Raw genomic sequence first — 114,921 nt, forward strand, 5'->3', positions numbered from 1 at the left:
ACAAATAACAACAGATTATTTAAGTCCATTATGGGAAGAGGAAGAAGGAGAGAATTAAATGAAAGCAACGAAACAATCATCAAGTAATTTTATCAAGCTGTTACTGTCTACAAGGATACCAAAGCTTGTTTTAATTTTAGGGTTAATTGGAAGTGTGTTGACTACATTGGTAGGGCTGACCATTCCGCTGTTGACAAGGGAACTTGTGGACGGTTTTTCCATCGCGGATTTAGATTGGCGTTTTATTGCTATTATCATTGGTGTATTTATTGTGCATGCGCTGGTGGATGGACTATCCGCTTATGCCCTGGCATATGTCGGGCAAAAAGTGGTGGCAAGGCTCAGAGAAATATTATGGAAAAAACTGATCCGCCTGCCGGTTCCTTATTTTCAAAAGCAGCCGAGCGGGGAGTCTGTCAGCCGTGTGATTAATGATACAGGAATCGTAAAAGATTTGGTTTCCCAGCATTTTCCGCAATTTATTTCCGGTTTGATTTCCATTATTGGAGCGGTCATTATCCTGCTGTTTATGGACTGGAAAATGACATTAATCATGTTTATCGCTGTGCCGATTACACTGATCGTAATGCTGCCGCTTGGGAATAAGATGGCAAAAGTTTCCCGGAGTTTGCAGGATCAAACGGCTAATTTCCAGGGAGAGATTCAGCAGACCGTCAGTGAAATCAAACTGATGAAATCTTCAACGGCAGAGCAGAAGGAAGAAATACGGGGATTGCAGGGGATTTTCAAATTATTGCAGACAGGTTTGAAAGAGGCGAAGATTTTCTCTGTCATTGCACCGTTTATGTATATGATTGTAATGCTAGTGATTGTGATGATTATTGGTTACGGCGGTATCCGAGTAGAACAGGGAACCATGACAACTGGATCCCTTGTCGCATTTCTTTTGTATTTATTCCAGATTGTCTTTCCGATTACAACATTCGCAATGTTCTTTACGGAATTGCAAAAGGCAAAAGGAGCTACCGAACGAATTTCAGAAATATTACAGGAAGAAGAGGAAGAAATATTGCCTGGTTCTGCAAAACAAATCAGTGAGCTTCCGCTTGTGTTTGAGGAAGTCAGCTTTTCTTATGAAGCAGGTGAGCAGGTCTTAAATAAAATCTCATTCACGGCAACCCCAGGGGAAATGGTAGCCTTTGCCGGACCAAGCGGAGGAGGAAAAACCACTGTTTTTGGTTTGATTGAACGTTATTATGAACCAAATGAAGGGATGATTCTGCTTGGCGGCGAATCGATTCAGGATATTTCGTTGGCCTCCTGGCGTTCGCAGCTCGGATATGTATCGCAGGAAAGCTCCATGATGTCGGGAACGATTCGTGATAATTTAACATATGGACTGGAAAATGCAGAAGCAATTGCCGATGAAAAACTTTGGGCAGTAGCAGAAATGGCTTATGCTGCTCAATTTATTCAAGAGCTGCCGGGTGGAATGGATACGCAAGTCGGTGAGCGCGGCACAAAATTATCCGGCGGACAGCGGCAGCGTATTAATATTGCCAGAGCATTCTTGCGTGATCCAAAGATTTTGTTGCTGGATGAAGCAACGGCAAGTCTCGATAGTCAATCGGAACAGGTGGTGCAAAAAGCGTTGCAGCGATTGATGGAAGGAAGAACGACATTTGTGATTGCCCATCGTTTGGCGACGATTATTGATGCGGATCAGATCATCTTTATTGAAAATGGAGAGATTACTGGAAAAGGAACACATCAAGAATTACTAGAGTCACATGAGCTGTATCGTTCTTTCGCAGAACAGCAGTTGAAATAGAAAAAAAGCAGCGCATAGTTCTTCATGGAAGAAATGCGCTGCTCTTTTTGAAGCTGCATTTAAACAGGTACAAAATCATATTTTTATCGTTATATCTTTAATCAAACGATAATTAAAGCCAAGAAGCAGAATAATTAATACAATGCTCAATGGCATCGCTATAAACGTCGGCACTGTGGTGATATTTGTGAAAAAAGAAAAATGAGTGGCCTCTATCAGAGCGCCTGCTATTGCTATAATAAGAATGCTGCACGCGATAGAGAGTAGTCCATATCGCCAGCCCGAACGATAGAAGGTCAGACCAATCATCCAGCCGATTAAAAAGTAAATAAGATGCAATATAACAAGGCTGACAAAGATATAAATGAATGCGGAGAAACTGCTTGTGTAATCAAGTTCCTGTGCATGGATATTCCAGCCGGCCCATCCAGAAATAAACTGAAGGAGGAAAGCTGACACGATAAGGATGATTGTTATTGCAACTGCCAGCAAAACAGACGATAACATCGTACCGAGAAAGAAACTTTTCCTGGTTACTCCTTGCAGCATGTAATAATAAAAGAAGGATGATGTTGTCAGAATGCCAAGGACTAACATGTAAATAGATGATGACCCATTTGAAAAGTTTACCAAGTCAATAAAACTGGAATGGGGACCAGAAGCAAAACTTACGACAACAATGTAAATTACAAACATAAAGGAAAGAAACCACATGGTCCATTTCAATTGCTCCATAAATAAGAATCTAGCCATTGTTGCCGGTGTTAAGATAATAGAACTCATTCATCTTCCTCCTTTGTCAAATGCACGAACAAATCATGAAGAGAAAGCGGCCCAATTTCGAGACCAGCCTGATTTGCAGCATTTCTTTTTTGTTCGGATAGTTCACCATATATCATGACAGATTTCGTTCCTCCTAGTACTTGACTATTTAAAACCTCTAATTCTTTCGTAAAATCCTCTACTTGTTCGGATGACCCTGTAATCGAGAACCCTTTGGAAATAACCTGTTCACTCGTGTCCTGCAATAAAACTTTTCCATGATGAATCATCAATACTTCATCAAACAGGTAATCTGTTTCCGAAACAAGATGTGTTGAAAAGATAATGGTTCTCGGATGATGCTCCTGATCATTTAAAATTTCGTTATAAAAAAATTCTCTCGTTGGTGCATCCATACCAAGATAAGCTTCATCAAAAATAGTCAGAGGAGCTCTAGTCGCTAATCCAATAATAGCCTGAAAAGCTGACTTTTTTCCTTTGGACAGCTGATTCACTTTTTTATTTAAAGGAAGCTTGAACTTTTCAGCTAGATAGAGGGCATATGATTCGTTGTAATTTGGACGGAAATAAGCCATTTCTTTCAATGTTTCACCAACCTTATCATAGCTGTATTCCAAATCTTTGTGCTGATCGAAAATAAAGATGGTATCTTGCATAATTCTTGGATTTTCAAAAGGGTCTTCCCCCTCCACAGTAAGACTTCCTGTATCTACTTTCCGGAAAGCAGCCAGAACCGATAATAGCGTTGTTTTTCCAGCGCCATTTCTTCCTATCAGACCATGAATTTTTCCAGGTGTAAGCTGAAAACTGATCTGATCGATAGCAGTAAAACCTTTATATTGCACACGGATATTTGCGGCTTCAACGGCGTAACTCATGCGTTATCCCCCTTTCTTGCTTTTTTAATTAAATCAATGATTTCATCCTCTGTAATACGAAGCTTCTCTGCTTCCTGGACTAAGCCGATAACGTAATCTTCCATAAAGTCCTGCTTTCGTTTTTGAACGAGTTTTTGTTTTGCTCCTTCTGCGACAAACATGCCGACACCCCGCTTTTTATATAAAATGCCTTCATCTACCAGCTGTGTAACGCCTTTAGAAATGGTAGCGTGATTAATTTTATAGAATTGAACCAGCTGATTGGTGGAAGGAGCTTGCTCTCCTTCCTTTAGCTGATCATTGACTATCTGGTCTTCAATTTGTTCCCGGACTTGAACGAAAATAGGTTTGTCGCTCCGAAATTGTGTGGACATCGTGTGTGCAGCCTCCTTTCTGGCAGTTTTCTTATAATCGAATGGCTGTGTTTTTGGTCAGACGGTAGATAAAGCCAATTAAAATAACGATCATAATTAAGAAAATGGCGTAGAATATAATAATTGTTGACTCAATCCAAATTTGCTCCTGTAAAAATCCTGCCATCCCGGTAAACGGAGAAGAAATCAAGATAAACAATAATCCAATCTTCCAGCGGAAACGATAAAAACCAATCCCTATGAACCAGCCGATTAAAAGATAGAAAAAATGGCTGATAAAGTAATCGCCTATACTTTGAATAAAAGATAATATTCCGCTACTTATCAATAAATCTGTCCATGGAACAGCAAAACCTAAAGCTGGTACGAGTATCTCAAATAAACTAATCATGATAACCATAGCAAAAGCTAAGATAACAGAAAGCAACACGGATGCGAATAGGGAAGCTTTAAAAAACTTTTTACGGGAACCCCCCAATTTAAAGTAGTAGTCTAGGAACCCATAAGAATAAAGCAAACCGATAATCAACATAAATACATTAGAAGTTGTACTATTAATATCAAGGTTACCCAAGATTCCCCAATGATTTGCTATGGTAATCCCAAGCGTCAAAATAATCATAATCCCGTAAAACCAAGCAGCCCACTTCATCTGCTCTGCGAATAAAGCCCGGCCTAATTGAGATTGTTTCATGTCTCGTCACCTTCCTTTGTTAAATGAATAAATAAATTATTCAGGGATAATGTGCCAATTTCTAAACCAAGCCCAGCCGCCTCTTGCTGTTTTTGTACCGTCAAGTGTCCATACACCATAATGGATTTTGTACCGCCGAGCGTTTTCTCATGAATCACTTCCAATGTTTCTGTAAATGAATCGACATCTTCTTTAGGTCCAGTGATAGAGAATCCTTGTTCCAGAAGCTGTTCACTTGTTTCCTGCAACAGGGCCTTGCCATTATCGATAATAAGCACTTCATCAAAGAGATATTCCATCTCTGATACAAGATGTGTAGAAAACAAAATGGTACGTGGATGTCTTTCCTGTTCTAATAGAATTTCTTTATAAAATAAATCTCTGGCTGGAGCATCCATGCCCAGATAGGCTTCGTCAAAAATCGTAAGCGGCGTTCTGCTTGCCAGGCCAAGAGCAACCAGTAAAGCAGAATATTGTCCTTTGGATAATTGATCAGCACTTTTATCCATCGGGATTTTAAATTTTTTTACTAATTCTCCAGCGTACGCTTCATCAAAATTCGGACGGAAATAAAGCATACTCTTGATTATCTTATCGATTTTATCGTAATCATAGGTGTTATCTTTATCGTAAATAAAGGACGTTCCCTGCAGGATTCGTTCATTTTCAAACGGGTCTTCTCCATCAATAACAATCGTTCCGTGTTTTACTTTGTGAAAGGAAGCAAGGTACATTAATAAAGTGGTTTTCCCGGCGCCATTTCTACCTAATATGCCATGAACTTTACCTGGGGACAGAGAGAAGGTTACATCTTCTAACGCTTTAAATTTCTTATAATATACCGTTAAATTGCTTACTTCAATAGAATAAGCCATAAACATTCTCCTTTATAGTTATTGAAAATTTATAATGCATTATGGTTATATAGTTATGTATATAACCATAACAGCATGATAGTAAGTTGTCAATAAAATATAGAAACCTTTCTGAAAAATAGGCTGTGATTAAAGGGAATGCAGCTTTTATCACGGAGAATCGTCTGTAAAAATCCCACTGAATGAAGTTTCGTTTTATAAAAATAATTAATTTACAAAGAATTTTTTCAGAAACTTATGATATATTGGAATGTAAGTTGAAAATATAAGAAGCAAAAATGTGATAAGAATCTTAGATAATCTAAAAGAAAGGCTGGAGAGGCAAATGATGAAAAAAGGCAGCTGTTACTTACGTTTAGTGAGCAGTTTCCATGAGTGATAGAAGAAAAGTTATCGGAATTGCTCTAATTACAGCAATAACTGTCATGGGAGATGCGATGCTTTTTATTGTATTGCCCTTATATTGGAAAGATTTTGGATTAACAGCTATTTGGCAAATTGGTGTGCTGTTATCCATTAATCGTTTTGTACGTTTGCCGATCACTCCTTTCGTAGGAATGTTTTACAACAAGTTTAATATTCGATCAGGCGTATTAATTTCGGTAGCTTGTGCAGCTTTAAGCACACTATCCTATGGTCTGCTTCAGGGATTTTGGTTACTGCTGCTTGCGAGAATATTATGGGGAATTGCCTGGTCGTTTGTGAAGCTGGGAGGAATGCTTACAGTTGTTACGTTTTCTACAGAAAAAACAAGAGGGCGATATATGGGGATGTACAATGGTTTATGGGGATTAGGTGGTTTAGTGGGTATGCTGGCAGGCGGATTTTTAGTAGATCAATTGTCTATTCCTTTTGTGACAACTTTATTTGCATTGGCAGCTGTAGCGGTATTTCCTTTTATCGTCAAACTGGTACCTAAGAATAATAAAAATGTAGAGGAAAATCAATTAGCCCCAAGCCGTACCGTGCCTGGAAAAAAGAAGCGAACTATCCTTCAACCATATATTGTCCTTGTTATTATTACGGGAGGAACAATGGGATTTATCACGATGGGGATTTTTAACGCTACTTTGAGTCCGTTAATTGAACAATCTTATCATGGACACTGGTCACTATTTGGTATCGTTATTGGAGCAGCGACCCTATCTGGAATTATTCAAGCGATCCGTTGGGCTTGGGATCCGTTCTTTGCTCCTGTTATTGGGAGTTTTGTAGATAAGCAAAAGCACAAGTATAATTGGATCCTTGCTCCTTTATTACTTGGCAGTGTTGCCTTTTTGATTATTGGTTATGTAGAATCATTTATTGTTTTATTAATCGTTATTATGTTTTTCCAAGTGGTGACAACCAGCTTTTTAACGATAACAGATACTTTAGCAGGGGATGCCGCAGCTATTACAGACCCCGTTAAAATGATGACAATGCACACCGTAGCTGTTGATTTAGGGGCGGCTGTTGGTCCTTTATTGTCATTTATTATTATCGATTTATATGGGATTTCCGCAGTATTTTATTTATCAAGTATGGTTATGCTGCTGGTTGGGGGAGCATGGGTGGTTTTTCACCTTTCTCAGAAACAAAAAGATAGATATAGTATATGAAGAGACCTTTTACATTTCGTAAAGAACGGAGGACATAGATATGATGACAGAAGCATTAACCGTAAAAAACGTAACATTAGGAGAGGGGAAACCGTGTATTTGTATCCCTTTAACTTCTTCAACAAAAGAAGCTCTTATTAAAGAGGCTGAACGTTACCAGCAAGAGGGAGCAGATATTGTAGAATGGCGTGCGGACATGTTTGAGGAAGTAGAAAATCACAAAGCTGTGGAGCAGGTATTAACAGAGTTAGCTGCTGCTTTAAAAGGAATTCCACTTATTTTTACCTTCCGAAGCCATCAAGAGGGAGGAGAGAAGGAGCTTTCCAAAGCAGATTATGCTTCCCTGAACCAATTTGTTATCGAGACGGAACTTGCGGATTTGGTAGATGTTGAACTCTATCAGGGAGAGGAAACAGTAAAAAAACTGATTTCTGCAGCGCATCAACGAAATACATATATCATTATTTCCAATCATGATTTTCAAAAAACACCACCTAAATCAGAAATCGTTAATCGGTTAAACCAAGCAGATAAGCTTGGCGGCGATGTATTAAAAGTTGCTGTCATGCCAAAGAAGACAGACGATGTGTTAGAACTTCTCACTGCAACCAATGAAATGAAAAAGCATACAAAGAAGCCGATGATCACGATGGCGATGGGACCGATGGGAGTAATCAGCCGGTTATCCGGTCAGGTTTTTGGATCTGTTTTAACCTTTGGAGCGGGAGAAAAAGCTTCTGCACCGGGGCAGATACCTGTCGGGGAGCTGCATCATGTGCTGGATGTGATTGATAAGTCAACGGCTGGTAAATAAGTCAACTGGAATGAAGCTTATTTTAACGGATACTTTTATTTTTAGGTACAGACATTTTGTATTTGAAGGAAGGAGGAGGTTTTCTCAACCTGAAGTTGGAGGTATTCTTCCATCTGAAGCAGCGATTATTTCCGCGATAAATCAGTCACCAACCCGATGTGTGAAAAAGAGTAAGCCGATACAATAAACGTATCAAATAACTTATTCTTAGGAGCTGATTTATCCCATGTTTTCTTCTAACGAGATGTTGAAAAGTCATATTGATTATCGGATGGAGGATGTAAGGAAGACAGCTATGCAATGTAAAAAGAGAAGAAAGAAAAATAAAACACAAAAAACTGCTTCCACCTATGTAAAAGGTGATGCGAAAATATAGGGGATGAGAGCAAATATACAAAATATCAATTATTCGTTTTATTCCTTTTTAATAAGGTAGCATACATGTACGGGAACCTTATTAGAAGAATTAGTTTGAATAAAAATAAACTAAAAGAACATGTGTATGCAGCAGGTATTGCATTTGATTAACCTGTATATTTGCCTATTTTTATCTCCAGTCTGGCGGGGATATTTAGTAAAAGTCTTTTTAGGGAAAAGAGCTTATTTTTTCCGGCTATTGTAATAATAGATGTCATTATGTCGGTTCATTATTATTCAAACATCAAAGATAGTGAATATCAGGGAGAGAAGACACTTTACTTCGTATTACTATCGATATTAAGTGCCAGTTTGATCGGACTGGTTATTTCCTGCTTGTATTGGATTCTTTGCTTGTTATCATTTAATTGCTTGATTTGTGGAATAATAATCTTGAACAAAATGCTATTGAGGAGGACGAGTGAAGTGTTAGCATCATTAGAAAAAATGGAAAATGGATATATAGCAATTTTTAAGCGTCAATGGGAAAATGCTGTAGAAGAAGTATGGTCTGCCCTGACAGAGAATAATAAATTACAGCAATGGATGCCGAACTTGGAAGTGGTTGATTTGCGTACGAATGGAACGATGGTATTCAATATGAATGATGGTACAGGAGAATTTTTTGAGATTACCATCTTAGATTGTAAAGAAAATTCTTATTGGCAATTCGAATGGGGAGAAGGGGCTGTCCGATTTGAATTGGAGCCTGCAGAAGATGATTGCGTTCTTTTATTGAAGGAATATATCCCAGTGCTTAACAATCATATTGCCAAAGACTTAGCGGGATGGCAGATATGCTTAGAAATGCTTCATGAGGTTCTAAAAGGAAGACAAATGGAATTTCCAAGCCAATCATGGGAAGCATATTACGAAGAATATCAAAAAATTGTTCATCCACTCTTAGATGACAGAGAGTAAAATAATTGTGCCTCAGAAAGCTTATGCTGTCTGAGGCACATTTGCTTTAAATTAATAAGGGTCGGCATCATGCCCTAACTCTTCCGCGCGCTTTGGAGCTTGTTCGGCATCCGTTGCACCTAACGGGTTCTGGCTGGTGCCATGCTTTTTCGTCTGCTCTAAACCTTCCCGCAGGCGGCGTCCGTATTCTTCATCCGCTTCTTCCGCAAGAGCAATCATTTTTTCCTGAATACGTTTGTCGCAGGTTGATAAATCACCAATCAAATTAGACAGTAATTCATCTTTTTCCCAGTCTTCAAACTGACGGAAGGTTTCGCCGGCCTGTTTGGTATTATCGTTGCGTTCAATGGATTCCCGCACAAGCTTTCCTTCAACATGAGGGGTATACTCTTTTCCGGTCTGCTTTGCTTCCTCAAGACCGCCAAGTACTGACGGCTCGTAATTAACATGTGGATTCTGGCCGGGTGCTTTATCATTTTGCTGACGTAATTGACCGCCTTCCTGGTTGGTTGCCACCCGCTTTTTCGCTGCATTAATCGGTACTTGCAAGTAGTTAGCACCGACACGATAACGCTGTGTATCGGAATAAGAGAAGGTACGGCCCTGAAGCATTTTATCGTCCGAAAAATCCAGCCCGTCCACTAATACACCGGTACCGAATGATGCCTGCTCTACTTCTGTAAAATAATTCTCCGGATTTTTATTTAAGACCATTTTACCGACCGGCAGCCATGGGAATTTATCCTCCGGCCACAGTTTGGTATCATCTAACGGATCGAAATCAAGCTCCGGATGATCATCGTCTGACATGATCTGTACCAGCAGCTCCCACTCCGGATAATCACCGTTTTCAATGGCGTCATATAAATCTTGTGTCGCATGGTTGAAATTCTCTCCTTGAATTTCTGCGGCTTCTTTCATGGTTAAATTTTTAATTCCTTGTTTCGGCTCCCAATGGTACTTCACAAGAACAGCTTCCCCATCTTGATTGACCCATTTGTAAGTGTTTACTCCGGAACCCTGCATCATACGGTAATTTGCAGGAATTCCCCATGGAGAATAAATAAATGTCACCATATGAAACGATTCTGGAGAATTTGCGCAAAAATCAAAGAAGCGCTCAGAATCTTGAATGTTCGTGACTGGATCCGGGCGGAAAGCGTGAATCATATCCGGGAATTTCATCGCGTCACGAATAAAGAAAATTTTTATGTTGTTACCGACAAGATCCCAGTTGCCGTCTTCTGTGTAAAATTTCACCGCAAAACCGCGCGGGTCGCGGACAGTTTCTGGGGAATGGGTACCATGAACCACTGTTGAGAAGCGGACAAATACTGGTGTTTGCTTTCCTTTTTCCTGAAAAACTTTTGCTCTCGTATATTTGGAAACAGGGTCATCACCAACCGTTCCATACGTCTCAAAATAGCCATGTGCGCCCGCGCCACGAGCATGTACAATCCGTTCTGGAATTTTCTCGCGGTCAAAGTGGCTTATTTTTTCAATAAAATCATAATTCTCTAAAGTTGCAGGGCCACGATTACTGACCGTGCGTATATTTTGATTATTTGTAACAGGATGTCCTTGGCGGGTAGTCAGTGTTTTATCATTTTCAAGATTGGTTTCATTACTGGATTTTTCTTTTTCAGACATGTGTTTAGCCTCATTTCATTATGGATTTCTTCTCATTAGCATTGCCAATCCAGATGAAATTAATCGTATTTTTGGCGAGTTTTTAAAGGGATGGGAATGGAAAACAGTTATTTTTAAGAAAATAAGAATAGAAGGGTTGACCTTTTTTGGCGAGCGTTTACAATAAGGATAAAATCATTAATTGGAAGAGCCGTACTTTGTAAAAAAAGATATTCAAAAAGAAATTCATAGAGATTGTGAAATCATGGATCTGAAAAGTAGAAGTGGAGGTCAAAGAATGCCAATTAAAATTCCGAGAGAGTTACCGGCAAAAGAAATTCTGGAAGGAGAAAATATATTTGTGATGGACGAACAGCGTGCTGCCTCACAGGAAATACGACCGCTGAGTATTCTTATCCTTAATTTAATGCCGGAAAAGCAAAAAACAGAAACGCAATTATTAAGATATTTAGGAAATACGCCGTTACAAGTGCGAATTTCTTTTTTACGAATGGCTTCGCATGAATCCAAAACGACAAATCAAAACCATCTGGATACATTTTATAAAACCTTTGAAGAGGTTCGAGATAAAACCTTTGACGGTATGATTATTACAGGCTCCCCGGTAGAACATCTGTCTTTTACAGATGTGGATTACTGGGAAGAGCTGCAGGAAATTATGGAATGGACGAATGATCATGTGACGTCTACCCTGCATATTTGTTGGGGAGCACAGGCGGCATTATACTATCATTATGGTATTGATAAATATGCACTCCCGAAAAAATGTTTCGGCATTTTTGAACATGAGGTTCTTACGCCAAAAGAGCGCTTAGTGAGAGGGTTTGATGAAGTATTTTTAGCGCCGCATTCCCGCTATACAGCAGTGTCTTCGCAGGAAATTGAGAATCATCCTGATCTACAGCTAATTGCTGAATCGGAGGATGCAGGAGTATTTTTATTAGCTTCTAAAGATGGAAAGCATATTATGGCGACAGGGCATTTAGAATACATGGCAAATACTTTAAAAGAAGAGTATGAAAGAGACCATGCACGTGGAATTGATACAGCATTGCCAGAAAATTATTATCCAAATAATGACCCGGAAAAGCAGCCGAAACACCGCTGGAAAAGTCACTCCAGCCTGCTGTTCTCTAACTGGCTGAATTATTATGTGTATCAGGAAACTCCATATGTGTGGGGCGATTGAAAATAAATGGAATAACAGGGTGTAGAAGGGGACTGCGTGTGTAGTCCTCTTTTGATTTTGCAAGAAATAAGACTGGGATGTCTCACAGCCTTATTTCAATTTGGAAAATAGCAATTATTCATTTCTGGATTTAATCCAAATCGTTTGTGATAAAACAGGAGCATGCTCATAAGCATCAATTATCCCTTGTTGCTGAATGCTTTTTTTAGAAATGCTTTTATATGGCAAAGTTATTGAAAAGTCGGATGAAAATGGGAAAGGATCCATTGTAACGGTTTTTGTATCTGTCCAGCTGATCGAATAGTCAGATGGCAAAGCAGCTGTGGTGTTGGATACAGATAGACCTTCTTTAAAAAAAGGGTGAAGGTCTTTGTCTGCAGCTCCGGGCTCATTCATACATACAAACAGAGACAGATTATCAGAAAACTGCAAAAGCGTATAGTCCATCTCAAACCTGTCTTGATTAAAATGCCCCATCTTGCTGATCAACCATTCTTGCCTTTCCGCTTCTTGCTGGACAAAGGTCTTCGCTTCAAGGAGAGAGGAGTTTACGAGAAAGCGTTTATAATGTTCACTGCATAATAATGCTGCATAACTATCTTTTTTCTGAACCTGCTGAATCCCATGCGTATATAATACGGTTTTTGGAATGGGTGGAAAATCAATAAAGGAATAAGGAAGATCTTTCTGATCATTCCAAAAAGGTTGTCGGTCAAACGCATCCCACCCGCAGTCATGCTGATAAGCAGCATAGATCACAGAATCTTTATAAGGAGCATGCTCAAAATAAACAGTGTTCAGATGTTTTAGCATTTCTCCAGATAAAAAGGCGTGGTCTACTTGCGCTATACACGTAAAATGCTCGTTTTGTTCCCGGATAATCATGTTAATCATTCCTTTCATAATAATAGTTTATATGAATGAGTGAAAATAGAAATTTGTTAAACTTTTAAAAAACAACTTAGTTGCATTTATTATAAATTATTAAGGCTTTCCTTTTAAAATAGAAAAAACGATGGATCAAACAATCCACCGTTTTTCTGTTTATATAAGCTTATCAAAGCGCAGCCGCTTCTGCAAAGCCAAAATTACTGGTATGCCAATCAGCAATATAATCAGCTCACTTATTGCTAATGTAAACCAAATGAATAGATACGACCATTCTATGACAACATTTAAAGCAAAAGCAACAATAAACATATTAAAGCTGAAAATCAATGTATTCAGGAATAAAAGCGTCAGTTTATTTTTGATAAAGTTTTTTAAGAAAATAATGATTCCTAATGAGATAGCAGTATGTGCTGTCCCAAATACTAAATCTAACCCGCCTGCCATTGAAAATAAATTTGTTAAAAATACACCAATGGTAATCCCAAAAAAGTAACGTTTATCAAAGATAACTAAATGATTAAATATCTCTGATATCCGGAATTGAATGACACCAAATGCGACTGGGGCAACCAGTAAAGATACGGCAACATATAACGCTGCGATAATTCCGTTAACCACAAGTGTCCTTATATTCATATTTGGTTTTCCTCCTAGTTTTTTAGCGTGGGATGGTCACGAACCACGTTGTGCATAGAGTATCATAACAGTATTTTAGAAGGAAAACAATACATTTTGTTTAAGGTGAAGTTCAAAAAGTCCAATAAAAATGACACGGCAAATTTCTGCGTTGACGTGTTATTTCCGATACTCACGTATTATAAAGCATACGCTCCGTTCGGAAATAACACGTCGCCTTGAACTTCTTGGTCCTATTTATCGGCCTTTTTGAACACGTACTTTAAGAGGAAAAATGATATATAAGTAAGAATTTTTGACCAATAACCTTTATCTCTTTATAATAAGTTACATAAAGTAAGTTTGTTATTATTAGTTATATGTAAATTCATATAGGAAGGTGATTATTAGAAGATGGAAAATAAATTTTTTGAAAATCCGACAATCCATGTAGCAGATATAACGGTTCAAGTAGCTGATTTACAGCGTTCAGTAGCATTTTATCAAGATTTTTTAGGTTTTCAGGTGATAGAAAAGACAACACATAAGGTAATGCTTTCCGCGGATGGTGAAAAGGTTTTAATCACTCTGGAGCAACGAGAAGAGGTGATAGCAAAACAAAGAAGAACGACAGGGCTCTATCATGTTGCTATCCTTCTGCCAACAAGAAAAGATTTGGCACTATTTTTAAAGCATCTTCTACAGGCAGGAAGAGCGTACAAACTTCAGTTAGGAGCTGCTGATCATCTAGTTAGTGAATCTCTCTATTTCTCTGATCCCGATGGAAATGGAATCGAAGTTGCGGCAGATCGATTATCCAGAAAATGGAATTGGTCGGGGGAATCTGTACAGATGAGCACAGACCCGCTTGATGCAGATGGACTTCTTGAATCTGCAACAGCAGAATGGACAGGAATGCCTGAGAAAACACTTATTGGACATATTCATTTATATGTCAATGATTTGACAAAAGCAAGGGAATTTTATATAGAAGGATTAGGCTTTCAAGAGGTGACAGCTTTCCATGGAGCTTCATTTCTCTCTGATAATGGATATCACCACCATATTGCAATCAATACATGGAATGGAGAAGGAGCGCCAATTCCAGATTCCAATGAAATTGGGTTGAAGTTTTTTACAATAGTATATCCTGTTAAGGAAACGCTGGACAAAGCTAAGCACAGATTGGAAGCTTTAGGTTATTTGGTTGATGAAGGGATGGTAAAGGATCCCGCAGGAAATCAAATCTTTCTAACAGATTCAGTAAAGGAAGAAATGTTTACTTGAAAATAGTGGATAGACAAATACAATTGCGGTAGAATAAAAACACAATATGCAGTGAGAGATGAGGAAGACATTCATGGAATATATCTTATTAATTATTGGGTTTGGATTATTAGTAAAAGGAGCGGACTGGTTTGTGGATGGTTCCTCCAATATTGCCCAGCTGTTGCGTGTCCCGCCGATTTTAATTGGTTTAACAATTGTTGCTTTAGGTACAAGTGCACCAGAAGCAACGGTAAGTATTATTGCAGCGGTGCAGGGAACAGCCGATGTAGCAGTGGGAAATGTGGTTGGAAGTAACATTTTTAATATTACACTGGTTGTCGGTTTAGCAGCTGCGATCTATCCACTTCGAGTTCAAAATGAAATGATCGTTAAACAGATTCCTTTTGCATTATTAGCGGCAGTAGCTTTGTTTGCATTGGGAAGTGATATACTGCTTCAGGGATCAACAGCAGATATTCTCAGCAGAAGTGATGGGATCATCTTCTTTCTATTTTTAGCGATTTTTATGTATTACATCATTGAGGTTGGTTTGAAAAGCAGGAAAGAAACTACAGCTGTCAAAGATTCCAATGTAAAATGGGGAAAGAGTACGTTGATTACCCTTCTTGGTTTAGCTGCTATTATTTTGGGAGGGCAGTTCGTTGTAACCAATGCAACAGAAATAGCTTTGTCATGGGGGATGAGTGAGGCGCTGGTTGGCTTGACCATCGTCGCAATAGGGACTTCTTTGCCTGAGTTAGTTACTTCTATATCTGCAGCGCTTAAAAATGAAAGTGAAATTGCATTAGGTAATGTTGTCGGCAGCTGTATTTTTAATATTTTGTTTGTGCTCGGTGCGACATCGCTGATTTCACCGTTATCCATCAATCCTGTTATCTTCACAGATATTTGGATAATGATTGTGCTGACTATACTTCTATTGATTTTTTCCCGGACAAGCTTCCGTATTGGACGAAGAGAAGGAATTATCCTTGCTCTTATGTATATAGCATATACTGTTTATATTATTATACGAAATTAAATAAAGAAGGAGAAGCAGCTCTCCTTCTTTTATTTTGCATACCAGCTGGCAGCTGCTTTAACCTCACTTATTGTCAGTTGATGTCCATTACTTTCCCAATGAATATCGACTGTAGCTCCGGCGTTCGTAAGCAAACGCTGTAATTCTTCTGCTTCTTCCGGTGAACACATGGGATCATTATTACCAGCAGCAATAAATACATCTGTTCCAGTTAAATCCGGAAGATCTATGCTTTTCCTTGGGACCATAGGATGATGAAGGATTGCCTTTTGTAGTGAGTTTTTATAATGGAATAAAAGACTGCCGGCAATGTTAGCACCATTCGAATAACCGATAGCTGTAACTTGCTCCCGGTCAAAACCTTCCTTTTCACTGGCCTCATTTAAAAATTCATATAATTCCTCTGTGCGCTTAATTAAATCTTCTTCATCAAAAACGCCTTCCTCTAAGCGTCGGAAAAAACGAGGCATACCGTTTTCTAATACATTACCGCGTACGCTTAAGACATTTGCATTTGGATCAATGATGTCTGCTAAAGGTAGTAAATCACTTTCTGTTCCACCTGTCCCATGCAGGAGGAGCAAGGTTGGTCCGTCAGGTGTACCTTTTTCTTCATAAATATATTTCATTGGATTGATCCTCCATTATCATAAAGTTTGAAAGTTTTCTTTATTTAAACTCGTTATGAAGCATTTATTCTTTTTCGCCAGCTTTATAGCCAACTTTTTTTAAAACCTCGATAACTGTTTTTTTATCGCTATCAGAAATTCCTTGAAACAGTTCTTCAATTACCTGCTGATGCTCTGGGAAAATATCATCCATGATTTCTTTTCCTTTATCCGTGATTTCTAAATAAACGACGCGTCTGTCATCTGGACAATTAACTCGAATGAGCAGCTCTTTTTTCTCCAGTTTATCGATTACGTACGTTATGGAGCCTGTGCTGATTAATACAGATTCAGAAATTTCCCGGATCGTCTTTCGGCCTTTATTATACAATGCTTCTAAAATAGCAAAATCAGAAGCACGCATGCCATGCTTTTTAATATCTTGTTTGGTCACTTCTTCCAAAGCTTTGGAAGCCTTCATAGTAACCACAAAGGTTTTTAAGGATAAATTTTCATCCATGATGCTGTCTCCTTTCTAAAAGATGTTCAAGATATTTTTAATTAAAGTATATTTAATTAAATAATAATGAATTTAATCCTGCTTGTCAATACGCGCTTAAGAAATCATATAAAAGAACACTTTAATTTGAAAATTTATATGGCTATGACAAAAGCATCCGCTACTATTTGGCGCAGGTATTTGTATTACACTTTTAATCTTCTTCATCCACCTTGATCTTAAGCATCTGCATCCGTTCATTGAAAAGAGACGGATAAGATAAGTAACCAAGCATAATACTGGTTACAGCAGCTGTGGTCAGTAATAGGAAAAGGATCAACAGCTGGAATTGGACTGCTTGAATTGGATCCGCTCCAGCAATAATTTGCCCACTCATCATTCCCGGCAATTGGACAAGGCCGATTGTTTTTTGACTTTCAATCGTTGGAATCAGACTTGCCTTAATAGAATGAACCAGCGGCAGATGGATAGCTTGCTTTGGCGTTCCACCTAGAGAAAGCAGGAGCTCAGTTTCTTTTTCCTGCGTTTGAATTTCTGATGTGAAACGGTTGAGAAAAAGAATGGAAAGCACCATGGAATTGCCGACAACCATTCCACTGATCGGGATAATATATTGTGCGGTCGGCGGTGTGATCTGAAATCCTAATAGAATGCTTTGAGTCAGTACTTCGATAAAAATAAAAGTCGCGATCAGCTTCCATATAATCCCCTTAATGGAAGCTCCTTTTTTCTGGGCATTATGTGTTGCTGCACCAATCATTAAAGCTACCATCAAAATGATAAAAAGAAAACTTTCTGACTCAAATACAAAGGTTAAAATATAACCGACAGCCAGCAGCTGAATAATAGAACGAATTGTTGCGATGAATGTATCCTTTTCTAATCCAAGCTTCAATGTTTTGGAAAGGGCTAAGGGAATAAGTACAAAAACAAGTGATAAGCCAAGGGCGAGGAAACTCATTTCCATTCCCCCTTTATAAACTCTTTTACCCTGGGATCAGATGGATTTGTCAGGGAATCCGCATTTCCTGTTTCAATCAGCTCTCCATCCATCATGACCCATGTATAATTACCGATATGTAGAGCTTGTTCTAAATTATGGGTGATCCAGGCAATGGTCACTGCAAATTTTTGATTAATATGCTGTATTAAATGTTCAATATCTGATGTGGATACACGGTCAAGGGACGAAGTAATTTCATCCAACAGCAGCACTTTTGGCCGGTTAACAAGTGTGCGGGCAATCGATACTTTCTGCCGCTGACCTCCTGATAAATCCGTCACATCCCGATTGAGAAAAGAAGCTTCTAAACCTACCTGTGTTAGCAAATGTTCTGCCTCTTCTTTTTCTAACTCTTCTCCTTGCAATGTTTTAGGCATGGCAAGATTTTTATAAACAGATCCACGCAGCATCGTAGCGTCCTGCAGTGCAATACCGACTGTGCGCCGTAAAGCAGTCGGTTCAATGGTTTCAATATTTTCTCCAAAAAGATAGATGTCTCCGTCTGTTGGGGAAATGAGCCCGTTTAACAATCGGAAAATTGTTGTTTTTCCAGCTCCCGAAGGACCGACAAATGTAGTAATTTTTCCTTCTGGGAGAACCCCGGAAACATTTTTAATAATATCTAAATCGTCATCTGAAAAGCTGACCTGATCTAATTCCAATGCTGCTTTATCGGTGAATTCGTTTGTTTGCTGCATGTTTAGATTCCTTTCTATGCTGGTGATAAAAGCAGCAGGGAAGGACAGCCTCCCTGCTGAATAAAAACTTATTCTATCATTTATTTTGCTGATTTAAAAGCGAGCGCTTTTGCTGAAGAAGTTTTTGAAATTCTTGCTCCAATTCATCAGAAGGCTCCAGGCTAAGCTTGCTTAAAACTTCTGTTATTTTTGTTTCAATAATCATTAATTGCTGTTCGGTTGGATCTTCTTGCGCTTCCTTTTCTGTTGGCTCTTCATGGAGCTGCTTCATACTCCCATCAAAAAAACGAAGCGTCTGATTTTTTATTTCAATGATTTTAGTAGCAATGTTTTCGACAAATTGCCGATCATGCGATACAAATAGAACAGTGCCTTCATAGCCTTGAAGTAAACCTTCCAATGCTTCTACGGCTTCAATGTCCAGATAATTTGTCGGCTCATCCAAAATAAGCATATTGATATCACTGACAAACAGTTTTGCAAATGCCACTTTAACCCGCTCTCCGCCGCTAAGCACACGAACAGGCTTAAATACATCATCGCGATAGAAATGCAGTCTGGCTAAAACGGTTCGAATCAGTGTATCTTCCTGTTTAGAAGTTTCCTTGACATTTTCCAGTATCGATTTTTCCAGATTCAAGGTAGATAAGTCCTGTTTAAAATAACCAATTTTAACAGATGGATTAATGGTGATACCTGGTTCCGGCTGCATGATTTTTTGTAGAAAAGTTGTTTTTCCCGCTCCATTTGGGCCCACAATACCAATCTTATCTCCGCCTTTTATATTCAAGCTTGCTTTTTTCCATAATTGTTTCCCGGGAACAGCACCCTCCACATCCTCTATTCGTAAAATAATTTTCTGTTGTAATCTTTCCTGATAGGGAAGATTCATTTTTAAGGGGGCAGCTTCTCTTATCTTTTCCACCTTTTCCAGATTTTCTAACCTTGTTTCTAAAGCTTTAGATGTTTTTTGCAGCTTTTTCTGCTTTTTCGCAAAGTGGGGCTTTGCGCCTTTTAAATTTTCTTCCGTAGAACCAATTTTACTTTTCGGCGTTTTCGTTGCCCGTTGTGCTTTTTGTTCTTTTTTCTCGATCGCACGTTCAAGCTGTTGCTTTTTTTGCTGGTAATGCTCATAATCCAAACGCTGTTTTTCTATTTCTTTTTCCTTCTGCTCTCGGTAAGCGGTATAGTTACCGGAATAAATTTGGAGGCTTTCTTGATCAATTTCCCAAATTTTATTACATAGTTTATCTAAAAAGCTGCGGTCATGAGAGACGATAATCAGTGCTCCCTGCCAACGAGCCAGCTGTTTTTCCAGCCACTCGATATGAGCGGTGTCCAGATTGGTTGTCGGCTCATCTGCCAGGAGAAGACCAGCTTGCTTTTTTAAAGCTTCTACGATATAAGTCTGTGTTACTTCTCCACCGCTTTTTTGATCATGCTTCTCTTTTAATTGTGGCAATAACTCAACAGAAGTATACATTTGAATGGTTCCTTGCTCCGGCTGGATTTTTCCGGCCAGCAGATTGAGCAGGGTTGTTTTGCCTGAGCCATTTTTTCCGACTAAGCCGATCCGGTCCTCCGAATAAACTGCTAAGTGTTCTATAGAGAAAAGTTCCCGGTCTTTGATGCTGTGTTTAATATGGCGTGCTTCTAAAATAGTCATAAAATCATCTCCGTATCTATTCAGGATTTGAATAGAGAGATTTTGCATTTTAAGAAAAATGATCGATTTAAAGTAACATCGCAGTCAGTACATCCTTACATAAAGCGGTCGATCGAATATATATGATTTCCAATAAATGACAAAAATCCCTATTCTACATTCAGAACAGGGGTCGCCAAAAATGGAAATAAGCATCTAACGCTTATTTCATACGGGTATCGCAAAGCATAAAGGCTAATCCTGTTCTGAAATCGTTCAATGAAAGCATGCAAAAGAACACAACTGTTCTGTTGTTATCATACTTATATTGAATTCATTCTTAAGAAAAACAGGATTAGTACTTCATGTTCTCTTTGTTCACCCTTTCGATATTTGTTGATTATAGTATAGCGGATAAAGAAGTATTTGTCATTAAGAAAATAGTCAGCAGCCAGTTGATCTCCAAATGTTTTCGGTGGGGTGAGTAATCACAAAAGCCCTTTGATGGGGCGAGTAATCGCAATGGTTTTCGATGGGACGAGTAATCGCAGCAACGGTTTTAATAGACCGAGTAATCGCAGGTCTCAATGTTGTCAGGTTAATACGACCGCTGCGGAAAAACACTACGCTTTCCGTGGGCTTGAGCTCAGCCTGATATGAACAAAACTGTCAAGTCCCCGCTCAAAATTGGGTAGAAAACTGGTTTTTTTCCATCTTTAATAAAGAAAATGACTATCCATTTTCTTCCATACACTTTATTGACACCTTGCTTATCAAGAAAATAATTGCTATTTCTTTTGCACACAAAGGTGTTCAGTAAAGTGCACAGCACGAAAGCAAAAAATGTTTTCTCATCGATTAGCATTCTGACATACGTGGATTATCACATTAAATTATTCCGGTACGAGGGGCTGTCCGCTCACTCCTCTCGTGGATTCACTTCCGTAGAAGCTGCCACATTGCTGAGTCGTGAATCACCCTCATCGGATTCATCTTTTTTGCTTCCGCGCTCTACATTCTACCATGTGGTTTCCTTGAATGATTATCTACATCTCGGCATCTTTTTTTGTAAAACGAAATGGTACCTTCCATCATTTAATTGGGTAGTCCAGGTGATTTTATACGGAGTGGCGGGCATGATAACATATATGTGTGAGCCAACATCATTAGATATTGGCTTCTTGGCTCATGAATCGTGCCCGCAGAGGCTCCGTGTCAAATCACCTGCAAATATCTCCCTCTTTACTTCCACATTTATAATTATCATTATTCTTTACGAAACCAGCTCCATTTCCTCCATTTCTATATGCCTCGCTATATCCCATATAAATCCTACCAATTCTCTCGCAACGGCGGCAGTAACTTTTGGATGCGGTTTTCCTTTGTGCATCAGTCTATGGTATTTTTGATGTAGCCTTTTTTGTGCTTTCCACGCAATTGCTTGAATCTCCTTGGGCTGCCCTTCATTTCTTTGTTTCAAAGAACCTTTTAATGCTGGCTGATAGCGATAACTCCAAGCAGCCTCTATTAACAACCTGCGAACCAAGGTATTTCCTGTTCTCGTAATCTCTCCTTTGGACTGTTTCGGTCCACTAGAAGATTCACTTGGTACCAGTCCTAAATAGGACATCAATTGTTGCGGATTATGAAATCGGGAAAAGCACATGATTTCGGAAGCCACACTGACTGCCGTTATTGTATCTACACCACGCAAACATTTTAATGCTTTAATCAGAGAGTTGCGCATACTGTTTTCCTCGATTTCTTTCATTAGCTCTTCATATCGTTTAACGCGTTCTCTGCATACATGCAATGCATGTAATTCTTCCTGGAAAACGGTTTGTGTTAACGATTGGGAGAATTTCACTCCTTCCAGCCATTCCATATATTTTGACTTCCATTTTGTCCCTACTTTTTCTTTCGGATGAAGATCGTATCTTAGTAATAGGGCAGATATACGTGCTTTGACTCGTTTTTCTTCTTTTTTAGCGTCATCTCTTGCCCGCACTAAGTCCCTATAGGATTCATCTTCGTCCGTTGGAATATAAATAGAAGTCAGTTCTCCAGCTCGGTGAAGCTGTGCTAAACGAATCGCATCACGCTTATCCGTTTTTATCTTATCTCGAGCATTAGTCGGAATATGAGTAGGTGCGATAACATCACATTGAACTCCTAATAGAAGTAACCATCGGTAGAGTGTATATCCAGTAGCACCAGCTTCATAACAAGCTTGTAGATTGGATGGATCTCCTAATTTTTTTATAATCTTTCTTAAACTCTCCATCGTATTTGGAAACATTCCTAAATAACGAGGTTTCTCTCTTCCGCTATCTGCCACAGCTACAGCAATTTTTTCCTTGGACACGTCTAAACCTACATATTTTGTGTTATAATCCATGGTAATGGCTCCTTTCGTATTATAGCTCTGTTTTAGTATTTCTCTAACTCAATTATACTAAAATAATCTACGTCGCTACGATACGGGGCCAGTTTTGTTCATAATAAGTACCATTCCTTTCGCTGTGCTCAAGGCACAAATCTTAATGAAAGTAATTCTCTCCCCCAAAATATTAAATGTTATAATTATAGATGGATAGGCAGATACACTACAGAGCACGATAGGGTGAGTGGTGTCAGTATATACTGCCCGAATAATAAGATGTGCCGTTTGCTTTTTCAAGCACAAATAAGTGTGCCACCGAGCACGTAAACTAATCCTTGTATAAACAATTCCTGTTTATTCCGCGGCAAACAGTCAATGTCTGCCTTATCCACTATAAACTTTCGAGGGGATGTGTATATGCTAAGGATTGTTCACCCAATTTGCTGTGGAATTGATGTCCACAAAAAGTTTGTTGTGGCAACTGTTGGAATAACAACCAAATCAGGAGTTACCGAGTACCAGACCAGAAAGTTTTCCACTTTCTTGGAAGATCTACACCATCTTCTAGATTGGTTAAAATCTCAATCTTGCGTCCATGTCTGTATGGAATCTACCGGGAAGTACTGGCATCCTGTGTTCAATGTGTTAGAACATGACTGTCAGGTTGTTGTTGCCAACCCAAAATATGTGAAGGGTATTCGCGGGAAGAAAACCGATGTGAAAGACTCTGTTTGGCTTTGCGATTTGCACAAGCACGGTTTGGTTCCCGGCAGTTTTATACCGCCATTACAAATTCGCCAAATTCGTGATTTGATGCGATATCGGTTCAAACTTATTAATTTCAAATCCAGCGAAAAAAATCGAGTTCAAAACTCCTTGACTGTCTCTAATATCATGATTTCCAGTGTGGTTTCGGATACGTTTGGTGTAAGTTCCATGAAAATCATTCATCATATTCTGGATGATCCGGATGATACCAATTTTGATGTTTCTGAGATGCTGCACGGAAGTATGAAAGACAAAACGGATATCATCACCAAATCCATTCAAGGAAATTTAACCAAATCACAAGCTGATAAAATGCGTGTGTCCCTTCAACATATGGATAATATTAAGAAACATATTGCGGATATTGAATCCGTTGTTTTGAAATTATCTCAGCCTTACTTGCCACAAATCGAAATACTTTTATCCATGCCAGGTATTAAAGATATTTTTACAGCCATTGCCATTCTTGGTGAGATAGGTGTCGATATGTCTGCATTCCTTTCTCAGAAACATATCAGCTCCTGGGCCGGATTAACACCTCAAAATGATGAGAGTGCCGGAAAGAAAAAATCTGTCCGTGTTTCAAGAGCTGGCGTTTATATCAAACCTTTATTGGTTCAATGTGCCAATGCTGCCATTAAGAGTAAGGACTTTCCTTACTTCAAAACTCGTTATCATCAAATTAAAAAACGTCGCGGTCACAAAAAAGCAATTATCGCCATTGCCCATAAACTGCTTATTTGCATTTACCATATGCTTGATAAAAATGAGCCATTTAACGAAGAATTATATCAAATCGATTCCCAGCCTAAACAGACTTATTCACCAAAAATTACAGAAGATATGGCTATTCGATACTTGGAAACTTTAGGCTATCAAGTAACTGATAAAGGTGTAAAAACTTAGTAATTATATTTTACAATATATGCCAATAAAGCCTTGGATTTGAGGCTTATTTTGTTATGCACTTTTTTTATTTAAGGTGTATCTTTTTATTCTTTCAAACTAACTCCTCAAAAAAAAAGAAGTTCGCTTTTTTTCTGCGGGGTCTTCCCTCCGCACTTTCCCACAGGAGTCTCCGTGTTTTTCCTCCGCTAGTTAGCCTTATTGCTATCTACCAGTATCAAACATAATCTTAATGAAATTCACTAACCTGATAACATTGGTAATCGCAGTCCCAGCCCCAGCCTTAGGACGTCGCGAACTTAGTCTGCTGCTTTTCTCCGTGATAAATATTAGTTCTAAACTTTTTCAGGGCCGGATATAATAAATAATTCCAAATTTTTAATATTAGAGGTAACCCCACAACAAAGAAAAACCGGACAGGTTTCTATTCCTATAAAAGAATATGAAATCACTGTCCGGCTTTATCTGATACAGCAGAAAAGTATGAAGGATAAAGCTCCTTAGCATCTGAGCTGATTATACGACGTGACCGATCTTCATCGATGAGAGAAAAACTTAATTATAAAGCTTTTGGTGTTTGATGTATAGAATTCTCCTGAACTGCATCTTTGATTAAACAGTTTCCCCGTCCGTGAGGAATACACATTGGCGTACCGAAAATCGGGTCACATGCGATATTGCACCGCATCCGGAATACGGCAGATACAAGCTCTGCTGAAATCGTATCTTCCGGCTTTCCCTGTGCATATACTTTTTTATCCTTGATCGCAATAATATGGTTGGCGTAGCGGCTTGCCAGATTTAAATCATGCAGTACCATAACGATTGTACGACCATCTTTTTCATTTAACTCAAAGAGAAGGTCGAGAACATCAATTTGATGGGTTAAATCAAGGTAAGTAGTCGGTTCATCTAATAAAATAATGTCTGTATTCTGTGCTAACGTTAACGCAATCCATGCACGCTGGCGCTGGCCTCCTGACAGGGAATCAACAGACTGATCTTTTAAATCCGTCATATTTGTATCCGCTAATGCTTTTTGAACAGCTTCTTCATCTTCTTGGGACCATTGCTTCATCATTTTACGGTAAGGGTGTCTCCCTTGCTTGACTAGTTCGTAAACGGTTAAACCTTCCGGGCTTGTCGGTGCCTGAGGGAGGATAGCCATATTTTGGGCAACTTCCCGTGTACGCATGCTAGCAATATTTTGTCCGTTTAATACTACAGATCCTTGCTTTGGCTTTAATAAACGTGCCAAAGAACGTAATAAAGTTGATTTTCCACAGCCATTTGGGCCGATAAAAACAGTAATTTCCCCTTTAGGGATAGTAATATCTAATTCATCTATAATAATACGGTCTCCGAACCCAAGTGTTAAGTTACTTGCTGTTAATGAGTTCAATGAAAACGCCTCCTGACCTGAAAAGGTGCGTATAAGCTACTAACTTTATTTTATTGCTTCAAAATCGAATAGTCAATGATAATAATTTTCAATTAGGTGACAAATTTAATAAAATATAAGCTAATAAGAAGTGGAAATTTCGCGGTATTAACTTGAGGTGTGAAAAGAAAACCCTATAAAATCAAGGATTATGCACCTGATTTTATAGGGAACTGTATGATAAATTATATTGTTCCATAAAACGAAACTTCATTCAGTGGGAGTTTTACAGGCAGATCTCCGTGATATAGCTTTCATGTCTTACTTAAATAAATCAACCAGCATATCAATGGTTTGTTCAGAAGCTACTAAACCGCTGTTTGTCCAGTTACTTTCATCTTCAATATAGTATACTTGGTCATTTTGAACAACTTCTGTGTTATTCCATACACTGCTATTTTCCAATGCTTCAATGCCTTCATCGTCTTCGTAACCTAAAATAATCATATGATCTGCATCAATTTCAGAAAGCTTCTCTAAAGAAATAGGGTTCCAGGCTTCTTCACCTTGTCCAAGCTCTTGGACAAATTCAGGAACTTCTACATCTAATTCGTTATAAATCATGTTTGCGGAGTGGCGATTTTCTTCAAATAAGAAGTATTTGCCGCCCACGACCCACATCATTGCAACAGATTCATTACCTAATGTGTCATCAAGCTCTTCCCTTGCCTGATTTACTTTTTCATCATAATCTGCCAACGCTTGATCCGCTTCCTCTTCTTTTCCAAGGATCTCTCCAAATTTCTGTAAACGAACTTTCCAATCATTTACTTCCTCTTCAGATAACACATAGGTTGGAGCAATCGCTGCGTAATCTTCATAAGAACCTTCATAGTTATCTAAGGTATGGTCCAAAATAATCAAATCCGGCTCTATGTTAAGTACTTGCTCTAAAGGCAGTGTCCATTCAATAGTTTCCACATCGGCAAGGTCTTCTTCCAAATAGTCTTGAACACTTTCACCGATTGCCCATTTTGCAACTGGTGTTTCGCCAAGTGCAATCAATGTATCTTCATTATAGGAAGCAAGGATTTTTTCAGGATTTGCAGGGATAGTCACTTCTCCCATTTCTGAATCAACAGTGATTTCGGAAGATTCATCGGTATTTCCGGCTGTATTTGAATCATCAGATTCGTTGTCATTACTATTGCCACATGCGGCAAGAAGTAATAGAGTGGTAAGTGTCAACATGAATAAATATTTTTTTTGCATAAATTTGTTCATTTCTTTTTCTCCTTTTATGTTATAATGAACGTCTAACGATAATGATAATCAGTTTCAATTAGAAAGTCAATAAGTTATTGAAGAGCAAGTTTAGTTTGTTTTTTGATTTTAAAAAGTGGTATCGTAGTACAACCATATTTTATAAAGAAAATATAGGAGTATACAAGAAATGAGATTGTTTTCAGGTTCTTCTCAATTAAGAAAAGTACTGATAAATATAATAGGCATTTGTCTCGTTATTTTTTCGCTTGGCATGTCTATTTCTTATGGTGCAACAACAGTAGATTTACATACAGTTTGGCAGGCTGTTTTCCAGTTTAGTGAAGGAGAGCAGGCACATCAGGTCATTTGGGAATTGCGGATTCCGCGAGCTCTGGCTGCAGTGTTAGTAGGGGCTTTTTTAGCTGTATCTGGTTCTGTGATGCAGGGAATGACCCGAAATCCACTTGCATCTCCATCGATTATGGGGGTAACAGACGGTGCTGCATTTATGCTTGTGATCATTCTTGCTTTTTATCCGGCTGTTTCGAATGTCGGCTTAATGTTTGCATCGTTTCTTGGAGCAGGGATCGCAGTAACGCTGGTGTTTTTAGTAGGATCTTTTTCCAGCAGCGGGTTGACACCTGTTAAATTGGCGCTCGCTGGAGTCGCCATTGGTACGTTATTACGATCTGTTTCCTCGATTCTTTCGCTGCATTTTCAGCTGGAGAGGGATATTGGCTTTTGGCTTGCAGGCGGGTTAGATGGTACGGGCTGGAATGCGTTAAGCCTTCTATTTGTTGCTGGTATGATAGGAATCATATTGGCACTATCCATAGCAAAATCGATTACGGTCCTGAGCCTTGGAGATGATTTATCTACCGGACTTGGGCAGAATAATACCTTCATTAAAATTGCCGGGATTACGGTTGTATTAATACTAACTGGTGCGGCAGTTTCGGTGGCTGGTTCTGTCGGATTTGTGGGTCTGATTATCCCGCATATCACGCGTTTTATTATTGGAACAGATTACCGCTGGATCATTCCAACCTCCGCCGTGTTCGGAGCTTTATTGTTGGTGAATGCAGATTTAATTGCACGAATGATTAATGCCCCTTTCGAAACACCGGTAGGAGCGGTTACATCGATTATCGGCGTGCCATTCTTCCTCTATTTAGCCAGAGGCAGCGGGGGTGACAAAAAATGAATACAGTTGAAAAGCAAAAGAGACTTCGATTTTGGACGATTATCAGCATATTGATTATTGGAATCATTGCTTTTTCCTTTGTCAGTTTAAATTTAGGAGCCATCTCCATTTCCCCGGGAGAAGTTATCCAAACATTAATGGGACAGGGGTCAGACAGGCAGGAACTTGTATTGTTTCAATTTCGGATGCCGGGAATTATTTTAGCATTATTAATTGGTGCGGGTTTAGCTGTTTCCGGAACGATTATGCAGGGCATTACACAAAATGGGCTTGCTGATCCGGGGATATTGGGAATTAATTCAGGCGCGGGCTTTGCAATTGTACTGTTTCTTTATTTCTTTCAGGGAGTTATCCCGGCGGACAGTGCACTCAGCACCTATATGCTTCCCTTTGTTGCTTTGATTGGAGCATTTACCGCAGCCATATTGATTTATGCCATTGCTTGGAAAAAAGGAGTAGCACCAATTCGGCTGGTATTGGTCGGAATTGGAGTAAACGCAGCATTTGGTGCACTCATGACCATTTTGCAGCTGAGAATGGATCCGCAAAATTATCGTCAAGTAACGATTTGGCTGTCTGGCGAGATTTGGAGTGAGAGTTGGAGCTTTGTCTTTGCTTTATTACCGTGGATGCTGATTTTGATTCCAGTAGCTATAAAAAAAGCAAGAAATTTAAATGTCTTTCATTTGGGAGATGATGTTGCTTCTGGTCTCGGAACACACGTGGAAAGAGAGCGGGGCGTCTTATTATTAATTGCTGTTGCATTAGCAGGAGCATCCGTTGCAGCCGGCGGAGCGATTGCCTTTTTAGGTTTGGTTGTTCCGCATATTGTCCGCAAGCTGGTCGGACCGCTGCATCATTATGTGATTCCGATCTCTGCCTTGCTGGGCGCATTTATTTTAATGACAGCTGACATGATTGGAAGTAATGTTTTAGCACCGACTACGATACCTGTAGGAATTGTGGTATCGATCGTCAGTACACCCTATTTTGTTTATCTGCTGATGAAAACAAAATAAAGATGGGAAGGGGTTCAAATAATAATGAATGAAGAAATCTATGACGTAACTATAATCGGCGGCGGTCCGGCAGGATTATTTGCTGCCTTCTATAGCGGAATGCGGGAAATGAAGACCAAAATCATTGAATATCTTCCATACCTTGGCGGAAAAGTGCCTTACTTTTATCCGGAAAAAGTCATTCGGGATATTGGCGGTATTGCGCAGGCTACCGGAGAAGAAATTACGGAACAGCTGGTGGAGCAGGCGTTGACATTTGATCCGACGGTTGTTTTTGGGGAACAGGTTGTCGATATGCAGCGGGTGGAAGATGGTAATTTTCAGGTTGTGAGCAATAACGGGAGAGTCCATTATTCTAAAACTGTCATGTTAGCAACAGGTTTTGGAACATTGCATTCTGTAAAACTGGATCATCCAGAAGCGGTATATTATGAAGAGAAGAGTTTGCACTATACGGTTAGAAAACTGGCTGATTATTATGATCAGGATGTCCTTATTTCCGGTGGCGGTAATAGTGCAGTGGATTGGGCGCTGGAACTTGAAAACATAGCAAAAAGTGTCACGCTCGTTCATCGCCGTAATGAGTTTAAAGGGCTGGAGAGTAGTGTGACCAGACTGAAAAATTCGCGTGTGAACATTATGACGCCGTATGAAATAAAAACACTGCATGGGACAGACGGGCAGGTTGAAAAGGTGACCCTTGGCCATTTAGAAAATGAAGAGGAGGAAAAGGAGATTCAGATTGACCGATTGGTTGTTAATCATGGTTTTCAAATCAATCTGGAGCCAATCACTACGTGGGGATTGGAAATGATAGATGGCATGATTACGGTTGATTCCAGCATGCAGACATCGGTGGAAGGCGTATTTGCAATTGGTGATATCGCGCATTACCAGGACAAGCTTGGACTAATCGCCGGGGCATTTAATGAAGGACCGATCGCAGTTAATCATGCGAAAAAAATCGCTGACCCGGAAGATCCGGTAAAGCATTTATTCTCCACAAATTTTGCAGCTTTTACGGAAGAGGAATAATTTTACACAAAAAGCACTCTAACGTTTTCCGACCGGTAAGTTAAGAAAACAGAAAGAGTGTTTTTTTCAGCCTTTTTCCGGCAAACACTTTTGAAAAAGCTCGAGAAACTTTTGTCGGTCTTCTTCCGTCAATGCCTTAGGACCTTTGGTGTGCTTCCCGCTCCGTCTCTCTTTAGCACTTAAGTAACGGGATTGCAGCAGCTGATCAATATTGTTATTGGTGTAGGCAAAACCTTTATGATGCAGTACATAACAGCCTTTCGCAAGTGCAAGGGAAGCCAGTCCATAATCCTGTGTAACGATAATGTCTTCTTTTTTCGCCAGCTGCATAATCCGGTAATCTGCAGCGTCTGCACCTGTATCCACATAAATCGTTTCCACCCAACCTGGATACTCCTGGAAAGAAAAATGTGAGATACTCGTTACCAGTACGACAGGGACCTTCTTTTTACCAGCTTCCTCTATAATAATGTTTTTGACAGGACAAGCATCTGCATCGACATAGACCTTCATTTGATTCTCTCCTTTTTTCAACGTTTCTAATTATTGTAGCAAATATGTACCTAACTTGTCTTATGCACTAGAAATTCATATAAAAAGCCTGTAAGATATAAATCACTATCTATCGTGAAAAAGGAGCCTGGATATATGCATTTTATCATTGAACAAATGAAGCCGGAAGACTGGGAACAGGTTTTGGAAATATACTATCATGGAATGGAAACACAGAATGCAACCTTTGAAATGAATGAACCTGACTGGGAATCCTGGGAGGATTGGGACCGTGATCATTTACCGCAGTGCCGTCTGATTTTTCGTGAGGATGAGAAAATTCTTGGCTGGGCATCCCTGCTGCCTATCTCTGCAAGAGAAGCGTATCAGGGGGTTGCCGAGGTAAGTATTTATCTGCATAAAGATGCTATGGGAAAAGGCATTGGAAAAAAGCTGATGCAAGCATTGATTGAAGCAAGCGAAGAAGCAGGAATATGGACATTGCAATCCGAAATCTTTCCGGAAAATACAGGAAGTTTGAAGCTGCATGAAAAGATGGGCTTTCGTAAGGTTGGGTTTCGTGAAAGAATCGGACAAATGGAAGATGGCAGATGGCGGGATGTGGTGCTTGTAGAACGTCGCAGCCAGCGCGTAGGGTGTGAATAAGGAGGAGATTACATGAAAATCAAAATTAATGGACAAGTATTTAAAGGAAAACAGGTTGAATTGGATGAAGCAGCGGATAAAAAGCAGGTTGCATTTTCATTTGATGTGACTAGTGAAACCTATCATGATGTGACATCATTGCTTTATGAAAATGATTTTGAGGTGGATATTCCAGAGAAATCCATGACGTTTCCCGCAACGATTAAAGAATATGCTACTTCAACGACAAATTTATATGAAAAAGGCAAGACAAGCGAATTTTATTTAAAGTTACGTGAAAAGTAAATCGTATGACGTGAGGGAGTTTGATACAATGGAGCCGATATTATTCACTTTTCCAGATCAATTTGAAACAGAGCGATTAATTATCCGGGCGCCAAAGCCAGAAGATTGGAAGCCTATTTATGCTGCCATGCAGGCATCTATCAATGAACTGAAGCCCTGGCTTCCATTTGCACGACAGGAACAGACAGAAATAGATGTGCAGAAAACAACAAAGGAAGCCTATTTGAACTTTCTTTCCCGTGAAGATTTGCGTTTCCATGCTTTTGATAAAGAGACCGGGGAGTTTGTGATTTCCAGCGGTCTGCATCGGATTGATTGGGATGTACGAAAATTTGAGATCGGTTATTGGATTGATACGAAGCATCAAGGAAAAGGGTACGTCACAGAGCTGGTAAAAGGGCTGATTTCCTTTGCATTTCGTGAATTGGATGCAAATCGGATCGAAATTCGCTGCGATACGAAAAATGGAAGAAGTAAGGCGGTTGCTGAAAGAGCTGGCTTCGAACTGGAAGGAATACTGAGAAATGACGCCAGAGAAGAGAACGGGGAACTTAGAGATACCTGCATTTTTGCAGTGATTGAAGAGCCAAAAACAGATTAGAAATAAGGGTGAAGCAATGAAGCGGGTAACAGTAAAACAAACGCATGTAAAACATATCAAACAGCAAAATCCATTGATTTTAGAAGAAGCTATTCATGAAGCAGATAAGCTTCATGAAGGAGAAATCATTGCCCTTCATACACAGCGAGGAGAATTTTTGGCAAAGGCTTATACAGGCCGTCAAAATAAAGGAATGGGCTGGGTGTTAACGTTTAAAAAAGAAGACACCATTGACCAAGGTTTCTTTAAACAAAAGCTGCTCACAGCGATAAATAAGCGCCGTTCTTATTACCAGGCAGAAGAAACAACTGCTTTTCGTGTGTTTAACGGAGAAGGAGATGGGATAGGCGGCTTGATTATTGACTATTTTGAAGGCTACTATGTTGTCCAATGGTACAGTGAAGGGATTTATGCGTTCAAAGACTGGATTATACAAGTCTTTGATGAGCTGGGTGACTATCAGGGAATCTACGAAAAGAAACGCTTTGACACGAAAGGACAGTATGTAGAGGATGACGATTTTGTAAAAGGGGAAAGAGGAGAATTCCCGCTTGTCGTAAAGGAAAACGGCATGAACTATGCTGTTTATCTGAATGATGGAGCGATGGTAGGCATTTTCTTAGACCAGCGCGATGTCCGCAAATCGTTACGCGATAAATACGCAAAAGGAAAGCATGTATTAAACACCTTTTCCTATACCGGCGCATTTTCTGTAGCAGCTGCATTAGGTGGAGCATCTAAAACGACCAGTGTAGATTTAGCAAAACGCAGCAAAAGTAAGACCATTGAACAGTTTAGTGTGAATGGGATTGATTTTGAACAGCAGGATATTATCGTGATGGATGTATTTGATTATTTCAAATATGCAAAGCGGAAGAATCTGCAATTCGATGTCGTTGTTCTCGATCCGCCAAGCTTCGCACGTTCCAAGAAAAGAACCTTCCGCACAGCGAAGGATTATCCGGAGCTGATAGAGAATTCCATCGACCTGCTGGAAAAGGACGGTGTGATTATTGCATCTACCAATACAGCTTCTTTTGGAATGAAGAAATTCAAAGATATGATCCAGCGAGGGTTTCAGGCGAAACAAAAGAAATATACGATTTTGGAAGAATTTTCGCTTCCGGGTGATTTTGCGGTGAATAAGCATTTTAAGCAGGGAGATTATCTGAAAGTGGTCGTGATTCAAGTGAAGGGATAACTGCAAACCATCAAACAGGCAGATATGCATTGTTTGATGGTTTTTTTATCACGGAGAACCGCCCGTAAAACTCCCGCCACAAAATAAAGAGCGAAAATAAATTAATTTAGGCGGGAGACAACGGGCGCTACCTCCCTGAATCACTTAGGCTAATTCAGTGGGAGAATGAAGGAAGCAGACTAAGTTCGCGACGTCCTGGGGTTGGGGCTGCGATTACTCACCCCATCGAAAACCGTTGTCGCAACGTCTGCACTAGCACATCCTGGGACTGGGACTACGATTACTCGTCCCATCGTAAAGAGTTGTGCGTCGAAAAACTCCCACTGAATGAAGTTTCGTTTTATAACTTCCTCGTACCTTGAATATAAATTCTAAGAAAAGCCAATAAAAATCTCGAAAACTATTGAATAAATATTCTTTTTATTGCATAATAATTCATAACAACTTATTGAAGAGGTGTACGTGAATGACAACAAATCAAATTCAATTCCAGCAGCAGGAGTTAAAAGGAAGAGACTTTCTGACACTTGCTGACTATACAAAAGACGAAATTGACTATTTAATTGAATTAGCGGATTATCAAAAGAAGCAAAGTAAAGAAGGCATCATTTTTGAACCATTGAAAGGGAAAACGTTAGGAATGATTTTTGAGAAGGCCTCGACAAGAACGCGCGTCTCCTTTGAAACAGGTATCTATCAGCTGGGCGGTTTAGGTATTTTCTTAAGCTCTAAGGATATACAGATTGGCAGGGGAGAAACGATTGCAGATACAGCACAGGTGCTTTCTGGCTATTTGGATGGAATCATGATCCGCACCTATAACCAGGATGATGTGGAGGAGCTGGCGAAATATTCAAGTATCCCTGTGATTAATGGATTGACGGACCTCTATCACCCGTGTCAGGTGTTAGCAGATTTACAGACCATCAAAGAGGTGAAAGGGGTTCTGCAGGGACAAAAATTGGTTTATATCGGTGACGGTAATAATATGGCACATTCTTTAATGATTGGTGCTGCAAAAATGGGCATGCATATTGTTACAGTAACACCAGATAATTATAAACCGGAGGAGCAGGTTACCGAAAAAGCGAAACAATTTGCTTCTGAACACGGTGCAACCATTGGATGGAGTAACGACCCGGCAGAGGCTGTGAAAAATGCAGATGTCGTCTATACAGATGTCTGGGCAAGCATGGGGCAGGAAGCGGAGCAAACAAAGCGTGAACAGGAATTTCAGCAGTTTCAGGTGAATGAAGCGCTTCTAGCCAATGCAAAAGCAGACGTCACCTTTATGCATTGTCTGCCGGCTCATCGGGGAGAAGAGGTATCAGCAGGAGTTATTGATGGGAAACATTCTGTTGTCTTCCAGCAGTCCGAAAACCGCCTACATGCACAAAAAGCTTTGATGACAGCATTAATGGGAGAATAATAAAAGAAGCAGGGAGCCCAATCATAGGTTTCCCTGCTTCTTTTATTATTGAAACTTAGTCCATTATCTCCTTACCATTAATAAATACACGTTGAAGCTCAGACTGCGGGTGAAATGGATTCCCTTTCCAAAATAGAAAGTCAGCGTCTTTTCCTTCTTCCAGCGCTCCTACCCGATCCTCTACGCCAAGGTGCTTGGCTGCATTAGAGGTTATTGCTTTTAGAGCTTGCTGTTCAGTTAGTCCATTTTTGATGGCATGGATTGCACTGGTTAGCAGATATTCGATGCCAACTACAGGGTGATCCGTTGTAATGGAACAGGAGATTCCTGCGTCCATTAACGTTTTAATGGTACTCCAGCTTTTATCCCTCAGTTCCACCTTAGAACGGGAAGACATGGTTGGACCAACGGAAACCATCACATCATGCTTGGCAATGTAGTCAGCAATAAAATGTCCCTCCGTACAATGCTCAATTGTCACATCAATGTCAAACTCCCTTTTTAAGCGGAGTACCGTAAGAATATCATCTGCACGATGCGCATGAACACGAAGCGGTATTTCTTTCTTGATTACTTTTGCTAATTGTTCTAAACCTAGATTACATTCCTGATTCTCTTTTTCTATATATTTTTTTGCCTCTAAAAGTTTCTGCCGTAATAATGCTGTAACTCCCATTCGGGTAACGGGCATTTTGCCTTTGGAACCGTGAAATCTTTTCGGATTCTCTCCTGTTGCTGCTTTCATTCCAGAGGTTTGACGAATAATCATTTCATCAATGATATGACCTGTTGTTTTAAGAATCGACATTTCTCCGCCAATTACATTAGCACTTCCCGGCATGACTTGAACAGTTGTAATTCCAGACTGCCGGGCTACTTTCAATCCTTCTTCACGGGGATTAATACCGTCAATTGCTCTTACTTCTGGCGTAACTGGATCGGAGGTTTCGTTGAAATCAGCTCCTTCTTGCCCAACTCCTTCTTCAGACACTCCTAAATGCGTGTGCACATCGATGAATCCAGGTGTAATAATATAATCTTTCCCATTAATAATGCGGTAATCTTGTGAGGAATCTAATTTCTTGGTAATTTTCTCAATTTTTCCATCACGAATAAAAAGGTTATTATTCTCCAATATTTCTTCATTGCCATTCCATATTGTGACATCAGTAATTACAAACATGCTTACTCTCCTTCGACAAAAATCTTATTGATTTATGAATTTTTTTAATCTATACTCTATTTATTGTAAGTCTATTAATTAAATTCAGACAATAAATATATAAATAGACTTGTAATCGTTTTATTTTATCGTATAGCAAAATTCGGAATTATTCAACATCGGAGGGGTTACATGCAAGAGTTAGACGAGAAAGTGTTGCTGGAATATTTGACCGCTAAAGGGGCATACAGTCCGAAAAAAATAGGGGCTTCTAATGAATTTACTTTTCTAGCAAATCGCACAGGCAGGCCTCAAGCCTGGAAGCTAAATCATCAAGGAGAGATGGAATCCTTTGCAACGATGCCAGATCGTGTGCTTGAAGTATATCATTCTCCAACCGGGAAGAAATCAATTATAGCTTCTGACTTTGAAGGAAATGAAAAACAGCAGTTTTATATAACAAACGATAAAGGGGAAACCGTTGAAGAGTTAGTTATTTCCCAAGATCATTTTCATGAATTTGGAGGCTGGTCACCTGATGAGAAAAAGATTGCTTTTGCCAGTAATCGCAGACATCCAGGTTATTTTGATATTTTTTTGTGTGATGTTGAAACAAAAACAGAACAAACAATATATGAAACAAACACGAACTGTACAGCGATATGCTGGACAAAGGATGGAACGGGTCTCATTATTAGCTTAAAAGTCTCAAATATTGATAATCAATTACATATTTTAGATATTGCGTCAGGAAAGACAAGACCGATTGGGAATGTAGATGTTCCAGCAAGGTATCATTCTGTACAGCTTCAAAATGACGGAGCTATCGGTTACCTCGTATCAGATGAAGGTAGAAATACAATGGCTATTGCTTCATTTTCGCTAAATTCACCCGAGGAGATTCAGTATCTGCTGGAGGATAAACAATGGGATATAGAAGAAATAAACCTTTCCCCAGATGAAACAAAGCTTGCCTATTCTTTAAATCAGGGAGGAAGCTCACAATTAGCTGTATATTACTTAAAAGATGAATACGAAAAAACGTTAGAAAGTATTCCATCAGGTGTTTATCAATCAATAAATTGGTTAAATGAAGATGCATTACTGACAGGAGTGACCAGTTCTGTTATTCCAGGAGATATCTGGAAAGTGGAAGTTTCTGCAGATCAATCGGATCGTTTAACACATATCACGCCCGATTCAGATATTGCAAAACGGTGGGTAGAGCCGGAACTTTATCAATTTACATCCTTTGATGGATTAAAAGTGCCTTATTTTTTATATGGGAAGCAACATACTAATCAACCTGTGATGATTTATGTTCATGGCGGACCAGAAAGCCAAATACGGAATGAATACAACCCAGTTATCCAATTCTTAGCTTCACAAGGCTATGCAGTAGCTGCGCCAAATGTACGGGGCAGTATGGGATATGGGAGAGAGTATGTACAATTAGACGATGTCCGTAAGCGTATGGATTCCGTTGCTGATTTAAATCATCTAGTGAAAGATTTGACAGAAAACCATCAAGCAAATAAAGACCGTGTGAGTATTATGGGAAGAAGTTATGGCGGGTTTATGGTATTAGCAGCAATTACCCATTACCCAAAACTTTGGGAAGCGGCGGTTGATATTGTAGGAATCAGCCATTTCCGGACATTCTTGGAAAACACAGGGCCTTGGAGAAGAAGATTACGCGAACAGGAATATGGCTCCCTGGAAAACGATGTGGACTTCTTTGAAGAGATTGCACCATTAAATCATACGGACAAGATAGAAGTACCGCTTCTTATTTTCCATGGAAGAAATGATACGCGTGTACCAGTATCTGAGGCAGAGCAGTTAACGAGTGACTTAGAAAAACAAAATAAGGATGTGGAGCTGATTATATTTGATGATGAAGGGCATCAGACAGAAAAATTAGAAAACCACATTCTAATGAATACGAAAATTGTTGAATTTGTAAACCATTATTTAAAGTGAACAACCTTTTAAAGTAAAGCATCAAAAATTTGTAGAGAAATTGTTATTCTGCGGGTGAAAAGGAAAGGCTCTCACAGAATGAAGATTGATAACAACAGGAGGAAAGAGCATGAATAAATTTTATTTGGCATTTTTTATGAGTATCATTGCGTCCGTTTTGATATTGGCCGGTTGTGCAAGTGAACCAAATGAGTCAGAGGGAGGTTCGGAAGATAGTGGAGAATTTCAGGAAGGCGGGGATTTAGTAATTGCTACGATTTCAGATGCAGTTTCTTTAGATCCTGGTGCTGTAAACGATGTACCTTCTTTTGATGTACAGTATAATATTTTTGAAAAACTGGTAAAGCATGATGAGGATATGAACTTAGTTCCAAGTTTAGCTACAGAATGGGAACAAGTGGATGACACAACTTGGGAATTTAAATTACAGGAAGGAGTAACCTTCCATGACGGTGAGCCTTTTAATGCAGAGGCAGTAAAAGTGAATGTGGAAAGAATGATGGACCCGGAGGTGGGTTATCCAACTGCAAATATGGTTGAAATGATTGAAGAGGTTGAGGTAATCGATGATTATACCATTCAAATTAAAACAGAGTATCCTTTCCCTGGATTGCCATCTAATTTAGGACATTCAATGGGATCCATTATCTCTCCAAAACAAATTGAAGAAGATTATGCGGCAATGGAAGATGGAGAAAGTCCAGGATCTGTCATCAATGCACATCCGATAGGAACCGGTTATTTTAAATTTGATGAGTGGGCCTCAGGTCAACATATTCGTCTTGTCAAAAATGAAGACTATTGGGATGGTGAAGCGAATCTTGATTCCGTAACGTTTAAAGTAGTTCCTGAAGATTTAACAAGATTAGCAGAATTACAGACAGGAGATTCTCATATTTCTAATCCACTGAGTTCTTCTGATATTGATCAAATTGAACAATCAGAAGATTTGGAAATGTACCAGCAAAGTAGTGTCTCTTTAGATTACATTGGATTCAATACGGAGAAAGAACCATTTGATGATAAGCGTGTCAGACAGGCAGTTTCGATGGCTCTAGATAAAGAGCAAATAATTGATGGTGTTGTAAATGGTTATGCAGAAAAAGCAATAGGACCACTTTCTCCAGGGGTATTTGGTTATGATGAAAACTTAGAAGGCTTAGAATATGACGTTGAAGCTGCAAAAGAACTCTTGGCAGAAGCAGGTTATCCTGATGGCTTTTCAACAACGCTTTGGACCAATGAAACCCGTGAGCGTGTAGATATTGCTACAAATGCGCAAGCACAGTTACAAGAAATTGGAATTGAGGTTAACATTGAAATGCTTGAGTGGGGAGCATATCTCGAGCAGATCGGTAACGGGGAGCATGATATGTTTATTCTAGGCTGGTCGAATAGTACGGCTGATGCTGATCTTGGATTGGCTCCATTATTCCATACGGATAATTTAGGAGAGCCTGGTAACCGTACTTTTATTCAGAATGAGGAGTTAGACGAATTATTGGATGCAGGGCGTCAAGAAGTAGAGGAAGAAGAGAGGTTAAACATCTACAGCGAAGCACAGGAATTATTAGTAGAAGAAGCACCGATGTATTATATTATGCATAAAGACTATCTTGTTGCACAAAGAACAGAAGTTCAAAACTTAGAAATGCTGCCTACAAAAATGCTTCTGTTAAAAGATGTTTATTTAGAACAATAAGTATAAATAATTTTTAAGATGAGAGCAGCTGCTAAACCTTAGCGGCAGCTCTATCTTTTTTTACACGATAGATAAATATGGAATCTGGAAAACTTCTTTAGACAGAGCGGGCAATTGTAATCTCATAAAGGTTAATCTTAGACCATTTTAATGCTAGCTTGTCACGGACCCAAGCAACAACCGATACATTTCATCCATGGAAGGAGGAAAACAATGCTTCAAGAATTACAACAATTTGCTGTTGATACACGTAGAAAATTTCACACAGTTCCAGAAGCAGGCTTTACCGAGTTTATTACGACCTTTGAAATTTATCAATTGCTTCAAAATTTATCATTTCATTTATACATTGGGAAAGAGATAATGGATAGTGATGAACGTATGGGACTCCCAAAGCCGGAGGAAATAGAAGCAAGTAAAGAGAGAGCTTTAGCATATGGAGTCCCTGAAGCTTTTGTAGAAAAACTTGATGGCGGTCATACAGGGGTAGTTGCTGTATTAGACACTGGCAGAATAGGCCCGCATATAGCATTGCGATACGATATTGATGGACTGCCTATTATTGAGTCAGATGAAGAAGGACATGCACCATTTGATGAAGGGTTTCGGTCAAAACATTCACAAGAAATGCATGCGTGTGGACATGATGGACATATCAGTATTGGACTTGCCGCAGCAAAATACATCGATGCGAATAAGGAAAAACTGACAGGGAAATTCACAATTATCTTTCAACCGGCTGAAGAAGGATTAAGAGGAGCAAATAGTATCGTGCAAAAAGGCTGGCTTGATAAGGTGGATTATTTTATGAGCGGCCATCTAGGCATCAATGCTTTGCAAGCAGGCAGTGTAGCAGCGACAGCTAATCAAATATTAGCCAGCACCAAATTTGATGTAACCTTCAAAGGGAAATCTGCACATGCTGGTGTAGAACCAAATGAAGGGAAAAATGCATTAAATGCTGCTGCTACAGCTCTTCTCCAGTTAAATGCTATTTCCCGGCATAGGGACGGCGCGACAAGAATAAATGTAGGTCATTTATCTGGCGGAAGCGGGCGGAATGTGATTGCGGATGAAGCTGTGATGTTGGTGGAAACACGGGGAGAGACAACGGAATTAAATCAATATATGCATCAAGAAGCAGAGAGAATTATCCAAGCATCCGCTGCAATGTATGATATCGAATCGAATATCTCATTTATGGGACAAGGTTTAGGGACAGTATGTGATGAAGCATGGATTGATATTGTGAAGGAGGCCTGTCAAAACAATTCTGATGTAAAAGAAGTCTATGATGTGCTTCCCTTAAAAGCTTCCGAGGATGTGTCATATATGATGGACCATGTTCAGAAAAATGGTGGTCTTGCCACGTATATGATTTTTCCAAGTCCGTTGCCTGCCGGTCATCATCATCCGCAATTTGATATCGATGAAGAAGCTATCCGGACTGCTGTATCAGTATATATCGATGTTATACATTATTTGCAGCCTACGATAAATTAATGTTTCTCTGGACACAATTGTATGTGCTGCTTCTATTTAGATGAGGAGTGAGTATAAGTTGCTATCAAAATTTTATCAAATATGGACTATACCAATGAAGGACATGGTTTATCGAACTATATAAACTGTACCTGCCTGCCTCAATAAGATGAACGAATTCGTTGAAATATAAATGGTTCTAAGATAGAATCCCCTGATGTAGGTCTTTTATAAAAACTAGAAGCCGGCACCGTTTTGTGGTGATTTTAGAAATAATTAAACTGCAGTAAATGTCGTGTGATGTTCTGCCAATTACAAATTACCATAAGAATAATAGTTTAAAACTATTTGGAAAAAGGAATTCTAAAGAAGGGGAGGAGATAGAATGAAAAAAATACTACAAATGACCGGAATCTTATTTGTTTTATTTATTGTCAGTGCTTGTCAATCAAACACAGAGCAAGAGGTAGATAATAATACGGATGAAAGCCAAGACACTGCGGAAGAGAATGAATCAGATGTAACTGGTGAAGTTTCTGAAGAACCAGAAGAGGCATCTGGTGGAGATACATCCTATGAATATGAAGAACAAGAAGTTATTGGAGAACAGATTGCAGAAGGCGAATACGATATTGTTGTTGAAACAGATAACCCGGGAACACGAGTTATGTTTTATGAAATTGATGGAGAGAAATACTATAAAACGGTTTTTGTCAAAAATGATAACCGCTTAAAAATCATTGATATTCAAAACGATAATGGTCAAATCTATAATGATACAATTTAAAAAAGTGCAAGCGTCTCCCATTAACGCTTGCACTTTTTGCCTCTTACTATCTATTCTGCGAAACTGAAACCCCTTTTGTATCAATTTCTAAAAGCTTCACTTGATAACCTTCAAGCTGCTTGACCATTTTTTCTTTCACGGTACTTCCATTCCCTTTAGGGACAAAAGAAAGCATAGTTGGTCCAGCGCCGCTCAAGGCTGTACCAAATGCACCAAACGCTTTTGCTTTTTCACGGATAACATCAAAATTGGAAATAAGTTCTTTACGAAAAGGCTCGTGAAATAAATCATTTTCAAGCATTTTTCCAAACAATACATAGTCTTTGGAGTAGAGTGCAGCGACAATCAAATTACTCATTGCACTCGCTCTTGCTGCATAATTTCGCTCATATGTATCTGGCAGACAATCTCTGGCAACTTCTGTTTTTAACTCTACTTTCGGGATATATGCAATTAAATCTAATTCGATGTCATTTAATTGGGCAGAAGGAATGTCATCTTCAAGCATCGTGGAAATTGTTAATCCTCCAAATAAAGCTGGGGCAATGTTATCTGGATGGCCTTCGATTTCGGTTCCAAATGCCAGTTTCTGATCATCTGTTAATTGAAGATTTCCCAGCTGATTTGCCAGTTCAATTCCTGCAACAATTGCGGAGGCACTGCTGCCGAGTCCTCTTGCTAGTGGAATTTCACTCGTCTCTTGTACTTTACAAGGAGGGAGGGTCACTCCATATCGTTTTGCTACCTGCTTCGAAATATTCCAAATAAAATGATTTTCCTCTGATTCCGTAGAACCGTGTGCGAAAAATGCAGGTTGATCTGAATCTTCAACGTCCAAATGAATATACAGACCTAATGCAAGGCCCATAGAATCAAATCCAGGGCCTAGATTAGCACTGCTTGCTGGTACAGAGATGCGAAACAGCATCATGATGTAATCATCTTCTCTAAATAGTCAAGGATGGCATCCTCGTCATTTGGAAGTGTTACAGGGTCAATCGTTAATTGGTCAATAGCTGTTTGCGGATCTTTTAATCCATTTCCTGTCAACACTGCAACAACCTTACTGCCCATAGGAATGTTGCCTGCTTTCACCTGTTGGATGACACCGGCGATGGAAGCAGCGGATCCTGGTTCTGCAAAAACACCTTCTTTACGGGGAAGAAGCTTAAATGCCGAAACAATTTCCTCATCGGTGACAGAACCAATCATTCCGTCTGATTCTAGTCTAGCTTGGACTGCTAAATCCCAGCTTGCAGGATTACCAATTCGAATAGCTGTTGCCACCGTTTCCGGCTCTTCAACCACTTCATCTCTAACAATTGCCGCTGCTCCTTCTGCTTCAAAACCGAACATTTTAGGAAGAGCTGTTCCTTTCGATTGATGATACTCTTTAAAGCCTTTCCAGTAGGCACTGATATTACCTGCGTTACCTACAGGGATTGCTAAGACATCAGGAGCTCCCCCTAATTGGTCACAAACTTCAAATGCAGCTGTTTTTTGGCCTTCTAAACGATAAGGGTTAACCGAGTTAACTAGAGTAATAGGTGATTTTTTGCTAATCTCGCGGACAAGCTGCAGTGCTTGGTCAAAGTTACCTTCAATTTCAACAATTTCAGCTCCGTACATTACAGCCTGAGCTAACTTTCCAAGAGCAACTTTTCCTTTTGGAATAACAATAATAGCACGGATACCTGCACGGGCTGCATAAGCAGCAGCAGCAGCAGATGTATTTCCGGTGGAAGCACAAATAACCGAGTTTGAGCCTTCTTCAATTGCTTTTGCAACAGCCATCACCATTCCACGGTCTTTAAATGAACCAGTCGGGTTTAATCCTTCAAATTTTCCGTACAATTCAATCCCCAATTCTTTTGATAGATTTGGAAAATGAAAAAGTGGTGTATTACCTTCTAATAATGATAAAGCCGGGGTATTATCTGTGACAGGGAGTAAATCACGATATTCTTCAATTAACCCTTTCCAAGCCATCTTACGCATCTCCTTCTACTCTATAATAACTTTTTATTTCATTTACAGCATCAAATGATTCTAGTTGATTCAGTACCTGTTCAAACTGGAAGAACGGTGTATCATGTGTAACCAAAACGATTTCTGCAGAGTCTGTTTCATCCACAGGTGTCTGCAAAATGCGTTGGAAGCTAATGTCCTGTGAATGAAAAATTGATGAAATTTCTGAGAAAACCCCAGTCTTATCTTCTACACATAAGCGGACATAAAACTGACCATGTTGTTTATTCTTAGGTCGCAGTGTTTTTGGAAATTGCATGTCGTTTGACTGCTTTCCTGATACACCTAAGCGCATGGCTTTAATAGCTGCGACTACGTCCGATAAAATTGCTGTTGCAGTTGGCAAGCTCCCGGCACCAGGACCATAAAACATGGTTTCACCAACGGCTTCTCCATAAACATAGACAGCGTTATATTCATTTTTAACACTAGCCAGTGGATGATTTTTTGCTAGTAGAGTAGGCTCTACACTTATTTCTAATTCATGATCGAAAAAGTTGGCAAAACCGATAAGCTTCATGGTATATCCTAGCTGTGTGGCATAGCGAAGATCTTTTAAATCAATACCATGAATTCCTTCTACTTCAACATCTTGTAAATCGACAGGTGTAGAAAAGGCTAAACGACCAAGAATTGCCATCTTTCGAGCTGCATCTAAACCTTCTACATCAGAGGTAGGGTCTGCTTCTGCAAAGCCCAGACGCTGCGCTTCTGCAAGTGCATCTTCATATTTTACGCCTTCTTCATCCATTTTTGTCAAAATATAATTGGTCGTTCCGTTAACAATTCCCATGATTTTTTGAATATGGTCAGAAGACAATCCTTCATTAATTCCACGTAGTATAGGGATACCGCCAGCAACACTTGCTTCATAATAAAAATCACACTTATTTTTGACTGCGGCCTCTTGGAGTTCAGGACCATAAACAGCCACTAAATCTTTATTCGCTGAAACAATGTGTTTCTTATTAGAGAAAGCCTTTAAAATATATTCTTTTGTATGATCAATACCGCCCATTACTTCAATAATAAGATCAATTTCTGGATTTTCAAGAACATCATCGGGATTTGTTGTTAAAATCGTTTGATCGACATCTATATCTCGTGCTTTTTCCATATTACGCACAAGTGCTTTAACAACTTCGACTTTACAGCCTAATTGATGTGCTAATTTTTCTTGATGGTCTTCAATCAGGTGAATAACTCCTGATCCCACAACACCAAGACCTAATAGACCTACTGAAACTTTCTCTTCCATCTAACCACCTCTACGCTTCCTATTGTATATTGAATTTATTTAAACATGAAACGGGAAGTAAGGCAATAGCGAATTTTTAGAATAGATTAGCGTTTTTAAATGTAATCGTTTTCCTAAGGCGTGATAATAAGGTACGTAAATAAATCGTCACATTTTGAAATGATTTTAAAAGCTTAGCTTAAGCAGCTGGGTACGTTTCCATTATTATTTCATACAATAAAGTGAAACTTTATTCAGGGAGGGTCATTTCATCCCGCACTGGATAAGGTACAAAGGCTAAGTACGCAACGTCGTGGTGGTATTGCAGTTACTCGTTCCATCGAAAAGCGTTGTCTCGGGAGACTTTATGACCTGCCCCCTGTTGGCTGGAACAAATCGGGCTGTTGCTGACTGTTGGATCTACCACTTCAAATTTTCGAGTTCCCTCTATTTTTTAAGTGGGAGCCTTACAAAGCCTTTCGATGGGGCGAGTAATCGCAGCCCCAGCCCCAGTTCCAGTCGGTTATACTGCGATAAATAAAAAGGAGATGAAAACGATGCGGATTTATCATCTTGGAGCATTGTTTATTGTTTTCATAACCTTAGGCATAAGCATTGGTTATAGCATTGGCAGAACAGAAATTTTTGCATTGGTCGGTTTTATATTGGGAATGTTTCCTATTGTGATTTATAGAAGAGCTGTGATCAAAAAGGAGATAATTTTACAGGATAAGAAGAATAAAACCTCGTGTACTTGAAAGAGTAACTCTTTCTATTACAAAAGCAATGAATGAAAGATTCCGGTGTTCGAAAGTTAGAAGAACAAATATAACTTTCGAACACCGGAATCTTGTAAAGTCATTTTATGCAGTTTATCTATTATGGGCGGAACCATATAAATTCTGTTTTAAAGAGTTGTGTTTTATCGCTTAATCTGCCTTAACTTGCGGTCGTTTATATCCCTTTAGTGCTATTAATGCTGTGATCAGACCTAAGAAGACAATTGCTCCACCAACATAGGCGTTCTTATCAACGCTAGCCTGTTCAATAACAATACTTCCTGCGAAAGACCCTACTGCAATACCTAAATGTAAAGCAGAATTATTTAGACTAACTAAAATGCTCGAATTTTGTGGAGATGTTTCAATCAAATAACTTTGAACTGGCGGCGATACCGCCCAGCTGAGCATGCCCCACAGGATAAGCACAACAAGAAATAATACAACGTGGAACGATGAAATGGGGATAATTAAAATCGTAGCCACAAATAAAATAATTGCAGTAAGGATGGTCTTTTTCGGTCCAAATAAATCGGACAATGTTCCGCCTGTCCCGCCGCCGCTGACAGCAGAGATACCAAATATCATATAAATGGCACTTAACCAAACACCGTCTAATTCCATAAAGTCCTTTACAAATGGGTTCAAATAGCCGTATAACGTTGTATGTCCTGCTAATACAAAGAAAGTCGTCAACAGTATAAAAAGAACTTTTGGATTCCGGATCATTTTCAGCTGTGTGGTTAACGGCAAGGGCTTTTCTGCAGAAGGAATACGCTGCATAAAGAAATGAACACATATAATGGAAGCAACCGTTAAGAAGGAGATGAGCACAAATGGTGCACGCCAGCCGAATGATTCTCCAAGTATTAAACCAAATGGAATTCCGAACACCAGCGATCCACTTACTCCCATACTTACAATCCCGATAGCACGTCCACGGTAAGCAGGTTTAACAATGGAGGATGCCATCATAATACAAAGTACGATTAGCAAGGAAGCACTCGCTGCAGAAATAATTCTACTGATAAAAATCATCGTGTAGTTCAAACTAAAAACAGCAAGAATGTTTCCGAATAAGAAGATAAATAATGAAATAATCGTCAGTTTTTTGCGCTCAACAGGAGCTGTTAAATAAAGTAAAATAGGGGAGGCAACAGCAAAAACCAAAGAGAAAATAGTAATCAATAATCCTGCTTTTCCTAATGAGACGCCTAAGTCTGTTGCGACTAGATCGAGAATGCCACCAATAATTAATTCGACCATCCCGACAACAAACGAAATAATCATAAGTAAATATACACCTTTATTCATAAACAACACGCCTTATCTATAAGTATAACGTCATTAGCGTTTATTATTTTCTAAAAACAGCATGAATAAACACTTGAACGTCTATGTTATAAAACACTATTTATCATCTTAGCTTAAAAAGAATAGATAGCACAAGAGTTTTAAGCGAAAATTAATGATAATTCAACACTTTTAAAGGAAAAAAAGAAACTTGTTTGTTATACTTATATTAATCGCATGAAATAAGGAGGAGTTTTGGGTGGGCAATAAAGCAACATTAGAAAAAGATGCAATGAAGGTTTTAAAACAGACGAGCAGAACATTTTATATCCCCATTAAACTGTTGAACAAAACGTTGCGGAAAACAGTTGGTTCGGCTTACCTCTGCATGCGCGCTGTTGATGAGATAGAAGACCATGAGGAGATGGATGCTGAAGCAAAACAGCATTTATTAATGGAGACAAGCCGTTTATTGAAGGAAACTGTATTTAATCGTGAAGCCTATGAGCAGTTAGTAAATCCTTTTGAGGAGGATCTTCCAGAGGTGACGTTACGGTTGGCAGACTGGATTGATTTTTGTCCGGATGAAATAGAACAAAAAGTAAAAGGTTCTACAAGTGAAATGGCAGAAGGAATGGCAAAATGGGTACGGAAAGATTGGAATGTACAGACAAAAGAAGATTTGGACGAGTATACATATTATGTAGCAGGTCTTGTTGGCGTAATGTTATCTGATATATGGAATTGGTATGATGGAACAGAAACAGACCGCGACCTGGCTATTGGTTATGGCCGAGGATTACAGGCTGTGAATATACTGCGAAATGTGGACGAAGATGCGGAAAGAGGCGTTGGCTTCTTCCCTGACGACTGGTCTAAAAAAGAAATGTTTGCTTATGCTGAAGCAAATTTACAAAAAGCAGATGAGTATATGAAACAAATCTCTACAAAAAATATCCTGCTCTTCTGCCGCATCCCGCTGGAACTTGCGCATAAAACCTTAAATGCCTTAAAAAGCGGAAAAGAAAAAATGTCCAGGGATGAAGTGGAAGAAACCGTTGATAATATTATTAATTCTTAAGGCTTTAAAAATAATATACCTTAAAGGAAATCTCGCTATAATTTGCGAGATTTTTTTATTTTTGAGGGTGAGAAGGGTTTAAGAATATTTAATAAGGGAAATACTTCTATATTCAAAGTAATTCGTGGAATAAGTCTTTGAAATGTGGGTTGTGTTGTAAGAAACACGTCACTATAATAGAAAGATATGTGTTAATAAAATTAAGTGAGGGATGAAAGCTTGTTAAGAATTTAACGGGCATAATGTTTTCATCTCTGGTCTATAAGATAGTCTTATAGACGCTTACACAAAACAGGGGGTAAATTGTGAAGTCAAAAAAAGGAAAAGGTTTAGATTGGCCAGTTTTTTATATCAGTGGAGGATTTTTAGTTGTATTTATTGTTCTGTCGCTGATTAATAGTGAGATGGTGGATAATACAGTAAATACTTTATTTAATTATTCTGCTGATTGGTTTGGTGCTTATTGGCAAATACTCTTATTCCTTAATTTCGCGATCGGCTTAGGTTTAGCCGTATCAAAGTATGGTAAAGTAAAATTAGGAAAACAGGATAAACCCAAATATAGCTATTTTGGCTGGGTAGCTATGATATTAGTTACGCTGCTTGCTGCTGGAGGAGTTTTCTGGGCTGCGGCAGAACCAATGTACCATTATATGGATACACCGCCTCTGTTTGGAGGAGGACAATTTAATTTTATTGAAGGTGGATTTGCTCAAGCATTTATGCATTGGGGATTTCTTGCATGGGCGATTCTTGGAACACTAGCCGTTATCGTCATGATGTATGTTCATTATCAGAAAGGATATCCATTAAAGCCGCGTGGATTACTATACCCTATTTTTGGAGAAAAGATTTTTGAAAAAAGTGTTATTGGTACAGCGGCAGATGTCGTTTCTATTATTGCAACAGCAGCAGGTACATTAGGACCGCTTGGATTTCTCGGCTTACAGATTTCATATGGGTTAAATCATTTATTTGATGTGCCGAATACATTAACATTGAGTATATTAGTAGTGGTTGCACTGGTTGCAGTAGCGGCAATTTCAGCAGCAACTGGGGTAGACAGAGGAATTTATCATTTAAGTAACTGGAATGTTAAATTTACGATTCTTCTTGGTATCATTGTTCTTATTATTGGACCTACTGGATTTATTATTGATGGCTTTGTCGGCGGAACCGGTGTGCATCTTCAAAATATGTTCGAGATGATGTTCTACCGTGGAGACGGTGAATGGTTATCAGGCTGGACACTGTTTTTCTGGGCATGGTTTATTGGCTATGCGCCAATGCTTATTGTCTTTATCAGCCGAATTTCCAGAGGAAGAACGATTCGGGAACTTGTTATCGCAGTATCGGTGGTAGCCCCACTTGTAACAAATTTCTGGTTTTCCATTGTTGGCGGGACAGGTATTTTCTTTGAAACGCAAAATGAAGGTTCCGTTTCTACAGCGTTAGCAGAAGGTGGTATGCCAGCAGCAGTGATGGCAATTACCGATCAGCTGCCGATGGGTACAGCGATGGGTGTTGCATTCCTGCTGGTATCTATTGTATTTGTTGCTACAACAGCAGATACGATGTCTTATACCGTTGCAGCTACATTATCAGGTCATGATAATCCGAAACGCTGGTTACGTGTATGCTGGGCTGTTCTTTTTGGCGCGTTTACGGCAGCTATTCTTTCTATTGGAGAAGATAGTATTACATCGATTCAAAATTCCATCGTTATATCCGCGGTGCCTGTATCATTATTAATACTGCCGCCGTTATGGAACGCACCGAAAATTGCAAAGAAAATGGCGCTGGAGCAAGGTCTTATCTGGCAGCGTGAAATGCGTAAAAAAGAAGATAAAAAATATAAATAAAGGTATTAAAAAATGGACAGCGAAGGCGATGCTCTTCTGCTGTCCATTTTTCAATAAATACTGATTTATTTGATCTTACATGCATTGGAAGGATTCAATACTATTTAAGTCCATACCAAAATAAACCCATCGGAAACCATTCCAGCGGAAGCCCGCAATCGAGTTTCTTCCTAAAAACGTCGGGAAAGCCCAAAATCCTCTGCCATGATTTGGCCAAATGTAGGTAAAGCGGAACATACAATGTCTGATGCCGCCAGGATCGACAGCGAATGTTTGCACCTGCTGTTTTTGCGGTACAAAGTTAGGCGGAGGACTCATTGGAGGCTGGCTATTCATGCCGCCCATTGCTGCGGGATTTGGCTGTTGTTCAAAAGAACCTCCATTTCCATTATTGCCATTCTCCTGGAAATTTGGAAAAGATGGAGCAGGCGGCCAATTAGAAAAGGGACCTCCATTCCCGTTTCCATTATTATTTGGAGGTTCAGGAAACATATCTATCAGTTGTTCCGTAAGCTCTCCCGGGAAATTTGCTCCATTGCCATTTCCGTTTGGGCCCCCAGGAAAAAATCCGCCAATTCTCTCCGGCGATGGCTGCTGTTCATATGAAGACGGCACGGGATTAGCGAGCTGCTGTTGCTGCTCATATGGAGATGGTGCATATTGCTGTTGTTCGTATTGGGGCGGCATATGATGAACAGAATGCTGTTGCTGTTCCGGATGATAGTTTCCCGGTCCGGCAGCTTCTCCATTTGGGTTGCCGGTAAAAGCTCCATTGGAATAATCATACTGCGGCGCAGGTTGAAAATAATTATTTAACATCTGTCCGGGCAGGTCGTTTTGTCTGTTTTCTTGCCCGTTTGGATGTTGTGGTTGAAAATGATTCATAATTTTCCTCCTCTATTAGGCTAATGTTCCCTAATAGCATATGAGGTATCGGTGTTATTTGCTCTTCATTATGGGCAGAATGGGCTCCATCACTAGACAAAAAAATGGGAGATGGCCGCTACAACTTATTTACAGCTTCCTTGATATCCTCAGCTTCCGTAACAGCAGTAATAAAGGATACGCCGTCAGCACCTGCTTCTATTGCAGAATGGGCATTTTCTGTCTGAATGCCGCCAATTGCCACTATGGGTATATCTGAAAACTGGGCACGGATGGTATGAATCCATTCTAGCCCAACAGTTTGTTTTGAATCTTCTTTTGTAGAAGTTGCAAAAATAGGACCAACACCAATATAATCCACTAAATCAAGCGGGCTCCGATCCAGTTCTTCCTGCGTGGAAATGGATAAGCCAATTAATTTATCCGGGAACCTGGCGCGAACTTCTTCAACAGGCATATCATCCTGCCCAACATGTATCCCATCCACTTCCAATTCGTCTGCAAGCTCAATATAGTCATTAATAAAGAATGGAACATCATGTGCGCGGCAGCGTTCTCTAAGCTCCCTGCCTAACTGAAGCTTTTTCTCTCCACTTAATGACCCCGTTCCTTTTTCGCGAAATTGAAATGCTGTAATACCGGCAGCAAGCGCTTCTTCTAAAATAGCGTTGGGGTCTTTATGACAATTTTGGCTTCCCATAATAAAATACTTTCTTAAAACCTCTCGTTTAAATATCATTTTTGGGTCCTCCATTTAATTGCTTCGGTGCAAAGGATAAAGCATCAAGGAAATGGGGCAAAAAAGTCCCCGGGCCATGTACATATGGCTGCTCTGCTGCACGTTCCGCCGCCAATCCATAAAAGCTGAGTGCGGAACGGAGCTGCTCAGAGATAGGGTAGGAAGTAGTTAAACATGCCGCAACAATAGAGCCTAATAAACATCCAGAGCCCGTAATACTTGCGAGAAGAGGATGGCCTGTTTGATTATAAATTAATTTTTGGTCCGCATAAATAACATCTGTTTTTCCAGTTATCACGATTGCCGTATCATATTTAATACTAGCCTTTTCAGCAATTTCATCTACATTTCCTTCGCCGACGGAATCTACTCCGCGCATTTGAATGTCTGTCTCAACCAAAGAAGCAATTTCACCTGCATTCCCTTTGATAACCGTTGGATGAACTTCTTGTAAAATTTTTTCTATCATGTCTTTGCGAAAAGAAGTCGCAGCCACACCAACAGGATCAAGAACAATAGGGATTCCTTTTTCATTGGCAGCTTTCCCTGCTACAATCATTGCTGTCACTTCATTTTCTATAATGGTACCAATATTTAAAACAAGCGCATCAGCTATTTTTGCCATATCTGCTACTTCCCGCATCTCCTTTGCCATGACTGGGCTACCACCAAAGGCCAGTAGTCCATTAGCACTAAAATTCATGACGACCTGATTAGTTAAATGATGAATAAGCGGTGTATTGTTTCTAACTTGTTGAATAATATCAGGATTCATGCGTAATCTTCCTTTCCGTAACTTCTCGTACAGCCCAGTGATTTGTCGGGCCATTTCCTTTACCTAGTTCAAATGATTTTGTAATGGCTGCAGTTACAAAAGCTTTTGCCTGTTTAACTGCTTCTGGAAGCGGATAGTCTTTTCCTAAATAAGCAGCAATAGCAGCAGCATAGGTACAGCCAGTTCCATGTGTATTCTTTGTATCAATACGTTCTGCAGCATAACTATGCATTTGTTTACCATCGTAAAGAAAATCAATTGCTTGTCCTTTTAGATGGCCGCCTTTAATTAATGCAGCGTCCACACCATATTCATGAACAAGGTATTCTGCTGCTCCTTTCATATCCTCTTTCGTTGTAATGGATAATCCGGTTAGAAATTCAGCCTCTGGAATATTTGGTGTCACAACGGTTGTTAATGGAAGAAGGTATTGTCGTAAAAAATTACGGCCCTCTTTGTCAATTAGGTCATCTCCGCTGGTAGCTACCATTACTGGATCCATTACATATGGAGCATCCACCTGCTCGAGCTTTTTAACGATTAACTCCATCATTGGCTTGCTTGCAATCATCCCCGTTTTTACTGCGTGGATTGGCATATCTTCTATCACTGCATCCAGCTGGTCCTCAATCATCGAAAGCGGCATATGTTCCACAGAGCGAACCCCTGTTGTATTTTGAGCTACTACGGAAGTAATAACGGACATACCATAGGTTTTTAACTCTTGAAATGTTTTTAAATCTGCTTGAATACCAGCACCACCGCTAGGGTCTGTACCAGCAATTGTTAATGCACAACGAACTTGACTCATTATAAAATCCTCCTTGAATATCGATAAATTATTTTGTTAAAGAAAACTGCCGTGCAGGAATACGGCTGACTAACAGCCACCCGATCAAAGCACCAGAGACACTGCTTACAATAAACGGCGGAATAAAGGCAAATGCTCCCGCAGAGCTTCCCATAAGCAAGTTGGCTATTGGAACAGCAAAGAAGGAACCGATAATTCCTGTACCAATGATTTCACCTATGGCCCCCATAGGATATTTTTGTGTTTTCTTATACAATACCCCGGCAACAAAAGCTCCAATCATCGCTCCTGGAAATGCAACCAATGTTCCCAGTCCTAAAAGGTTTCTAAGCAAGCTGATCATGAATGCAACAATTACTGCAGGACCTGGCCCGAGCAAAATGGCAGCAATAACATTAACGGCATGCTGAACCGGATAGGCTCTGGCGACTCCTGCAGGAAACCAGAGCAATTGAGAGCCAATCGTTCCAATTGCTACAAGAACAGCCATCATGGTTAATAAGCGTGTACGATTTTTCAATCCAATCATCTCCTTTTATTTGGGCAAATAAAAAGGGAACTACTTTGTAAAAATAAAAAATCAGGCTTTATCGAGAAGCCTGATTTGGTATACTGAGAGTAATCATACGTTGATTGACTACTTCCCTACGCTGGTATTAGCCAGATCAGGTTTGTAAGAGTCGGAAAGTAAGCATGCTTTCCTCTCAGCCCGCAATTATGGGCTCCCCTAGTAGTTGCTTTTCATTATTATTGTTGATTCTACTGTATCAAAGATTCAATGGTTTGTCATGAAATAATCATCAGACTGCAAGCTAATATAAAGGAAGTTCAAAAAGTCCAAATAAAAATGACACAGCGAATTTCTGCATTGGCTTGCTTTTCCGGTACTCACGTATCTAAAAACACAGAAGTCATCACATCCTGTGAAAGTCCGTTCCTCAAAGCGGCGCGCCTTGAACTTCCGACGCACAAATGTTTTCGGTGGGATGAGTAATCGCAACCCCAGGACGTCGCATTCTTAACCGACTTGGTCCTATTTATCGGACTTTTTGAACACGCACTATAAAAGATGTTATCGATAGAAAGAGGAATGAAACATGTTAAGCATAAGCGGAATGGAATATCGTCAGGGAGACCAGACATTATTCCCTAAGATAGATATAGAAGTAAAAGCTGGAGAAATAAAAGCAATTCAATCAACTGTTAATATTCGTTCAGTGTTGCTGCAGATGATTACCGGAAAAGAAAATGTACGAAGTGGAACGATTCAGATTCAGCATCAAACATTACAGGAGGATAAACAGAACTACTTTTCCTATTTAGGTATTTGCTGGTATGAAGAGGGGATTTACGAACGAATGCAAGTACAGGAATATTTGAAATTTATTGGCTCTTTATATCGAAGAAAGGTTTCTGTGAAAGAAGTACTTTTGCAAATTCAATTAGAGGAAAAAGCGAGATGGAAGATGCATCAGCTTAATCGTTCTGAAAAGCGGCGTGTTCAGTTTGGCAGGATATTAATGCAGGAAGCGGAAGTGGTGATTTTTGAAGAGCCTGAAGTAAATATGGATTTAGAAACAAAACGCGTCCTGCATCAATTTGTCGAATTTCTGCAGAACCACCAGAAGGCGGTGCTGATTTTAACAACAAGTACAGAGAGTGCCATCACGATTGCGGATACAGTCTATCGTTTAGATGAACAAGGGATAAAGCAAATGGAAGTCGAAGCAGAGGAGAATGAACGTTTAACCTCCTTAGAAACAGATACAGAGGAAACGGAGGAAGAAGCAGTTCAAGTAAAGCAGGCTTTCCAGATAAATAAAATCTCTGCAAAAGTAGAAGATAAAATTATTTTATTTGATCCGCAGGAAATTGATTATATCGAAAGCCAGGATGGACAGTCCTATCTCTATACTCGCGGAGAAGGATTTCCAACAGGACTTACCCTAAAAGAATTGGAACAGCGTCTATCCCATCAGGGTTTCTTTCGGTGTCACCGCTCCTATATTGTGAATCTTCAAAAAATAAGAGAAGTGATTACCTGGACGAGAAATAGCTACAGTTTATCTCTTGTTGATAAAAAAAGCTCTGAGGTCCCGCTATCGAAATCGAAGTTGATCGAGCTGAAAGAATTATTGGGGGTAGAATAAACACAATTCATCATAATATATACTCCATTCATCGAAAATATAGTGCACTGTTGCTGAAAAGAGCCTATTCTGTAGTCACAGGCAACTTAACTGACACAGGAGGTTTTTGGGAGTGGAGAATATGATTGAAGTAGCATCCTTAGAGAAGGTTTTTGGGGACAAACAAGCGTTACATGATGTGTCCTTCCAGGTTAAAAAAGGAGAAACATTTGGTTTTCTTGGTCCAAGCGGTTCAGGCAAAACAACAACGATTAAAATTTTAACTGGACAAATGAGACAGAGTGGAGGTACAGCCAGTATCTTTGGAGTACCTGTTTCAAAGTTAAATACACCTGAATATCGGAAACGCTTTGGCGTTGTAACGGATAATAGCGGTTTATATGCGAGGCTGACCATTTATGATAATTTAAAGCTTTATGCAGATCTATATGATACGTCTTATAAACGGATTGATGAAGCGCTGGAATCAGTGAATTTAGGTGCAGAGAAAAAAACACAGGTTTCGAAACTTTCCAAAGGAATGACACAGCGTGTATTACTTGCAAGAACACTTTTGCATAAGCCTGAGTTATTATTTTTAGATGAACCAACATCTGCATTGGATCCTGCAAATTCCAAACATATTCATAATGGTTTAAAAGAACTGAATCGACAGGGAACGACTATTTTTCTGACAACACATGATATGGAGGAAGCGGATCATCTCTGTAATCAGGTAGCCTTTTTAAATAAAGGGATTGTCCAGCTTTTAGACGAACCAAAACAACTAAAAAAACAGTATCGGGAAGAGATTATCGGCATCGAATTAAAGGATGGAACAGAATTAGAGCTCCCCTTGAAAGCATCAAGTGCTGAGAAAATTCAACAATATATTTCCCGGGAAATGGTGGAGCGTATTTATACAAAAGAGCCAACCTTAGGAGATATCTTTGTTGAAGTAACTGGGAGGGAATTAGTATGACATTTTCTGTAAAACGATTCATGGCTATTTTTCAAAAGGATTTAAAAGATTTATATCGAAATATGTATGTTTCATCCACAGCATTGATGCCGCTTGTCTTTGCTGTTATATATGGAAGAATGGATAATATAACGATAGAGATGTATGTATTTGTAATCAGCATATCGCTTGCACTGGTCGGCACTTTCCTGCAATGTGCAATGATCGCAGAAGAAAAAGAGAAAAATACGTTACGTGGTCTGATGCTTTCCCCAGCCACATTGACGGAAATACTGTCCGGAAAAAGTGCTGTGACGATTGTTATTACCGTGATTGTAACAGGCGTTTGTTTGTTTCTTATGAATTTTTCCTTTGCAGGCAGAGGTGTTTTGATTGCAGGGGTTATACTCTCTCTTATCTTCTTTATTGCATTAGGTACATGGATGGGCTTAATAACAAGAAGTGTTTTAGAAGCATCAGTCTATGTTCTTCCTGTTATGTTTATATTTGGGATGGGGAATATGTTTATGGCGTTTGCAGATCAATATAGCTTCTTGGAAGTATTAGAATATACACCTGGAATCCAATTAGAGGAAATCGTGAAATTAGAAGATGCAGGAGCAGGTTTTAGTCAGTTATGGAAGCCATTTGCTATTATCGGAGCATGGGTTGTGGCATCATTGGCATTAGCTGCTGTGACATTTAAGAAACGGATGATGGACTAATGATTTTTTTGATTAAATGGATATCATGAAAAGTAAAGCCATTTAAAGAGCGGAGGAAGCTCTTTAAATGGCTTTTTTACATTTACTTAAAAAATATTGCGTTTATTTATGATTAGATGTAATATATAATTAACAAATGCAATTTATACATGACATTATGTGGAGTAGGTTTAACAATGAAAAATAATGTAAAAATAACGCGTATAAAAACATCGATGACCCAACAGCAGCTGGCAAAAAAAGTCGGTGTAACCAGACAGACAATTGGATTAATAGAAAAAGGGGAATATAATCCCACACTTCAGCTCTGCGTTGCGATAGCAAAAGAGCTCGAAAAAACATTAGATGAATTATTTTGGGAGGTAGAAGATAAATGAAATCATGGATATCTTTTTTGATGCCGGAAGATGAATATAAGGAAAAGAAGATGCTATACTTTTTAGCTGAAGGAGCAGTCGTACTTGTGCTCTTTCTTGGCATGATACTGATCATTAATCATTTTATTGCCCTAGACACGGAATTTATGCTATTTGCAGGTATAGCAGTATTTCTATTGTATACGTTAGCAAGGTATATAATGTCTGGGATGGAATATGCTGAGATTGCGACGAAGAAACAATATAAAAGAGAGATAAAAGCCCTCATATCCAATTCAGCTTCATTTGCTATGATTTATGCGTTACTTTATCTGATCTATACAATAATATCCAACAATGCAAGCTGGTATGAATTTCTAGTAATGGGAATAAATGTTGGCGTAATTTCCTTTTTATTTAACCTTATTTCATTAAAACGTTCGTATAAAAAGAATAAAGAATTATTGTGAAGGTTATTACAATAATATGTAGAATCATATATTATTAGTGTATATGTGTATGCTGCAGAAGTTATCGGAGGAGATAGTAGTGGTTCAAATTTTTGGCAGAAAATGTAGCGTGGAAAATATAGTATTCCCTGCACTATTATTTTTCGGAATTGTTATTATGGGTTTAAATGTTTTCTATTCTTTAAACTTTGATGCGAGTATATGGAATTGGAACATGGGTGTTGGTGTTACGCTGTTTGTTTATGCCTGGTATCAGATGTTTGATAAAAAGTAATTACATCCATTCGCGGTATGAAAAGCTATTTTGGGGCTCATCTCGATCAGCTCATCAAATAGCTTTTTATTTTGGAATTGAAATCCTATACGGAGATTTATTGCTTTGCAGTTTCCTGAAGTAACTCCAAGGGAATATACTGAAGAAATATAAAAGCGGATAGTGCGTCTTGAATATGGAATTCTATATGTATTTGATAGGCAAAGCATCCATTAATCTTTATATAGAAGGAGACGGTATATATGAATGCTGTTATTAAGTCCCCATTCATCCCCCTATTATTTAAACAGAAAATCGTTGTAGAAAATAAAAAAGCGGGTTATTTAACAACCACAAAGTTACTGCTGCATTTAAAAAGTCGCAAATCATATAAAGTAAAATATATGCATCAGCTAATCAAACTTCTTGAAAATAAAAAGCAGCATGGGAAAGGAATTGGGATCTCATTATTTCCAATAAGGGAAGAGAAAATAAAATTGGAAAGCTAGTGATGACCGGAGATGTCAAAGATACATTAACGAAAGGGTATACAGAATATCGTCTGGAGTATGGGGAAGATACTTTTATTATAAAAAAGCCATTTATGAGCGAAAAAAATTATTGTGAATTAAAAAAAGTTACCGGGGAGCATATTGCAACGCATAAAAAACAGGTTTTCTTTACATTCAAAAGAGAAATTGAATTATCTGATGCTTGTACGGATTTAGACAATGGAATTTTTCTTTTAACTTTATCACTTATTATTTTTATTTCTTAATTTCTTACATATTGTTCGAAAATAAAGGATAAATTTTGTTTTCAGTGGTTAGAAATAATTAGATAGTCAAAAAAATAAAAGCAGGTGACAATCGTGAATATTGAAATAAGAACTGGAAATCGTAATGATTTCAAAGGGATTATGCAAATTATCAATCATGCTAAAAATAAACTGATGGAATCCGGCTCTCCACAATGGTCTGATGAAGATTCTCCAAAAGAGGAAGAGATAAAGGGAGAATTAGAAAAAGGAAATAATTATCTTTTTACAATAAATAAGGAAATTATTGGTACAGCAATCATGACGGACGAAGAAGAGAAGGCATATGCTAAGATTTCTTATGGCGATTGGGATACATCGCAAGGAAACTATGTTACGATTCATAAATTCGCTATTCATCCAGATACAGATGGAAAAGGCTACGGAAAAATTTTTCTGCATCTGCTGCTCTTGGTATGCCAAGAAAAAGGAATATCTGAAATCCGGATTGATACGCATCCAAAAAACCGCGCAATGCAAAAGGTTATTTCGTCTGCTGGATTTTCATTTAAGGGTATTGTTCATCTCCCTTTTGAAAATGGGGAACGATATGCTTATCAATTATTTTTAAAGTAAGATAGAGCTTGAAACGCAGTTGAAGGGATAAACCGAATTTGCTATATTGAGTTTAATTGAATAAAAAGGAGACAAACTAGTGAAAGAAAAAGAGACAAAAAAACAATCTGAATTTAGAACCGATTTTAAATATGCTATCGTAGCAGGATGGCTTATTATCCCGGCAATTATGATTATTTTTAACATAGCCGCTGTAACGTATGTTGTCATAGCTGTTAACCCCTTTTACTTAGATGCTTACAATTTATTTATATACATAATCAACTTCATTCTGGTTTTCTTTTACCTGTTTATCATCTATTTATGGCTCAAAAGGAAACAAATATTGCCAAAGTTTATGATAGCAGCTTACATTATTAATATTTTTTCGTATTTACCTCTCTTAATTTATGAAGGGAGGCTGAATTGGATTTCCATTCTGTTCAGTATGATTTGGATTGGGTATTTTATCAGGTCTAAACGCGTTAAGGCGACATTCCAAAAATGAGGACATTTGAAATGAAGAAGAGAATACTTACTTATATATTTTTGAAATTTAGGTTGAAATACATTCCGTTACGGATGTAGGTGTAAATAACTTATTCATTTTTACAGGAAAAGAATCGGACCAGAGGAAGGAGAGAATAATGACCTTACAACAATTAAGATATGTGATTGAAGTGGCAAGAAGCCGTTCGATATCCAAGGCGGCCCAAACCCTATTTATCAGCCAGCCGAGTTTGTCCAATGCTTTAAAGGAGCTGGAAAAAGAAATTGGCGTTAAAATATTTTCACGTACAAATAAGGGGATTCATGTGACCAAAGAGGGTTCTGAGTTTTTAGGTTATGCCAGACAGGTGTTGGAGCAGGCCGAGCTTTTGGAAAATCGCTATTCCAATAATGCAACACCACAGCATCATTTCGCTGTATCTGCACAACATTATGCTTTTGCGGTCAGTGCATTTGTACGCTTGTTAAAAGATTATGACCGGGATGAATATGATTTTACATTTCGGGAAACAAGAACCTATGAAATTATTGAAGATGTTAAAAATTTAAACAGTGAGATCGGGATTATGTATATCAATGATTTCAATGAACAAATTATTCGTAAGTTTTTAAGAGAAGGAAATTTAGCCTTTCACCATTTATTTGAAGCTACACCACATGTGTTTATCAGCGGAGATAATCCATTGGCGAAGAAAGATTATGTGACGCTGGAGGATTTAGAGCCTTATCCGTATCTGCTTTATGAACAAGGCGATTATAATTCATTTTATTTTTCCGAAGAGATTCTTAGTACGCTGACCCGCCCGAAAAATATTCATGTCCGGGACCGGGCGACGATGTTTAATCTGCTGATTGGTCTAAATGGTTACACGATATCGACAGGAGTGATCAGTCAAAGGCTGAATGGAGATAATATTATAGCGGTGCCGTTGAAAGTTGATGAAATCATTCATGTAGGCTATATTGTTCATAAAGATATGGAGCTTAGCCCGATGGCACAAACGTATATTTCCTATTTGCAGACAAGCATTGACGAGGAGCAGCAGAATTTGCCGTGATTTTGCCATAGGGTAAAGTTATAGCAAACGATGGATAAGTCTGTTTCCGTTTGGAGATTCAGTGTTCACGAGTTATTTGAAAGAACTTTTAAAAATCAAAAAGATAGGGTATAATAAGGATAGAAGTAAATATAATAGAAGTACCGTCCGTGCTGTCACACGAACGGTAAGTCAATAGCAAGGCTCCCTTTTAAGGGGTCAGCAGTATAGCGAAAATAATCCACTTAAGTTGCTAAACTCAAGGGTGGATTATTTTTTGTGATTAAATGACAGCACTGCAATAATTAAGGAAGCAAAAGCTATTGCTAGCATTAAGCTTTCAAAAACTGTAATACAGCACCACCCCCTTTCGATAGGGAATGAGCCGACCACCCTCGAAGAAACCGTATACTATTGGTCTATTATTATAACATAGAATTAATTCAAAAGGTGATGTTTGTAGAATGTAAGTTCGTATTGGCTGCTGTCAAACTGCTATGGAGTACTTCTTATGAATATATTGATATAGGTTAAAACTATAACAAACGATAGATTTTAGGTGTTATCTGATAGTAAGCTTTCTGTGATAAACTAATCTCAATCAATGAAACGAGGGAGAGATTCGTAATGACAGTAGTTAGCAAAGAAGGCATACGTGCAGAAACACCATTTCGGTTTGATAATGTAGGAAGCTTCCTGCGACCGGAGAAATTAAAGGAAGCCCGGGAAAATTTTGCGAAAGGCAACATTTCTCAGCAGGATTTAAAAGCAGTAGAAGATGAAACCATTAGAGATTTGATTCAAAAACAAAAAGAAGTAGGCTTAAAAGCAATTACAGATGGGGAGTTTCGCCGTTCCTGGTGGCATCTTGACTTTATGTGGGGACTGCAGGGTGTAGAGAAGCAGGATATTGAAAAAGGTTATCAATTTCAAGGTGAAGAAACACGTGCAGAAACAGCCCGCTTAACCGGGAAAATCAGCGGAGAAAATCATCCATTTGTAGAGCATTTCCAATTTGTACAGCAGTTTGCTGATGAGGAAGTTGTGGCAAGACAGACAATTCCAGCTCCTGCACAATTTTTAGCAGAGCTCCAACGTCCGGAAAATGTGGAAATAACGAATAAGCTTTATCCAAACCAGGATGATTTAGTAGAAGATATTGCAGCCGCATATCGTACGGTGATTCAAGATTTATATGATGCTGGATGCAGAAACTTGCAAGTAGATGACTGCACATGGGGAATGCTTGTTGATGAAAACTATTGGGCAAGCCGTCATGATGGGACGAATGTAGAAGATATCGGTACACTTTATGTGAATTTAAACAATAAAGCGATTGAAAATCATCCAGAGGATCTGATAATTACCACGCATGTTTGCCGCGGAAATTATCATTCTACGTGGGCTTCGTCTGGTGCTTATGATACCATTGCTAAAATTTTATTTGCACAGGAAAAAGTAAAGGCATATTATCTGGAATTTGATACAGAACGTGCCGGCGGTTTTGAATCACTTGTTAACGTTAGTGATAATAAGCTTGTTGTATTGGGATTATTCTCTTCTAAGCTTCCAGAGCTTGAGGATAAAGGGCAAATTAAAGAACGTATTAAAGAAGCTTCGAAATATGTGCCGATTGAACGTTTATGTGTCAGTCCGCAATGCGGTTTCGCTTCAACAGAAGAAGGAAATATTCTAACGGAAGAGCAGCAATGGGATAAATTACGTCTGGTAAGAGAAGTTGCTGAGGAAGTTTGGGGGAAATGACATCTGATCCAGTTTCGATTTTAGACTGAACTGGCTATGAGTAGGTGTATGAAAAATTATGGTATTGATTTTTTCCAAGCTGATGAAGACGGTACAGGAAAGGTCTTTACGATCATAATTACACAATTTTATAAAAACATCCAAACTGATGCAGAAAAAGAAGCACTACTCTCAGCGCTTCTTTTTCTGCATTTATTGATTTAATAAACTTGTATTTTTGCGACTGAAATGTACAATTCTAGAATCGTCTTTCTTCCTGGACATTATCATCCTTATCTAAGATTTCCACCTTGCTCGGTGTATTCTCTTTCGCCATTTGCTCTGCAGCAGAAATAGCATCATCTTTAGCACCATAAACTTCTTCTGGTGCGACATCTTCCAATTTTACAAACCAGCTTGTTTCATCTGCGTTTGGTGCGACACTAAATGTTTTCATCTTGCCCAACTCCTTTATAACCTTGTTATGGGAGATTTTCCCTTAGTTGAGGAAAGTGAAACATTGGATAAGATGAAATTTCATCATTCTTAGCTGTGAAGGATTTACATATTTCATTATTAATTCTACAATTTTATTGAAATATTGTTCTAAAAACACAGATGATAGACGTCTGCTCGAATTTACAGCTATTACATTTTCATCATTTTGAAATACGGCAACCAACATAAAGTCAAAAGAAAAGTTCCTCTGTACTTGTCAGTTTTAATACGGCTGGGAAAAGACTAAGAACAAGAATACTTCCTAGAATCAACCAGCTGAAAATAAACCAGAAAGGTACATTAAAAAAGTTTAGAAGCGGGGCTGTCAATGGAATAAGCGTTAACAGGAAAAACTGTGTTCTCGATTTTTTAGTAGCATATTGTTTCTCCCCACAATGGGGGCAGGTATACGCAGTATCGATGGTAGTGGTCACTTTCATTGTCTGTTTCCACGTCCATCTATGTTGGCAGTACTGACATGTTGGCATACGGATCACTCCTCGTAAGCAGGTAGTTATATGATTATTGTAACATATGGAAAAATGAATGTTCATTTTCAACAATCAGGATAAAGAAAACCTGGCGTTCGTTAAAGGGGCTTTGAAAGTATGTTTTGCATTCTTAAAATCCATGATGCTCTTGAGTGCAAGAGTTTCGAGAACGCCTTCATTGGGACGGGTGCCGGAACATTATGTCCGTCGTACTTTATTCCTTGAATTCTTTCTTTTAAAGTGGAAAAAAGCTGGCTTCTTTTTCATTTTTCCTTTAATCTATAAGAAGCTATTTATTATTTCGAGAATCAAAATACAAATTTAACTGCAAGAAGGGATACAGATAGATGAATCAAATACATCGACCGACTGTTGTCGCACTTTTGCTGGCAGGGTCTTTTATTTCTATTTTAAATCAGACATTGATGATTACGGCGATACCGCCAATTATCAATGAAATGGGTGTGACACCGAATAGTGCACAGTGGCTGACAACAGTATTTATGCTGGTGAACGGGATTATGATCCCTGTCAGTGCTTTTTTGATTGAACGTTTTACAACGAGACAGCTCTTTTTGACAGCAATGAGTGTATTTGCTGTGGGAACGTTGATTGGCGGGCTGGCACCGAATTTTGAATTTTTAATTATGGCGAGAGTCATTCAATCTATTGGTGCAGGTGTTATGCTGCCATTAATGACAACTGTATTCTTATTGATTTTTCCCATTAATAAAAGAGGATCCGTGATGGGATTAATTGGTCTGGTGATTTCCTTTGCACCGGCAATTGGACCTGTTATTTCAGGATGGGTGACAGAGCATTATTCCTGGCGTGTGCTGTTTTATATTATTTTACCGATTGCTATTATTGATATTATTATTGCTTTCTTTGCCTTACGTAATGTAACAGAGGTGAAGAAGACTAAGTTTGATGTCCTTTCTGTGATTCTGTCATCCTTTGGATTTGGCGGTATTCTTTATGGTGTGACCAATGCAGGAAACTTTGGCTGGGGAGCGCCGATTACATTAGTAACTTTGGCTATTGGTATCCTTTCTCTGATTCTATTTATTTTGCGTCAGTTAAAACTGAAATATCCAATGCTTGAATTTAGAGTATTTAAGTATGCTATTTTCCCATTCAGTGTATTTATTGGTTCGATTACGTTTATGGGGCTGATTGGATCAGAAACCCTGATCCCGCTGTATATGCAAAATATGCGGGACTTTTCTGCATTTGAAGCTGGGCTGTCGATGCTCCCGGGTGCTTTGATCACAGGTATTATGGGACCGATTATCGGCAGGATTTTTGACCGGGTCGGCGGGAAATGGATTGTGCTTCCGGGGCTAATTATTGTGACGTTAGCGACCGTTCCATTTATGTTTCTTCATGTCGAGACGACCTTTACGTTTGTAATTGTAATGTATGCTGTACGTATGTTTGGATTTGCACTAATTATGATGCCGATTCAGACAGCGGCATTAAACCAATTACCGAAAGAGCTTATTCCACATGGAGCAGCATTAGACGGTACGATGCGTATGGTAGCAGCTTCTGTTGGTACGGCGATACTTGTCACGATTATGACATCTGTGGCTACGATGACAGAAGGCAGTGGATCGATTGCACGTCCTGATATTTTCGGGGTGAATATAGCCTTTGGCGTGATTGCTGTGCTGTCTTTATGTACGTTAATCGCTTATTTCTTTATCAAATTTGATCCATCTCCTGCAGAGCAGGCGAGGATGGAGAAGCAAAATAACGTATCCTGACAAATAAGAATCCTCGTTTAATCTTTTAGGTGAAGCGGGGATTTTTAAATAAAAAGGAGGGATTATATGGTTTATCTTCCTGAAAAATTAAAGCAGTGGATTGTTTCTCACTTTCCTGGAGAGGTAATTATTCACCATGTTTATCTATTGGAAGGAAGCACCACAGCCACAATGTATGCAATCGTTCTACAATTATCTGCTGAGAAAAAAACAGAGTTGGTATTACGCCAATATGAAAAGAATCGTACAGCAAAAGATATTGAACAAGAAGCAAATAGCTTAAAAACTGCCGCTTCATTAACTGTTGAGACACCCCAATGTATTGCAGTTGACCCGGATGGAGAAGTGATCGGCAAACCGCTTCTTTTAATGCGGAAAATCGAAGGCAAGGTAAATATCCTGCCGATCAATCAAACGGAATGGCTGGATAGGCTTGCGGAAACATTAGCCCGGATTCACGATAATTCCATAGAGAATTTTCCTTGGAAGCATGAACGTTATCAAAAAGCGGATGAAATCGAAATTCCTGGCTGGTCAAATAAACAGGAGGTATGGGAGAGGTTAAAAGAGATTGCGATGCAGCCGGAGCCAAGCTATAAACCAATATTTATCCATCGGGATTTTCACCCAACGAATGTGCTATGGAAGGATGGTAGAGTTAGTGGTGTGGTTGACTGGCCAAGCAGCTGTCTCGGTCATGCTGGTATAGATGCAGGGCATTGCCGCTGGAATCTTGCGATGCTTTATGGCGTGGAAGCTGCAGACGCTTTTTTATCTGCTTATCAAGAGAAGATGGGCTATCATTTTTCTTATAATGTTTACTGGGATATTGTTTCCTTAATGGATGTTTTAGAAGATCAGCCAGAAGTTTATCCCGGGTGGAAAGTCTTTGGAAAAACGGATATTACTGTGGAGATGATGAAGGAGAGAATGGATTGCTATGCAGTTTCATTGCTGGAGAAAGCAGATGAATACTAGAAAGCGGGGTGAAAAGTTATGGATTTGAGCCAGATAAATACACAAGCAAAAAATCAATTAGTAATTCTGAGGGAACTGCAGGCACTTTTTGAAAAACATAAGCTGCAAATGTGGGTGAAAGGCGGTTGGGCAATTGATTTTATGCTTGGTAAGGTGACTCGTCCTCACGAAGATATTGATCTGGTTACCTGGATTCAATATAGAGAATGTCTCGAAGAAGAGCTTGTAAAAGCAGGGTATAAACAACTATTTGTGAAAGAACCTTTTTGTAATAGGCAATCCGATTTTCAAAAAGATAATGTAGATCTTTCCATTGGTTACATTTGGTTACATTACTTATCATAGTGATGGTAGTCTTATTATGAATGGTTTGCCTGAGTGGGTTTGGTGCGCTGATTCGCTATTAGAGGAAAATTTTCTTTTGGACAATATTACTGCAAAGGTTATACATCCCAAACAGCTTTTAGAAGAAAAAGAAGTGTATAGAGAAATTGGCCGTCCATATCGACAAAAGGATGAAGAAAGTAAAAAGATATTACGCAGCATTTTATCAAAATGGAATTAAGGAAAGGTGACAAAAAGAAAATACATTAAAGGGGCAATTAAATGGAAAGAGTAGATGTGGTTTACGCATTGATTTTGGATGAGAAAGAAGAAAAGATTTTAATGGTGAAAAATATAAAGCATGATAATTGGTCAATGCCTGGTGGGGCAGTGGAAACAGGAGAAACGTTAACAGAAGCGGTTATCCGTGAAGCAAAAGAAGAAACAGGTCTAACGATTGAAGCAGGAGATGTTCTTGCTGTGAATGAAGCGTTTATGGAAAAGTTCAATCATCACACAGTCTTTTTTACGTTTCAGGGAAAGGTTGTTGGTGGAGAAATTTCCATACAAGATACGGAAACCATTTCGGACACCGCATGGGTCCGTATAGAAGAAGCGGATAAACGATTGCCTTATCATAAAACGGGTATTAGAAGCTTATTGGAAAAGGCTGTTCCTTATACGTTTCAGGGAGTAGAGAAATAAGGGGAGTATAGTGATTTATTATCGCTATGCTCCATTTCTTTTTCAGCTAATAATGAAGGAATACGAAAACATAAATTTGCACGTTGATAGTAGTTTGGAAAAATATTTTCAAATAGTAGCTGGAAATCTTATATGGATATTAGAAAAGCCGTAATTTCTTGCTTTTCTAATGTCCAATATCAATGTAGCTATTCGAATATTATTCAAAACAAAATATAAGATAAATAAATCACAACAGTTACCGTAATAATACTGAAAAGCGTTGAAAATAAAACGATTTGTGCATGCAGTTCCGGCTTGATTTGATATTCCATCGCAATCGTTGATGTGTTCCTGGAAGTCGGAAAAGAACTCGCAATAAATAAGGATTGTGCAACGACTCCCTCAATGTTCAACAGGTATATAACAGCCAGTGCTAATAATGGACCCATCACCAGCCTTCCAATCAAAGACCATGTGATGACCCGGTGGAAAAATTGCAGCTTAATATTGGATAATTGTGCTCCCAGTAGTAAAAGGGCGACGGCAACAAAACCATCCGCAAGCTGGTCCAAAGGTATCATGATCGAATTAGGAATGGGAATGGAAAAGGCTTGAAATAGCATGCCTAATAATAGTGCATGAAATACAGGCAGTTTTAGAAAGGACTGAATAATACCTCCGATTGATTTCGTTGCGGATAATAAATTATAAATCCCGTAAGAATAGGTTAAAAGATTCTGGAAAATAAGAATGAACACCTGAATCGAAAATCCTAAGGGATTGCTGCTGAAAACTAATTGACTTACTGGCAATCCATAGTTGCCAGAGTTCATTAATGAAATACTATTTTTTAGAGCCGCACTTTCTCCTCTATCTAATTTTAAAAGTTTAGCAATGACGTGACTTACCATGATCAGGATTAAACTATAAAGCATGATATAATATATTATCTGGAAAAATAAATCCATTTCTATACGGATATGATATATATTCACAAATACAGTCGCCGGCATTAAGCAATATGTAATTAGTGTAGATAATTGTTTCAGGTTAAATTGAAATTTTCTTTGCAAGACAGCGCCAATCAGAGTCAATATCAATATAGGAAATATCACATCTAATAAAATAAAAATAAACATGTCAAACCTCATTCTAAATATTTCATCGTTGCATTGCGTTGTTTACTAAATATGTTTTATCTTATCATAGAAGGAAAGATAAGGAAAATATCAAAAAGTTATCCTCTGGAATAAGTATTACTTATATGAATAGGAGACCAATAGGTTTTATCACGCACCGTCCGTAAAACTCCCACTGAGTGAAGTTTCGTTTTATCAATGGTTGTGTGGAATAAAAAGTAATTTTTGTGTGTTGAAATAGGAAAACAAATTTTTGGAAGCTCACCATTTATATATTTGGAATTGATATATAGTGAAGTAATTTGAAACGATAAGTTTGGGAAGAGGTGCAAGTACTTTATGATGAAATTACAAGTAACGACGTTTGTTTTGGTTGGAGGAATTATTGGTTTTTTTACAGATGGTATAATGGTAGGTATCGGAGCAGGAGCTCTTGTTTTTATAGCATATAGGCTGGAGAAGTTTCTAGAAAAACAACATAAAGCATAAAATGAAAAGGATATATAGATGAATTTAAATCCCAAATCGTGTTAGAAAATCTTGAAGAAGGAAAATCCATGAACCTGATTGCATTGGCATACGGAATTCAACTGAACGTGTTTTATGATTGGAAAACACAGATCCTGATTGGAAAAGGGAATTTTGGAAAGAGTCTTCATGTTGAACAAACTCTATAAGGAGGTATTGTTTTGATTAAAAAGATGGATATTACTAATCCGAAAATTTCAAAAGAAGTATTAAATATTCAAATACTTTCATACAAGGTGGAAGCAGAAATAATTGACTTTTATGATATACCACCATTACAGGATACCGTTAAGTCATTACAACAATGTGGAGAGATTTTCTTTGGTTATTACTTAGATGGAGAGTTGTCTGGAGTTATATCGATAAAAGTGGATAAAGAGTTAATGGATATACATCGACTAATGGTGCATCCCAAACATTTCAGAAAAGGAATCGCCAGAAAGTTATTAAATTTTCTTCAGGATAAAATGGAAAGCATTGAAGCAATAACAGTGTCAACTGGAACTAAAAATACACCAGCAGTAGCCTTTTATTTGAGAAATGGATTTTCAAAAATAGAAGAAATAAAAGTAACAGAGTGTTTATCTCTAACATCTTTTAAAAAGCAAATATAATTAATATTAGATTGTTTAATAGAAGAAAGAAAATATGAAGTAAAGTCATGTTAAACTATGAATCATAGAAACTTAATGAGGGGTGTAATCATGGAAAACGATCGTTTTGAAGAAGTGTATACGCAAGGAAAGTGGAAGGTCACGAAGGTTATTCGTGATAATGAGACAGGTGTTTTGTATATGTCGCATCAAGAAGGTTATGGATCAGGGCTGACTGTTATGGTTGATCAAGAAGGGAAACCCTTAGTGGATAAGCATTTTAAAAAGTGAATTTTAATAAAAAACACTGCACATTCTAAAAATAAGCAAGAGAGTTTTTTTAGTAGAGTTGAAGTGATTCACGAATCTGGGTCCCCTTAATAGGATTATAGTGAATGAACTTTTTTGCTTTAGGAGAGAGCAAATACCCTAATTTGCCCTCTCCCTTAAAGACATTAAATTATAAAATATCTTCGCTGATATATGGCTTAAGAGACTCAGAATAACACATCTTCCCATCCATCGTAACAACAATACCTTCAATATCCTCTAATTCATCTAACGTATTAATAATTTGGCGGGGAGACTTTCCGAATAATCGGCTTGTCCATATTTCGCCATCGACAGATTTTTTGGATACAATCGTTAACCCGGCAATTTCTGATTCTATCGGGTAACCGGTATGAGGATTCAAAATATGATGGTAGGTCTGGTTATCCTTCGTGAAATTTCTTTCGTAAATTCCAGAGGTAACCACAGATTGATTTAATGCGCTCAACACAGCGATATACTTTCCGCGTGGCAGGAATGGATGTTGAATTCCTATACGCCAATAGTCGTCTTCCTGTTTTGGAGAAGTTCCATGCGTTATGACATTTCCACCTAAATTAATCAGAGCTTGTGATACTTGCATTGATTCCAGGTCTTGAATCAGAAGATCAGCAATAAATCCTTTTGCCAGTGCACCTAAATCAATAAACATAGCCGTGTGCTTAAAAAAGACGGTTTGTTCTTTGTCATCAAGAATGATGTCTTCAGCATTTGTTTTGCTGAGCAAAGCTTCAATGGTTTTTGACGAGGGAACATTTGCATCTTCAAAGCCGATACGCCAAGCTTGGACAAGGGGGCCGATGGTAATGTTTAACGCACTGTCTGCCGGAGTGCTGTGTTTCTTTCCAATTTTGATTAATTGGTACAAGCTTGGATTTACTTTTACTGGTTTGACCCCTGCATTTTGATTCACTTTCATCAGCTCTGAACTGGCATCATGCGCACTAAAGCGTTTCTCATACTCTTTCAATCGGAGAATCAATTCTTCCAAAATAAAAGTTGCATAGTCATGCTGAACGGATAATTGGATAATTGTTCCCATCATATGTATTTCACGTGTTTGCATTGTCATACTTGTCACCCTTTTGCATTAGAATACTTGAATAAACGCAAGAATGCTTAAATGTCTTCGGTTTTTATGGAGAAACATTTGGCAGCAGCATCGTCTATGAAACAAATAAAGGCCTGAGCCAACATTCGAAAAAGAGGCCGTAATGACCTCTTTTTCCATGAACAATCTTTAGCTTTTAACCGTTGCTCCAGCGACGGTATCTACTTTTGAAGTTGCTCCGGATACAGCATCTACACCGCCACCAGTTAGCTGTTGGCCTGTTTGTTCTAAATACCAATCAATAATCGGTTGAATATCTTGTACATATTCATTGATTCCAATATAATTATCATTTTCATCACGTACAGCCTGGTAACTGTGAACAACAAATTTATCTGGACCGTGTGTTGGAACTTGCGTCCGTACGACATCCTGCTTCCCGGTGCGTAATTGCTGAATGACCCAGGAAACACTGCTAAATACTCTTTCCGGGTGACAGTCTGCCAATGGGCTTCCAACTTGTTCTGGTCTGCGTCCAGCAAGCATATCTTCTTTATTCATGGTGTGATTATAGTATAAGAATTGGTTATTGCTATCTGCATAAGTTAATTCGGCAGGCATGGAATTTAAGAATTGATTGAGCTGGTTAACAGTTAAAAGCCCGCGATTTAATTTAACGTACGTATTTCCTTCCACGGCTTGTGTTGCTTCAGCTGCTTGTTCAAGCCAGTCATTGGCAGTCATGTCAATACCTTCAACCGTCGTATCAATTGCTCCGGTAGCATATAAATCCTCTGCATCTGATACATCTTTCATTCCTTCTGGGGAATGCAGGACATTGACAACATTGATAAAGCGGATAAATTTCTTGATACATGTTTCTAAGAATTGGGCTGTTTGCGCATCTTTTAGATTTTCCTCTTCATCAAATGCGTCATAGACTTCTCCTAATAGAAACTCATTACCTGGCATAACGATAGCGTTTACTCCAGGTGCGTCTAATATTTGCCGTAAATGTAATTGGGACCGTGAAGATCCTTGAACATCATATGAAGCACCGACGATCATTACCGGTTTTTCATCAAGCGGATGTATTTTAAACGACAGCCATTCTAAGACACTTTGTAATGCAGACGGAATGGAATGATTGTATTCGGGTGTAGCAATAATAACACCATCTGCTTCCACAATTTTTTTGTTTAAATTTTGAATTACGTCACTATTTGTTTGATCATCAGACTGATTAAACATTGGAACATCTTTAATATCTAGTACTTCCACATCGACTAATTTTTTAAAATTTTTAGCGATAAAATTTAACAAAAGACGATTATAAGAAAAATCAGCATTTGACCCTACGATTCCAACGAGTTTCATCAATATACCCCCTAATTAATTGGTCTCCCATGAGAAGTTTGCTGCTTGTTTCTGATGAGATTCATTCGCGTTGACTAATTGATTTGTGATATCTACAAAATGGATAAAATCATTAAAAATTTGTTCAAGCTCTTCTATTTTTTGTTGATCTTTTAATGTGCCATTATCATCAAAAGCCTGTAACGAATAACCGATCAAAAATTCAGAACTTGGCATAATGCGTGCTTTCAATTCAGGTGCATCAAGCATTTGCCGTAAATGACTTTGTGCACGAGAAGAACCTAATCTTCCATAGGAAGCTCCAGTCAGCATAACCGGCTTATCAATCAATGCCTGATCGGTATAGGATAACCATTCTAATGTACTTTTTAAAATTGCCGGTACGGAATGGTTATATTCCGGAGAACTGATAATAACGCCGTCTGCTTCTCTGATTTTATCCGCAAGTTTTTGTACTTCCTCAGGTGCTGTCTTGTCTTCCGGCTTATTAAAAGCTGGTAAATTTTTAATTTCGAAAATTTCAATTTCGGCTTGATCAGCGAAATGTTTTTGAATAAATTGCAGCAAGATGCGATTAGTAGAATAGTCCGAATTTGTTCCTAGAATACTTAGAAATTTCTTCATTTTATTACTCCTTTCTTATTTGAAAAAAAGAATGTGAAATATATCACAATTCAATTATAATATGTTTAAGGAGGAAATACAAGGAGATGTGAAGAAATGTTTAAAATTATAAGATTTATTTTAAAATAATAATAGAAGTGCTAAAGCTAAGGAAAAATAATATTTAGAATGGTTTTGTTTACTGGCATAGAACGATGTAAAAGCAGTTGATTAAATCTAGTTTTTTGTTTCAGTTGTATGTAGATAGTAATCTTCATAGTTTTGAAATACCCTACCTTTTTATTTTGAAACATGTGATTTTATGAGGGGGTGCGTTTGGTAAAATCAATATGGCTAGAAATACGGGGAGAGAAGTGTAGATAATTTATAACTGATTAAATGGAAGAAGGGAGGTTTTAGTTTTTTTTAATACTGAAAAGATGGATTGTGTTATGATAAAGAAAATACGAAGTAGCGGTGATTTTATGGGATATTGAATCTTTAGAAGAACTTATAAATCGTATAGGAAAGAGGAATCATGATAATTCGTTGTCCAATTTTCTATCCCAGGGAAAGGAAAATTCATCCCCCGTATTATTTCCTGGAGAAAAATAAATATGTTTTTAGTAAAATCCCAATGATATTCCAGATGGGCTTATTTTTTATTCAAATCAAATGGTTAAGGAAGAGGCATATGAAATAAAAAATTCTATGAGTTAGAGACATAATATGTATAGGATTTCAAACAGAAACAATATGTTATTGCAGAATGGAAGGTTATATGGTAACACAGGGAGTGAATTCATTGCAGATTAGAAAAGCAGGTGAAGAAGATATAAAGTCTATAGCTAAAGTTTATGTTGATGGGTGGAAAACTACATACGATGGTTTAGTACCAGATAATTATTTGGAAAGTTTAACATACGAGGAAGCGAAGCAAAAGTGGATTTCATTTTTAAGTAGTGAAAAAGACCCTTTTATTTATATTGCGGATAATAATGAAGAAGGAAATATAGGCTTTGCAGCAGGAAAGCGCTTGGATAACGACAAATTTGATGGAGAGTTATACGCACTTTATTTATTGCCAGAATGTAGAGGATTAGGAACAGGAAGACAATTGGTTTCAGCTATTGCTAAACATTTCATAGAAAAGAACATGGATTCGATGATGGTGTGGGTCATGGAACAAAATAAATCTGGACTTGGTTTCTATGAACGTATGGGAGGTAAGAAGTATCTTCGCAGAAAAAGTGAGTTTGGAGGAATTGTAGTAGAGGATGCAGCTTATGGCTGGGAAGATGTTTCAGTATTATGCAGGGAAAAATAACGCTATATTCTGTAAGTGAAAAATGTTTAATATGATATCTATGAAATTCTTGTCGTTTAAACAAAAGGAGAGCAAATATGGAAGTAGTATATTTTGCAGGCGGATGCTTATGGGGAGTACAAGCTTTTATTAAAACATTACCTGGAGTTACATATACAGAAGCGGGAAGAGCTAATGGTAGGAGTCATACACTTGAGGGTGATTATGATGGTTACGCTGAATGTGTAAAAACGGGCTTTGATCCGGAGGTTGTAACGGTCAGGGAGTTAATGGGATATTTTTTTGAAATCATTGATCCATACAATTTAAATAAACAGGGACAGGATGTTGGCAAGAAATACAGGACAGGAGTATACAGTGAAAATCCGGATCATTTAAAAGAGGCGACTGTGTTTCTTAAGAGTAGAGTTGATTATGACCGTATCATGGTTGAAGTATTGCCTCTTACTAATTACGTAAGAAGTGCAGAGGAACATCAAGACAGACTAGACAGATGTCCGAATGATTATTGTCATATTCCTAATGAGATATTAAGTAAATATACCAGGGAGGATGTGTAATGATGAAAGCAATTATTTTTGATTTTGACGGGACGCTTGCTGATACGTTGCCGGTTTGTTTTTATGCGTTCCAAGCTGTATTTAAAGAATTCGACAACAAGGAGATTACCTCCGATGAAATAAAGACGATGTTTGGTCCTTCTGAAACTGGAATCATCAAAGAAAATCTAATAGACACCAATCATGATAAAGCAATTGAATTATATTATGAAAAATATCGAGAAAAGCATAGAGATCTCGTTGTTGAAAATGCGGAGATTAACGATTTGCTTCGCTTCTTAAAGAAAAAGGGTTATAAATTAGGGATTGTAACGGGAAAAGCAAGCAGAAGTCTGCTTATATCTTTAGATTACCTTGACATGAATGATTTATTCGATGTAATCATAACAGGGGATGATGTTACGATACCCAAACCTCATCCAGAGGGATTAAACGAGGCGTTGGCACTGTTGAACATAAAAAACACCGAGGCTGTATTTTTAGGCGATAGCGATGCGGATATTCAGGCTGGTAATCAGGCTGACGTATATACAATCGGAGTGCAATGGCTGCCTAATTATCAAGCATTAGAATTTCGTGTTCAGCCAGATCAAATGTTAAGTAACGTAAATGAATTTATACAATCATTAAAAAATGGCAGGTATGAATAGCGGTAAAGTTTATTCTAATGAACCAAAGGGACGCTTTTCGATTCGTCATTAGAATAAGCAAGCGTGCTTTATGATCATTACTGCTAGTGATGTACCGGTAGCACAGGATGCATTAAATATTTGCTTGGCAGTTAAGAAAGTATAAACTTTCTTACTGCATAAGTGTAACTAAGGCTGTCACCAAAAGGATTGATGACAGCCAAGTTTTCTAAGAATGGAATCAGGAAAGTTACGGTTAAAATATTTGAACAGTTACCTTCCCCCTTCCGATTTTTAATAATTGTAATGCCTGTGTTAATATGTGGCATTAGAGAATAATGTTAATCCTCGCTGACACTTTATTAAACTATCAATTAACATGCGCTAATTCACTCTTTTGTAAAGCTATATTATCGGAGAAAGGAAGTTTTTAAATGAAAAATAATACTACATTTTTAATGGGCATGTTAGCATTCCTGTTTATTATATTGACAGCTTGTGGAAATGCAGCGGAGGATTCGGATGCTGAGTCAAATCACATGTCATCAGATAATGATGTGATGCAAAACGAAAATGACAATTTATCTGGACATGAAAGCACGCAGGATTCATCTCATATCAATCCAGAAACAGAAACCGATTTTTTTGAAGATTGGGGAGGAAAAGGACAAGATGAATCCGTGGAGGGACAGAGCCAGGAAGAGCCTTTGGAAGAATATGTTCCCAATGAAGATGATGTAGTATACAGTAATAATGAGTTGAAAAATAAAGATATCCTTGAAGCGTTCATGGAGACTGCGGGAGAAAATGGACAGGATAATGAAAGTGAAATCAGAGTGGTGAAGGATGAAGGGACGCAAGGTGTACTTATTTATGATTTGAAATCAGGATATGAAAAAAGTGTTGATCAGGCATGGATTATGGTTTATTCAGATTTGAGTCACTATAGAGCCTCAGAAGATGAAGTGCAAGATGTTTTTAATACGGATCAGCAATGTGGATATATGTCAAAAGATGAAATAGAAGGGAATTATAAATTACATGAATGTAGAACCCACTGGGAATACAGGCTGCTTCCTACTGTGGACGATAATGAAGTAGAGTGATTTGTGCAGATGAAGCGTGTTTTTGCTTCATGATCTTCTCTCAACAAAAAGACCGAAGCATGTTAGCTTCGGCCTTTTTGTTGAGAGAATTGATCATACACTCGATTCGCACGCTTGAATTCTTTTGCGTACAATACTTCCTGTGTCTTCTTGAGAAATTTTTCCCTGTCATTAGATCGCTGTTTTGGCATATAGCATCCCTCACTTTACGGGTAGCATAACCAAGCTTGGAAGTTTTATACGTGAAGTAAGTGATTCAGTTATGAAACTTCTTCTTTTGAATTGTTAATTAAAAGTGGAGCTGACGAGATTCGAACCCGTGACCCCTTGTCTGCCAGACAAGTATTCTCCCACTGAACTACAGCCCCATCATAAAATTTAAGATAAGTGGAAAATATGTCAGCCATTAATCATTATATACTTTTGACGGGATTGTATCAAGACTTTTATAAGGATATCCGTTTAAAATGAAGAACACCTCCATTAATTTATCACGGAGAACCGCTGCTAAAACTCCCGCCTCAAAAAAAGAGCGAAAATAAATTTATTTAGGCGGGAGATAACGGGTGCTAACTCCCTGAATCACTCAACTAATCATTCAGTGGGAGAAGGGCGAAAACTCCCACTGAATGAAGTTTCGTTTTATGATAAAATAGATGGGCGCTGTTGAAAACTGATAGCAAAGCAAAAGCGATAAACCGATTAAGAAACAGAGGAGAATCCAATTTGAATAAAAAAGATATTGCAGATATAAAGAAACAATTTAAAGTAAATAACGACTTATTAAAGATACAGGATATTTTCAATGTATATATAATGAAAGAATCGAGTGAAATCTATCACTATGAAAGTACGCCGTTTGAAATGCTGGAGGATGAGCAGAAAGATTTGTTCATGGCGAATTTTAAGAAGGTGTTGACCGGGCAGCTGGATCAAAAATTATTTGAATTGAAATTCCAGCGTGATGTGGAAGACAGCAGCCAGCTTATCCTTCACAAGGGCATGCTCTCAAATGATACGGGGGAATGGAAGGAGCAGATGCTCGAACTGGTAGCGAAAATGCTGAAGGATAAACAGTATGAAATGGATATTGTTATTACGTTTATCCATGGAGATTATGCAAAATCTACGAAGCGGAGTAGCGAAGAATCAGAGGAAAGCAGCAGGGACAGAGTATATTCAAGTCCATTTATCTTATGCAGCATCAACAAAACAATGGACCCGAAAAAAGAACTGCTCTTTGATTATGTAGAAAAGGAGTTTAAATATCATTTTGTTGTAGATCCGGTGATTAATTTAAAACAACCGATTGGCGGTTTCTTATTCCCGGCATTTACCGGCGGGGCTGCGGATGTAAACCATATTCTTTATTCCGCTTCCAAACCATATGAGCTCGATTATCATTTTATTGAAGAAGTGCTGAATGCAGAGGAAGCGATGACAGCTGAGGACGATAAAATCGTATTTGAGGAAATTGTCAAAGATGTAGCGGGAGAGCAGATCAATACGACAACACTGGCGAATGTATATGATGAGATTCAGCGTGTGGTAGAGGAAAATGAAGAAAATGAAGAGCCGGATGCGCCAATGCTGGATTATAAGGATGTAGAAAAGGTACTGACAAGCAGCGGTGTGCAGGATATTGATCCGGAAAAAGTAGAATCTGCTTTTAAAAAGGTTATTGATGATGAAAAATATGAGCTGAAAGCAACTAGTGTAGTGCCAAAGTATACGTCTAAATCGATTAAAATCAAAACAAAAGTGGCTGACCTTAAAGTATGCCCGCAAGATTTACGTTATCTCCGCCAGACAACGCTTGACGGCAAGCTCTGTTTAATGATTGAAGTGGAAGAAAATACAGTCATTGAAGGGTTTGAAATGATTCCGGAAGCCATTTTCAATAGAGTAGAAGATGAAGAATAAAAAAAACTGATCTTATTAAAAAGAAGGGTCTCTTAGCCGAAATTAGGCTGGGAGGCTTTTTCACACGATAGTTTTTCTAAAAGATTGTAAGTAAAACAATCGATTATTGTTGCATTTACAACAATAATCGGATACTATACAATCATAACAATTATACTTTTAATTATGGATCAAACAGAGAGGGGAACAATAATGAAATATAAAGTAGTAACTGGAGAAAAGGATTTACAGAAAGTTTTTGAGATTCGAAAAGAAATCTTTGTAAAAGAGCAGGAGGTAGCAGAGGAAGAGGAATTTGATGCATTTGATTGGTTGGATGCGGATTGTGATCATATTTTAGTATATTACGATAATCAGCCTGTAGGTACAGGAAGAGTGAGAGAAGTAGAAGGTATCGGGAAATTAGAACGGATCTGTATTTTGAAACCTTACCGCAAATATGGACTTGGAAAGGTTGTTGTAGACTCTTTAGAGGAAATTGCTTTAGAAAAAGGATTAACTCGTGCAAAATTGCATGGACAGACGCATGCAGAAGGATTTTATCATAAATTAGGGTATGAAACGGCTTCGGATGAGTTCTTGGAAGATGGTATTCCGCATTATTTGATGGTGAAACGGTTTAATTAAAATAATACATATAACGTCAGAATAAATGAGGAGGAGTCATGCAACCTAAATTAGAAAATAAAGGGGTTATTATGGTTACGCTGGCAACGGCATTCTTATTAACATTCTGCCAGTTTCTATTAATAACGTCTTATCCGGCGATTATGAGTGAATTTCAGATTAATGCAACGGAAGTACAGTGGCTGACAACGATTTATTTATTAACAACGATTGTATTTATTCCGCTGACCGGCTATTTATCTAATCGATTTTCAACCAGGACGCTGTTGATTTTTGCGCTGCTTTGCATGGCTGCCGGTCTTATCATAGGAGCTTTTTCACAAAGCTTTATTCTATTGATTCTTGCCAGGGCCATTCAAGCGATTGGGGCGGGAATAATATTGCCTGTGATTCAAACGATTTTAATTACGGTATTTCCTAAGGAAAGACGAGGTTTTGCGCTTGGGCTGCTTGGCGGTGTGGTGAATGTTGCCCCGGCAAGCGCACCGTCTTTGACAGGGATGATTATTGATGTTTTTCATTGGCGTATCCTCCACTGGTTTATGCTGCCGCTGGTGCTGATACTTCTCGTTTTAGCTATTTTCTATATGCAGGATGTGTTGAAAAAACAAGCAGCACGGCTGGACATTCTCTCTGTGATTCTTTCGGCAGGGGCTTTTTCTTTGTTTATTTTTAGTATTAGTAACATCAGTGTTGCTGGAATGGATGTTTATTTCGTTATTTTGCCATTCCTCATCAGTGTTGTTTTATTATTCCTGTTTATACGACGCCAATTGGCGGATGATGTGCCTGTGCTCAATGTCCGCTTATTTCAAAACCAGACATTTTTGTTGGCTGTGGTGCTTATTTTTATCAATATGATGCTGTTACTATCTGCAGAAACGATATTGCCGATGTTTGCTCAGAATGTATTAGAAACAAGCGCTTTTTTATCAGGCTTCTTATTAGTTCCTGGTACAATTCTGCTTTGCATTGTCTCTGTTGTTTCGGGGAATTTATATGATCGATATGGGGGCAGAATTTTAGCTGTTATCGGCTTCGCATTTACGCTGCTGTCCCTAGTGCTAATGACTACACTGCGCATCGACAGTTCTCCTTTTTTAATTATGATTTATTTTTGCTTTTTTATGACAGGCTTTGGTTTATCACTGATGCCGCTAGTTTCTGTCAGTGTAGATGTATTGGATGAAAAGGAGCTGGCTCATAATTCGGCGATTGTTAATACGGTTCGTCAATTAGGAATGGCTTTTGGAGTTGTGATTTTGACAACGATTATTAGTGTAACGACTTCTGTAATGGATGCACCAAAGCAGGCAGGAACCTACTGGGGAACAATGTATGCATTTATCATGATGGCAGTGATAGCATTGCTTGGTGTGGTATTGTCGATGCGAATTAAAGAGAAAAAAGAATCGTACCATAGCGATTAAAAAGCATAAATGTTGAATGGGCAGCATTTATGCTTTTTAATTATGGATAGAAGCTGTTTTAAGTTAGAAAAGGAAAGTGTTCAATATGAAATTAAGTGTATTAGACCAATCTCCTATTTCGATGGGAGAAACGCCGGAAATAGCGTTACAGCACACACTGGAGTTAGCAAAATGGACAGAAGAGCTGGGCTATCATCGTTATTGGGTTGCAGAGCATCATAATACGAATGGGCTGTCTATTTCTGCTCCGGAAATCGTGATGACGAGAATCGCTTCTGTAACAAGCCGTATTCGTGTAGGTTCTGGTGGTATTTTGCTTCCACAATACAGCCCTTATAAAATTGCTGAGATTGCCAAAACATTAGCTGCATTTTTTCCTGATCGAATTGATCTCGGTGTTGGGAATTCGCCAGGAGGGTCTCCGCAGACAAGAGCTGCGCTGACAGATAATCAAAATCGGAGTTTGGCTGAATTTCCAAGGCAGGTTGCCGATTTACAGGGGTTTTTGCATAATTCCATGCCGCGGGAGCATGATTTTCGTCTTGTGAAAGCCACTCCACGCATTGAACAGGTGCCGCCGCTTTGGTTACTGGGTTTATCAGAACGCAGTGCAAATCGTGCAGCGGAACTGGGAACAGGGTTTATTTTTGGACATTTTATTAATCCGGAAAACGGCGTGAACGCACTCCAAACGTACCGGGAAAACTTTTCCCCATCTGCCGGTATGGAAAACCCGGCGTCTATCGTCTGTGTTTTTATTGTCTGTGCAGAAACGGAAGAAGAAGCAGAGGAACATGCGCTGACGCAGGATAAATGGTTGTTGAACGTGAGTAAGGGGTTGGGAACAAAAGTAACATCTATCGAGGATGTTCGCGATGACCAGGATAAATGGAGTGCAGAAGACAGAGAGATTATCAAAAAGAACAGAGAAAGATGTATTATTGGTACGCCGGAAACAGTGAAGCAGCAGTTAATTGCTTTACAGGAGAAATATCAGACCGACGAATTCATGGTCATCAATAATACATTTGATTTTGAAGCGAAGAAAAAATCTTATCGTCTGTTGGCGGAAGCAATGCTATAAAAGAAAAAGGTGAAAAATAAGGAGCGTGAGAAGGATGAACCAAGGGATACGCGAACAAATTATACAGGCAAAAACGATATTGGGAGAATCCGGGGAATTTCACATGGATAATGCACCTGATATGCCGCATAAGCTATTTGAAAACTGGTTCCAATTAGCAATGGAGAAGCATGTTCCTAATCCACATGCTATGACAGTATCTACAGTTGATGCAATGGGTTATCCGGATTCACGTATTCTTATCTTAAAAGACCTGGATGAAGCCGGCTGGTATTTTGCATCCAGTTCGGAAAGTCAGAAAGGAAAACAACTGCAAGCACATCCCTATGCTGCATTAAACTTTTATTGAGAAGCTGAGAATACTCGCGACTTTAGTCGTGTAGATGAATCGGCTTCGGTTGTGACATCGTTTCAGCTATATTAAACAACCAACATATGTTTAAATAAATTATCGTATATGTCCCCTTTAAAAGTACGTTTTAACCATTGCGTATGTTAAAATATATGCAGAGGTGTTTTGTATGTCTGAAGTATATTATGGACGCGGGTATGTCTATTCGATTCAATACCATTTGGTTTGGTGCGTGAAGTATCGGCAGGATATTCTGTATGGAAAAATCGATACGGATGTTAAAAACTTGTTAAAACAAATAGCTCGCGATCATGACGTTAAAATGGTTGAAATGGAATCAGATAAAGATCATATTCACTTACTTATTGCATGTAAACCACAACACTATATTCCTAACCTGGTGAAGGCTTTTAAGGGCGTGTCTGCCAGATTCTTATTCAAGGAACACCCTGAGCTAAAGAAATGCCTGTGGGGAGGTCACTTGTGGAATCCCAGCTACTTTGTAGCCACTGGTAGTGAAAACACAGAAGAACAGATACGGACGTATATTAAAAACCAAAAAAAGCGGGGGAAATGCATTGATTCAACATAAGGCTTACCAATTCAGATTGTATCCTAATGAAGAACAAAAAAATTTCATCTCTAAAACCATTGGTTGTTCCCGGTTCGTGTATAATCATTTTTTAGCACTGTGGAACGAAACATATTCTAAGACTGGAAAAGGGTTAACCTATCATGCTTGTTCAGCTATGCTGCCGCAAATGAAACAGACGGAAGAAACCATTTGGTTGAAAGAAGTTGACAGCATTGCCCTTCAATCATCCGTCAGGCATCTGGCTGATTCATTTTCCCGTTTTTTCAAAAAACAAAATAATAAACCGCAATTCAAAAGCAAAAAGAATCCAGTGCAAAGTTATACCACTAAAAATGTCAATAACAGTATCGCTATCCTGGGTAATCGGATGAAATTACCGAAGCTTGGATGTGTTAAATTTGCCAAAAGTCAAGAACCCAAAGGGCGAATACTACATGCAACGATTCGAAAAAAGGAAGCGGGAAATTCTTTGTTTCGCTTCTTTGTGAAGAAGAAATGCATCAACTTCCTAAAACAAATACTGCCATTGGGGTTGATCTGGGCATTACAGACTTTGCGATTCTTTCTGACGGACAAAAGTTTGATAATCATCGATTCACATCAAAAATGGAAAAGCAATTAAAACGGGAGCAACGTAAGCTGTCAAGGCGTGCTTTGTTAGCTAAACAGAAGGGCATCGACCTATTTGATGCAAAAAATTATCAAAAACAAAAACGTAAAGTAGCGAGATTACATGAAAAAGTAATGAACCAACGTAACGACTTTTTGAATAAGTTAAGTACAGAAATTATCAAAAACCACGATATGATCTGTATAGAGGATTTAAACACAAAAGGGATGTTACGCAATCAAAAACTGGCAAAAAGTATAACTGACGTATCTTGGTCAAGTTTTGTTACGAAATTGGAGTACAAAGCAGAATGGTACGGACGAGAAATCATGAAGATAAGCAGATGGTTCCCGTCCAGTCAACTTTGTTCGGAGTGCGGACATCAAGATGGCAAAAAATCATTGGATATCCGACATTGGACATGTCCTAATTGTCATACACACCATGACAGAGATGTAAACGCTAGCAAAAATATTTTAGCGGAGGGATTACGAATAAAATCCCTCGTGTAAAAATAACAAGAACCGCAGGAACTGCGGAGATAGCTTGGTAAATAAGAGAAACCGCTGTGAGTAAAGAAATATACTTGCAAGTAAACTCTATTCCCAAGAATCTCGTGACTTCAGTCATGAGAGGTTCAATGGCCAACTCTTGGGAAGCAAATTCGTATAAGAGGAAAGGCAGAGAAGATGGATTCAAAAAGCAATGCAGATGATTTTCTTAAACGGGGAGCTGTGGCAAGAGCAATTGCTTTACTTGGAAAACAAAGTCAAATTCTTGAAAAGCAAGAGCATTTGGATACAGCTTTAAGAGATAAAGTCAATGAGTTGGAGAAGAACCCAAGCCTGATTTCAACTACTTGGACACAGTACCAATTGAATGCCGGAGAAGTAGAATTTTGGCAGGCTGCAGATAACAGAAAGCATGCCAGATTAAAATATCAACTAAATAATGGAGTATGGGATAAGTCTTTATTATGGCCATAATCTATTTAAAAATGCTGAATGATACCTGTCATTCAGCATTTTTGTAAGAAAAGAAATAGAGAAGAAAATACAGGAAGCAAAGCTTTTCCTGACTGCATTTTCACTTAGCATGAAATTCAGTCAGTTTACAGTGTGGAAAAATTTGATTATAGTAAGAAAGAAATAATCTTTTCAGTATAGTGAGGAGTCTTTATATGAAAAGAAATGTGTGGACGGATAAACGTTACAAGGCTGCCAATCGGGAAGCTTGGCTTGGTATAGGGCTCGTTATTTTTAATTTTATCTGGTGGTTTGGTTTCGCTTATGGACTTGGAAGCAAATCCCCGGAATCTTATCATTACATATTTGGCTTTCCTGCATGGTTTTTCTTTAGCTGCATTCTGGGATTTATTGTAATGATGGTATTAACCATATTTGTTGTGAAATTCTTTTTTAAAGATATTTCTTTAGAGGCGGAAGAGGAAGAATAAACAGAAAAATTCTCATCTTACTATCAGAGGAGCTTAACCATGAATTGGGAAGCAGTTTTACCACTATTTATATTTATTGCAATTGTATTTATGATTGGGATCTGGACAGGGAAATTTGTCAGCCGCTCTGATTCCTTTTTACAAGAATATTTTTTGGGCGGCAGAAGTCTTGGCGGCTTTATTTTAGCGATGACCCTTGTCACGACTTATGGGAGTGCGAGCAGTTTTTTAAGCGGTCCGGGAACAGCCTATAATGAGGGACTTGGCTGGGTGTTGTTATCTATGACACAGCTTGCTACAGGTTATTTTGTATTGATGGTGCTTGGGAAACGTTTTGCAATTGTAACAAGAAAATATAAGGCAGTTACGATTGTTGATTTTTTAAAGGAAAGATACCAATCCAAATGGGTTGTGATTCTTTCAGCAGCCAGCATTTTGATTTTTCTGTTCTCAGCGATGTCGGCACAATGGATCGGCGGAGCACGCCTGGTTCAATCTTTGACCGGTATATCCTATTTTACAGCTTTATGTATTTTTTCGCTGGCTGTCTTAGTATATGTTGTCGTTGGAGGATTCCGGGCGGTAGCTATTACAGATGGAATTCAAGGTGTGATCATGTTTTTGGGGACACTTATTTTGCTTGTCGCTGTCATCATTGCAGGAGGAGGCGTCTCCCAGATTATGGATGATTTGACTGCAGAAAATCCGAATTTAATTACACCATTCGGTGCAGACGGGAATTTAACACCTGCGTATGTTTCTTCCTTCTGGGTGTTAGTAGGTGTCGGAGTTGTTGCCTTACCACAGATTGCTGTTCGTGCTATGTCCTATAAAAATGCAAAGGCATTGCATCGGGGAATCATTATCAGTACGTTTGTTGTCGGTTTTATTATGTTGAATATGCATTTAATTGGGGTGTTTGGAAGGGCGGTTCTTCCTGGCATTGAAATTGGAGATACGGTGATGCCGGAATTAGCGCAGGCTGTATTACCCGGATGGGTTGCAGGGATTGTTTTAGCTGCTCCGATGGCAGCGATTATGACGACAGTTAACTCGCTGCTTTTAATGGTCAGTTCAACGATTGTTAAGGATGTCTATCTAAATTATGTGCGCCCAGATGCGAATGATAAAACGATTCGCAAATGGAGTATGGGAGCAACTGCAATTATAGGAATTATTGTTATTTTCATGTCGCTGCAGCCGCCGGATTTGATTATCTGGCTGAATTTATTCTCCATGGGCGGTTTGGAAGCTGCTTTTATCTGGCCGATCATCCTTGGACTTTATTGGAAGGGAGGGAACAAGCACGGAGCGATCGCTTCTATGCTCACGGGTGTTAGCAGTTATATTATTTTTGAGACATATTATCCACAGCCGTTTGGGATGCATTCTGTTGTGACTTCCATGCTTCTGGCTTTAGCTGCCTATGTTTCAGGGAGTTTATTACTGAAAAAAGAGGAAATACCAAGCTGAAATCGTATGAATGCAGCCTAAATTTGATTTATACTTAAAGAGAGAGCTTTTCTCCTTATTCTAAAATAAGAAGAAAGACTTTAACAGATTGTGACGGAGGTGATTTATTGTGAAAAAGCAGCGGCATGATGCATTGAAGCCATTATCACATCACCATCATCATGCATTGGTACAAGCCATGGAATTAAAACGGGCTGGTACAGAAAACACAGATAAATCATTAGGAGAATCGATCAGAGGTCTTATTGATTATTGGGAAAAAGATGCGATCCCTCATTTTCGGGATGAAGAAGAAGTTCTGCTGCCGCTATACGAGGTATATGCTGAACAAATAGAAACCGAATTAATCAAAGAAATGCTGTATCAGCATATACAAATTCGCAGCCTTGTCTATGCAATACGGAAAAACAGGGAAGACCCATATGAAAAGATGCACCGTCTTGGTGAGCTTTTGGAGAGCAATGTCCGGTTTGAAGAGAGAGAAATCTTTCCATTGATTGAAGAAACGGTTCCGGATAAGTATTTACATCAAGTGTATGGAAAATTTCATCGTGATTCCTATAGCGGTTTTTGATTTAGATGGAAAAATGCTGATTGCGGGATAAGCTTCCTTCAATCAGCATTTTCTATTTAAAAGGGTAAAGAGGGTGAGATTTTTCGGTTATAGAAAGCGGGACATAAAAATTTTATCTTAAACATAAAGTAACCGGTAAACAAATGAATGAGGAATGACCTGGAAAATGTTTAATAAGATGAGAGACGGTGAATAAAGTACTAAAGTCACTATAAGAAATAAGGAGAGAGGATTTTATGGAATATTTAGAGAGGGAAAATTTAGCAAGAATATCAACATGGGGAAAAGTTGTAGGTGTAACATCCATTATCATGGGAGCACTATCTATTATTTTTAGTTTAGTTGTTGATCTGACGAGTTTGATTTCAGGAATCATTTCCATTATAACTGGTTATCTCTTTTATCAAACAGGTGTGGAAGCTTCCAATATTATATCTTCGGATAATTTTGCGGCAGGTAATGTAAATGAGCTATTAAGTAAATATGGTAAATTAGTATTAATCATGGGTATTTTAACAATTATTTCATTGGTATTGCTTATTCCGATGCTTATTATTTTAATAAGTATGTGATTGTAAAAAAGATACAGAGCTTGATTGACTCAATTAAATATAATACGGATGGAAGAATAATGCTGCTCCATCCGTATTTTTTATTCACAGATTTCGTCAGCAATATTATTTCTGAATATTTTATCGATGTCATTTAGTAATGGCTATGTAATAATATTCAGATTTTTTAGTTTGTATAGTACATAAATGGATAGTATATTTAAAAGTAAAGGTGAACCGATTTTGAGTAAGAGCTTGGGGGGATTAAATGAAAAAGGGTATTTTTCTGATTATTACCATAGTATTATTTTCAATAATGGTGCTTATATTTTTTAAGGTACCTGTTGATCAGGCAGATGAAAATGAAGAGGACAGCATTGACATCATTGATGATGAGGAAAGTACATTACAAGGATATTATTTCAATGGCTATATTGATATGCGGAAGCCATTTGAAAGTTTTGATGAAGTAACAACGTATATGTATTATATGAATAATTATTTAAAGGAATATTTGAATCAAACTGTACTAACTGACGACAAAAAGGAAGATGAAGATTATGTCCATTATTTTAATCAATTAGAAGATTCAATATATCCGATTTCTTTTCAAAATAAATATGATCTGAATAATGGTGATTATGTGAAGGTGACCTATAAAGGAGGAATCAAAGAATCCTACCCGGCGCAAATTGGAGAAATAATCGATGTTGAAGTGATGGATTTGAAAGATTAACTTTTTAAGACAATAAAGATAAGCAACGTATGAGAATTGCTTCTGCTTTATTAAGGGGTGCAGAGAAGTGGGTGAAAAAAGAAGAAGTTCCACTTATAAGGTGCTATATTAAGCCTAATCCGCTTTGAAATGGAAAAAATGCTGATTGACGGATAGACCATCAATCAGCACTTTTTCATATTCTCTTGGCTAACTCGATAAAATAATCCAGGCTTTCCGGGTTGATCAAAGACCCTTTATTCATAACAGTAGTTGGATCCTGTCCCATTAAAATCTTTTTAACAGGAATTTCTACTTTCTTTCCATTTAAGGTTTGCGGAAGTTCTCTTACTTCATAAATATGGGTAGGGACATGTCTTGGTGAGCAGTGTGTACGTAGCTGCTGTTTAATTTCTTGCTCAATGGTATCCGTTAATTTTTCTTCATCTTTCAGTACAACAAATAAAGCTGTTATAGAGTCTCCATTTTCTCTTGGTAAATCTACAATTAAGCTATCTTTAACAGCTGTAACCTCATCCGTCACACGATAAATTTCACTCGTTCCAATTCGGACCCCACCGCGGTTAATTGTAGCATCAGACCTTCCATAAATAACAGTCGTATTTCTTTTTGTTAATTTTATATAATCGCCATGACACCAGACACCAGGGAAGGTATCAAAATAGCTGTGATACATCCTCAATCCAGATTCATCATTCCAGAAATAAATAGGCATACTTGGAAATGGAGCTGTTAACACAAGCTCGCCAATTTCATCTATGATAGAATTTCCATCTTCATCAAAACTTTCTATTTTTGCGCCTAATCCTGCACATTGAATTTCGCCGGCATAAACAGGCTGCGTCGGAGATCCAAGTAAAAAGGCAGTGCATACGTCCGTACCTCCACTGACAGAAGAGACCCAGATATCATTTTTAAGATGTGAATAACACCAGGCAAACCCTTCTGGAGAAAGGGGAGAACCTGTGGAACTGATATTTTTTAAATAAGATAAATCAAAATCGTTTTTCGGTGATATATTTTCGTTCATACAAGTTGTAATAAAGCTGGCACTTGTTCCAAATACATTCATTTTTGTCTGCTCGGCAAGTCGCCATAAAACTTGTTTGTCTGGATAAGCTGGACTGCCATCATAAAGAATAATAGAAGACCCTGTCAGTAATCCGCCGACAAGAAAATTCCACATCATCCAGCCTGTAGTAGTAAACCAGAAAAATCGTGAGCCTCGCCCTAAATCCAAATGTAGATGAATTGCTTTCAAATGTTCCAGTAAAATGCCGCCCTGACTATGTACAATTGGTTTCGGTTTACCTGTGGTCCCAGAGGAATATAATATCCAAAGAGGGTCATTAAAGGCGACAGGTGTATAGGACATTTCTAACTTTTCATGATGGGCAGTTGCCTCGTGCCAGGATATTGGCTGTACACAATCGCTGAAATCCGCTTGTTTATTTAGATAAGGGATCGCTATTGTTGTTTTTAAAGATGGAAGAGCAGCCTGCAACGCTTTGACCACATCTAATCGATTATGCTTTTTTCCATTATAAGAATAGCCATCAATGGTAATCATTGCTTTTGGCTCAATTTGCTGGAAACGCTCCATCACACTTTGTGTTCCAAAATCAGGAGAAGCACTGGACCAAATCGCTCCTAAACTTGCTGTTGCAAGGAAGGCTACGACAGTTTCATAGATATTAGGTGCATAACATGCCACTCTATCTCCTTTTTGTATACCTTGGTTCTCTAACGTTTTTTGAAGGGCAGCCGTATCTTGATACAGCTTTTCCCAAGTAACTTCCTGCTGCTCCCGGTTTTCTGATGTATGAATAATGGCTGGAGTACTCAATGACTTATTTCGAAATACATGTTCTGTGTAATTAATGGCCGCTTCCGGGAACCATTTTGTTCCAATAATTTGGTTGCCTGAACGAACATTTTGATAAGGCTGGTGCGATTGGACGTTAAAATATTCCCAGATAGATTCCCAGAATGTATCAAGATCTTCCACGGACCATTTCCATAACGTATGATAATCATTTGTCTGGATTTGTTTATATTCTTGTAACCAAGTGCGGTAAGAAGTAATATGTGAATTTTCTATTTGTGCCTCACTTGGTTCAAAAAGTAAGGTACCTTCTTGTATTCCCATTTGCAAAATCTCCCTTCACTCTTTCAATACTACCATTATAAGAAAACGCTTTCCAAACGTAAAGGTCATGGAATGGAAAACATGTGGGATTGGGAGTAGGATTCTATCTAAATGAAAAGCATTGCGATTATTTGTTTCGTCAAAATATATATTCATTATATGCATGGTTGAGGTAAACTATTTTTAAATTCTGTCTTCATTTTTTTCTTATACTTTACTGTCAATAAAAAAGCTAAATCAAGAACGTCCGCTCTTGATTTAGCTTATATCAACCAGAAGAAGAATCTGATTTTGCAGCTTGTGTCATTTGATGCCAAACAGATCCTTTTGCCTGTTCACCACCTTGAATACGCTCTAAGGCTAATTTTATTTGCATGCGTACTTCAAATTCCGGCTCCACTTGGGATGCTTCTTCAAGGGCTGGAATAGCAGAATTATCCCCAACCTCATATAAATACATTGCCCCACGCCAACGGACAATCCGACTCTTATCCTTTAACGTTTCTATCATGTTTGGAATAGCTTCTGTAAAACCTAAGTCAGAGATACAATCTCCAGCAGTTCTTCGGACGTTGACGGCTTTGTCAGCTAAAGCTTCATATAATAATGGCAGAGCGGCTTTGTCCTCCAGCATCCCTAAATAAGCAGTGGCTAATCGCCGAATAGACGCTTTTTCATCGTGAATAGCTTTTTCTAACAGGGTAAGATCATCCAGCGTCGGGTCTAGACGGTCCAGTGCAGCATAACGTTCACGCCAATCAGGATTATTTAATTTTTCAATAGGGACATGTTGATAATAATTTGTTATATTATCTGTGTCCTCATCTTGTTGAAAAGCTGATTTCACGATCGTATCTAATCTGCCCTGATCATAGCTTGCCTTTAGCTCTTCCACCACATCATGCCCAATTTCATCCATATGACCGTAGCGGGGATGCTGTTCTTCCCATTTTCGATCCATAATGACATTTTCAGAAGCAGGAGAGACCTTCATTACCGCATTGGAAAAACGCTCTGGCAGTCCGAAGCGTTCCTCCTTGTCCCCTTCTGTCAGCTTTACTTGCATTGGTATTTCTAAAAACATTTGAATATAAACATGAACTTCCCCAAATGATTCAGAAGGAGCTTCGCCTGTATGAGACAACTCATCTGTCTGATTAAAAGCCTCATCTGTTCCTAATACATTACGGACTTGAGGCAGAAGTTCCTCCCAAGGTGTTTTTGGATGCCGTGCCAAAGCAATAAAGTCAATAACACGATAGATATTTTTAACCCCTTCCAATGTGAAAAGCTGTTGCACATATTTCGGTGCCTGGGTTAAATCATCTTTGTCACTATAGTTATAGGTTTCGTTAGGGGGTAAAGCCTCATTCACGTTGATTTTCATTGAGTGTGGACTTGGTGTTGGTTCTATAGAAACAATTTTCATTTTCATGCTCCCTTAACGCTTGTATTCTTCCATCACCTTAATTAATTCACGCAAATAATCTGGTAAATCAGGTGGTCTTCTACTTGAAACAAGATGTCCGTCAGAAACTGCCGGCTCATTAACCCATGTTGCACCAGCATTCGTCATATCATCTTTAATTCCTGGTGTACTGGTTACCGTCTTACCTTCTAAAATATTGGCAGAAATTAATACCCAGCCGGCATGACAAATTTGTCCGATCGGTTTTTGATGATCATTCATATGCTTTACGAAGTTGATCACTTCAGGGAAACGGCGAAGTTTATCCGGAGCCCATCCTCCAGGAACCAGAATGGCATCATAATCTTCTGGATTTACTTCTGAGAAAGCATAATCAGATTCTGCCGGAACACCATATTTTCCAATATACTTTTGATTTGCTTCTTGTCCGACTAAATCTACCTTGGCGCCTTCTTCACGTAAACGGTGAACAGGGTACCATAATTCCAAATCTTCAAAATCATGATCGACTAGTGCGATAACTTTTTGGTTTTGTAAACGCAAAATAATCCCTCCATTCTGTATAAAATAAGTTTAACAGACTGGTATAAAAATGACGATCAGAAAGCCTTCTAAGTCGATATATTTGAATAGAAAAAGCCATCATCTCTTCAATAGGAGGTGATGGCAATTTTGATATAATTTATTTTAAAGCATCCTGTACAGAAACATATTCATAATTTAAATCATTAGCAACTGCTTCATTCGTCACATGTCCATTCATTACATTCACACCGCTGGCAATAGGTGCGCTATTTTGAATGGCGCTTTCTACTCCTTGTTTCGCGATATTAACTGCGTACGGTACCGTCACATTGGTTAACCCGACTGTAGCAGTACGTGGAACAGCGCCAGGAATATTTGCAACCGCATAATGAAGAACGTCATGTTTTACATAGATTGGGTCTTCATGCGTAGTCGGATGATCAACTGTTTCAAAGTTACCGCCCTGGTCAATGGCGACATCCACAATAACACTACCTGGTTGCATGGATTGGATCATTTCTTCTGATACAAGCTTCGGTGCTTTTCTACCTGGGATTAACACAGAACCAATCACGAGATCAGATTCTTTGACTGCCTCTTCAATATTTAATGGATTAGACATCAATGTTTGAATACTGGAACCAAAAATCTCTTCCAGTTCACGGAGGCGCTGCGGATTCAAATCAATAATCGTAACATCCGCACCAAGACCGATAGCTACGCGGGCTGCATTTGTACCAACGACACCACCGCCGATAACGGTTACTTTTCCGCGTTTTACGCCAGGAATTCCGCCAAGTAAAATCCCTTTTCCACCTTCTGATTTCTCTAAATATTGTGCGCCGATCTGTGTAGCCATACGTCCGGCAACTTCGCTCATTGGTGTCAGAAGCGGAAGAGCGTTTCCTACTACAATGGTTTCATAGGCAATGGCTGTGACTCCTTTTTCGACAAGTTCTTCTGTTAGTCTTGTATCCGCTGCTAAATGAAGATAGGTGAATAGTACTAATCCTTTCCGGAAATAGCTATACTCTGATTCAAGCGGTTCTTTTACCTTCATAATCATATCAGACCGTTCCCATACATCCTTTGCCTCTGTGATAATTTCTGCCCCTGCTTGCTTGTATTCTTCATCTGTAAAACCGCTGCCCAATCCTGCTTCTTTTTCAATAAGGATGGTTTGCCCGGATTGGACAAGGTTAACCACTCCTGCTGGTGTCATTGCGACACGGTTTTCATTATTCTTTATTTCTCTAGGAACCCCAATAATCATGTTCAATCGCCCCTTTGTTAATCATTTATACTTATAATGGTAACGCTTTCTTTGTGGAAATTCATTAGGGAAATTAATGAATTAAGAGTATAGTATTTGTGTAAATACACAAACGCTAATTTTTTTCTAGTTTATCAGCTAATAATTCTAAATAAACAGCTACTTTTTGATGCGGATTTTTTAAATCAAGGTTACTAATTTCATGAATTCGTTTTAATCGATAATTCATTGTATTTGGGTGGATAAACAAAGCTTTTGCTGTACGGTGTACGTTCGAATCATGCTCCAAATATTTTTCTAAGGTGTACAATAAATTACTTTGCTGACGTTCATCATATTGTTGCAGGCGATGAATGTATTTATTTGTATGATGGCGCTTTTGACGGTGTTCCTTCAAGATATCTATCCATTGAAATACACCTAAATCTTCATAAAGAAAACATGAAGATAATTCATTGGGAAACTTCTTTTGCAGTGAATTTGTCTGAAGAGCCTCTTCATAGGCGCGTGTCATATCTTTTGCTGAATCATAAATTTGACTCGCCGCACCCTGCAGGAAAGTCAGCTGCAGCTGTGTACTTATTTTTTCCTGAAACTGTTCAATAAACTGATAAATTTTATCCGATGTATCGTGGTCCTTCCACAGTCGAACGAGTAAGATAAAGTCTTGATCGTCAAATAAACGGAAAATCGTATTCACCTGCATGACCGTTTCAGAAAGATAAGAAGCGTGCTTTTCAATTTGTGGTGTGATCTCATCTTCAAAATGGAAGATAACGATAGCCAGGCCATCCTGCAGTTTTATATTAAATTGTTTTTCATAGGACTGTATGGTACTTGTACTGACAAAATCAGCTGTTAACAGCTGCCAGAAAAAATCTTTATAAGCTTGCTCTGCATTTCTTCTTCCCGGCAGCTTTTGCAAGATAAATTTTTTCACCTGTCGGGTGGCTTCTTTTAGAATTTCCAAATCATCAGCAGAATATTCGTTTTCACCTGTATGTGCCCAAATAAAACCCAATATTTCGTTCTTCTTCCAGATGGAAATAGCGATTCGGTTTCCAAGCCCAATTTCTTTGATTTCAGGGATAATAACGGGCTGATCACTATCAATTAGTTTAGGCATTGCTCCGTTCTTCCACAAACCGTTAATGACTTTATCAGGGACTTTCCGGTTCATGATCGTACCGATTCGTGCTTCATCAATGTTTTCGGTATGTTTACTATATGCCAAAACGTAATGATTGGCATCCTCGATCGTAATCGGGCATACCAGTACCTCGCTAATCGTATCAGCAAGGTCGTCTAAGGAAGAAAAAGGCTTCTGCAGCGTCATTATTTTATGCTTTGCCGAATGAGAAGAATCCATAAAGTGCCCTCCTTTATAAAAGATGTGGTCGAAATAGAAAACACATTATTTTGAATAAATTTAATAATTTGTATACTTGCTTTTTATTGGTAAAATAGACTATCATTTTCCATAAGCAATCCATTTTATATATATTGGCTAAAAGTATATACATATTTTATTTTAGTATATACACAAGAAGATTTCACCTGATATTTATAAGATGAAAAAGAACAAGAGGGGGAAACACATGAGAAAAATAATGAAAATCTTCGTTATTGCAAGCGCATTCATTGGAGTGATTGTAGGTGCCGGTTTTGCTTCAGGACAAGAAGTATTACAGTATTTTACAAGCTTTGGTACATGGGGGATTTTAGCTGCTTTTGTTTCAACAGTGCTTTTTGCGTATGTCGGTATGATGCTTGTCTGGTTAGGGAGCAGAGCACAAACAACTTCTTATAATGAAGTAATTTATAAGATTAGCGGGAAATACTTCGGCTTTATCGTTGATTGTGTTCTTGTATTTACTGTGTTCGGCGTAGGAGTAGTTATGCTTGCTGGCGCTGGAGCAAATCTTAATCAACAGTTTGGACTGCCTCATATTGTAGGTGCTGTTCTTATGTCTGTATTAGTACTTTTAACCGGTATGTTAAAGGTAGATAAAGTGGTTGCGATTATTAGTAGTATTACGCCATTTCTAATCCTGTTTGTGATTATTATTTCTATTTATAGTTTTACAACGATGGATGGGTCTTTTTCAGAATTGGATAGTACGGCAAGAAGTCATGGACCATTTTTTCCTAATTGGTTTATCGCAGGATTAAATTATGCAACCTTCAATACATCTGTTGGTGCAGCAATGTCTATCGTGATGGGAAGTGCAGAAAAAGATAGAAAAACAGCTGCTATTGGCGGTTTAGTAGGTGGTATTGGACTTGGTGTGTTAATCCTTCTTAGTCATTTTGCTATTTTTGCAAAGATTGAAGAAGTCGGTAATTTGGAAATGCCGATGTTAGGTATTGTGAATAATGTTTCACCGGTATTAGGTATTATTATGGCGATTGTTCTATTTGGAATGATTTTTAATACGGCAATTAGTATGTTCTTTGCATTTGTTGCCAGATTTGCAAAAGCAGAAACGAAGAAATTTAATATTATTTTAGCGATAACGCTGGTCGCCGGGTTTATACTGAGCTTTGTCGGTTTTACAGATTTAGTTTCTAAATTCTATACGTTGATTGGATATATGGGATTAGCTTTGATTGTTGTTCTGATTATCACACCGTTTAGACTTAAAAAAATTAAATTTGATGACAAATGATGCACGTGTGAAAAAGAAGGAAAGGTAAAGTGAACTATAGTGCCGGCCATCGGAATTTGATTTATTCACGCAAGTTCTGATGACCGGGACTTTTTGCATACGTCGCATACCCTGAAAACCCGGTAGAAGGAGTATAACCATATTTCAAGGAAGGATTTCTAAGAAGAACGATATCGGATTAATGGAATAGATTTTTAAGCCTTGAAACAATTCCTCTTGATGGTGTACTATTTTTTTCTGTGCTTCCCTTTGAATCTTCTGTTTCCTTTGGAGCTTCCATGTTCTCTATATCTTTGAGGTAAATATGTTCTGCATCTATAGCATAAGCATAAGTGAGTACTAAACCAATCTCGGTATCATTCTCTTGATTACTTACCGTTGTATGAGGAATAGAAAAGCGATCTGCAAGTGCTTTTTCTTCTTTTAAAAATTGGTATGAAATATTGCCATTCAATAATATTTTAGCCTTTGGATGCTGTTTTAATTGGCGTTCTAACTCAGCGAGCCCTTTATTAGACATTACCTCTCCAATGGTTAAAACAAAGGCAATGCGTTCCCGCAATGTACCAAGAAACATTTTCCGTTCGCTTTCTTTGGGCAGGCGTGTTCCATACATACCTTCTTGAAGGTAATCATCTACATTTTTTTTGCTCATTTTATTTCATCCTTTTAATCCATTTTCAAGTTGCTGTTTATCTGTATCAGCAATTTTTACACTTTAAGAAAGTATAAAGAATTCAAGGAATAAAGTATAAGTGTAACTAAGGCATTCTCGAAAGGCTTGCACTCAAGAGTATAAAGGATTCTAAGAAAGCAATACACGCTTTCAAGGCTCCCTTTAAAGAATGTCAAGTTCTCTTTAGATATTCTTTATTCTCCATCTAATGTACCCTATTGTTGTATTTCAAGCAAAGAAAATCATTCCAATTTCCTATTTTTCTTTGATCAGGTAAGCTGAAATAAAAATAGGTTTCCTAATAAAAAATCATGCGGAGAGTTTTATCGCAGTGTAACTGGATAGGGCGGGGACTGGGACTGCGATTACTCGCCCCATCGAAAAACCTCCACTGAAGGAAGATTCACTTTATAAAAAATGTTAAGATAAGATAAGCTATGTTAGAAATATTTTGTGAAATGAGGGATTAATATGAAGCTGCATTCCAGAAAGCCGATGAAACTCCATCATAGTATTTCGCTTATTGATGGATTTGATTTTGGTGTAAGTGGCAGAACCGGTTCTTATATCATTGAAGAAGATGAACTTACCATTGTTGAAACAGGGCCTAGTCCCGCAGTACCTTATATTAAGAAAGGTTTAGAGGAATTAGGATATACATTTGCAGATGTGAAACATATTATTGTAACACATGTTCATTTAGACCATGCTGGTGGAGCAGGGCGTTTATTAGAGCTGTGTCCCAACGCTATTTTATATGTTCATCCAAAAGGAAAAAGACATCTTGTTGATCCGAAGAAATTGGCGGCAGGAGCCCGGGCTATTTATGGAGAGCGTTTTTCCGAATTATATGATCCGATCGTACCAGCCGCGGAAGAAAGAATTGTGGAAAAAACAGAAGGCGATATATTACAAATTGGAGAAGAGCGGGTATTAGAGTTTTGGGATACTCCGGGGCATGCCAGACACCATTTAGGCATTTATGATCGACTAAGTAACGGGATGTTTACAGGAGATACAGCTGGAATTCAATATGAACAATTGTTTCCACATGGAGTGAACTTCTTTTTGCCTTCTACTTCTCCTAACCACTTTGATCCAGATGCGATGAGACATTCTTTGCAACGATTCCGTGAGAAACAATTAGATTATATCTATTTCGGGCATTTTGGGGAAACAGATTTAGTAGAAGAAGCGCTGGATTGGGCAGGGGCATGGCTGGATATTTTTGTGAAAAAAGCAGAGACTGCGTTTGCAAAAGGACAAAGCTATGATGAGATTGCAGAAAGTCTGTTAAAATATGTGCAAGCGGAGCTTCGGGAGCAGGGAATAGCCGATGACCATGAGGTTTATCAGATGATTCATATAGACTTGCAATTAAGCGCACTTGGCATGATAGATTATTTGCAGAAAAAGTAAATATAGAGGTGAATGTTCCATCCTGACTAAATAAAATGGGGAAGGACACCTTCTTTTAATAAAAAAAGAAAAGAAGTGCCGTTTGAGCACTTTCTTTTCTGTTTTCACGAAAGGGAGGCAGAGCAAAATTGAGAAAAAAGTTGCGCATTATTACTGTTTTTTTATTAGGTTTGATTATTGGGCTCTTCCTAATGCCTGAGTTATTTCAGATGTTCGACATTTCATTTTTCCGATTGTTTGATTAAATAATGAATGTCATTTAGTCCATGTTTAAATTTATTTCCAGGCTTACTGGACAATGGTCGCTACCAAGTGTATCCCGATGAACCTCCATGTTTTCCAGATATTTTTCTAAAGACGTGGAAATAATTACATAATCAATACGCCAGCCGATATTTCTTTCGCGGATGGTTTTCATGTAAGACCACCAGGTGAAAATATCATCGCGTTCAGGATAGAAAAAGCGTAATGTGTCTGTGAAACCATTAGTTAAGATCCGTGTCATTTTCTCCCGTTCTTCTTGAGTGAATCCAGAGTTCCCGTGATTTGTTTTATCATTTTTTAAATCGATTTCCTGATGAGCTACATTTAAATCTCCGCAATAAATCACCGGCTTTTTCGCATCCAGTTCCTGCAAATAATGAAACATTTTATCTTCCCATTCCAACCGTTCTTCCAGGCGGGTTAAATCTCGTTTTGAGTTAGGTGTATAGACATTGACGAGGTAAAATGCCGGATATTCTAATGTGATTATTCTTCCTTCCGGTTCGGTTTCCCCCTCTTGAAAACCGTAAGAAACATGGAGCGGCTCATGCTTTGTAAAGATTGCTGTTCCTGAATAGCCTTTCCTTTCTGCGTAATTCCAATATTGATAATACCCTTCCAAATCCAATTCAATTTGCCCTGCCTGCAGTTTTGTTTCTTGTAAACAGAAAAAATCGGCATCTATTTCATGAAAGAAATCTAAGAACCCTTTTCGAACACAGGCTCTGATTCCATTGACATTCCAAGTAGTTAATTTCATCTGACTGTCTTCCTTCCTGTAAATATCGTACAGTTAGTTATTCTATCATATTTAGATGGGAAAGAGCTTTCTTTTATATAAAGAGTAGAATTATTGAGATTTTTCGATTTCTACTAGAGAGTAACTGTAATTTATTGAAAAACACCGCAGGAATGCCCTAATTGTTCGGAGAAATATATATTTTCACTGGTATTCGCATGTATAAAAATAAAAAAATAATCTTTAGCAGACGAAAAAACTGAAATTTAATAAAAAATCTATTGTTTTTCTTCTGTATTATGCATATAATACACTTACAAGATGTACTAATGTATTAATACAGTAAACACTTATGTACAATAAGAATGAGGTGAGAAATTGGATGGCTATCCGATTTGATAAGCGTGAAGCTGTGTATATTCAGGTGATCAGGTATTTTAAAGAACAGATTGCAATTGGAGAAATAAAGTCTGGTCAGGAAATTCCTTCACGCAGAGAGTTAGCACAGCAATTGAAAATTAATCCGAATACCGTACAGCGAGCTTATAAAGAAATGGAGGAGGAAGGCTTGATTTATACGGATGGAAATAAACCAAGTATTATTACAAAAGAAATGGATCGAATTAAAGAAATACGTGAAAGTTTAATTACGGAAGCAATTGATCAATTTGTAGATCGTATCACCTCTTTGCAAATCCCAAAGGAACAAGTTTTTGAACTTGTGCAAATAAAATTAAACGAGCTGGGCAAGGAGGATAAAGAAAAGCATGATTAAATTGACAGGTGTAGAGAAAAAGTATGGGAGAAAAAAGGTTTTAAACGGAATTACTTTTGAAGCAGACAAAGGTCAGATTACCTGTTTAATCGGAATTAATGGTGCAGGGAAAACAACCATCCTTCAATCTATTATGGGGCTGACTCCTTATCAAAAAGGAGAAATTACAATTGATGATGAAAAGCTGTCTCCACAAGTAATGGAGAAAATAACATATATTCCAGATACAATGACCCTTTTGCCTAAAATGCGGATCAAGGACGCTTTTCAATTTATGAAAGATTTCTATCAAAACTGGAATGGGGAGCGGGCAAAAGAAATTTTAGAGTTCTTTAAGCTGAAAGAAGATGAACGTATTTCCCAATTATCTAAAGGCAATACAGCAAAAGTGAATTTATTAATGGGGTTGGCGATGGATGCAGATTATATATTAATGGATGAACCTTTCTCCGGCATCGATATCTTCAGTAGAGAACAGATTGCAGATGTGTTTACCAGCCATCTAGTCGAAGATCGTGGTGTTATCATCACAACACATGAGATCAGTGATATTGAACATTTAATTGATAAGGCTGTTTTACTGGCTGACGGTGTGGTGAAAAAAGAATTTATGACAGAGCAGCTAAGAGAGACTGAAGGGAAATCTGTTATTGATGTGATGAGGGAGGTATATCAGGGATGAAGCTTTTTGGAAAGCTAGTAAACTTTGAATTCAGACGGTTTTTACCGATTTATATTACGCTGCTTGCAGTTGTATTTTTGATACAGGCTGCCAGCGTGGTATTTCATGCTTTTGTGATGAAATCTGATATTACAGAAAGTGTTGTTAAATACGGAATGTCCAAAGAGCAATTCCTTTATGATAATGGCTTGGTTTCGATGGTGAATATATTGCCGGGCTTTATGTTTACCATGCCTATTGTTATCGCTGCAGTAACTATATTTATCTATATTTTATTTATCTGGTATCGGGATTGGCTTGGAAAAAACACGTTTATTTACCGTTTGCTGATGCTGCCGGTAAAACGTATTCAGTTATTCTTTTCCAAAGGAGCGGCGATTCTGATTTTTGTGTTTGGGCTGATTGCTTACCAAATAGCTATTCTGCCTGTATTACAGCTCATTTTGAAAATGATAATCCCGGTTGATTACCGGCAGGATTTAACCGCTCAGGGGATGATCAGAAGCTTTTATTATTTGAAACTTCTGCTTCCGGAGCATTTTATTGATTTTATTATTAATTATAGTTTTGGAATATCTTTCGTGATTTTATTGTTTACCATGATTTTAATTGAACGAAGCTACCGTTTCCGAGGAATAATTATGGCTGCCTTTTATGGAATTGGAGCACTGATTCTTGTATTTTCTCCATATATTTTACAGGTAATCTTGGAGGGCTACTTTTATGAAAACGAACTTTTATGGATGCAATTTGCAATAGCAATTATCGTTTCCATTATTTCGATTTTCTTCAGTAATCATTTGTTAAATAGAAAGATAAGGGTGTGATAGAGATGAATCATTTCAAACGTTATACTGTCATATATGTTGCATTAATTTTCATCTCGGTTATCATCATTGGATTTTATGTCATGGATAATAAAGAGATTGATTTTAACTGGAAAACAGTATCAGGGGACGAAGAGGTTGTAGAAGATGTTTTAATATTTGGAGACGGGCAAAACAATCCAAATATGGCTTCGCGTTACACTATGATGCCAGATCCTTTTCGGTTATCAATCGATGAATCAAAGAGGATAGAAAATCCGAGAGGAACCCTTTATGGCTGGAACTATCAAGACCAGCAAATGGAGGAATATGTAAATGAGTATAAAGACTTTATGCGTGGAAAATACTATTGGGCAGAGAATTTTACAGAAACAGATAATCAGCTAATCTATGTAGATGAAGATGATTTAGGATGGGATTTCGATGAACAGAATACACTTCAAGTAGAAGTACTTGATAAGGAAACAAAAGAAGAAACCGGATTCGATATACCTATCGAAGAAAACCTTCAAGTATATGGAGTGGACTCAACAGATGTTCATGATGATAAATTGTATGTCCATTTATTTATAGAAGGACAATTTAATGAGCGTACAGATATTTACGAGGATGAAAGCGCGATTCTTGTCATTGATCTAAATAATCAAAGCTTAGAAGATATCAAGTTTCCAGACAAAGATAATGAACAAAAAGAGGATGTATTTGCTACTTTAAACTTTAGGGACAGTGGTTTGATCGATGGGGAGATGAACTATCTCTATACTTATGATGAATATCAGGTAACGCAAGATGGAGGCTATCAAGGAGACTATCCGGTCAAGTATGAATTGCGTCTATATAATGTAGATGAAGATCGTTTCAAATCAATCAATCTATTAGAAGAAAACGTGTATGCAAGTGATTACCTTCAAATTTATGATAATGCGGTTTATTCAGGTGTACTGCAGGGATCAAATTATACTTTAACAAAATTTGATAAGAATTTAGAGGAGCAGGGAGCTGTTTTTGACGAAAATGTGTTGAATGGTGATTTAGAAGTAGGGCAAGAGGACCTATACCCATTAACAAACGTTCATAACGGTAATTTTTATATTGTGTTTCCTGCATTTTCAACAATGGCTGTAACGGATATTTCAATTAGCGCGTTTAATCTGGAAACAGGGGAGAATGTTTACGAGGGAATTATTCAAGCAGAAGATTCTATGAACCAGTACCAGCATTTTGATTTGTATCAGTTAGAATTTAAGAATGAGTAAAAATAAAAGCGGAATAGAGGCTTCCTTTATTCCGCTTTTTATCGCGGAGAACTTTCCGTAAAACTCTCGTCTCCAAATAAAGCGTAAGAATAAATTTATGTAGGCGGGAGATCAGGTGAGCTAACTCCCTGAATCACTTAGGCTAACTCAGTGAGAGAAGAACGGCAGACTAAGTTCGCGATGTCCTGGGGTTGCGGTTACTCGTTCCATTGTAAAGAGTTGTGTGTCGAAAACTCCCACAGAGTGAAGTTTTGTTTTATCAGGAAGGAAAAGTGGTGATTTATTTGCTTTTAGATATTGTACAGCTCAGTTTTATGATTATACCGATCTTGATCATCTACACAGCATATAAACTGATCAGGAAACGGTTTAATTATCTGTTTACAGAGATTATTCATATGGTGTTTATATGTTATCTCTTTATTTTAATCTACATTGTCTGGTTTTCTATGCCAGTAACATTCGAATACATAACGATCAATGTAATACCTTTTCATACGATAGCAGGATATGTGACTGAAATTTTTGCAGGGGATCTTTCAATTAAAATTATTGCGTCTAATTTGTTAGGGAATGTTTTGCTTACTATGCCAATGGGGATTTATCTGTATTTTAATCGTATTTCTTTAAACACGACAACAGCCGCAGCGATTTTGGTTCCTATCATTATTGAATTGGGGCAGCTTTTGCTTCACTATATAGGATTTGCAACGAGGTCAGTAGATATCGATGACATTATCCTAAACTTTGCAGGAATGTTAATTGGTTATTATCTTGCTAAGCTCTGTAAGTTTGTGAAAAAATCAAAATATATCGACTAATTGATTAATAAGAAAAATATGTACTATGTATAAACCGCCTCAGCTCCATAATTAAAGGAGCTGAGGCGGTTTTGCAATTATTATCTGATGCCGGCACGGATTGTTTCGTATTGAACAGCCAGACGTTCACGTAGTAAATGCTCTTCATTTTGCATATAAACATCTTGCTGTGCTTTGCGCTTGCTTTTAAAAAGTTTCTTTAGCATGTAGTTCACCTTCTTATATTTATTTAAAAATGACCGGTCAATTTCTTAATGTATGTGAAGCTTAAGGAAAAGATGTGTATTTTTATTGGATATAAGCTATAAACACAGTTTTACAGTTACCATCATGTACAAATTCGATCATGGTGGTGTATCCTGCTATCCATCTGATTCTTGCAGCTTGATTTTGGCACACACATAATAGACAGCTTTTCATTTACTGATTGTATTCAGTAAAATAAACTGTCTAATCGGAGTACCTCAATGTAGTAATCAATCTTCCATTTATATCCTGCATTTTAAAAGTGGAAAGTTGATTTATTAAAACTGACTGGTTAGCCTTTTAAGATATTACACGAATCGATATTAATAAACAAGGAATATGCTTCAATAAATTTCTCCACCTTCCTCACTTAAGAATAAGCATATATATTTTGCTATTTCAGGATTATCAAGTTCTTCTTTATTGTGCTTGCTTTTAGTCAAATCAGCTTTTTTTTGAACGAATGATAGTGCATAGCTCCGCTCCAGCCAACCACTCCGCTTTCCATGGGGACGGCTTCAGCTAACTTGAAAAGAAGACCGCTTTTCAAGTGGATCTTCAGCTCGCCCTGTTCCCATAGGAGTCTACGTGGTTGGCCTCCGCTTAATTAGGATTCTACAAAGAATGAAAGAAATAACATTCTGTTGGGGTGGACGAAATAGTATAACTATCGCTTGATGACACGATTATTCCGTTATTTTAAATAGCTGGTTTACCAGTTCGAATCAAAACAGCGTGGATAGTTAACATCAAGAATAACTTTCATGCACAGAACGTAATCTTAGTGGAACTTTTACCATGCAGCATAAAAAATATGTTCTGCCTGATCTACCTTTTATTTGTTCAACTATTTCACATATAGAGCACCTAACCAGCGGAGGCGGACCGTTTTGACTCCTGAGGGATCAGCACCATCTGAAGATCCACTTTTGCCAAGCGATCTTCTTGGCAAAAGTTAGCTGAAGAGCGTGCCCCGAGGCAGACTAAAGTCGCAACGTCCTGGGGTTGGGGCTGTGATTACTCGCCCCATCGAAGAGCTTTTGCGATTACACACCCCATCAAAACCGTTGTACGTCGGAAAGCAAAACGATCCGCCGCAGCGGTATTTTACACTTCACCTGCTATTCTTAATCAAGGGAGTTATCGAAAGAACAATCAACTCCTGTTTTTATGAAAATGAAGTTACTTTTTAATATGAGAAAGTTGATTAAATTCAAAAAATGATGGCTGGGAAGTTTCACTTTATGTTATAAAAGTGGAAATTCATTCTGAAGTTTTTCGCACCTCTTCCGTAAAATAAATTTTAAATAACTCACTATCCCCCAAAAGCACTAAAAGCAAAAAAAACAGGAGCTGCGTGTGGCGAACAGCTCCTTCAAGGCATGGGTTGTTGTGATGGTTTGAATCAATGACAACGTTGTCTAGATTCTAATATAGTTTATGCGATAACAAAGTGGTTGTCTCGTCACTTATATCAATGCAAACATACATTTATTGCGGATTAGCAGCTAATAAATGCCCAATTTGTTTGGACTTAAAGGATATGTGTCACAAAGGCGTTGCAAACTTAGCCTTTGTGACACGTTAGGAAAATTTTTCTTTATTGAATCGTCTCGCTAATCAATTCCTTAATTTCAGATTGCTTTTCCTCTGTAAACAAGTGGACAATCTTACTGCCGACAATCACACCATCACAATAAGAAGCCAACGATTTTGCCTGATCTGGATTAGAAATGCCAAATCCTGCTAAAACTGGAACATTGCTTAATGCGGTTAACCTTTTTAAGTAATTTAGCGTATTTTTATCATGTTGTTGACGTTCTCCAGTTGTACCGTTAACAGAAACAGCGTACAGAAATCCTTCTGAAATTTGGGCAATTCTTTTTAAACGCTCATCTGGACTTGTCATCGCTGCTAAACGGATGAAGGAGATCGAATTATCAGAAAGGGCAGCTGCAATTTCTTTTTCCTCTTCCATTGGAATATCTGGAATAATGATCCCATCCACTCCTGCAGTATCGCAGTCTTTTGCGAACTGTTCGTAGCCATAGTTCCAAATCGGATTAATATAGGTCATCAAAATAATCGGGATGTTCCGTGTTTCTTTTTGTTTTCTGACCTCATCCAAAACCAGCTTTAGTGTTGTTCCTTCTCGTAACGCTCGTAAGCCGGCATCCTGAATAACAGGACCATCAGCTACTGGATCGGAAAAAGGGATTCCTAATTCAATAGCAGATGCACCGCATTCTTCTAGAAAATGGATACGTTCATTGATTTGGTTGATTCCTCCGTCACCTGCCATCATATAAGGAACGAATAGAGGCTTTCCAGTTGCTTTTATCTGATTTAGTTTATTTTCCAGTTTATGCTTTCCCATTGGAATCCTCCTCCAGTTTTGCTTTGACCTGTTCCACATCTTTATCTCCACGTCCAGATAGGCAGATAACCATTGACTCTTCAGTAGACATTCCTTTTGCAAGTTTGCAAGCATAAGCAACAGCATGCGCGCTTTCCAAAGCAGGAATAATACCTTCTAATTTGGCAAGTAATTGAAAAGCTTCTAAAGCTTCTTCGTCTGTAATGGAAGGGTAACTAACCCGGCCGGTATCATGTAAATGACTATGTTCAGGTCCAATGCCAGGATAATCTAAACCAGCAGAAATAGAGGCTGCTTCCTGAATTTGTCCGGCTTCATCCTGTAATAAATAAGTAAATGTACCGTGTAACATGCCGGGAGATCCACCGGTTAAAGTAGCAGCATGTTCATTCGTATCGACGCCTTTACCTGCTGCTTCGACACCAAATAAATTAACTTCTCTATCTTCTACAAACGGATAGAACATTCCCATCGCATTGCTGCCGCCGCCTACGCAGGCTACGATTGCATCTGGAAGCTTTCCTTGTTTTTCAAGGCTTTGCTGTTTGGTTTCTGAGCCAATCACGGATTGGAAGTCCCGGACAATACGCGGGAAAGGATGCGGCCCGACAACTGAACCGATAATATAATGGGTATCATGGACATTATTTACCCAATAGCGCAAGGCTTCGTTCACTGCATCCTTTAAAGTAGCGCTGCCTTGAGAAACGCTGACCACTTTTGCACCTAAAAGCTCCATGCGAAAGACATTGAGCTTCTGCCTCTTGACGTCTTCCGCTCCCATAAAAATGATGCAATCCAGGCCAAGCAGAGAACAAACAGTTGCTGTAGCTACGCCGTGCTGTCCAGCGCCTGTCTCAGCAACGACTTTCTTTTTACCCATCCGTAAAGTTAAGAGCGCTTGCCCGATGGTATTATTAATTTTATGTGCACCAGTGTGGTTAAGGTCTTCTCGTTTTAAGTAGATTTTAGGTCCGCCTAGATGCTTGCTTAATTGTTCTGCTTCATACAAGGGAGTTGTTCTACCAATGTATTCTGTCAGATAATTATTTAATTCCTTTTGAAAAGAAGAATCTTTTTTTGCTGCTTCATAAGCTTCTTCAAGCTCTAAGACAGCCGGCATAAGTAATTCAGGTACATATCTGCCGCCGAATTTACCGTATTTTCCGGAGACATCTGGAAATGTATATGATTGCATGTTATCAATTCCTTTCAATAGTTCTTTTTGCTGCTTGGATAAATGCTTTTATTTTATCCGGGTCTTTTTTTCCATCTGTTTCAACACCACTGGAAACATCCACACCGCTAGGGTTTACTAGCTGAATAGCTTCTGCAACATTTTCCGGTGTGAGTCCTCCAGCTAAAATCAGCTGATTGAAGAACGTATGACCTTTTAACATGGACCAGTTAAATGAAATTCCGTTTCCTCCATGTGCATGGGGAAGGGGAGGACTGTCCATTAACAGGTAAGAAGCAGCATCATATTGCGCTGCTTTTTTTATTCCTTCCTCTGTACCTGGAAGGGATTTAATGACTGGTAATGTAAGGCTGCTGACTGTTTCGGCAGATTCTTCTCCGTGCAGCTGGATCAAATCAAGACCGGTTATCCGGGCGATTTTTTCTATTTCCTGGACATCTTTATTTACAAAGACGCCAACACTTTTTACATGCTCGGGCAGGGCTGCAATAATTTTTCGGGCTTGATCTGCTGAAATTTCTCTTTTACTTTTAGCAAACACAAACCCTAAAAAGTCTGCGCCGGCCTGGACAGCAGTTTCTGCTATTTCAGAAGAAGTGATCCCGCAGATTTTAATGAGCATTTCAGAAAGCTCCTTTCGCGGAGGAAGACAAAGGTACTTGTAGTAGTGCCTGCATATCTTTTTCCACATTTTCCGAACGCATCAATGTTTCGCCAACCAGTATGGTATTAGCACCGGCATTTCTTGCTAGCTCTGCATCTTCTTTTGTCCGCATTCCACTCTCACTGATGATCGTAAGGCCATTTTCATCGATTTGCTGAACAAGCTCCGTCGTTGTCTGCAAATCGACTTCAAAGGTCTTTAAATTTCGATTATTGATCCCGATGATTTTGGGGCTAACGGTTAGAGCATCTTTTAATTCATCCGCATTATGCACTTCACAGAGTACCTCAAGCCCTTGCTCGGTTGCATAATTATAAAGACGTTGGAACCGTTCAAGCGGAAGTGCGGCGAGGATTAATAAAATAATGGATGCACCAGCATTTTTTGCATCATCAATTTGAATTTCATCAATCGTAAAATCTTTACACAGGACTGGAATGGATACAGCTTCACTGACTGCCTTGAGATCATTCAATGAACCGTGAAAAAAGCTTTCATCGGTTAAAACAGAAATTGCAGCTGCACCCGATTGTTCATATTGCTTTGCTTGCTCAAGAATATCCACATTCATTTGAATCGCACCTTTAGAAGGAGAAGCCCGTTTGATTTCTGCGATAATAGATATATGATCAGCCGCATGAACACTTTTATGGAGCGAGTAAATTGGATTTTTTCGAGTATGTTTTCCAAATGTTTGTAATTTACGTTCAGTTACTTCTTGTTTTTTCTTATCAATAATTTTTTCTAAAAAAGTCATTTATACCACCTCATGTTCTGCTTCTTGGCTATATTGAACTAACATATCTAACCTTGCTTTGGCTTTTCCGGAGAATACACTGCTTCGAGCGACTTCCACACCATCTTTTATGGAATGTACATGCCCGATGGCGAATAAAGCAATTGCGACATTAAAAAGGACAGTATCCAGATAAGCTCCAGGCTCACCGTTTAATACAGAACGCAGGATTTCTGCATTTTGTACCGCATTGCCGCCTTCAATTTCCTTATTGGTATATACGGATAATCCTACCTCTTCTGGATGAATAGTTCCTTCTTTTAATTCATTTTCTTCCAGCAAAATATATTTGTTTTCACCTTGCAGAGAGGCCTCATCCATTCCTCCTGCACCGTGAATAACAAGAGCGCGTTTTCGACCGAGTGTTTGTAGAGATTTTGCTACGATTGGCAATGCCTTATTGGAGTACACACCAACTAGCTGTGAATGTAAAGCAACTGGATTTGTCAAAGGGCCTACTAAGTTGAAAATGGTCGGTGTCCGAAGTTGTTGACGTACGCCTGCAATTTGCTTCAAGGTAGGGTGAACATGCTGTGCGAATAAAAAGGCAATTTGATTTTCCTGAAGCATATATTTCATTTGCGGTTTCGTCAAATTAAGGGAAACTCCCAGTTCTTCTAATACATCTGCACTGCCCGTTTGACTGGAAACACGGCGGTTTCCATGCTTGGCAACTGTAACACCGGCACCGGCTAAGACAAAAGCTGCACAAGTGCTGATATTAAAGCTGTTTGATCTGTCTCCACCAGTTCCACAGTTATCCATTGCCGGAATATCCAGTTCAAACTGGAAAGGGGAGTTAGTATGAATCACTTCTGCTAAGCCAGCTAACTCTTCTGCTGTCGGTTGCTTCAATTTTAAAGCAACTAATATAGCAGACAGCTCCGTATCGGAAACATCTTCTTGAAAGCAGGCGTTAAATAATGCCTTTGTTTCTTCAAATGACAAGTTATTTCCTTCAAGTAATTGATTAAAATGTGGTTTCATTGTGTTACTTCCTCCTTTTGCTTCGCTAGCATCTCAACAAAATGAGAGATAATTCGTTTTCCATCCAGTGTTCCAATTGATTCAGGATGGAATTGCAGCCCATAAACGGGAAAAGCTTGGTGCGCCACTCCCATAATTTCATCATCATCGATTGCTGTTGCTGTGATACGTAATTCAGATGGTACAGAGATTTGTTCAGCAGCAAGAGAGTGATAGCGCATGACTTCAACGAGGTCGTTTAGTCCTTCAAATAAGCCGGTACGATCATGCTGAATTAACGATGTTTTTCCGTGCTTAATAGTAGAAGATTGAATAACTCTTCCTCCCAGAGCCTCCATTATTACTTGATGACCTAAGCAAATTCCTAATATCGGCAGCTGTTTATAAAAAGCTTGCACGATTTGGATGCAATTTCCTGCGTCTTTTGGTGACCCAGGTCCGGGGGAAATAATAATGGCTTCAGGTTCTAATGTTTGAATGGTTTCCGGAGTAACTTCATCATTGCGTATTACTTCCACCTTCACGCCACATTCAGAAACATATTGATACAGGTTGTATGTGAATGAATCATAGTTATCAATTAATAGAATCAAATTCAGGCACCTCCATAAAAGATCTTCCTTTATTAATGGTTTCCATATATTCGTTGAATGGATCGGAATCATATACAATACCGGCTCCAGATTGAAAATAGGCTTTGTAGTTCTTAATAATAATGGAGCGGATAGCAAGAGCAATATGCACATCATGTTCAAAGTTGATAAAACCTATCCCGCCTCCGTAAGGGCCGCGTTTTACTGTTTCCAGTTCATTAATAATTTGCATCGCCCGGATTTTTGGTGCTCCTGACACTGTTCCAGCTGGTAGACAAGAGATAAGTGCATCAATTCCTGAATAATCGGAGTGTAACTTTCCGGTTACTTCCGAAACGATATGCATGACATGCTGATAACGCTCAATGGTCATATAGACCGGAATTTCTATACTGCCTACCTCACAGACACGGCCCAGATCATTTCTGCTTAAATCAACAAGCATCCGGTGTTCTGCTCGTTCTTTTTCATCTGCAAGCAATTCTTCGGCAAGTGCTTGATCTTCCAGTTCATTTTGTCCGCGTTTGCGCGTCCCGGCAATAGGATTGGTAACAACTCGGTTCCCATTTGTTTCTATCAAACTTTCCGGGGAAGCACCGAGTACGGTATAGTCTAGAAAGTCGATATAGAACATGTAAGGGGAGGCGTTATGTCTTCGTAATTGCTCATAGAAAGAAAGTCCAAAATCTCGCTCATTTTCAACCTCTCTGGAAAAACGCTGGGATAAAACAACTTGAAAAATTTCTCCTTTTTGCAAATGATCTTTAGCAGTTTGAACGTTCGCTTCGAATTTCTTTTGATCCATTTCCGGCAGAAAAGCGTATCTTTGCGGAGTTGGAAGTTCCGTATTCTTTGCTAGTTCTACATACTGTTTCAGTTTTTGAATACGTTGCTCGCGGTCTTCTTCTGCACCGCCGTTTCGGTCAATAGCAACCAGATGCAGTGTATTCTCTTCATGATCGAAAATAATCGTATCTTCAAAAAGCATCAAGTGGATATCCGGCATATTCCGGTCATCTAATGGCGCTGAGCCAACATTTTCAAAAGCTTGAATCGTATCATAACCAATATAGCCAACTGCTCCACCATAAAAAGGGAGAGGAAGCGATAGCTCAAGCTTTGGCATCGTTTCCTGTAAGAATTGCAATGCATGCTGATGAACGACAAGTGGTTCTACATGAGAAGCACTAATAAGCATTGTTTCTTTTTCACGTCCAATAATTTCTTGATAGGGATGAAGGCCAATAAAAGAGTAGCGTCCTTTTTCTTCATGTGGAAAGCTGCTTTCTAACAGATATTTTTTTGCTTTTGGCAAACTTTGAAAAACTTGAATCGGGATTAGTCCGTTTATTGGAAAAGTTTGATGTGTGACAGATGCTGTCATAATGATCTCTCCTTTATATTTGAAGATTCTGTTATTGATATTTGCGTAATAAAAAAAGTCCTCTATAAACACAGTTATGTGCTTATAGAGGACGATAGGGCCGCGGTGCCACCTCTGTTAGAAAGATCAACTTTCTATCTTTATCAGGTACAGGAAAGATCCGATACCCTATCCGTATAACGTCGGAAATACGTTTTTTCCTACTCAGGCTTAAATAAGCACTTTTTCGGAAAAACACTCTGAAGTCCATTCAATAAACCCTGCATACCGATATTCCACCAAATTATCAGCTCTCTGTTATGCGTTAAGATTTATTTACTACTCTTCATCATCGCTTATCGTATTTATTTCTTTCAAAATCAAAAAGATCCCCCATCCTTATATAAAAGGACGAGGGACCGTGGTACCACCTTTATTAGCTGACGAACAGCTCACTCTAAAAGAAGATGACTATCTTCTAAGTTTCCATAACGAGAAACAATTCCGCCAAAGCCTACTCCATATAAGTTTCGGTTTGGAGCTCCGAAGTCCATTCATTAACAAATTTACTCACTGATTTACACCAACCATCAGCTCTCTTTAGAGTGTTTGTAATTACTACTCTTCATCAACGCCACATCATTTAATTGATTAAAAACTATATTAAACGAAAGAACAGGCAATTGTCAATAGAATTATAATAAAAAATAAAATTATCTGATATTACTAACTTTCAAATACCTCAAATTTATCTGCTACTGGAATTCGTTCTTTCTCTTCAGGGATTTCATCAAAATAACCCATATGAATAAAACCAACGATTTTTTCGTTATCTTTCACATGGAGAATTTCTTTGACTTTTTGATCATAGATATGTGGATTTGTTTTCCAAACGATACCCAGTTTTTCTTCCCATGCCAACAGCCAAAAGTTTTGAATCATAGTAGCCACAGCGCCAAAATTTTCATCCCATTGTTTGGGAATATCGGAAGTTTCCATGATGACCACAAGGATGGCGTTAGGCTCGTTTAAATAATTTTCACGATTTTCTTGTCTTTCTTCAGGGTATGTACTTGCGATTTGTTTAGCAAAGCTGGGGAGATGATCTTTATCTACAAATAGAAATCGCCAAGGCTGTCTCATACCATGGGTAGGAGCCCAGATAGATTCCTCTAATAATTGCATGATTGTTTCTTTGGTTACTTTTTTTTGATTATATCCTGTTTTGATCGCACGACGTTCACGAATTAATTTTGCAAGTTCTGTTCGACTCATGAAATAAACCCCTATACAATTTAATTGATAATTATTATCAATTAAATTGTAACGAATTTATAGAATTTTTGCAAATGGATTCTATAGCAGTGTAACTGACTATAAGACTATCCCTTCAAAAATAGATGAAAATGAAAATTCCTAAGCGGGAGATAGGACATCCAGTATTGTCCCAATTCGTTACGGCCGACAGGATGTAGTTTTACTTTATTTCTTTCGGTTTCGTTTTTCTTGCAAAAAGGACAATACAGGGTCGAAAAATAAGAAGAGAAGAAGCAGATACATGATTGCCAATTCTGGGATTTCCATCACATAAAAAGGGTTAAGTGATGTTAAAGTGGGTACTTCATATCCATTTAAAAAATCGATCCCTAAGGAAACGCTCGCTAAAATAATGAACATGGATAAACATATACCAAGGATTTTCATTTTATTAACACGCTCCAATCAGTTTGTAAACAACCATCCGTCCTATCCTGTTTTTCTGTTCTTGATAAAAGCGATGATAAGTAGGCAGATGGGAAGAATAATTTGAAAAGGGAGCTGCGCATAGAGCGGAAATATCTTTAACCCTTCTTGAATATGTTCAGAGTAATTGCTCGCAATAATCAGGGATAAAAATAAAACCGTCAATCCCATCGGATAGGCCAGCTTGGAAGGCTCTTTAATGTTAAACAAACTCGCCGTTCCGATGATTGCACAGTAAGTATACACCGAAACTTTAAAGAATCCGCCAATCACCAGGGCGAGGATAAAAATAACGTCCAGACGTTGTAAAAACCCGCCGACTTCAATTGACTGGATGGTTGTTAATAAAGGGAATAGAGAACGTTCCATAAGAGGTATACCGAGAACACTAATATTCAAAATTGTGGTTATTGCGAGAGCGATACCAGTTATAATTATTGCTGCTACTCCTGTTTTACCTAATTTTTTTGCTTGGTTTAAGTAGGGAAAAATCATTGTAAATACGATGATTTCTCCAAAGGGAACATAGAGGGTTTCTGTAAATACAGTTTTTAATACTTTTGGCGAATCCTCAAGGACTGGTCTTAACTTCGAAACATCAATCAAGCCTGATATAGCCACGAGGATAAATAAAAAAATGCCAAGCAGACACATAATGACAAAAAGCAGCTCTCCTGTTCTGGCAATGACCTCAATACCTTTATATATAGTGTAAATCACCACTAGGGCCATCATGGCACACGCAATGAATAGCGGTGTTTCTGGAAAGGCAAAAGACAGTAACATGACACCAAATTCCCGTAATACTCTTGCGGCGGAATATAAAAAGAAAAGAATATAAAGAAACGCAAGCGTTCTTCCCAAAATCTTGCCGATCAGCTTTTCTGTATAATCCGTCAGTAAAAGTGTAGGGTAATACAGATAAAGTGCCCGATAAATAAAAAATAAGAGAATACTTACGGCCATCGCGAC

123 protein-coding genes, 1 tRNA gene, 1 pseudogene, 2 riboswitches and 2 other annotated features (2 of these 129 cut by a window edge) are annotated in these 114,921 nt (G+C 38.4%); of the genes and pseudogenes, 71 read left to right on the forward strand and 54 right to left on the reverse strand.

Annotated elements, in window-relative coordinates:
- Positions 1-58, forward strand: partial view of a MerR family transcriptional regulator gene (locus BN986_RS19480; protein ID WP_040983771.1) — the final stretch only. The gene continues 755 nt to the left of window position 1, outside the view; only the last 58 of its 813 coding nucleotides appear in the window; the start codon falls outside the window, past its left edge; its stop codon occupies positions 56-58.
- A complete protein-coding gene (locus BN986_RS19485) occupies positions 59-1,792 on the forward strand; it encodes an ABC transporter ATP-binding protein (RefSeq protein WP_040983271.1) in 1,734 nt (577 codons plus the stop codon).
- Between the two features lie 75 nt (positions 1,793-1,867).
- Here BN986_RS19485 and BN986_RS19490 read toward each other — a convergent pair whose 3' ends face one another.
- The 5 genes from BN986_RS19490 to BN986_RS19510 are packed head-to-tail and all read right to left on the reverse strand — an operon-like array spanning position 1,868 to position 5,396.
- Positions 1,868-2,575 carry a hypothetical protein gene (locus tag BN986_RS19490; RefSeq protein ID WP_052400960.1) on the reverse strand — a complete coding sequence of 236 codons (708 nt, stop codon included), beginning with the start codon at positions 2,573-2,575 and terminating at the stop codon, positions 1,868-1,870.
- Positions 2,572-3,453 (reverse strand): ATP-binding cassette domain-containing protein, encoded by an 882-nt coding sequence (locus BN986_RS19495; RefSeq protein ID WP_040983273.1) that lies wholly within the window; start codon positions 3,451-3,453, stop codon positions 2,572-2,574. The genes BN986_RS19490 and BN986_RS19495 overlap by 4 nt, the downstream gene beginning before the upstream one ends.
- On the reverse strand, positions 3,450-3,827 hold the full coding sequence (locus BN986_RS19500; protein ID WP_040983275.1) for a GntR family transcriptional regulator: 378 nt from the start codon (positions 3,825-3,827) through the stop codon (positions 3,450-3,452). The genes BN986_RS19495 and BN986_RS19500 overlap by 4 nt, the downstream gene beginning before the upstream one ends.
- Positions 3,828-3,858: 31 nt before the next feature.
- Positions 3,859-4,521 carry a hypothetical protein gene (locus BN986_RS19505; RefSeq protein WP_040983277.1) on the reverse strand — a complete coding sequence of 221 codons (663 nt, stop codon included), beginning with the start codon at positions 4,519-4,521 and terminating at the stop codon, positions 3,859-3,861.
- Entirely contained in the window at positions 4,518-5,396 is an 879-nt protein-coding gene (locus BN986_RS19510) for an ATP-binding cassette domain-containing protein (RefSeq protein WP_040983279.1), read from the reverse strand. Before BN986_RS19510 ends, BN986_RS19505 begins: the two co-directional genes overlap by 4 nt.
- Before the next feature lie 371 nt (positions 5,397-5,767).
- On the opposite strand from BN986_RS19510, the gene BN986_RS19515 reads away from it, so the two are divergent.
- From BN986_RS19515 to BN986_RS19525, 4 genes are all read left to right on the forward strand, one after another.
- Entirely contained in the window at positions 5,768-6,997 is a 1,230-nt protein-coding gene (locus tag BN986_RS19515) for an MFS transporter (protein ID WP_040983281.1), read from the forward strand.
- 43 nt (positions 6,998-7,040) lie between these two features.
- Positions 7,041-7,811 carry a type I 3-dehydroquinate dehydratase gene (aroD, locus tag BN986_RS19520; protein WP_040983775.1) on the forward strand — a complete coding sequence of 257 codons (771 nt, stop codon included), beginning with the start codon at positions 7,041-7,043 and terminating at the stop codon, positions 7,809-7,811.
- 244 nt (positions 7,812-8,055) lie between these two features.
- Positions 8,056-8,187, forward strand: a complete 132-nt coding sequence (locus tag BN986_RS27940; protein WP_262362487.1) for a hypothetical protein — start codon at positions 8,056-8,058, stop codon at positions 8,185-8,187.
- Between the two features lie 467 nt (positions 8,188-8,654).
- The gene (locus BN986_RS19525) at positions 8,655-9,149 is read left to right on the forward strand and encodes an SRPBCC family protein (RefSeq protein WP_040983283.1); all 495 of its coding nucleotides are present in this window, start codon (positions 8,655-8,657) and stop codon (positions 9,147-9,149) included.
- 51 nt (positions 9,150-9,200) lie between these two features.
- On the opposite strand, the gene BN986_RS19530 is transcribed toward BN986_RS19525, so the two are convergent.
- Entirely contained in the window at positions 9,201-10,799 is a 1,599-nt protein-coding gene (locus BN986_RS19530; RefSeq protein ID WP_040983284.1) for a catalase, read from the reverse strand.
- A 277-nt stretch (positions 10,800-11,076) separates the two neighbouring features.
- Between BN986_RS19530 and metA the strand changes: the two genes are divergently transcribed.
- A complete protein-coding gene (gene metA / locus BN986_RS19535; protein WP_040983777.1) occupies positions 11,077-11,988 on the forward strand; it encodes a homoserine O-acetyltransferase MetA in 912 nt (303 codons plus the stop codon).
- A 114-nt stretch (positions 11,989-12,102) separates the two neighbouring features.
- Here metA and BN986_RS19540 read toward each other — a convergent pair whose 3' ends face one another.
- A complete protein-coding gene (locus tag BN986_RS19540) occupies positions 12,103-12,891 on the reverse strand; it encodes a DUF3891 family protein (protein ID WP_244445053.1) in 789 nt (262 codons plus the stop codon).
- Between the two features lie 141 nt (positions 12,892-13,032).
- A complete protein-coding gene (locus BN986_RS19545; RefSeq protein ID WP_040983289.1) occupies positions 13,033-13,515 on the reverse strand; it encodes a QueT transporter family protein in 483 nt (160 codons plus the stop codon).
- Positions 13,516-13,523: 8 nt separating this feature from the next.
- Positions 13,524-13,568: riboswitch (PreQ1 riboswitch) on the reverse strand.
- Positions 13,569-13,908: 340 nt separating this feature from the next.
- Between BN986_RS19545 and BN986_RS19550 the strand changes: the two genes are divergently transcribed.
- Entirely contained in the window at positions 13,909-14,781 is an 873-nt protein-coding gene (locus tag BN986_RS19550) for a VOC family protein (protein WP_040983291.1), read from the forward strand.
- Positions 14,782-14,854: 73 nt separating this feature from the next.
- Positions 14,855-15,805, forward strand: a complete 951-nt coding sequence (locus BN986_RS19555) for a calcium/sodium antiporter (RefSeq protein ID WP_040983293.1) — start codon at positions 14,855-14,857, stop codon at positions 15,803-15,805.
- A 29-nt stretch (positions 15,806-15,834) separates the two neighbouring features.
- Here the strand turns inward: BN986_RS19555 and BN986_RS19560 are convergent, their stop codons facing one another.
- The 6 genes from BN986_RS19560 to BN986_RS19585 form a co-directional block, all read right to left on the reverse strand.
- A complete protein-coding gene (locus tag BN986_RS19560) occupies positions 15,835-16,434 on the reverse strand; it encodes an alpha/beta hydrolase (protein ID WP_040983295.1) in 600 nt (199 codons plus the stop codon).
- 64 nt (positions 16,435-16,498) lie between these two features.
- Entirely contained in the window at positions 16,499-16,933 is a 435-nt protein-coding gene (locus tag BN986_RS19565; protein ID WP_040983296.1) for a MarR family winged helix-turn-helix transcriptional regulator, read from the reverse strand.
- Positions 16,934-17,126: 193 nt separating this feature from the next.
- A complete protein-coding gene (locus BN986_RS19570; protein ID WP_040983298.1) occupies positions 17,127-17,894 on the reverse strand; it encodes an ABC transporter permease in 768 nt (255 codons plus the stop codon).
- Complete coding sequence (locus BN986_RS19575) at positions 17,891-18,634, reverse strand: ABC transporter ATP-binding protein (protein ID WP_040983300.1); 744 nt, start codon at positions 18,632-18,634, stop codon at positions 17,891-17,893. The genes BN986_RS19570 and BN986_RS19575 overlap by 4 nt, the downstream gene beginning before the upstream one ends.
- Positions 18,635-18,710: 76 nt before the next feature.
- Entirely contained in the window at positions 18,711-20,300 is a 1,590-nt protein-coding gene (locus tag BN986_RS19580) for a Vga family ABC-F type ribosomal protection protein (RefSeq protein ID WP_040983302.1), read from the reverse strand.
- Positions 20,301-21,552: 1,252 nt separating this feature from the next.
- Positions 21,553-22,677, reverse strand: a complete 1,125-nt coding sequence (locus BN986_RS19585) for an IS110 family RNA-guided transposase (protein WP_040983304.1) — start codon at positions 22,675-22,677, stop codon at positions 21,553-21,555.
- Between the two features lie 402 nt (positions 22,678-23,079).
- Here BN986_RS19585 and BN986_RS19590 point away from each other — a divergent pair, with 402 nt between their 5' ends.
- A complete protein-coding gene (locus BN986_RS19590; RefSeq protein WP_040983306.1) occupies positions 23,080-24,336 on the forward strand; it encodes an IS110 family RNA-guided transposase in 1,257 nt (418 codons plus the stop codon).
- 559 nt (positions 24,337-24,895) lie between these two features.
- Here BN986_RS19590 and BN986_RS19595 read toward each other — a convergent pair.
- Together BN986_RS19595 and BN986_RS19600 are read right to left on the reverse strand one after the other, a co-directional pair.
- Positions 24,896-25,738, reverse strand: coding sequence for an ABC transporter ATP-binding protein (locus BN986_RS19595; RefSeq protein ID WP_040983308.1), 843 nt, complete (start codon positions 25,736-25,738; stop codon positions 24,896-24,898).
- A gap of 300 nt (positions 25,739-26,038) precedes the next feature.
- Positions 26,039-27,001 (reverse strand): iron-hydroxamate ABC transporter substrate-binding protein, encoded by a 963-nt coding sequence (locus tag BN986_RS19600; protein WP_040983310.1) that lies wholly within the window; start codon positions 26,999-27,001, stop codon positions 26,039-26,041.
- Between the two features lie 169 nt (positions 27,002-27,170).
- Here BN986_RS19600 and BN986_RS19605 point away from each other — a divergent pair, with 169 nt between their 5' ends.
- From BN986_RS19605 to BN986_RS19615, 3 genes are read left to right on the forward strand one after another with little or no spacing between them, the layout of a single operon-like run.
- A complete protein-coding gene (locus tag BN986_RS19605; RefSeq protein ID WP_040983312.1) occupies positions 27,171-28,187 on the forward strand; it encodes a FecCD family ABC transporter permease in 1,017 nt (338 codons plus the stop codon).
- Complete coding sequence (locus BN986_RS19610) at positions 28,184-29,206, forward strand: FecCD family ABC transporter permease (RefSeq protein ID WP_040983315.1); 1,023 nt, start codon at positions 28,184-28,186, stop codon at positions 29,204-29,206. The genes BN986_RS19605 and BN986_RS19610 overlap by 4 nt, the downstream gene beginning before the upstream one ends.
- A 24-nt stretch (positions 29,207-29,230) precedes the next feature.
- On the forward strand, positions 29,231-30,241 hold the full coding sequence (locus BN986_RS19615) for an NAD(P)/FAD-dependent oxidoreductase (RefSeq protein ID WP_040983317.1): 1,011 nt from the start codon (positions 29,231-29,233) through the stop codon (positions 30,239-30,241).
- 66 nt (positions 30,242-30,307) lie between these two features.
- Here the strand turns inward: BN986_RS19615 and BN986_RS19620 are convergent, their stop codons facing one another.
- Complete coding sequence (locus BN986_RS19620; protein ID WP_040983319.1) at positions 30,308-30,754, reverse strand: YaiI/YqxD family protein; 447 nt, start codon at positions 30,752-30,754, stop codon at positions 30,308-30,310.
- A gap of 135 nt (positions 30,755-30,889) precedes the next feature.
- On the opposite strand from BN986_RS19620, the gene BN986_RS19625 reads away from it, so the two are divergent.
- The 5 genes from BN986_RS19625 to argF all read left to right on the forward strand — a co-directional run bounded on the left by BN986_RS19625 (position 30,890) and on the right by argF (position 34,915).
- Complete coding sequence (locus BN986_RS19625; protein WP_040983321.1) at positions 30,890-31,399, forward strand: GNAT family N-acetyltransferase; 510 nt, start codon at positions 30,890-30,892, stop codon at positions 31,397-31,399.
- 12 nt (positions 31,400-31,411) lie between these two features.
- A complete protein-coding gene (locus tag BN986_RS19630; RefSeq protein ID WP_040983324.1) occupies positions 31,412-31,684 on the forward strand; it encodes a DUF3219 family protein in 273 nt (90 codons plus the stop codon).
- A 28-nt stretch (positions 31,685-31,712) separates the two neighbouring features.
- Positions 31,713-32,285: a GNAT family N-acetyltransferase gene (locus tag BN986_RS19635; protein WP_040983326.1), complete on the forward strand. Its 573-nt coding sequence runs from the start codon at positions 31,713-31,715 to the stop codon at positions 32,283-32,285.
- A gap of 16 nt (positions 32,286-32,301) precedes the next feature.
- Positions 32,302-33,486: a class I SAM-dependent rRNA methyltransferase gene (locus BN986_RS19640; RefSeq protein ID WP_040983328.1), complete on the forward strand. Its 1,185-nt coding sequence runs from the start codon at positions 32,302-32,304 to the stop codon at positions 33,484-33,486.
- Positions 33,487-33,952: 466 nt separating this feature from the next.
- Positions 33,953-34,915, forward strand: coding sequence for an ornithine carbamoyltransferase (gene argF, locus BN986_RS19645; RefSeq protein ID WP_040983330.1), 963 nt, complete (start codon positions 33,953-33,955; stop codon positions 34,913-34,915).
- Positions 34,916-34,970: 55 nt separating this feature from the next.
- Here argF and BN986_RS19650 read toward each other — a convergent pair whose 3' ends face one another.
- A complete protein-coding gene (locus BN986_RS19650; RefSeq protein WP_040983332.1) occupies positions 34,971-36,098 on the reverse strand; it encodes an amidohydrolase in 1,128 nt (375 codons plus the stop codon).
- A gap of 171 nt (positions 36,099-36,269) precedes the next feature.
- On the opposite strand from BN986_RS19650, the gene BN986_RS19655 reads away from it, so the two are divergent.
- From BN986_RS19655 to BN986_RS25845, 4 genes are all read left to right on the forward strand, one after another.
- Positions 36,270-38,060, forward strand: a complete 1,791-nt coding sequence (locus BN986_RS19655) for a S9 family peptidase (protein WP_081922270.1) — start codon at positions 36,270-36,272, stop codon at positions 38,058-38,060.
- Positions 38,061-38,169: 109 nt separating this feature from the next.
- Complete coding sequence (locus BN986_RS19660; RefSeq protein ID WP_040983335.1) at positions 38,170-39,762, forward strand: glutathione ABC transporter substrate-binding protein; 1,593 nt, start codon at positions 38,170-38,172, stop codon at positions 39,760-39,762.
- A gap of 213 nt (positions 39,763-39,975) precedes the next feature.
- The gene (locus BN986_RS19665) at positions 39,976-41,265 is read left to right on the forward strand and encodes an amidohydrolase (protein ID WP_040983337.1); all 1,290 of its coding nucleotides are present in this window, start codon (positions 39,976-39,978) and stop codon (positions 41,263-41,265) included.
- 364 nt (positions 41,266-41,629) lie between these two features.
- Entirely contained in the window at positions 41,630-42,031 is a 402-nt protein-coding gene (locus BN986_RS25845) for a hypothetical protein (RefSeq protein WP_052400962.1), read from the forward strand.
- A gap of 46 nt (positions 42,032-42,077) precedes the next feature.
- On the opposite strand, the gene thrB is transcribed toward BN986_RS25845, so the two are convergent.
- From thrB to BN986_RS19685, 3 genes are read right to left on the reverse strand one after another with little or no spacing between them, the layout of a single operon-like run.
- Entirely contained in the window at positions 42,078-42,962 is an 885-nt protein-coding gene (gene thrB, locus BN986_RS19675; protein ID WP_040983339.1) for a homoserine kinase, read from the reverse strand.
- Positions 42,959-44,020, reverse strand: a complete 1,062-nt coding sequence (thrC, locus tag BN986_RS19680) for a threonine synthase (RefSeq protein WP_040983341.1) — start codon at positions 44,018-44,020, stop codon at positions 42,959-42,961. Before thrC ends, thrB begins: the two co-directional genes overlap by 4 nt.
- A 1-nt stretch (position 44,021) precedes the next feature.
- The gene (locus tag BN986_RS19685) at positions 44,022-45,317 is read right to left on the reverse strand and encodes a homoserine dehydrogenase (protein WP_040983343.1); all 1,296 of its coding nucleotides are present in this window, start codon (positions 45,315-45,317) and stop codon (positions 44,022-44,024) included.
- Positions 45,318-45,778: 461 nt separating this feature from the next.
- Here BN986_RS19685 and BN986_RS19690 point away from each other — a divergent pair, with 461 nt between their 5' ends.
- Positions 45,779-46,054, forward strand: a complete 276-nt coding sequence (locus BN986_RS19690) for a hypothetical protein (RefSeq protein WP_148417178.1) — start codon at positions 45,779-45,781, stop codon at positions 46,052-46,054.
- 171 nt (positions 46,055-46,225) lie between these two features.
- On the opposite strand, the gene BN986_RS19695 is transcribed toward BN986_RS19690, so the two are convergent.
- Positions 46,226-47,389 (reverse strand): MFS transporter, encoded by a 1,164-nt coding sequence (locus BN986_RS19695; protein ID WP_040983347.1) that lies wholly within the window; start codon positions 47,387-47,389, stop codon positions 46,226-46,228.
- Between the two features lie 238 nt (positions 47,390-47,627).
- On the opposite strand from BN986_RS19695, the gene BN986_RS19700 reads away from it, so the two are divergent.
- Together BN986_RS19700 and BN986_RS19705 are read left to right on the forward strand one after the other, a co-directional pair.
- Positions 47,628-48,449, forward strand: a complete 822-nt coding sequence (locus BN986_RS19700) for a squalene/phytoene synthase family protein (RefSeq protein ID WP_040983349.1) — start codon at positions 47,628-47,630, stop codon at positions 48,447-48,449.
- A 305-nt stretch (positions 48,450-48,754) separates the two neighbouring features.
- A complete protein-coding gene (locus tag BN986_RS19705) occupies positions 48,755-50,311 on the forward strand; it encodes a BCCT family transporter (protein ID WP_040983351.1) in 1,557 nt (518 codons plus the stop codon).
- A gap of 75 nt (positions 50,312-50,386) precedes the next feature.
- On the opposite strand, the gene BN986_RS26770 is transcribed toward BN986_RS19705, so the two are convergent.
- The 5 genes from BN986_RS26770 to thiW all read right to left on the reverse strand — a co-directional run bounded on the left by BN986_RS26770 (position 50,387) and on the right by thiW (position 54,014).
- Positions 50,387-51,196 (reverse strand): hypothetical protein, encoded by an 810-nt coding sequence (locus tag BN986_RS26770; RefSeq protein ID WP_081922271.1) that lies wholly within the window; start codon positions 51,194-51,196, stop codon positions 50,387-50,389.
- 118 nt (positions 51,197-51,314) lie between these two features.
- The gene (thiE, locus tag BN986_RS19715; protein WP_052400964.1) at positions 51,315-51,935 is read right to left on the reverse strand and encodes a thiamine phosphate synthase; all 621 of its coding nucleotides are present in this window, start codon (positions 51,933-51,935) and stop codon (positions 51,315-51,317) included.
- A complete protein-coding gene (thiM, locus tag BN986_RS19720; RefSeq protein ID WP_040983355.1) occupies positions 51,925-52,710 on the reverse strand; it encodes a hydroxyethylthiazole kinase in 786 nt (261 codons plus the stop codon). The genes thiE and thiM overlap by 11 nt, the downstream gene beginning before the upstream one ends.
- Positions 52,700-53,521: a bifunctional hydroxymethylpyrimidine kinase/phosphomethylpyrimidine kinase gene (gene thiD / locus BN986_RS19725; protein WP_040983357.1), complete on the reverse strand. Its 822-nt coding sequence runs from the start codon at positions 53,519-53,521 to the stop codon at positions 52,700-52,702. Before thiD ends, thiM begins: the two co-directional genes overlap by 11 nt.
- A 28-nt stretch (positions 53,522-53,549) precedes the next feature.
- The gene (gene thiW / locus BN986_RS19730; RefSeq protein ID WP_262362488.1) at positions 53,550-54,014 is read right to left on the reverse strand and encodes an energy coupling factor transporter S component ThiW; all 465 of its coding nucleotides are present in this window, start codon (positions 54,012-54,014) and stop codon (positions 53,550-53,552) included.
- Positions 54,015-54,146: 132 nt separating this feature from the next.
- Positions 54,147-54,260, reverse strand: a riboswitch (TPP riboswitch).
- A gap of 358 nt (positions 54,261-54,618) precedes the next feature.
- Between thiW and BN986_RS19735 the strand changes: the two genes are divergently transcribed.
- The 11 genes from BN986_RS19735 (at position 54,619) to BN986_RS19785 (ending at position 61,355) form a co-directional block, all read left to right on the forward strand.
- Positions 54,619-55,671, forward strand: coding sequence for a response regulator transcription factor (locus BN986_RS19735; RefSeq protein ID WP_040983361.1), 1,053 nt, complete (start codon positions 54,619-54,621; stop codon positions 55,669-55,671).
- A gap of 112 nt (positions 55,672-55,783) precedes the next feature.
- On the forward strand, positions 55,784-56,632 hold the full coding sequence (locus BN986_RS19740) for an ABC transporter ATP-binding protein (protein ID WP_040983363.1): 849 nt from the start codon (positions 55,784-55,786) through the stop codon (positions 56,630-56,632).
- Positions 56,629-57,336 (forward strand): ABC transporter permease, encoded by a 708-nt coding sequence (locus tag BN986_RS19745; RefSeq protein WP_040983365.1) that lies wholly within the window; start codon positions 56,629-56,631, stop codon positions 57,334-57,336. Before BN986_RS19740 ends, BN986_RS19745 begins: the two co-directional genes overlap by 4 nt.
- Positions 57,337-57,512: 176 nt before the next feature.
- Entirely contained in the window at positions 57,513-57,713 is a 201-nt protein-coding gene (locus BN986_RS19750; protein ID WP_040983368.1) for a helix-turn-helix transcriptional regulator, read from the forward strand.
- Positions 57,710-58,162, forward strand: coding sequence for a hypothetical protein (locus BN986_RS19755; RefSeq protein ID WP_040983370.1), 453 nt, complete (start codon positions 57,710-57,712; stop codon positions 58,160-58,162). The genes BN986_RS19750 and BN986_RS19755 overlap by 4 nt, the downstream gene beginning before the upstream one ends.
- A 109-nt stretch (positions 58,163-58,271) precedes the next feature.
- Positions 58,272-58,436 (forward strand): hypothetical protein, encoded by a 165-nt coding sequence (locus BN986_RS19760; RefSeq protein WP_157037091.1) that lies wholly within the window; start codon positions 58,272-58,274, stop codon positions 58,434-58,436.
- A gap of 242 nt (positions 58,437-58,678) precedes the next feature.
- A complete protein-coding gene (locus BN986_RS19765) occupies positions 58,679-58,924 on the forward strand; it encodes a hypothetical protein (RefSeq protein ID WP_040983374.1) in 246 nt (81 codons plus the stop codon).
- Between the two features lie 2 nt (positions 58,925-58,926).
- Positions 58,927-59,193, forward strand: coding sequence for a hypothetical protein (locus tag BN986_RS19770; RefSeq protein ID WP_040983376.1), 267 nt, complete (start codon positions 58,927-58,929; stop codon positions 59,191-59,193).
- Positions 59,194-59,286: 93 nt separating this feature from the next.
- Entirely contained in the window at positions 59,287-59,808 is a 522-nt protein-coding gene (locus BN986_RS19775) for a GNAT family N-acetyltransferase (RefSeq protein ID WP_052400966.1), read from the forward strand.
- 79 nt (positions 59,809-59,887) lie between these two features.
- Positions 59,888-60,295 carry a DUF2569 family protein gene (locus BN986_RS19780; protein ID WP_040983378.1) on the forward strand — a complete coding sequence of 136 codons (408 nt, stop codon included), beginning with the start codon at positions 59,888-59,890 and terminating at the stop codon, positions 60,293-60,295.
- Positions 60,296-60,434: 139 nt separating this feature from the next.
- Positions 60,435-61,355: a LysR family transcriptional regulator gene (locus tag BN986_RS19785; RefSeq protein WP_040983380.1), complete on the forward strand. Its 921-nt coding sequence runs from the start codon at positions 60,435-60,437 to the stop codon at positions 61,353-61,355.
- A gap of 249 nt (positions 61,356-61,604) precedes the next feature.
- On the opposite strand, the gene BN986_RS28130 is transcribed toward BN986_RS19785, so the two are convergent.
- Positions 61,605-61,727: a putative holin-like toxin gene (locus tag BN986_RS28130; protein ID WP_222860956.1), complete on the reverse strand. Its 123-nt coding sequence runs from the start codon at positions 61,725-61,727 to the stop codon at positions 61,605-61,607.
- A 234-nt stretch (positions 61,728-61,961) separates the two neighbouring features.
- Between BN986_RS28130 and BN986_RS19790 the strand changes: the two genes are divergently transcribed.
- On the forward strand, positions 61,962-63,098 hold the full coding sequence (locus BN986_RS19790; protein ID WP_040983382.1) for a 5-methyltetrahydropteroyltriglutamate--homocysteine S-methyltransferase: 1,137 nt from the start codon (positions 61,962-61,964) through the stop codon (positions 63,096-63,098).
- 48 nt (positions 63,099-63,146) lie between these two features.
- The gene (locus BN986_RS27165; RefSeq protein ID WP_157037092.1) at positions 63,147-63,302 is read left to right on the forward strand and encodes a hypothetical protein; all 156 of its coding nucleotides are present in this window, start codon (positions 63,147-63,149) and stop codon (positions 63,300-63,302) included.
- A 34-nt stretch (positions 63,303-63,336) separates the two neighbouring features.
- On the opposite strand, the gene BN986_RS19795 is transcribed toward BN986_RS27165, so the two are convergent.
- Both BN986_RS19795 and BN986_RS19800 read right to left on the reverse strand, forming a co-directional pair.
- Positions 63,337-63,534: a DUF2188 domain-containing protein gene (locus BN986_RS19795; RefSeq protein ID WP_040983384.1), complete on the reverse strand. Its 198-nt coding sequence runs from the start codon at positions 63,532-63,534 to the stop codon at positions 63,337-63,339.
- 232 nt (positions 63,535-63,766) lie between these two features.
- Positions 63,767-64,063, reverse strand: coding sequence for a TIGR04104 family putative zinc finger protein (locus tag BN986_RS19800; protein WP_040983386.1), 297 nt, complete (start codon positions 64,061-64,063; stop codon positions 63,767-63,769).
- Between the two features lie 350 nt (positions 64,064-64,413).
- On the opposite strand from BN986_RS19800, the gene BN986_RS19810 reads away from it, so the two are divergent.
- The 5 genes from BN986_RS19810 (at position 64,414) to BN986_RS19825 (ending at position 67,842) form a co-directional block, all read left to right on the forward strand.
- Positions 64,414-65,835 (forward strand): MDR family MFS transporter, encoded by a 1,422-nt coding sequence (locus tag BN986_RS19810; RefSeq protein ID WP_040983390.1) that lies wholly within the window; start codon positions 64,414-64,416, stop codon positions 65,833-65,835.
- A 66-nt stretch (positions 65,836-65,901) separates the two neighbouring features.
- Positions 65,902-66,813, forward strand: coding sequence for a phosphotransferase family protein (locus tag BN986_RS19815; protein WP_040983392.1), 912 nt, complete (start codon positions 65,902-65,904; stop codon positions 66,811-66,813).
- An 18-nt stretch (positions 66,814-66,831) separates the two neighbouring features.
- The gene (locus BN986_RS27735) at positions 66,832-67,158 is read left to right on the forward strand and encodes a nucleotidyltransferase domain-containing protein (RefSeq protein WP_244445054.1); all 327 of its coding nucleotides are present in this window, start codon (positions 66,832-66,834) and stop codon (positions 67,156-67,158) included.
- Between the two features lie 16 nt (positions 67,159-67,174).
- Entirely contained in the window at positions 67,175-67,378 is a 204-nt protein-coding gene (locus BN986_RS27740) for a hypothetical protein (RefSeq protein ID WP_244445055.1), read from the forward strand.
- A gap of 41 nt (positions 67,379-67,419) precedes the next feature.
- Positions 67,420-67,842, forward strand: coding sequence for an NUDIX domain-containing protein (locus tag BN986_RS19825; protein ID WP_040983394.1), 423 nt, complete (start codon positions 67,420-67,422; stop codon positions 67,840-67,842).
- A gap of 203 nt (positions 67,843-68,045) precedes the next feature.
- Here BN986_RS19825 and BN986_RS19830 read toward each other — a convergent pair whose 3' ends face one another.
- The gene (locus BN986_RS19830) at positions 68,046-68,963 is read right to left on the reverse strand and encodes an AEC family transporter (RefSeq protein ID WP_040983395.1); all 918 of its coding nucleotides are present in this window, start codon (positions 68,961-68,963) and stop codon (positions 68,046-68,048) included.
- 339 nt (positions 68,964-69,302) lie between these two features.
- Here BN986_RS19830 and BN986_RS27450 point away from each other — a divergent pair, with 339 nt between their 5' ends.
- The 4 genes from BN986_RS27450 (at position 69,303) to BN986_RS19840 (ending at position 70,375) form a co-directional block, all read left to right on the forward strand.
- Positions 69,303-69,452, forward strand: coding sequence for a hypothetical protein (locus BN986_RS27450; protein WP_187378590.1), 150 nt, complete (start codon positions 69,303-69,305; stop codon positions 69,450-69,452).
- Positions 69,453-69,466: 14 nt separating this feature from the next.
- On the forward strand, positions 69,467-69,640 hold the full coding sequence (locus tag BN986_RS26355; protein WP_081922273.1) for a transposase: 174 nt from the start codon (positions 69,467-69,469) through the stop codon (positions 69,638-69,640).
- Positions 69,641-69,652: 12 nt separating this feature from the next.
- Positions 69,653-70,105, forward strand: coding sequence for a GNAT family N-acetyltransferase (locus BN986_RS19835; RefSeq protein ID WP_040983397.1), 453 nt, complete (start codon positions 69,653-69,655; stop codon positions 70,103-70,105).
- A 90-nt stretch (positions 70,106-70,195) separates the two neighbouring features.
- Positions 70,196-70,375, forward strand: a complete 180-nt coding sequence (locus BN986_RS19840; RefSeq protein ID WP_040983399.1) for a DUF6440 family protein — start codon at positions 70,196-70,198, stop codon at positions 70,373-70,375.
- A gap of 169 nt (positions 70,376-70,544) precedes the next feature.
- On the opposite strand, the gene BN986_RS19845 is transcribed toward BN986_RS19840, so the two are convergent.
- The 3 genes from BN986_RS19845 to BN986_RS19855 all read right to left on the reverse strand — a co-directional run bounded on the left by BN986_RS19845 (position 70,545) and on the right by BN986_RS19855 (position 73,466).
- On the reverse strand, positions 70,545-71,486 hold the full coding sequence (locus tag BN986_RS19845; RefSeq protein WP_040983401.1) for an FAD:protein FMN transferase: 942 nt from the start codon (positions 71,484-71,486) through the stop codon (positions 70,545-70,547).
- 168 nt (positions 71,487-71,654) lie between these two features.
- On the reverse strand, positions 71,655-72,842 hold the full coding sequence (locus BN986_RS19850) for an NAD(P)H-dependent oxidoreductase (protein WP_040983402.1): 1,188 nt from the start codon (positions 72,840-72,842) through the stop codon (positions 71,655-71,657).
- A 15-nt stretch (positions 72,843-72,857) separates the two neighbouring features.
- Positions 72,858-73,466, reverse strand: a complete 609-nt coding sequence (locus tag BN986_RS19855; protein WP_040983404.1) for an NADPH-dependent FMN reductase — start codon at positions 73,464-73,466, stop codon at positions 72,858-72,860.
- A gap of 748 nt (positions 73,467-74,214) precedes the next feature.
- Here BN986_RS19855 and BN986_RS19860 point away from each other — a divergent pair.
- From BN986_RS19860 to BN986_RS19875, 4 genes are all read left to right on the forward strand, one after another.
- The gene (locus BN986_RS19860; RefSeq protein ID WP_244445056.1) at positions 74,215-74,772 is read left to right on the forward strand and encodes a GNAT family N-acetyltransferase; all 558 of its coding nucleotides are present in this window, start codon (positions 74,215-74,217) and stop codon (positions 74,770-74,772) included.
- Between the two features lie 77 nt (positions 74,773-74,849).
- On the forward strand, positions 74,850-75,332 hold the full coding sequence (locus tag BN986_RS19865) for a peptide-methionine (S)-S-oxide reductase (RefSeq protein ID WP_040983408.1): 483 nt from the start codon (positions 74,850-74,852) through the stop codon (positions 75,330-75,332).
- Positions 75,332-75,982 carry an HAD family hydrolase gene (locus tag BN986_RS19870; protein WP_040983410.1) on the forward strand — a complete coding sequence of 217 codons (651 nt, stop codon included), beginning with the start codon at positions 75,332-75,334 and terminating at the stop codon, positions 75,980-75,982. The genes BN986_RS19865 and BN986_RS19870 overlap by 1 nt, the downstream gene beginning before the upstream one ends.
- Positions 75,983-76,395: 413 nt before the next feature.
- Positions 76,396-77,067: a hypothetical protein gene (locus BN986_RS19875; RefSeq protein WP_040983412.1), complete on the forward strand. Its 672-nt coding sequence runs from the start codon at positions 76,396-76,398 to the stop codon at positions 77,065-77,067.
- A gap of 62 nt (positions 77,068-77,129) precedes the next feature.
- Here BN986_RS19875 and BN986_RS27170 read toward each other — a convergent pair whose 3' ends face one another.
- Positions 77,130-77,258: a YfhE family protein gene (locus tag BN986_RS27170; protein ID WP_148417179.1), complete on the reverse strand. Its 129-nt coding sequence runs from the start codon at positions 77,256-77,258 to the stop codon at positions 77,130-77,132.
- A 105-nt stretch (positions 77,259-77,363) separates the two neighbouring features.
- Positions 77,364-77,435: transfer RNA gene (locus BN986_RS19880), tRNA-Ala, on the reverse strand.
- A gap of 358 nt (positions 77,436-77,793) precedes the next feature.
- Between BN986_RS19880 and BN986_RS19885 the strand changes: the two genes are divergently transcribed.
- From BN986_RS19885 to BN986_RS19945, 13 genes and pseudogenes are all read left to right on the forward strand, one after another.
- The gene (locus BN986_RS19885) at positions 77,794-78,990 is read left to right on the forward strand and encodes a DUF4317 domain-containing protein (protein ID WP_040983414.1); all 1,197 of its coding nucleotides are present in this window, start codon (positions 77,794-77,796) and stop codon (positions 78,988-78,990) included.
- A 192-nt stretch (positions 78,991-79,182) separates the two neighbouring features.
- A complete protein-coding gene (locus BN986_RS19890) occupies positions 79,183-79,617 on the forward strand; it encodes a GNAT family N-acetyltransferase (RefSeq protein ID WP_040983416.1) in 435 nt (144 codons plus the stop codon).
- Between the two features lie 38 nt (positions 79,618-79,655).
- On the forward strand, positions 79,656-81,047 hold the full coding sequence (locus BN986_RS19895; protein ID WP_040983418.1) for a DHA2 family efflux MFS transporter permease subunit: 1,392 nt from the start codon (positions 79,656-79,658) through the stop codon (positions 81,045-81,047).
- Between the two features lie 85 nt (positions 81,048-81,132).
- Positions 81,133-82,131 (forward strand): LLM class flavin-dependent oxidoreductase, encoded by a 999-nt coding sequence (locus BN986_RS19900; RefSeq protein ID WP_040983420.1) that lies wholly within the window; start codon positions 81,133-81,135, stop codon positions 82,129-82,131.
- 34 nt (positions 82,132-82,165) lie between these two features.
- Positions 82,166-82,480, forward strand: coding sequence for a pyridoxamine 5'-phosphate oxidase family protein (locus tag BN986_RS19905; RefSeq protein ID WP_040983788.1), 315 nt, complete (start codon positions 82,166-82,168; stop codon positions 82,478-82,480).
- A gap of 172 nt (positions 82,481-82,652) precedes the next feature.
- Complete coding sequence (gene tnpA / locus BN986_RS19910; protein WP_040983422.1) at positions 82,653-83,075, forward strand: IS200/IS605 family transposase; 423 nt, start codon at positions 82,653-82,655, stop codon at positions 83,073-83,075.
- Positions 83,062-84,200: pseudogene (gene tnpB, locus BN986_RS19915) on the forward strand (IS200/IS605 family element RNA-guided endonuclease TnpB). Before tnpA ends, tnpB begins: the two are co-directional and overlap by 14 nt.
- Before the next feature lie 177 nt (positions 84,201-84,377).
- Positions 84,378-84,674 (forward strand): pyridoxine 5'-phosphate oxidase C-terminal domain-containing protein, encoded by a 297-nt coding sequence (locus BN986_RS19920; protein WP_052400969.1) that lies wholly within the window; start codon positions 84,378-84,380, stop codon positions 84,672-84,674.
- Between the two features lie 194 nt (positions 84,675-84,868).
- Positions 84,869-85,144: a YhdT family protein gene (locus BN986_RS19925; RefSeq protein ID WP_040983424.1), complete on the forward strand. Its 276-nt coding sequence runs from the start codon at positions 84,869-84,871 to the stop codon at positions 85,142-85,144.
- A gap of 39 nt (positions 85,145-85,183) precedes the next feature.
- Positions 85,184-86,617, forward strand: a complete 1,434-nt coding sequence (panF, locus tag BN986_RS19930; RefSeq protein WP_040983426.1) for a sodium/pantothenate symporter — start codon at positions 85,184-85,186, stop codon at positions 86,615-86,617.
- Between the two features lie 109 nt (positions 86,618-86,726).
- Positions 86,727-87,191, forward strand: a complete 465-nt coding sequence (locus tag BN986_RS19935) for a hemerythrin domain-containing protein (RefSeq protein WP_040983428.1) — start codon at positions 86,727-86,729, stop codon at positions 87,189-87,191.
- A gap of 236 nt (positions 87,192-87,427) precedes the next feature.
- Positions 87,428-87,763, forward strand: a complete 336-nt coding sequence (locus BN986_RS19940; protein ID WP_040983430.1) for a DUF5362 family protein — start codon at positions 87,428-87,430, stop codon at positions 87,761-87,763.
- 247 nt (positions 87,764-88,010) lie between these two features.
- Positions 88,011-88,478, forward strand: coding sequence for a DUF3221 domain-containing protein (locus BN986_RS19945; RefSeq protein ID WP_040983432.1), 468 nt, complete (start codon positions 88,011-88,013; stop codon positions 88,476-88,478).
- Between the two features lie 175 nt (positions 88,479-88,653).
- Here BN986_RS19945 and BN986_RS19950 read toward each other — a convergent pair whose 3' ends face one another.
- From BN986_RS19950 to BN986_RS19970, 5 genes are all read right to left on the reverse strand, one after another.
- Entirely contained in the window at positions 88,654-90,627 is a 1,974-nt protein-coding gene (locus BN986_RS19950) for an acetoacetate--CoA ligase (protein ID WP_040983434.1), read from the reverse strand.
- A gap of 268 nt (positions 90,628-90,895) precedes the next feature.
- Complete coding sequence (locus BN986_RS19955; protein WP_040983436.1) at positions 90,896-92,056, reverse strand: conserved virulence factor C family protein; 1,161 nt, start codon at positions 92,054-92,056, stop codon at positions 90,896-90,898.
- A 12-nt stretch (positions 92,057-92,068) separates the two neighbouring features.
- A complete protein-coding gene (locus BN986_RS19960) occupies positions 92,069-92,599 on the reverse strand; it encodes a type 1 glutamine amidotransferase domain-containing protein (RefSeq protein ID WP_040983438.1) in 531 nt (176 codons plus the stop codon).
- A 139-nt stretch (positions 92,600-92,738) separates the two neighbouring features.
- Positions 92,739-93,854 carry an alanine dehydrogenase gene (ald, locus tag BN986_RS19965; RefSeq protein WP_040983440.1) on the reverse strand — a complete coding sequence of 372 codons (1,116 nt, stop codon included), beginning with the start codon at positions 93,852-93,854 and terminating at the stop codon, positions 92,739-92,741.
- 115 nt (positions 93,855-93,969) lie between these two features.
- Positions 93,970-95,223 (reverse strand): PucR family transcriptional regulator, encoded by a 1,254-nt coding sequence (locus tag BN986_RS19970; protein ID WP_052400971.1) that lies wholly within the window; start codon positions 95,221-95,223, stop codon positions 93,970-93,972.
- A 238-nt stretch (positions 95,224-95,461) separates the two neighbouring features.
- Here BN986_RS19970 and BN986_RS19975 point away from each other — a divergent pair, with 238 nt between their 5' ends.
- A complete protein-coding gene (locus tag BN986_RS19975) occupies positions 95,462-96,523 on the forward strand; it encodes a YkvI family membrane protein (protein WP_040983794.1) in 1,062 nt (353 codons plus the stop codon).
- 178 nt (positions 96,524-96,701) lie between these two features.
- Here BN986_RS19975 and BN986_RS19980 read toward each other — a convergent pair whose 3' ends face one another.
- Entirely contained in the window at positions 96,702-97,178 is a 477-nt protein-coding gene (locus tag BN986_RS19980) for a YueI family protein (RefSeq protein WP_040983441.1), read from the reverse strand.
- 498 nt (positions 97,179-97,676) lie between these two features.
- Here BN986_RS19980 and BN986_RS19985 point away from each other — a divergent pair, with 498 nt between their 5' ends.
- Complete coding sequence (locus BN986_RS19985; RefSeq protein ID WP_040983795.1) at positions 97,677-98,618, forward strand: MBL fold metallo-hydrolase; 942 nt, start codon at positions 97,677-97,679, stop codon at positions 98,616-98,618.
- A 259-nt stretch (positions 98,619-98,877) separates the two neighbouring features.
- Here the strand turns inward: BN986_RS19985 and BN986_RS19990 are convergent, their stop codons facing one another.
- Positions 98,878-99,642 (reverse strand): exodeoxyribonuclease III, encoded by a 765-nt coding sequence (locus BN986_RS19990; RefSeq protein ID WP_040983443.1) that lies wholly within the window; start codon positions 99,640-99,642, stop codon positions 98,878-98,880.
- Between the two features lie 361 nt (positions 99,643-100,003).
- Here BN986_RS19990 and BN986_RS19995 point away from each other — a divergent pair, with 361 nt between their 5' ends.
- The 5 genes from BN986_RS19995 to BN986_RS20015 all read left to right on the forward strand — a co-directional run bounded on the left by BN986_RS19995 (position 100,004) and on the right by BN986_RS20015 (position 103,982).
- Positions 100,004-100,396, forward strand: a complete 393-nt coding sequence (locus tag BN986_RS19995; protein WP_040983445.1) for a GntR family transcriptional regulator — start codon at positions 100,004-100,006, stop codon at positions 100,394-100,396.
- The gene (locus BN986_RS20000) at positions 100,389-101,078 is read left to right on the forward strand and encodes an ABC transporter ATP-binding protein (RefSeq protein WP_040983447.1); all 690 of its coding nucleotides are present in this window, start codon (positions 100,389-100,391) and stop codon (positions 101,076-101,078) included. The genes BN986_RS19995 and BN986_RS20000 overlap by 8 nt, the downstream gene beginning before the upstream one ends.
- Positions 101,075-101,905, forward strand: a complete 831-nt coding sequence (locus BN986_RS20005; RefSeq protein WP_040983449.1) for a hypothetical protein — start codon at positions 101,075-101,077, stop codon at positions 101,903-101,905. The genes BN986_RS20000 and BN986_RS20005 overlap by 4 nt, the downstream gene beginning before the upstream one ends.
- Before the next feature lie 5 nt (positions 101,906-101,910).
- Positions 101,911-103,161, forward strand: a complete 1,251-nt coding sequence (locus BN986_RS20010) for a hypothetical protein (RefSeq protein WP_040983451.1) — start codon at positions 101,911-101,913, stop codon at positions 103,159-103,161.
- Between the two features lie 221 nt (positions 103,162-103,382).
- Complete coding sequence (locus tag BN986_RS20015) at positions 103,383-103,982, forward strand: VanZ family protein (RefSeq protein WP_187378592.1); 600 nt, start codon at positions 103,383-103,385, stop codon at positions 103,980-103,982.
- A gap of 80 nt (positions 103,983-104,062) precedes the next feature.
- Here the strand turns inward: BN986_RS20015 and BN986_RS27945 are convergent, their stop codons facing one another.
- The 11 genes from BN986_RS27945 to BN986_RS20065 all read right to left on the reverse strand — a co-directional run.
- A complete protein-coding gene (locus BN986_RS27945) occupies positions 104,063-104,188 on the reverse strand; it encodes a hypothetical protein (protein WP_256709055.1) in 126 nt (41 codons plus the stop codon).
- 1,640 nt (positions 104,189-105,828) lie between these two features.
- Positions 105,829-106,605 carry a tryptophan synthase subunit alpha gene (gene trpA / locus BN986_RS20020; RefSeq protein WP_040983455.1) on the reverse strand — a complete coding sequence of 259 codons (777 nt, stop codon included), beginning with the start codon at positions 106,603-106,605 and terminating at the stop codon, positions 105,829-105,831.
- Positions 106,592-107,803, reverse strand: coding sequence for a tryptophan synthase subunit beta (gene trpB / locus BN986_RS20025; protein WP_040983457.1), 1,212 nt, complete (start codon positions 107,801-107,803; stop codon positions 106,592-106,594). Before trpB ends, trpA begins: the two co-directional genes overlap by 14 nt.
- A 4-nt stretch (positions 107,804-107,807) precedes the next feature.
- On the reverse strand, positions 107,808-108,425 hold the full coding sequence (locus BN986_RS20030; RefSeq protein ID WP_040983460.1) for a phosphoribosylanthranilate isomerase: 618 nt from the start codon (positions 108,423-108,425) through the stop codon (positions 107,808-107,810).
- Between the two features lies 1 nt (position 108,426).
- Entirely contained in the window at positions 108,427-109,224 is a 798-nt protein-coding gene (gene trpC, locus BN986_RS20035; protein WP_040983462.1) for an indole-3-glycerol phosphate synthase TrpC, read from the reverse strand.
- The gene (gene trpD / locus BN986_RS20040) at positions 109,225-110,250 is read right to left on the reverse strand and encodes an anthranilate phosphoribosyltransferase (RefSeq protein ID WP_040983464.1); all 1,026 of its coding nucleotides are present in this window, start codon (positions 110,248-110,250) and stop codon (positions 109,225-109,227) included.
- Positions 110,247-110,843, reverse strand: a complete 597-nt coding sequence (locus BN986_RS20045; RefSeq protein ID WP_040983466.1) for an anthranilate synthase component II — start codon at positions 110,841-110,843, stop codon at positions 110,247-110,249. The genes trpD and BN986_RS20045 overlap by 4 nt, the downstream gene beginning before the upstream one ends.
- Complete coding sequence (gene trpE / locus BN986_RS20050; protein ID WP_040983468.1) at positions 110,827-112,227, reverse strand: anthranilate synthase component I; 1,401 nt, start codon at positions 112,225-112,227, stop codon at positions 110,827-110,829. Before trpE ends, BN986_RS20045 begins: the two co-directional genes overlap by 17 nt.
- Before the next feature lie 84 nt (positions 112,228-112,311).
- Positions 112,312-112,568 (reverse strand) — a binding site (T-box leader).
- Positions 112,569-112,610: 42 nt separating this feature from the next.
- Positions 112,611-112,847: a binding site (T-box leader), on the reverse strand.
- Between the two features lie 85 nt (positions 112,848-112,932).
- Positions 112,933-113,481 carry a nitroreductase family protein gene (locus tag BN986_RS20055; protein WP_040983470.1) on the reverse strand — a complete coding sequence of 183 codons (549 nt, stop codon included), beginning with the start codon at positions 113,479-113,481 and terminating at the stop codon, positions 112,933-112,935.
- A 207-nt stretch (positions 113,482-113,688) separates the two neighbouring features.
- Positions 113,689-113,910, reverse strand: a complete 222-nt coding sequence (locus tag BN986_RS28195; RefSeq protein ID WP_040983473.1) for a YczF family membrane protein — start codon at positions 113,908-113,910, stop codon at positions 113,689-113,691.
- A 42-nt stretch (positions 113,911-113,952) separates the two neighbouring features.
- Positions 113,953-114,921: the 3' portion of a GerAB/ArcD/ProY family transporter gene (locus BN986_RS20065; protein ID WP_040983475.1), read on the reverse strand. 123 nt of this gene lie beyond the right edge of the window; 969 of the gene's 1,092 nt are visible here — the last part of the coding sequence; its start codon lies beyond the right edge, outside the window; its stop codon occupies positions 113,953-113,955.

This window comes from Oceanobacillus jeddahensis, from assembly GCF_000750635.1.
Lineage (GTDB): Bacteria > Bacillota > Bacilli > Bacillales > Amphibacillaceae > Oceanobacillus > Oceanobacillus jeddahense.

Bases quoted from the DNA above. Each gene is read 5' to 3' on its own strand.
- BN986_RS19750 (WP_040983368.1), top strand. From the start codon at position 57,513: ATGAAAAATAATGTAAAAATAACGCGTATAAAAACATCGATGACCCAA.
- BN986_RS27450 (WP_187378590.1), top strand. From the start codon at position 69,303: ATGATGAAATTACAAGTAACGACGTTTGTTTTGGTTGGAGGAATTATT.
- BN986_RS27945 (WP_256709055.1), bottom strand. From the start codon at position 104,188: ATGCTAAAGAAACTTTTTAAAAGCAAGCGCAAAGCACAGCAAGATGTT.
- BN986_RS19485 (WP_040983271.1), top strand. From the start codon at position 59: ATGAAAGCAACGAAACAATCATCAAGTAATTTTATCAAGCTGTTACTG.
- thiE (WP_052400964.1), bottom strand. From the start codon at position 51,935: ATGATATTTAAACGAGAGGTTTTAAGAAAGTATTTTATTATGGGAAGC.
- BN986_RS20000 (WP_040983447.1), top strand. From the start codon at position 100,389: ATGATTAAATTGACAGGTGTAGAGAAAAAGTATGGGAGAAAAAAGGTT.
- BN986_RS19950 (WP_040983434.1), bottom strand. From the start codon at position 90,627: ATGGGAATACAAGAAGGTACCTTACTTTTTGAACCAAGTGAGGCACAA.
- BN986_RS19945 (WP_040983432.1), top strand. From the start codon at position 88,011: ATGAAAAAGGGTATTTTTCTGATTATTACCATAGTATTATTTTCAATA.
- BN986_RS19785 (WP_040983380.1), top strand. From the start codon at position 60,435: ATGACCTTACAACAATTAAGATATGTGATTGAAGTGGCAAGAAGCCGT.
- BN986_RS28195 (WP_040983473.1), bottom strand. From the start codon at position 113,910: ATGAAAATCCTTGGTATATGTTTATCCATGTTCATTATTTTAGCGAGC.
- BN986_RS19940 (WP_040983430.1), top strand. From the start codon at position 87,428: ATGGAATATTTAGAGAGGGAAAATTTAGCAAGAATATCAACATGGGGA.
- BN986_RS19800 (WP_040983386.1), bottom strand. From the start codon at position 64,063: ATGCCAACATGTCAGTACTGCCAACATAGATGGACGTGGAAACAGACA.
- thiD (WP_040983357.1), bottom strand. From the start codon at position 53,521: ATGAGTCAAGTTCGTTGTGCATTAACAATTGCTGGTACAGACCCTAGC.
- BN986_RS19650 (WP_040983332.1), bottom strand. From the start codon at position 36,098: ATGTTTGTAATTACTGATGTCACAATATGGAATGGCAATGAAGAAATA.
- BN986_RS19890 (WP_040983416.1), top strand. From the start codon at position 79,183: ATGAAATATAAAGTAGTAACTGGAGAAAAGGATTTACAGAAAGTTTTT.
- BN986_RS19660 (WP_040983335.1), top strand. From the start codon at position 38,170: ATGAATAAATTTTATTTGGCATTTTTTATGAGTATCATTGCGTCCGTT.
- BN986_RS19605 (WP_040983312.1), top strand. From the start codon at position 27,171: ATGAGATTGTTTTCAGGTTCTTCTCAATTAAGAAAAGTACTGATAAAT.
- BN986_RS19575 (WP_040983300.1), bottom strand. From the start codon at position 18,634: ATGCAGCAAACAAACGAATTCACCGATAAAGCAGCATTGGAATTAGAT.
- BN986_RS19635 (WP_040983326.1), top strand. From the start codon at position 31,713: ATGGAGCCGATATTATTCACTTTTCCAGATCAATTTGAAACAGAGCGA.
- BN986_RS20030 (WP_040983460.1), bottom strand. From the start codon at position 108,425: ATGCTCATTAAAATCTGCGGGATCACTTCTTCTGAAATAGCAGAAACT.
- trpB (WP_040983457.1), bottom strand. From the start codon at position 107,803: ATGCAATCATATACATTTCCAGATGTCTCCGGAAAATACGGTAAATTC.
- BN986_RS19865 (WP_040983408.1), top strand. From the start codon at position 74,850: ATGGAAGTAGTATATTTTGCAGGCGGATGCTTATGGGGAGTACAAGCT.
- BN986_RS19925 (WP_040983424.1), top strand. From the start codon at position 84,869: ATGAAAAGAAATGTGTGGACGGATAAACGTTACAAGGCTGCCAATCGG.
- BN986_RS19810 (WP_040983390.1), top strand. From the start codon at position 64,414: ATGAATCAAATACATCGACCGACTGTTGTCGCACTTTTGCTGGCAGGG.
- thrC (WP_040983341.1), bottom strand. From the start codon at position 44,020: ATGGCTTGGAAAGGGTTAATTGAAGAATATCGTGATTTACTCCCTGTC.
- BN986_RS19625 (WP_040983321.1), top strand. From the start codon at position 30,890: ATGCATTTTATCATTGAACAAATGAAGCCGGAAGACTGGGAACAGGTT.
- BN986_RS19555 (WP_040983293.1), top strand. From the start codon at position 14,855: ATGGAATATATCTTATTAATTATTGGGTTTGGATTATTAGTAAAAGGA.
- BN986_RS19905 (WP_040983788.1), top strand. From the start codon at position 82,166: ATGAACCAAGGGATACGCGAACAAATTATACAGGCAAAAACGATATTG.
- BN986_RS19640 (WP_040983328.1), top strand. From the start codon at position 32,302: ATGAAGCGGGTAACAGTAAAACAAACGCATGTAAAACATATCAAACAG.
- ald (WP_040983440.1), bottom strand. From the start codon at position 93,854: ATGATTATTGGGGTTCCTAGAGAAATAAAGAATAATGAAAACCGTGTC.
- BN986_RS19830 (WP_040983395.1), bottom strand. From the start codon at position 68,963: ATGTTTATTTTTATTTTATTAGATGTGATATTTCCTATATTGATATTG.
- BN986_RS19900 (WP_040983420.1), top strand. From the start codon at position 81,133: ATGAAATTAAGTGTATTAGACCAATCTCCTATTTCGATGGGAGAAACG.
- BN986_RS19620 (WP_040983319.1), bottom strand. From the start codon at position 30,754: ATGAAGGTCTATGTCGATGCAGATGCTTGTCCTGTCAAAAACATTATT.
- BN986_RS19860 (WP_244445056.1), top strand. From the start codon at position 74,215: ATGGAAGGTTATATGGTAACACAGGGAGTGAATTCATTGCAGATTAGA.
- BN986_RS27170 (WP_148417179.1), bottom strand. From the start codon at position 77,258: ATGCCAAAACAGCGATCTAATGACAGGGAAAAATTTCTCAAGAAGACA.
- BN986_RS19505 (WP_040983277.1), bottom strand. From the start codon at position 4,521: ATGAAACAATCTCAATTAGGCCGGGCTTTATTCGCAGAGCAGATGAAG.
- BN986_RS19580 (WP_040983302.1), bottom strand. From the start codon at position 20,300: ATGACTATTTTAGAAGCACGCCATATTAAACACAGCATCAAAGACCGG.
- BN986_RS19495 (WP_040983273.1), bottom strand. From the start codon at position 3,453: ATGAGTTACGCCGTTGAAGCCGCAAATATCCGTGTGCAATATAAAGGT.
- BN986_RS19490 (WP_052400960.1), bottom strand. From the start codon at position 2,575: ATGAGTTCTATTATCTTAACACCGGCAACAATGGCTAGATTCTTATTT.
- thiM (WP_040983355.1), bottom strand. From the start codon at position 52,710: ATGAATCCTGATATTATTCAACAAGTTAGAAACAATACACCGCTTATT.
- BN986_RS19570 (WP_040983298.1), bottom strand. From the start codon at position 17,894: ATGAGTTTCCTCGCCCTTGGCTTATCACTTGTTTTTGTACTTATTCCC.
- BN986_RS19530 (WP_040983284.1), bottom strand. From the start codon at position 10,799: ATGTCTGAAAAAGAAAAATCCAGTAATGAAACCAATCTTGAAAATGAT.
- BN986_RS19995 (WP_040983445.1), top strand. From the start codon at position 100,004: ATGGCTATCCGATTTGATAAGCGTGAAGCTGTGTATATTCAGGTGATC.
- BN986_RS19790 (WP_040983382.1), top strand. From the start codon at position 61,962: ATGACAGTAGTTAGCAAAGAAGGCATACGTGCAGAAACACCATTTCGG.
- BN986_RS19970 (WP_052400971.1), bottom strand. From the start codon at position 95,223: ATGGATTCTTCTCATTCGGCAAAGCATAAAATAATGACGCTGCAGAAG.
- BN986_RS19735 (WP_040983361.1), top strand. From the start codon at position 54,619: ATGTTAAGCATAAGCGGAATGGAATATCGTCAGGGAGACCAGACATTA.
- BN986_RS19540 (WP_244445053.1), bottom strand. From the start codon at position 12,891: ATGAAAGGAATGATTAACATGATTATCCGGGAACAAAACGAGCATTTT.
- argF (WP_040983330.1), top strand. From the start codon at position 33,953: ATGACAACAAATCAAATTCAATTCCAGCAGCAGGAGTTAAAAGGAAGA.
- BN986_RS27735 (WP_244445054.1), top strand. From the start codon at position 66,832: ATGGATTTGAGCCAGATAAATACACAAGCAAAAAATCAATTAGTAATT.
- BN986_RS27740 (WP_244445055.1), top strand. From the start codon at position 67,175: ATGAATGGTTTGCCTGAGTGGGTTTGGTGCGCTGATTCGCTATTAGAG.
- BN986_RS19600 (WP_040983310.1), bottom strand. From the start codon at position 27,001: ATGAACAAATTTATGCAAAAAAAATATTTATTCATGTTGACACTTACC.
- BN986_RS20010 (WP_040983451.1), top strand. From the start codon at position 101,911: ATGAATCATTTCAAACGTTATACTGTCATATATGTTGCATTAATTTTC.
- BN986_RS19500 (WP_040983275.1), bottom strand. From the start codon at position 3,827: ATGTCCACACAATTTCGGAGCGACAAACCTATTTTCGTTCAAGTCCGG.
- aroD (WP_040983775.1), top strand. From the start codon at position 7,041: ATGACAGAAGCATTAACCGTAAAAAACGTAACATTAGGAGAGGGGAAA.
- BN986_RS19845 (WP_040983401.1), bottom strand. From the start codon at position 71,486: ATGACAATGCAAACACGTGAAATACATATGATGGGAACAATTATCCAA.
- BN986_RS27165 (WP_157037092.1), top strand. From the start codon at position 63,147: ATGAAAAATTATGGTATTGATTTTTTCCAAGCTGATGAAGACGGTACA.
- BN986_RS19565 (WP_040983296.1), bottom strand. From the start codon at position 16,933: ATGGATGAAAATTTATCCTTAAAAACCTTTGTGGTTACTATGAAGGCT.
- BN986_RS19855 (WP_040983404.1), bottom strand. From the start codon at position 73,466: ATGAAGAAATTTCTAAGTATTCTAGGAACAAATTCGGACTATTCTACT.
- BN986_RS19745 (WP_040983365.1), top strand. From the start codon at position 56,629: ATGACATTTTCTGTAAAACGATTCATGGCTATTTTTCAAAAGGATTTA.
- BN986_RS19955 (WP_040983436.1), bottom strand. From the start codon at position 92,056: ATGAAAATTGTTTCTATAGAACCAACACCAAGTCCACACTCAATGAAA.
- BN986_RS19765 (WP_040983374.1), top strand. From the start codon at position 58,679: ATGAATGCTGTTATTAAGTCCCCATTCATCCCCCTATTATTTAAACAG.
- BN986_RS19695 (WP_040983347.1), bottom strand. From the start codon at position 47,389: ATGAATAAAGGTGTATATTTACTTATGATTATTTCGTTTGTTGTCGGG.
- metA (WP_040983777.1), top strand. From the start codon at position 11,077: ATGCCAATTAAAATTCCGAGAGAGTTACCGGCAAAAGAAATTCTGGAA.
- BN986_RS19870 (WP_040983410.1), top strand. From the start codon at position 75,332: ATGATGAAAGCAATTATTTTTGATTTTGACGGGACGCTTGCTGATACG.
- BN986_RS25845 (WP_052400962.1), top strand. From the start codon at position 41,630: ATGAAAAAAATACTACAAATGACCGGAATCTTATTTGTTTTATTTATT.
- BN986_RS19770 (WP_040983376.1), top strand. From the start codon at position 58,927: ATGACCGGAGATGTCAAAGATACATTAACGAAAGGGTATACAGAATAT.
- BN986_RS19990 (WP_040983443.1), bottom strand. From the start codon at position 99,642: ATGAAATTAACTACTTGGAATGTCAATGGAATCAGAGCCTGTGTTCGA.
- BN986_RS20055 (WP_040983470.1), bottom strand. From the start codon at position 113,481: ATGAGTCGAACAGAACTTGCAAAATTAATTCGTGAACGTCGTGCGATC.
- BN986_RS19920 (WP_052400969.1), top strand. From the start codon at position 84,378: ATGGATTCAAAAAGCAATGCAGATGATTTTCTTAAACGGGGAGCTGTG.
- BN986_RS19685 (WP_040983343.1), bottom strand. From the start codon at position 45,317: ATGGAAGAGAAAGTTTCAGTAGGTCTATTAGGTCTTGGTGTTGTGGGA.
- BN986_RS19590 (WP_040983306.1), top strand. From the start codon at position 23,080: ATGCTAAGGATTGTTCACCCAATTTGCTGTGGAATTGATGTCCACAAA.
- BN986_RS19875 (WP_040983412.1), top strand. From the start codon at position 76,396: ATGAAAAATAATACTACATTTTTAATGGGCATGTTAGCATTCCTGTTT.
- BN986_RS19665 (WP_040983337.1), top strand. From the start codon at position 39,976: ATGCTTCAAGAATTACAACAATTTGCTGTTGATACACGTAGAAAATTT.
- BN986_RS19895 (WP_040983418.1), top strand. From the start codon at position 79,656: ATGCAACCTAAATTAGAAAATAAAGGGGTTATTATGGTTACGCTGGCA.
- thrB (WP_040983339.1), bottom strand. From the start codon at position 42,962: ATGATGCTGTTTCGCATCTCTGTACCAGCAAGCAGTGCTAATCTAGGC.
- BN986_RS27940 (WP_262362487.1), top strand. From the start codon at position 8,056: ATGTTGAAAAGTCATATTGATTATCGGATGGAGGATGTAAGGAAGACA.
- thiW (WP_262362488.1), bottom strand. From the start codon at position 54,014: ATGATGGCTGTTCTTGTAGCAATTGGAACGATTGGCTCTCAATTGCTC.
- panF (WP_040983426.1), top strand. From the start codon at position 85,184: ATGAATTGGGAAGCAGTTTTACCACTATTTATATTTATTGCAATTGTA.
- BN986_RS19615 (WP_040983317.1), top strand. From the start codon at position 29,231: ATGAATGAAGAAATCTATGACGTAACTATAATCGGCGGCGGTCCGGCA.
- BN986_RS19825 (WP_040983394.1), top strand. From the start codon at position 67,420: ATGGAAAGAGTAGATGTGGTTTACGCATTGATTTTGGATGAGAAAGAA.
- BN986_RS19610 (WP_040983315.1), top strand. From the start codon at position 28,184: ATGAATACAGTTGAAAAGCAAAAGAGACTTCGATTTTGGACGATTATC.
- trpD (WP_040983464.1), bottom strand. From the start codon at position 110,250: ATGAAACCACATTTTAATCAATTACTTGAAGGAAATAACTTGTCATTT.
- BN986_RS19690 (WP_148417178.1), top strand. From the start codon at position 45,779: ATGGGGCGAGTAATCGCAGCCCCAGCCCCAGTTCCAGTCGGTTATACT.
- BN986_RS19545 (WP_040983289.1), bottom strand. From the start codon at position 13,515: ATGAATATAAGGACACTTGTGGTTAACGGAATTATCGCAGCGTTATAT.
- BN986_RS19560 (WP_040983295.1), bottom strand. From the start codon at position 16,434: ATGAAATATATTTATGAAGAAAAAGGTACACCTGACGGACCAACCTTG.
- BN986_RS20005 (WP_040983449.1), top strand. From the start codon at position 101,075: ATGAAGCTTTTTGGAAAGCTAGTAAACTTTGAATTCAGACGGTTTTTA.
- BN986_RS19815 (WP_040983392.1), top strand. From the start codon at position 65,902: ATGGTTTATCTTCCTGAAAAATTAAAGCAGTGGATTGTTTCTCACTTT.
- BN986_RS19980 (WP_040983441.1), bottom strand. From the start codon at position 97,178: ATGAGCAAAAAAAATGTAGATGATTACCTTCAAGAAGGTATGTATGGA.
- trpA (WP_040983455.1), bottom strand. From the start codon at position 106,605: ATGGGAAAGCATAAACTGGAAAATAAACTAAATCAGATAAAAGCAACT.
- BN986_RS19655 (WP_081922270.1), top strand. From the start codon at position 36,270: ATGCAAGAGTTAGACGAGAAAGTGTTGCTGGAATATTTGACCGCTAAA.
- BN986_RS19850 (WP_040983402.1), bottom strand. From the start codon at position 72,842: ATGAAACTCGTTGGAATCGTAGGGTCAAATGCTGATTTTTCTTATAAT.
- BN986_RS19795 (WP_040983384.1), bottom strand. From the start codon at position 63,534: ATGAAAACATTTAGTGTCGCACCAAACGCAGATGAAACAAGCTGGTTT.
- BN986_RS19510 (WP_040983279.1), bottom strand. From the start codon at position 5,396: ATGGCTTATTCTATTGAAGTAAGCAATTTAACGGTATATTATAAGAAA.
- trpC (WP_040983462.1), bottom strand. From the start codon at position 109,224: ATGACTTTTTTAGAAAAAATTATTGATAAGAAAAAACAAGAAGTAACT.
- BN986_RS19585 (WP_040983304.1), bottom strand. From the start codon at position 22,677: ATGGATTATAACACAAAATATGTAGGTTTAGACGTGTCCAAGGAAAAA.
- BN986_RS19630 (WP_040983324.1), top strand. From the start codon at position 31,412: ATGAAAATCAAAATTAATGGACAAGTATTTAAAGGAAAACAGGTTGAA.
- trpE (WP_040983468.1), bottom strand. From the start codon at position 112,227: ATGACAGCATCTGTCACACATCAAACTTTTCCAATAAACGGACTAATC.
- BN986_RS26770 (WP_081922271.1), bottom strand. From the start codon at position 51,196: ATGAATCATTTTCAACCACAACATCCAAACGGGCAAGAAAACAGACAA.
- BN986_RS19550 (WP_040983291.1), top strand. From the start codon at position 13,909: ATGGAAAATAAATTTTTTGAAAATCCGACAATCCATGTAGCAGATATA.
- tnpA (WP_040983422.1), top strand. From the start codon at position 82,653: ATGTCTGAAGTATATTATGGACGCGGGTATGTCTATTCGATTCAATAC.
- BN986_RS19515 (WP_040983281.1), top strand. From the start codon at position 5,768: ATGAGTGATAGAAGAAAAGTTATCGGAATTGCTCTAATTACAGCAATA.
- BN986_RS19755 (WP_040983370.1), top strand. From the start codon at position 57,710: ATGAAATCATGGATATCTTTTTTGATGCCGGAAGATGAATATAAGGAA.
- BN986_RS19840 (WP_040983399.1), top strand. From the start codon at position 70,196: ATGGAAAACGATCGTTTTGAAGAAGTGTATACGCAAGGAAAGTGGAAG.